Consider the following 115,343-nt stretch of genomic DNA (forward strand, 5'->3'; position numbering starts at 1 on the left):
AGACAGAGACAGAGAGACAGAGACAGAGAGACAGAGACAGAGAGGACAGAGACAGAGAGACAGAGACAGAGAGACAGAGACAGAGAGACAGAGACAGAGAGACAGAGACAGAGAGACAGAGACAGAGAGACAGAGACAGAGAGACAGAGACAGAGAGACATAGACAGAGAGACAGAGACAAAGACAGAGAGACAGAGGCAGAGAGACAGGGACAGAGAGACAGAGACAGAGAGAGAGACAGAGAGACAGAGACAGAGAGACAGAGGACAGAGAGACAGAGACAGAGAGACAGAGACAGAGAGACAGAGACAGAGAGACAGAGACAGAGAGACAGAGACAGAGAGACAGAGACAGAGAGACAGAGACAGAGAGACAGAGACAGAGAGACAGAGACAGAGAGACAGAGACAGAGAGACAGAGACAGAGAGACAGAGACAGAGAGACAGAGACAGAGAGACAGAGACAGAGAGACAGAGACAGAGAGACAGAAAACTGGTCAAGCATATTGCAAAATATTACTAACAAATGCAAATCAATTTATCAAGAAAATTGATATTAAAAATTATGAAAGAGAAAAATAAATTCAAAAATATTTTTAATTTTTAACTTATTTATATTAACTAAAAATAAGCCAAAAGTAGGCCAAAACTAAGCCAACTAGTTGGCTTATGAAATTATTGATTTTCTCCCACCCTTTAAAGGATTTATCAACCTTTAAAACATCTGACCACTCTCTCCCAACGTAACCTTATGAAAGAGAGTGGTCAGATGTTACGGGTGGGAGAGAGAAAAAAAGACTTTTTCTTTTTAAAAAGAAAAAGTCCGCGTTTGAAAAACGCTCCCAAAAAGAAAACTTTTACAAAAAGTTATCACATTAGCCACTAGGAGGTGACATAATATGGAACAAATAAAAATCCTTAATATTATAAATCGTTGAGGATATTTAAACAAAGAAGAACTTTCGCTACTTCTGAATAAAGAAGCGGAAGCAATTAATAGTTTATTAAAATATTTAGTTTCTAAAAAATTAATTCGAATTGATAAGTTAACAAGAAAGAATTATTATATGCTTTCAAGTTTAGGAAATCAAAAACTAGGACAAGGAAATAAAATAATTAAAATTAATTACAACGAACTAACTCATCAAAATTTACTTATAAAATGACTTTGTCAAGAAACTGATATCATTTCATATCAAACTGAAAAAGAACTAAAAGCAGAGGGTCATTTGATAAAAGATGTTTGAGGAAATACTAAAAGTAAACAAGGATATCCCGACTTACTAGTTCATTATGAAAACAAAGATATGATTATTGAACTTGAAAGAACACGCAAATCAAAAGACAAATTCAAATTGAAATTAAATAACTTACGCAGTTATTTACTACAAAACATTCACATACTTTGATTAGTTCCAAATGAAAACATGAGAAAATTCGTTGATGAACAAATCAAAGCATATAACTGAAAACTAGAACAACATCACATTGAAATATTTAATAATTTTTGGTTAAAACTTTAACTAATTGTAAAATACACAAAATTTGATAACATATAGTTATTATCCAATATATAAGTTTTAACCCATTACTTTATTTTAAAAGTAACTGGGTTTTAATGTTTTAAACAGGAGATATTAAAATGGCAACAATAGATAAGACTAAATCACAAACATATAATTTTCTATCAAAAAATAAATCCATAGAAGAAATTAAAAAACAAACAAACATTGAAGTTATAGAAAAAAGTAGACATGGTGGTTCAGCATATAAAATAATTGAAAAAGATGATGCTAATAATCAGCTAGTTAATAATGACCTATCAGAAATAAATCAAGAAAATTTAGAACCAATTGCAACTAGTTTAACAAATAACGAAAAAGAGCAAGAAACAAATAATGATATATGAACAAAATTAACTAATTACTTAAATTTACCAAAACCAAATGCAGAAGAACTAATACAAGTTCAAAGAAAAATTCAAGAACTAAAAAAGGAAATTCAACAACTTAAAAAAGAAAATGAAGAATTAAAACTAAAGCAAGGCAATGTAAATTTGGCTAAATTTAAATATAATGCCATAACAATTTATGATGAAAAGCAAAGAAAAGATACAGGGATTGAAAAAATTCACGAAGAAATTTTACCTATTAATAATGAACTATATTTTATTACAACTTTTGTTAATGCAAATAAATCTATAACTGAAGAAATATTAACTTTTCATAATATTAATGATGATAGTTTAAAAATAATAAAACAAACCAAATACTACAAAAATATAAATGAATATAAAAGTAATATTTTTTTAATTGATGAACAAAATCAAAATTTAAAAAAAATAACAGCAAAAGATTTTTTAAAACAACAACAAGATTTTAAACTAAAACCAAGTAAAAAAGAATGAAAAACATGAGGTATTATTATTGGAATTACTTTATTTCTTGTAGTTGTAGTTCCTATTTGTACTTTTGTTATTCCTGCGCTTATACCTGCAACAGCAACAGCATTACTACTTGAAATAAAAGTTATAATTGCCGTTTCTGTTGCTGTTGCAGGTCTCATTTTCAAAGAAGTTTCATCGATATTTGAAAATGCAACACAAAAAGTTAAATCATGATTTAGAAATAAATATTTTAAAAGTACAAACCAAAAAGTTAAAGAAAAAAATGAGCGTGAAGCAATAATTAAAAATCTTACTAGTGATAAAAAAGAAATAAAATTAGAAACACAATATAAGATTTTAAAACAAGAACTAGATAACAGAAAAGAAAAAAATACCAACGAACTAAGTAACAACATAATAAATCATAATTTAAACAATATTTCTGAAAATCTAGATATTAAATCAGAAAATAATCAAAATTTTGATTCATCTATACGAAATACAGTAAACCAACAAGAACAACTACTAGCAACAACTTCAAATCATAACTGAAATAAAGTAAAATGCTTATTAACATAATTAATAAAGTTTTAATCACTATTTTTTCAAAATAGTGATTTTTTTATTATTTTTTACACATTTTTAGTTTTAAAAATATATAATTTTTTGTGAGTATTTTAAGGATAGAAAAAAATATTCAAAAATAATAAAGAGAGGAAAAATAAATTATGCCATGAGAACCATATGACAAATGAAGTCAAGCGGAAAAAGATTCATGAAAAAAAAGAGCTGAAGAAACAAACAAAGCATGAGGAGAAAGTAAGGAAAAAGAAAGAAGAGAAAGAGTTGCCAATGCTCTTGGATTTGAAAAAGAAGACACTATAAAAAAAGAACAAGAACAGTTGAAAGAAGTATGAACAGAAAAACAAAAAGTTGGTAATTCTTTGGGATTCAAAGAAATTAAAAAAATAAATAATAAAGCTTCAACAAGTAAAGGTCAAAGTTCCAGTAGTAAATCACAAAAAATGTAAATCTTAAATACTTTAAAACTGCACAATTGTGCAGTTTATTTAGCAATTTTATTTGTATAATTTTAATGAAAATATTTAACTTAAATAAGTGTTAAATATAAAATAAAAGTGTTATAATTAAATTGTTCTTATTTTTTATAGAACAAAATAATTATAAAAAATGAATATAAAATTTAAACATAAACACCAAGTTCAATAACTTGGTAATGTTTAGTAATCTGTGTAACTTACAAAAATAACTATGTTTAATTAATTCTAGTAAATATAATTAAATGACTAGAAAGAGTGAGTTACAGATGGCTAAAAAAGATAACTTTAATAATAATGATCCAATATCAAAAGCAGTAGATTTATTATTAGAAAATACTGAAGATTTAACAACAGTTTTTAAAGAAGGGGGTTTATATAAAGAATTAACAAAACGTTTAGTTGAAAAAATGTTGAATTCTGAGATGCAAAATTATTTAGGATATGAAAAAAATCAACATAGTAATAGTGACAATGCTCGTAATGGTATAAGTTCAAAAAAATTAATAACTCAACAAGGTAAAATTGAGATTGATGTACCACGAGATCGTAATAGTAATTTTACTCCTGTAATAGTGCCAAAAAGACAGAGAAGATTTGATGGTTTTGATCAACAAGTTCTTTCCTTATATGCAAAAGGTATGACATTATCAGATATTAGAATGCAGTTACAAGAGTTATATCATGGTGCTGATATTAGTGAAAGTGTTATTAGTCAAATTACTGATGATGTTATTGATGATGTCAAAGCATGACAAAATAGACCATTAGAAGGCATTTATCCCATTGTTTATTTTGATTGTATAGTAGTTAAAGTACGACAAGATAAACGCATTATTAACAAATCAGTTTATATAGCTTTAGGTGTTGATTTAGAAGGTAAAAAAGATGTTTTAGGTTTATGAATTAGTGAAAATGAAGGCGCTAAATTTTGATTAGCAAATTTCACAGAAATGAAAAATCGTGGCTTAAATGATATTCTTATTGCTTGTAGTGACAACTTAACAGGCATGTCAGAAGCAATACAATCAGTTTATCCTAAAACTGAACATCAATTATGTATAGTTCATCAAATCAGAAATAGTTTAAAATATGTTTCATACAAACATCGAAAATCACTAGTTACAGATTTAAAGCCAATTTATAATGCATGTAGTGAAGAACAAGCAATGCAAGCTTTAGAATCATTTGAAAGTAAATGAAATAAACACTATCCTCAAATTGCTAAATCTTGATATAAAAATTGATCCAATTAATGATTTTTATTAGTTATCCTCCAGAAATCAAAAGAGTGATTTATACTACAAATTCTATTGAATCTGTTAATAGTCAATTACGAAAAGTCATCAGAAATAAAAAAGTTTTTCCAAATGATATGGCAGTTTTCAAAATATTTTACTTAGCAATTGAAAATATAACAAAAAAATGAACAATGCCCATTCAAAATTGAAATACAGCAATTGCTCATTTTATGATAAAATTTGAAGACAGAATTAATCTGAACTAGTACTTTGCAAAACAAAGATACACAGATTATTAAAAAGCCTCGAAAAATCTGAAAAACAAAATAAGACTTCAAAAAGTCGTAGTTGATTTTCAAAATAAATAGTTTTTTAAAAGTCTACTGATAAATAAAAAAAAGTTAGGTAATACTTATTTTAAAAATATTACCTAATTTTTTTTATGTTAAAGTTTTAATAAATTTTAGAACTTCATCATAGTTTGGTTCAAATGTTACTTCTTTAACAATTTGTAAATATATAACTTTGTTATTTTTATCAACAATGATAATAGTACGTGCTAATAATTGGATTTCATCAATTAATAAATTAGTAGTATTACTAAAATTATTTTCATTATTACGATAATCACTTCAAATATGAAAATTATTATTCATTTTTAGTTTTTCACAAAAGCGACTTTGAGCAAATGGTAAATCTTTGGAAATAGTAATGATAACTAAATCTTTTAATTTAGTAGCCTCTTTATTAAAGTGTATAGTTTGTAAAGCACAAGTTTTAGTATCAATGCTTGGTACACTAGAAATAATTTTAAATTTATTAGTGAATTGTTCTAAATTCATATTATCCATTGTTTTATTAACTGCAGAAAATGATAAAGTATCTCCAACTTTGATTATTTCATTTTTAATATGAACGGGTTTACCTTTAATTGTTAATTGCAACATAATATTTTTTTCTCCCTTTTTATCAAATGTATTTATAATATTATTATAACTAAATTTATTAAAGATAATCTATTAAGGAGTAACAAAGTGTTAAAAATTTTAAATAAATTTAAAATTGCTATTCAAGAATTTAAAATGGTTTTTAAAGCAGTGGGGACTAAACACATTTATAAAAATAAAAGAACAATTATTAAAAGTATTGCACTATGTTTTATTCCATTTTTATATGCTTTTATTGCTTTATGAGCTTTTTTTTAATCCATTGGGAAATATTAATCGTTTACCAATTGCTTTAGTTAATAACGATAGTTCTGCAGTAGGAATTAATAGTGTTATTAATCGACATAATTTAAATTTGGATAATGAAAATCCTAATAGTAGTGGTGCTTATGAATTTAAAATTAATGATTTACAAATTAACAATGAGAAAAAAACATTTACTGTTTATTATTATGATGATTGAAAAAGTTATTATCAACATCAAAATGACAAAACTTTTTTAACTGAAGTTATTATTAATAGTTGTTTTACTAAGGATTTTAATGATTTTTTTAAACAAGCTTTTAAAGTAGTTATTGATAATATTAAAACTCCAGAAAGAATTTGGAATCTTATTAATCAAATTACTATTAGACCAAAAATTAGTTTACAAGCTTCATATAAAGTTAGTCCGATTTTAGGTGAAATTAATGATTTTGCTTTAAATGCATTAAAAGATAATATTTTAGTAAGTTTTTACCTGTTGTTATTAGTGATCAAGTATTTGATTATTGAGATAAAGATGCTTCTGATTCAGGTTATCACCATTTACAACCAATTTTAAAAGAAATTTATGGTATTCTTTCAATTGCTGTTCCTGGTTTAGGTCCTCATGCTGAACAATTTAATGATAATATTGATAGTGTAACAAGAAACGAAGAGATTAAACATATTAAAGTTTTAGAACATGATTATTGAATGAATCATACTTTATTGGCACCTATTAACTTTATTAATTTTAATTTTAATATTGAAGGTCAAGATAAATCTCCTTATGGATTTGGTTTGGGTCCATATTTCATGTGTATTGGAATGTGAGTAGGTACTTTATTATTAACTTTTACTTTTATTAGAAATAAAGATATTCCAAAAACTAAATTTTGATCAAACTATTTAGCTAAATCAGCATGAATGATTATTTTTGGTTTAATTCAGTCAACAATTTTAGTAACTTCATTATTACTATTATTTAATAATATTGATTTATGACAACGATTTTGACAAATGTTTTTATACATGTGATTAATAGCAATTATTTTTGATTTGGTTGTTCAATCAATTGCTCACATGTTTCGTAATCATGATTTGGGTAGATTTTTAATTGTTATTCTTTTAATACTACAACTTTCTTCATCAAGTGGTACTTTTCCTGTTGAATTAGAACCCAAGTTTTTTCAAGTAATGTATAATTTTTTACCATTTAGTTATGCAATAAAAGGATTAAGAGAAATTCTTATTAATCCTAATCCAATGACTATTTTATGAAGTATTGGTTGTTTATTAATATTTATTATTATTTTAGTACCATTATCGTTGTTACTTAATTGATGACATGATCATAAAGATGCAAAAAATGAAGTTGGAAATAAAAAAAATAAATTAGTTGTTAATGATTCTTCATCATTAAAAAATAAAACTACTACTGATGAGAACTAAACATTATATTTTTAGGTGTCCTTTTTATTAATACTTTCTAATAAAATAGAGTATTTAAAAGAATGTTGTATATTATTTTTTTCAATTATAAACTTAAATTAATATCTACAAAAGATATATCTTTTGTAGATATTAATTTATAAAATAAAAAACATAAATATTTAAAAAAAATAATAAAAAAGTAAAAGAGGAAAAAAACTTATGCATTTTAAAAAATTATTAACAATGTTTACTATAACATTTTTTGCTAGTTCAGGGACTATGCTTTCAATTAATACTCATGTTTCTAATAACAAATTAATTAAAAATTGTTTGGTTAATAACCATGAAACATTTTCAAAATTGGAGTAATCGGGCGTATTTCAAGTCTAGTTATAAATATTATAACCCTATTTAGGGTTAATGTCAAGTCTTAATATAGATTTTATTAACTTTTATAAAATGAAAATTCCTAACTATTTAGGTTTAGATTTATTAAATTTTATAAATTTAAACAAATACTTTTAATTTATTAATTCTTGCTTGTTTTAATTTTAATAAATTAAAAAATGCTTCTTTTGAATAAATTTTTGCATTATTATTAGATATTGATTTGATTAAATGATAAACATCACTTTCAGCACTACAACCAATATTTCAAATAGCATTTTGATTTTCAATACCTTTTTTATTATTTTTAAAATATTCATATATTTTTTCATCAGCATTATTTTCTTTTAAATAATCTAATAATTTATAATAATTACCATTTAAAAATAATTTATAATAAGCATAATTTAATTTTTTATTATTTTCTTTTGTTCTTTTACCTTTTCCTACAATAAATACTTGTTTTAATTTTTGTAATGGATGTCATTTATCTACAGCATAATCAATTTTTAAATAATTAGCAGTAGATTTAAGATAAGTTGCACCATCACCCGTTAATTTTAAATTTTCATTAGTATAACCAATAAAAATATTATCTACATTAGTTATTATAGATTTACCAAATTCTTTTTTATTAATTCTTTGACCTTTTCTAGTTGATATAACAAAAATATATTTATTTTCTAAAACATGTCTATTATCAGTAGATTTATTTAAATCAAAACCAGTACTTATACTTACTGTTCTATGTCTAAATTTTCTTTTCTTTTTATTATCAATTAAATTATTATATGATTCATCTGATTGAATATAAATAAAATCAGTTGGTAATATTTTTATTTTTTCTTTTGGTAATTCTTGAACAAATATATTAGTTTTTTTTTACTCTTCTACAAATTGTTGATAAAGATATATCTATTTTTAAATTATGTTTAATTATAGGATATGTAATATTATTAAAATCAGCTTCATAAATTATTGATTTTGTTACTTGATTAGTAAATTTTTTATTTTTATCAATATTAATATATGTATCTAATGGATATAAATATTCACCAGTAATTTTATGTTGATATACTTTTCTATAAAAATCTTTTACTATTCCATACATTGATGTAAAAGTTCTTTTAGCAGTTTTAACATATTTATATTTATTTTTATCATAGTAATTTTCATACCAATATTTATCATATTTAATTAAATCATTTTTATAATCTAATAACATTTGTTTTTCATGACTAATTTTAAACTGATTATGAGGAAATTGTTCAGGAAGTAAAATCATAATATTATTCCTTTCTAAATACATGACTTTGAGTATAACAATAATTAACTGGTGAGTGTTGGAAAATGATTTAGTTAAAATGTTATAATTAGTATATAAATATTTAAATATAGGTGATAAATATGCCAGAAAAAGAAAAAAAATATGGTGAAAAATTAAGTGTTAATTATAAAACTCAAATTGATAATTATTTAAGAACTAAAAAGGTTATATTAACTCCACAAGGATTAAATAATGCACTTGGAATTGATAGAAAATTTGTTTATGATTGCCGACGTAGAAGTAATCCATGACGTAAAAAATTTATTAAAGATTATGATAATGCAAGAGCAGTGATTTCAACTCATATGTTAGAAAAATCATTAGTAAAACCAGAAATAATTTATAAACATTGACAAGTTAGTTATCCAAATGAATTTGATATTAATGAAGAAGATAATAGTATAAAAAGTAATATAATTGGATGGGTTACACTTTATTGGACACTAATTACGTAGACAAGTGAACAAATTAGTTAAAAGAAAGGAAATATAATTATGGCCAATATTAACTCATATAATGATGAATTTAAAAAACAAATAGTATCTTTATATCAAAATGGCAAATCAGTATCTTGCCTTGCTAAAGAATACAACGTTACAAGAGCAGCTACTTATAAATGAATTAAGCAATTTACAAATTCAGGCAGTTTTAAAACTAAAGATAATCTTTCGGATTTAGAAAAACAATTAATTCAAGCAAATAAAGAATTAAAACAATTAAGAATGGAGAATGATATTTTAAAGCAAGCAGCACTAATAATAGGCAGAAAGTAGAGATTATTACAAATAATAAATCTAAATATAAAATTCGTCCAATTTGTCGTTTTTTAAAACTTTCTAAATCAACATATTATTTTAATTTAAAGAAAAAAGAAGATAAAATCAAAAATAATATGTATGATGAAGCTGTTATTAGTGCTTTTAAACAAAATAAAGAAGTTTATGGAACAAGAAGATTAAAAGTCAGTCTAGAAAATAAAGAAATTTATTTATCACGCAAAAAAATTAAAGAAATGAAATGGTAAAGGTGAAAGACCTTATAGTTTTGAATTTATACCAATTGCTATGGTTGACCAATTAGTACAAGATGAATTAATTAATAGTAGATTAAATAATGGAACAATGTCAATAGTTGAAGCAATTAGTTTATATGAAAATATTGATACATTAATGGCAAAACAAAAATTAGAACATATTATTAATGAAAATAAATTTTTAAATAAAAATTTAGGAGATAATACAAATGATAATGAACAACGCAGTAAGAATTCAATTAATGAAACAAGCACATCTAGCATTAAAGCAAACTCAACAATTAATAAAGAGATGTAGTTATTGAAAAATATTTCCATTTGTTATTAATAATGGAGCAATTCCTTTAACTGAAACTGGTTATAAACCAATTAATAGTAAAATTAGTGATTTTGGTCAATATGAATTAATATTAACTGGTACTACTCCAGTTGTATGTATTTGAAAAAATAGTACAAAAATATATCAAAAAAATAAAGGTAAAATTAATGAAGAAATACATAAAGTTAATGGTCAAGATGAATTTTATACAAAACAATATAAAATTGGTGATTATTGAAATGCTTATTTAATTGATGATACAAGTGGTGTTGATTTTAGTAATTTACCAAATAATCAAATATTTAAAACAGTACAAACAAAAAGACAATATACTTTAGTAATGTTTGAAGAACATATTACAATTGATGATTATTTACAATTTTTTTGTGTATTTAATGATGAAAATGAAAATATTGGTGGTAATAGTGGTAAAAATCAAGATAGACAATTATTATATATTTCAAATGTAACAAATTATTATAGTCCTTATAATGGTGCATTTAGTATGCAAGTATTAACTTTTAGTAGTTTAAATGATAGAGTAGTTTCTACTGGTCAAAATACACTTGATTTTGTACAATATGCAAGCCCAGGTAGTGGTTATGCTTTCCCCTACTATTCAACAAGGAAAAGTAACTTTAAATCGTACTTTAATGCGTGATATAGGAGTAAGATATAGTCATAGACAAAGTTATGGATTAGAATTATTAACAAGTTGTTATTATTATGGAAGACCAATAATTCAAGGTCAAGAACCAATACAACAAAATAATGAAGAAATATTTGAAAGTAAAGTATTTTCTTCAAGAAGATTATTTATTGCTGGTAATAATGAAAAATCTACAACTGAAGTTAAAAATAATGGTGGTTTACTTGCTGGAATAAATGATAAAATAACTACAAGTAGTCATCCAGAAACAACATTTTATAATATTATGGACGCTAAACCTACTGGATTTACTAATTTTAAAAATTTTACAGAATGATTAAAAACTTCATTAAATTTTCAAGATAATTTATTTGTAACAAAAGATTTTAAAGGTATGTTATCTTTTGATAAAGATAAAGCAAGATTAAGTAATGGTACATCAGTAGGAGAAGCAAAATTCTTTTGAGATAGTGAATGAAATATAAATAATTTAACTGGTAATTATAATGTTGATATGAGTAGTAATTTTAAATATAAAGACCCAGAAAGTGGATTAATTATAGGAAGTCCAACTGTAGATTATAGTAAAATAAGTCAAAAATATATGTCTGCTATATTAAATTTTAATAGTGTAGTATTTAGTCCATTAATACAAATGCCTTATGATAGTCAACAATGATTACCATTTGCATTAAGTGATATTCCTTTAATTGGTAAATTATTAAATGCTTTAACATTAGGTATATGAAGTAGTTGAGTTATTACTCAAAATGCTCAACAATATAAAAAAATGTTATATTTTAATGGTTTTATGAGTGCATTTTTTACAAGTAATTTAGAAAGTATTATTGGTAATGGTGGTTTAATTCCTTTAAATGCATTTACAAATGATAATGATTTTACTATTGGTAAATTATTAGGTGCAAATGTTTCAACAACTGCTATGACAATGAAATTAAGTGATAGAATAAGTGTTTATCCATGAGATGCTAAAACTGGTAAAAAGTTAGAAGTAAAAGAACAAATAAGTACAGTTGACTTATCACAAAAGAAAACAAAAGAAATTTTTAATCATATAATAGATGATAAAGTATATATAATGGCAGAAGATACTGAATTTTTAGATATTTCTTCACCATTAACTCATGAAGATAAAGATTGTCAATGAAATCCGACAAGTAATGGAGTTATTGATGGTTCAAATTATGCTTATATTATTGATACAATTGTAACTCAATCATTACATCAAGGTGAAGAAAGACATACATTTTATAGTGATAATCCATTTACTTATCAAGGTGATTATAATGAAATATCAATTGCACAATTTCGTTATAATAATATGGGTTATTTAACTGGTAATGCTTTTAATTGAACAACTTTATATAAATTAAATCATGATGAATACTCAGAAAGTGAAGAAACTACATTTAGTTATCCAGCAAAAATATTACCACCAAGTCCTCAAAATATAGCAAAATCAATAATTATTAATCCAGATTTAAAAATCGATATGACAGCGAATGATGTATCTTTAATAAAAAAAGGATATAGCAATATAAAAGAATGAGAAGAAAAAAATATAAGTAAATTTAGTAAATATGAGGTAATGTTTAGTAATCTGTGTAACTTACAAAAATAACTATGTTTAATTAATTCTAGTAAATATAATTAAATGACTAGAAAGAGTGAGTTACAGATGGCTAAAAAAGATAACTTTAATAATAATGATCCAATATCAAAAGCAGTAGATTTATTATTAGAAAATACTGAAGATTTAACAACAGTTTTTAAAGAAGGGGGTTTATATAAAGAATTAACAAAACGTTTAGTTGAAAAAATGTTGAATTCTGAGATGCAAAATTATTTAGGATATGAAAAAAATCAACATAGTAATAGTGACAATGCTCGTAATGGTATAAGTTCAAAAAAATTAATAACTCAACAAGGTAAAATTGAGATTGATGTACCACGAGATCGTAATAGTAATTTTACTCCTGTAATAGTGCCAAAAAGACAGAGAAGATTTGATGGTTTTGATCAACAAGTTCTTTCCTTATATGCAAAAGGTATGACATTATCAGATATTAGAATGCAGTTACAAGAGTTATATCATGGTGCTGATATTAGTGAAAGTGTTATTAGTCTCAAATTACTGATGATGTGATTGATGATGTCAAAGCATGACAAAATAGACCATTAGAAGGCATTTATCCCATTGTTTATTTTGATTGTATAGTAGTTAAAGTACGACAAGATAAACGCATTATTAACAAATCAGTTTATATAGCTTTAGGTGTTGATTTAGAAGGTAAAAAAGATGTTTTAGGTTTATGAATTAGTGAAAATGAAGGCGCTAAATTTTGATTAGCAAATTTCACAGAAATGAAAAATCGTGGCTTAAATGATATTCTTATTGCTTGTAGTGACAACTTAACAGGCATGTCAGAAGCAATACAATCAGTTTATCCTAAAACTGAACATCAATTATGTATAGTTCATCAAATCAGAAATAGTTTAAAATATGTTTCATACAAACATCGAAAATCACTAGTTACAGATTTAAAGCCAATTTATAATGCATGTAGTGAAGAACAAGCAATGCAAGCTTTAGAATCATTTGAAAGTAAATGAAATAAACACTATCCTCAAATTGCTAAATCTTGATATAAAAATTGATCCAATTAATGATTTTTATTAGTTATCCTCCAGAAATCAAAAGAGTGATTTATACTACAAATTCTATTGAATCTGTTAATAGTCAATTACGAAAAGTCATCAGAAATAAAAAAGTTTTTCCAAATGATATGGCAGTTTTCAAAATATTTTACTTAGCAATTGAAAATATAACAAAAAAATGAACAATGCCCATTCAAAATTGAAATACAGCAATTGCTCATTTTATGATAAAATTTGAAGACAGAATTAATCTGAACTAGTACTTTGCAAAACAAAGATACACAGATTATTAAAAAGCCTCCATATTTCTGAATTAATAATGATAGTAAGGTTGTTTTACCAATGCCAGAAGGACCAATAATAATATTACTTTGTTTTAATATTAAATTTAAATTACTAAAAACTACTTTATTTCTTAAATTAAAATAACAATCTTTTAATACTATTTTATTAATTGATATTGAAAAAAATTTTTTGTTATTCTTATATTGTAATCTACAATTAATAAAATTATTAAATCTTTGAAATGATTTAATAAAAACCGGAAAGAAAATAAGACTATTACCAATATTTTGAAAAAAAGAATTAATATAAATACTAATACTAGTAATAAATATTAATTGAGATAGATTAATTTTACCATCAAAAATTAATATTAATGATAAATATATAGTAATAAAACTAATAATATTTTTAATAAAACTTGTTAACGAACTATTATTAATAACTAAATTATTTAATTGTCAATAATTATTAATATGTGTATTATACTTTTTAAACTAATATACTTTTAATATGCAGTTGCAAATTACGAAAATAGGCATCTTCAAAACTTTTTTGACTTAAAATTATTTGTTGCTGCAAATCTAATTTGGTAACTAGTTCTTTTTTTACTAATGGTTTTTTTCATAACATTATTATAAAATTAATTAATACTGTTATAAAACCATTTAATAAATTTACTAATCAAATCATAAAATGAATCTTAATCAAAACTATGCTAACAATAACACTAGTAATAAAATTAATAATTATCTCTAAACTATTATGACAAAACATAGTTGATATGTTATTAATATCTTGATATATTTGTAAAAAATCACTACCATTATATTTTTGTATTTCTATTGGTTTATTTTTAAATCATTTATTATGAAATAAATCTACTAAAAAGTTATTGAAATAAAAATAAAATTTTTGACATATTTTATTTAAAATATATTCAATTAAAATTTTCATTAAATTAATAAAAAAGAAACTTAATAATAAAATCATTGCTAACTGTAAACTATTATTTAAAATAATTTGATTAATAAAATGCTTATAAAATACTTGTGCTATAAAAAAGGTAGTAACTAAAAATAAATTATTAATTATAATAATTAATGAATAATATAAATAATTTGGAATCAAAAATGGTGAAAAATTTTTAATTTTATTCATCTTTTTTTTATTACTAATAAAAATTTATTTATTATATTAGTTGAAATAACAACATTCGTAAAAATTTTAAAATCTTCAATATTTTTTCAACTAAGTTCAATATCTTCTGGATTTGCCACCAGTCATTTATTTTTTTTCTTTTTGTAAATAACTATAAAATGAAATCCGACATTAGCATTATATATTTGAATAATTAATGATTTAACAATTATTAGTGATTTTAATTTATCAAAATTAATATTATAAGCTTTTAATAATAAATTATAATTACTAGCCAATTGTTTTAATTCTAAAAGATTAATTCCCAATTTTGTTAAAAATATATCTTTTTTTATGTCATTAATTAATAACTTCTTCTTAAAATAAAACCTATATATCATAGCAAGACATGCCAAACCACAATCATTTTCTGTTTCTTGTTGAACAAAAGGATATTTCATATAAAAAATCACCGCCAATAATAATTAACAGTGATTACCATTTTTTCCTTTTTATTACTTACGATGTTTTTTCTTTTTAGCAGCAGCGCTTTGTTTTTCGCGTTTTTCATCACGCGCAGAAAGAAAATGTTTATGTCTTTTTTCTGCTCTTTTAGTTTCTTGGGCCTTTTTACTAAATCCTTTTAAAAGACGTTGAAACTCTTGTTCACTACTTGTTCATTCTTCGTTTTCTTTGTTGTCTGATGATGGTGATTTTTTCACTGAATGCATTCATGTCAGCTCCTATTTTTTATTTTACTTTAACAATTATATTAGTAAAATAAAAAATTATCAATATTTTTATACAATATTAAACTTTTTATTTTAAAAAAAAATTAAAAGTAAGATTATCTTTTAAAATTTCACACTTACTAACTATTATTTAATAATACTTAATGATTTTATCATATTTTAAATGTTTATGTTTTTAATAAATAAAACAAAAAATTTATTTATAAAATAAATCTAAATGAACGATTTGATACTAAAAATGGAATAAAATTTAAATCTTCTTTAGAAAGTTTGCCAACAACGTTACGAATACCATCATTTTTAATTTTATTTGTAATAATATGTAATTCACCACGATAATTTTGTGCTTTATTATTAAGAATAACAACATCACCTTTTTCTAATCATTGATTAGTATTGTTAGCAGGGATATCTAATTCTTGATATATAACTCGAGAAATAACACTACGAATTATATATCACGTGCTAAATCAGATCTAACTTTATGAATATTTTTATCAAAAAGAATCTGTTGTTCACTATCAGTAATATTAGAATTTAACTCAATTTTTAACGATAAATTTTTATAATCAATTTCATTTATCATTTTCAAATCATATTCTGTTAAAAACTGGTTAGCAATAATTATCATATCAATGCATAAAGCAATATAATGACGAATTTGTGTTACCAATGGTCAATCACGATGCAGTTCTAATGTTGGTAAATTATCATTATATTTTCAAGGTCCAATTTTATCTTTTCCTAATAATGTAACAAAGCTGGCAAATGGAATTTTATTAACAACGCTTTCAGATTGATTTAAACAAAAAAAGTCAATATCAGCACCGGTATATCTTTGTGGATAAAAATTATAACAACTAATAAGGTTATTAACATTAGCTTTATAAAATAATATTAAGTAGTTGATATCATTAATAACATATGAACCATTAATAAATATTTTAAAATTTAAACGATTTTGACTTAATTTTGCTTGATGCTTAATATCAATTCCTTCGTTGCAACGAATACCCGATAAACCATACATTTTAAAAAACTTTATGAAATCAAGTCGTTTATTAAGATTCAGATTAAATTCATTAATAAATTCAATATTAATATCTGCAAAAACATGCATATTATACTTTTTAGCAATTTGTGTTAATACTACTAATTTTTTTAAATTTTCATAATCTGTTTTTTTAAAACTAATTAAAGTTGTAAAAATAGTTTTAATATTATTCTTGGCTAATAATTCGGTATAATTTTTAATTTCTTCTAAATTTGCTAAATGTAAATAAACTGCAGCACCAATTTTTTCCATTTACTTCCTCCTTTACTTTTTATATATTAATTTTATCATTTTGTAACTTAATAATTTTTAATTTTTACAATAAATAATGTAAAGGATTCCTAGTTTGATAAAATAACTACTTCTACATAAAATAAGAAAATTGACTACGCTAATCTTAATTTTAATACAACTTATACATTAATAAATTTACTACTTATATTTATTCGTGTTAAATATTAACTTTATAAATATAATTATTTTTTATGCTAATATTTATTTATAATTTAATAAAAGTTGATTCCTAATATAGAAATTTATCTATATTAGGTTTTTTATTAAATTAAAATTAAAGAAAGGAAAAAGATTAAAAGATATGCCTTTAACTTATATAGAAAAAGAAAAACTATTTCAAAAGGAATGAGAAAAAAGAAAAAAAGAAGCATTAAAAAATATTAACAAAAAAATACCAGATGAATATTTATTAAAAATATTTGAAACTATAATCTTAGAACCTGTTTAAAATCTTTTCAATAAAATTGAAATAAAGGCAAGAACAACCATTTGTAAGCTAGTATTTAATTTTTTTTCACAATTTTTTCATAATCTTCTGCATTTTTCTAATCAAGCAAAGCTTCGTTCTACAACTCATCTTTTTGGTAATACTACAAAAGAATGTAATTCATTACGTTTTATAACTTCAACATTTGCATTTATAATTGTTTTAATTTTAGAAGCAAATTTTTCACCAGTATAACCAGCATCTACTAGTATTTTTTGAACTGCAGAAAGATTCTCTTTTTCATTTTCAATCATTATTATAGCACTGTTACGATCTGTTTTTTCTGCTGTGGTTATGTAAATTGCATGTGGTAAACCTTGAGAATCAACAGCAATATGACGCTTTATTCCTGAAATCTTTTTACCAGCATCATAACCTTTATTTTCAGTAGTATCTGTATTTTTAACACTTTGTGAATCAATTATACAAAAACTAGTTTGTTCTTTTCTACCATTATTGATACGAAATGCCATGACTAATTTTTTTTAAAACTAATTGTAATACACTAGGTTCATTACCATTATTTTTACTTCAAACTTGAAAATAATAATATACAATTTGTCATTTTGGAAAATCTTTTGGTAACATTCTTCATTGACAACCACTTTTTAATACATATAAAACTGCACAAAATACTTCATATAAATCTAAGCTTCTTGGTTTAGTTCTCTTTTTAGTATTTTCTAAAATTGATTTTATATTTTCAAATTGCTCTTTGCTAACATTACTAGGATAATTTTTACGCATATATACCTCTTATCTTAAAATATATAATCATTTTACCCTATTTCTCTAAAAGATTTTAAACAGGTTCTTAGATAATGATACAAAAGTTAATGAGGAAAATCCTCAACAATCTCAAGAATTCGAAACGTTGGAAGAAAAACCATTACAAGATAATGATAATAAACAAGAATCAAAAAACTGAACACAATTTAAAACAGAGTATCCAAATATTGCACAAATAATAAAAAATAGCAAAAATACTGGCATTAAGGTATTAATATCTTTAATTAAATTTTTTGAAATTAATAATGACCCACTTGGAATTACAGAATACATACTAATTTTAAATGAAGAACGTAAAAAAGAAAAAATGAACATTAAAGAAATTGAAGAAAAAATAAAAAATATTTGAAAAGAAATCCAAAAATTAAAAAAAGAACTATTTGTAGATGAACCATCATCATTATGATCTTGTTCTTCTGAATCAAAAGAAGAAAAAAATACTAGAGACATTGAACTTGAACTAATAAGAATAGGAAGGTTCGAAGTATCACAAGCACAAATGGAGCAATATTCACCAGAAGTAAAACAAATTATAAACGATTCAAAACAACTCTTAAAAGAATATGATGATGAATTAAATAAATCAATTACATTATAAATAATTTCTGTAATTACTTAATAAAAAGTAAATTTTTAGTGTTTATTAAGCAAAAACAAACATTTATACTTTTTTATCTTATTTAATTATTATTTTTGATATACTATAAGTGTGTATGACTATATAAATTAAAAAAAGAGGATAAAATGAAACAAAAACAGATTCAAAAAACAAATGATAAAAATGATCAAAAAGTAAAAAAACTATCGAAACAAGTGATATTCAAACTGAAAATAATTTGAATTCAAAAGAAACTGATGAACAAACGAGGCTTTTTAATAATCTGTGTATCTTTGTTTTGCAAAGTACTAGTTCAGATTAATTCTGTCTTCAAATTTTATCATAAAATGAGCAATTGCTGTATTTCAATTTTGAATGGGCATTGTTCATTTTTTTGTTATATTTTCAATTGCTAAGTAAAATATTTTGAAAACTGCCATATCATTTGGAAAAACTTTTTTATTTCTGATGACTTTTCGTAATTGACTATTAACAGATTCAATAGAATTTGTAGTATAAATCACTCTTTTGATTTCTGGAGGATAACTAATAAAAATCATTAAATTATCTCAATTTTTATATCAAGATTTAGCAATTTGAGGATAGTGTTTATTTCATTTACTTTCAAATGATTCTAAAGCTTGCATTGCTTGTTCTTCACTACATGCATTATAAATTGGCTTTAAATCTGTAACTAGTGATTTTCGATGTTTGTATGAAACATATTTTAAACTATTTCTGATTTGATGAACTATACATAATTGATGTTCAGTTTTAGGATAAACTGATTGTATTGCTTCTGACATGCCTGTTAAGTTGTCACTACAAGCAATAAGAATATCATTTAAGCCACGATTTTTCATTTCTGTGAAATTTGCTAATCAAAATTTAGCGCCTTCATTTTCACTAATTCATAAACCTAAAACATCTTTTTTACCTTCTAAATCAACACCTAAAGCTATATAAACTGATTTGTTAATAATGCGTTTATCTTGTCGTACTTTAACTACTATACAATCAAAATAAACAATGGGATAAATGCCTTCTAATGGTCTATTTTGTCATGCTTTGACATCATCAATCACATCATCAGTAATTTGTGACTAATAACACTTTCACTAATATCAGCACCATGATATAACTCTTGTAACTGCATTCTAATATCTGATAATGTCATACCTTTTGCATATAAGGAAAGAACTTGTTGATCAAAACCATCAAATCTTCTCTGTCTTTTTGGCACTATTACAGGAGTAAAATTACTATTACGATCTCGTGGTACATCAATCTCAATTTTACCTTGTTGAGTTATTAATTTTTTTGAACTTATACCATTACGAGCATTGTCACTATTACTATGTTGATTTTTTTCATATCCTAAATAATTTTGCATCTCAGAATTCAACATTTTTTCAACTAAACGTTTTGTTAATTCTTTATATAAACCCCCTTCTTTAAAAACTGTTGTTAAATCTTCAGTATTTTCTAATAATAAATCTACTGCTTTTGATATTGGATCATTATTATTAAAGTTATCTTTTTTAGCCATCTGTAACTCACTCTTTCTAGTCATTTAATTATATTTACTAGAATTAATTAAACATAGTTATTTTTGTAAGTTACACAGATTACTAAACATTACCGAACAAAACTGAAAATTATAAATACGAATTAAAAAAACTTAAATTTTATTTTATAATTAAATTATTAACAATAATATTTGCATTTTTATTGGCAGTAGTTTTATATTTAGGTTTTTTATTAACAAATAAATTAGACTTAGATACATTATTAGAGTTTGAATGACCTTTATTACTACTGATGGGAATTACAACCACAACATTACTTCCAAGTAAAATATCTAAAACTATTAAAATTTAAAATAATTTTATAATTATTATTTCTTATTGCTTAAATTATATCCTTTTAACAAAAAATATTATTAATCTCTTTAAAAATAAAATTTTAAAGAGATTAATTTTTATTTTAAATTAAAAAAATAAATTATCACCAAATAATAACGTCTTATAACAAATTTTGATATGAAAAACTCTTTTCTACAATATTATGCTCATCTAAATCATTTATTGATTTTCATTTTTTACCATAATTTAAACTACTACTTCCTAATATTTTAGTTTTCTTTTCTGATTTATTAACTTTAGTTTTTAAAATTTTAATATCACTTTCTAACTCATTAATTTTAGTATTTAATCCATTATGTTCGCGAATTAATTTATCAAAACTATCCTTACTATATTTATTATTAATTGCTTTAATTTTATTACTTTCTCACATTCCACAAGTCAAAAATTTAAGTGGTCAATGTCACCATCTTCTTGCTAATTGTTTTTCATTTTTGAAATTCAAATTAAAATTATTAATTTGTCCACATATTTTATTTTTAGCTTCTTTTAGTATTTTTAAATCATGTATTTTTTCTTGCATTTCTTTAAAAATTTCATTAATGTCTGAACTATCATATAATGTTAAATCATCTAAACTTTTAGAACTATCTCTATACTTTATTTTAACTTCTAAATCAGTTTGTAAACCTAATACAAATAACTTATCTTCTGAAGTAGTTAAAACATTACTTAAATCATATTTATATATATTTTTAAAATCTATTGCTAATGCCCCCTTATTTACTTGTGCTTCTAAAAAACTAATAGTTACAGTAAACAAAGATAAAATTGGCATTATTGCTTTATCAGAATATTTTTTAGTACTTTTTCCGCAATTATCTTCAAGATAATTAAGATTTTTAATAACATTAGGAATATCTGCAACCAAAGATATACCTTTTAATTTTTCAATAATTCTTTTAAAATAAGGAATTTGAGTATTATGTTGTTTTTGATATCTTAACTTTATACTTTCAAGTTTTTTTATTAACTCTGTTGCAGATGACATTTTTTCTTTTACCATTTTTTAATTTTTCCTCTTTTAAAAAATAAAAAAACCCATTTATTTTTAATAAAAATAAGGGTTAGAAAACTTATATTAAGTTTATGATTTTTATTATACTATCTTTTTTTAAGATTTTATTAATATACTTTTGTCATAAAATAATAATTAGTTTTTCTAAATTTTAAAAATTATTTATGTAAAAAAACTAAACATTTTCCTTTTTTAATAATTAGTTTTGGTCTTTCTTCTTTGTTAAATTCATTACTAATAGTTTGCGTACTATTATTAGTAACAGTAATATCTTGATTTGGATAAAACTTACAACCACTAAAATTATAAATTACTTCTTCATTGTCTAAACTAAAAAAAGAAATATATTTATATGTTAATTGTCAATTGTAAAAAATATATTCTGATTTTGCTTTTAGTAAAAAACAATAATTATTTTCACCTAATAAAATTGGGTTAAAACATTCATATTTTTTTAATATATTAATACTAGCAAGTAACATATCCCAACGTATTCCATCACTTACTATCACTATTTGTTGAAAATCAATTTTTTTGGAAATTGCAGTAACTATCGAAAGTTCACTATCAATAAAATCTTTTTCTTTATTAAAAGTAATAATTTCAAAATTATGTATTTTACTTTGATCATTTAAAATCTTTAACTGTTGTTTATTAATGGTATCATTATCACCACAAATAAACTTAATTGGTTTGTTATATTTTAATAATGATAAAACACCAGTTTCAACACCAATAAAAATTGGATTAATAAATTGTTCTCAATTTAAATTATAATCACGACAAACAATTACTAATTGTTTAATATCACTATTTTTCATAATTTGTTAACATCGCAACTTGTTTTTTTACTGAATTATCACTATTTAATAAATAACTACCCGCTACTAGGTAATTAGCACCAGCAGCAATACAATCATTTGCTGTTAAATTATTAATGCCACCATCAACAGCAATTGTAATATTTGGAAAATTATTATCGATATGTTTTACTAACATTTTAATTTTATTAATAGTTAAATCTAAAAAACGTTGTCCACCCGCACCTGGTTGCACACTCATAATTAAAATTGTATCAAGATCTTTCAAATAATCATAAATTTTTGAAATTGGTGTATCAGGATTAATGGCAATTCCTTTTTTAAAACCAGGGTTTTTTCACTGCAGAAACTCTTTTAATTGTTCTTCTGTTAATGCTTCATAATGCAAAGTAATATTTTTAACTTGCGGTAAAATTATAAATGGTTTTAAATAATCACATACTTTTGATGTTGTTATCTTTACCATCATATGACAATCAATATTGATATTAGAACTAAATTTACATACATCACTTAATATTTTTGCACCAAAACTTAAATTTTCAACAAAATGATGATCCATAACATCAAAATGAATTCAATTAATTCCTGCATTTTGTAAATTTAATAAATCATCTTTTAAAGATAGAAAGTTAGCAGTTAAAATGCTAGCGGCAATTGTTACTTCTTTTTTCATATATTACCATCCTTTATTTTAAATTATTAATTTTATTGAATTCTATTAAAATTTTACAATAATCTTCATAAAAAAAACTAGAAATTATTTTATTTGCAACTGCTTTTTTAATTGCACATTCTGGTTCTTGCTGATGTAAGCAAGTACGAAACTTACAATTTTGTCAAATATTAGTAAAACTAGGAAAATTAGTAGCAATATCAATACTACTTAGACCTTGTAACTGAAAGACCGAAAAACCAGGTGTATCTGCAATAATACCATCATGTAAAAAATAAAGGCGAGTTTTAGTTGTGGTATGTTTACCACGATTTAAACTTGTAGAAATATCCTGTGTTCATAATTTTAAATTATTATCCAAACTATTTAAAGTTGAACTCTTTCCCACTCCTGAAGTACCTGTTAATATTGATAACTTGTTTGTAAAAACTTTTTTTAAATCTTCAATACCATTTTTTTTAACATTTGAAATAAAAATTGTTGGTAAATTTAAATTCTGATATGCTTTAACTTTTGTTCAAACTTCATTATCTTTAGTTACCAAATCAATTTTTGTAAATATTAAAATTATTTTTAAATGATAATAATTAAAAATAGTTAATAATTTATTTAATAGAAAACTACTAAGAAAAGGATTAACAAGAGAACTAACAATTAATACTTGATCAACATTAGCAATGCTTGGTCGATATAGTTCATTAAATCGAGGTAAAATTGATTCAACCAAAGGATTTTTATCATCTTTAAAATTAACTTTAACATAATCACCAACTAAAATTTTTGCTGTTTGAAATTTTAAATTTCCTTTGATTAAACAAGAAAAAATTTGATTATCAATTCTTACTTCAACAAAGTTATTTGCAACTCCAATAACTATTCCTTGTTTAAAATTCATAGTATCCTCCAATTAATATAAAATTAATATGCTTATAATAACACCAATAAGTAATAATATAATTAAAATTAAAGATAATAAAAATTCTTTTTTTAAATAAAATGGTTTTTTTAATTTTTGTGAATTTAAGTAATTTTTCTTAAATAACATATTATTTTTATTTTCCGTTTTTAAACAACAATCTAAATCATTACTCAATTCACTAATTGTCCGATAGCGATCATTAATATTCTTAGCAGTTGCCTTCAAAATAATATTTTCTAAACTTTGTGGAATATTCTTATTAATTTCATGAATTAATGGCATTGGTTCTTTAATATGTTTAGCGGCTAATATTTGTGGATTTTTATGAAAAAAAGGTGGTTTACCAACTAATAATTCATATAATATAATACCCAAAGCATAAATATCACTTTGAATTGTTGGTTTTTGAAATTTTACTACTTCTGGAGCAATATATTTCATTGTTCCTACAACTTGATTAGCGTGTTTTTTAACTTCATAATCATCAATAACAGCAATACCAAAGTCTAAAACTTTAATTGCTCCACTACTAGTTAAAATAATATTTTCAGGTTTTAAATCACGATGAATAATATTGACTGAATGACACGCATTAACCCCTTTTAAAATTTCTTTCATAATAACTATAACTTCATTAACTGATAAAACTGAATAATTACTTAAATATTCTTTTAATGTTTTACCTTCTAATAATTCAAAAACTAAGCATCAATCTTTCTTATCAATAAAAACATCATATACCAAAATAACATTGGGATGTCTAACTCTAGATACTGCTCTAATTTCTTGCAAAAATCGTTCTTTTATTAAGTCATCTAGTGGTGAAATTGGATTAATTACTTTTAAAGCAACTTGCCGATTTAAATATTTATCTTGTGCTTCATAAACTTTAGCCATACCACCCGAGCCAATAATTTTTAAAATATGATAACGATTATTCAATAATTTATTTATTTCCATTAGTTTCACCATTACTTTTAAATTTATTTTTTAAAAATTACTAACTTATTTATAATTTATATTTTACACAAAAATATCAAAAGACTAAAATTTTATTTCCATTAATAATGCAGTAACATTATCAGTTGAAACATTAAGTAATGCTTGCTTAATTAATAATTTAACTTTATTATTAATATTTCCATTTTTTTCTAAAATATTAACTATTTCATATTCTTCTAAAAAATCATGAACACCATCACTAGTTAAAAGAAAATATGATGGAATTATTAATGGTAAATGAAAAATATCAGTTTTTAATGGCTTACGTGGACCAAGAGCACTAGTCAATGCCTTTCAATAAGTGTGATTTAAATCAACACTTGATTCTTTAGTTGTATTTTTTTGTAAATATAAATTTAAAATATTATGATCAACTGTTAACTGTTTTAATCCTTGTTCACAATATTGATAAATACGTGAATCACCAATATTTACTAAATAAGCTTTGTTATTAGTAATTAAAATTATTACCATAGTTGTTCCCATATCAAGCGCTTGTTTATTACTTAAACTAAAATTATTCATTTCAATTTGAATAATTTCTATCTTTTCTTGTAATCATGCATGAATTTGTTTATCATGTTTTAATTTAGTAAAATCTGTTGTTTCAAAAAATTTTTTTAACATACTAACAGCCATATTACTCGCCACTTCACCACATTTATGACCACCCAATCCATCACAAACAACACCAATAACTTGTCCAGTGTTATTTGTTAAATATAAAACGGCATCTTGATTATTTGTACGATAATTACCAACATCTGTTTTATAACTAGCATTTATTTTCATAAACTGTCCCCCTATATTCCTTTTTTTAATTTACAAATATAAAATCCATCAGTATTGTTATTAAAACCAAAAAATTGTTTTTCTGCAATGATTGTCATATCTGGGTGATTTTTAACAAAATTCTCAATTTGATTTTGATTTTCTTTAATATTGAAAGTACAAGTAACATACACAACTATCGCTTCAGGTTTTAAAAGTTGATAAGCCTTATTTAATAATTTTGCTTGAACAGTAATTAACTGATTAATTTCTTCTTTACTTCAATTGATAAGTTTAACTTCTGGTTTTCTTTTAATTAAACCTCAAGCAGTACTAGGAGCATCAATTAAAATTTTGTCAAATTTATTATTAAAATCTAATATTGTAGAATCACCATATTTAAGTTTAGTATTTGTTACACCTAATTTTTTTAAATAAGTAGCACCAATTTTTAATCGTTCTTCATTTATATCACAAGCAACTATCTTACCGTGATTAGACATTAAAGCTGCCATATGGGCTGTTTTACTAGCAATTCCTGCACACATATCTAATACTTCATCATATGGTTGTGGATCTAAAATATGACTAACTAACATACTTGCTTGATCTTGTTTAATAATTTCACCATTTTCATATAATTTTGTGTTAAAAATTGACTTTGAACTAATAATACCATCAGATACTATCTCGCTTAAACAAAAGTTAAAAGATTTATAATTTTCATTGTTTAACACTTTATTAACAGTAGTTTTTAATGTATTAACTCTAAAACTAATTAATGGCATTCTTAAGTTATCTTTTATCAATTGATTTGCAATATTAATACTAAATTGTGATTTTATTAAAGAGTATAATCAACTAGGATAACTATATTTAATTAATTTAATATTTTGTTTACTTTCTTTTTGTAAATTAAATTCTGATCTAAATTTAGTAAAACATAAATCTAATACTTTAGAAATAATAAATGTTAGTTTATTATCAATGGTGCTTACTTTTTTTAAAGTATTTTCAATGAAAATTTCTTTATTAGTAATTTCTAAAAAATAGATTTCATATAAAACTATTCATAATAAAATAGTTATGTGAAAAGGAATAGTAATTACTGATTTCAAAACATTTCATATTTGATTTAATATATAATCTAAATAAATTTGATTTTTTAAGGTTCCTAGTACTATCTTTTCAATTGCTTCTTTTTCTGATAATGTTAGATTTTTATCTCGCATCATTTGTGCTAATAAAACATTACAATGACCTTTTTCTAGGATTACTTGTACTAGAATTTTATAAACATCATTTTGAATTATCATTATTTAACCCCACAGAATTTTTAATTATACATATATTATAACTTAAATTATATTTTTAATTTTGATAAGTATTTTACTACTATAACTATTAAAAAATGCATCATTACAATGCATTTTTAGTAATAAATTATTATTTTTTTAAAAAAATAAACTATTAAAAGTTACTCTTTATATTTACTTTACCTTTTCATTTTTTACAATCTTCACCATATTTATACATATTATTAATTTTAATACCAAGAATAATTCCTGATCATATTGCACAAGGTGTATTAGCACAAATTATAACTAAATCTTTCATTAAAATTGTTGATTCAGATCCACCATGATATGATAAATGAATAATGCCCCATAATACTCATAAACTGTTAGCTGTTGTATAAAGAATAAATGTAAGTAAAGAAATACCATCTGTTTTTTTAGTTTTTATTGTTTTTAAAGACTGTGGACAAAATGCTATAACAGCAATAAGTGCTCCAATAATCCCTATTATAGTAATAATTCATCATTCAGTATTTGCCATTATTTTTATTCCTCCAAAGTTTTAGCATTTTCGCCCAACGTTTTCATATTTTTTACTTTAACATAAATAATACAATTAGTTGCAGTCATTGTTACTGTATACGGTATTATTAAGGTAGAACCTCAAATTGCAATTTCAAGAGTATCAGCACCTTCTGGTCACATTACTGGTAATGTTACTGAAAGTATTCCAAATATCAAGAAAAAAAGATTAGCAATATTATAAATAATATAAGTTGATAAGATTATATGTTTAGTTTCCTTAGTTTTTATTGTTTTTATTGCTTGTGGAATAAATGTTATAATAGACAATATTCCGGCTAAATAACCTATAATTCCAATAAAAGTTTGCATTTTCATCCTCCATTAAATTTTAAGGGAGCATACCGATGTTGTCAATAATATTCAAATTTGTCTTTAAATTATAAGTTTAGACGAGAATAATTTAGACTTCAATATGCAATTGTAAGTTAATATTAACACTTCAAAAATATTAGTCAACAATAATACTTACTTTTATAACTCAAAAATTCTTATTAAAGTTTTCTTTAAGAACCTGTTTAGAATCTTTTTAATAAAACTGAAATAAATGAAAGAACAACCATTTGTAAACTAGTATTTAGTTTTCTTTCACAATTTTTTCATAATCTTCTGTATTTTTCTAATCAAGCAAAGCTTCGTTCTACAATTCATCTTTTTGGTAATACTACAAAAGTATGTAATTCATTGCGTTTTATCACTTCAACATTTGCATTTATGATTGTTTTGATTTCAGAAGCAAATTTTTCACCAGTATAACCAGCATCTACTATTATTTTTTGAACTGCAGAAAGATTTTCTTTTTCATTTTCAATCATTATTATAGCGCTATTACGATCTGTTTTTTCTGCCGTGGTTATGTAAATTGCATGTGGTAAACCTTGAGAATCAACAACAATATGACGTTTTATGCCTGAAATCTTTTTACCAGCATCATAACCTTTATTTTCAGTAGTATCTGTATTTTTAACACTTTGCGAATCAATTATACAAAAACTAGTTTGTTCTTTGCGATTATTGTTGATACGAACTTTTTTAACTAATTTTTTTTAAAATTAATTGCAATACACTAGGTTCTTTACCATTATTTTTACTTCAAATTTGAAAATAATAATATACAGTTTGTCATTTTGGAAAATTTTTTGGTAACATTCTTCATTGACAACCACTTTTTAATACATATAAAATTGCACAAAATATTTCATATAAATCTAAACTTCTTGGTTTTGTTTTCTTTTTACTATTTTCTAAAATTGATTTTATGTTTTCAAATTGTTCTTTGGTGACATGACTTGGATAATTTTTATGCATATATACCTCTTATTTTAAAATATATAATCATTTTACATTATTTTCGAAAAGATTCTAAACAGGTTCTAATAAGTTTTATTTTATTTTTATTTATTTTTTAAATTTAAGTTTTAATTTATAATAACTAGATAATTGTATTTTGGAATGGCAACCCTTTTTAGGACTATTTTTTGGTAGACATTTTTTCATGATATTTAACTGGAGTTAGGTAGTTTAAAGTGCTGTGGATTCGTATGTTGTTGTATCAATTGATATAATCAAATAATTCTAATTTTAATTGGATTAATGATGTAAAATTTTTATCATTAATAAATTCAGTTTTGAAAGTTTTGAAAGTTGCTTCAGCAACAGCATTATCATAAGGACAACCTTTTTTGCTTAAAGAACGGGTAATATTGAATGCTAATAAAAGTTTATCAATAGTTTTATTATTGAATTCATTACCGCGATCACTATGAAATATTTGAATATCTTTTAAACAGCGATTTGATTGCATAAATGCTTGATATACTAATGATGCATCTTTTTTAGTACCTACACTATGTCCAATAATTTCGCGGTTAAATAGGTCGATTAATAAGCAAATATAGTTTCACTTACCATTAACTTGAACATAAGTTAAATCACTAACAATAACTTCATTTTTAAGCCTATTATTAAAGTTTCTATTCACAAGATTGCTTATTTGGCTATCATTGACTTTGTTATGATGATTTTTAAATGATAATTTAGTGTATTTTGATATTAAATTATGCTGATTCATAATTTCTTTAATTTTTTTGCGTGATAAATAAATTTCTTTATTTTCTAGACTGACTTTTAATCTTCTTGTTCCATAAACTTCTTTATTTTGTTTAAAAGCACTAATAACAGCTTCATCATACATATTATTTTTGATTTTATCTTCTTTTTTCTTTAAATTAAAATAATATGTTGATTTAGAAAGTTTTAAAAAACGACAAATTGGACGAATTTTATATTTAGATTTATTATTTGTAATAATCTCTACTTTCTGCCTATTATTAGTGCTGCTTGCTTTAAAATATCATTCTCCATTCTTAATTGTTTTAATTCTTTATTTGCTTGAATTAATTGTTTTTCTAAATCCGAAAGATTATCTTTAGTTTTAAAACTGCCTGAATTTGTAAATTGCTTAATTCATTTATAAGTAGCTGCTCTTGTAACGTTGTATTCTTTAGCAAGGCAAGATACTGATTTGCCATTTTGATATAAAGATACTATTTGTTTTTTAAATTCATCATTATATGAGTTAATATTGGCCATAATTATATTTCCTTTCTTTTAACTAATTTGTTCACTTGTCTACGTAATTAGTGTCCAATAATGTGTAACCCATCCAATAATAATTTTTCAATTAAAACTATATTCTATAAAAAAATAATTTGTTATCAATTTATGTTATTAACAATATTTTTAATATTGTCATAAATTTAACTTATCATTTTATTTTTTATAAATTTACAAACTAATTTAATGTTCTTACACCATTTCATATTTTTTTAAAATCCTAAATATTATAAATATAATCTATGTTCTAAGTAAATCTTAAATTATGGGAATATATAAAAAAGTATTGGAGTTAAAAATGAAAAAAAATAATTTTATTTATGCGAGATATGATAAAGAAGATAACTGTTTAGGTGTTTATGACACTATGGAAGAAGCAATATTAAAAGTTTACCACATTGATAAAACTAATAAAAAACGTTATTATCAAGCCTATAATAATATTTGTCGTTCTTATCAAAAATATAAAAATAATTTTGGAAATGTTGTTTGTTATGAAGGTTTTTGATTTAAAATACCACTAAATGAAAAAGGCTATTAAAATTAAAAAAATAAAATAGTTATACTATGAAATGGTTAAGGATACTTAATAAAAATATTTTTTAATTTTATAGTTAAAACTCAATAAATTAAAAAACCATTACTTTGATTTATAAATATTTATTTTATTAAATTTTTTCAATTATTTCAATTATTTCTTTAGTTTAAAACTTTAATTATTAATAAGAATTTAAATCATAATATTTAATATTTTATTATTTATAAGTTGAAAAAATCTGAATGTTAGTAAACTAAATTAACCTTTACTAACATTCTTTTTTAGATTTAAAGTTTTTTATATATTTTCTAAAAAACAGAATACTTAATCAATCTTTTATAAAACTACTTTTTTATTAGACTTCTTTTACTCATTGATTAGGTACTACTGAAAAACCAATAGTATTATTACCAGTATGTGTTTTTAAAATATTACATAATGGTTCAACTTTATATTTGGTAAATCCTCTATTTTTTACTTTTTTAATTGCTTCATCAATAATATCTTTTCTACATCAACCATCAATAATATATATTGTTTCTTTAGTAACGTCTTTAATTTTAGTAATAATATCTAACATTTCTTCCATAGCTTTACTTAAGGTTCTAACTCTACCAATATTATCAATTGTTTCTTTACATCTTAAAATTGGTTTAAAACGTAAAAAATTACCAATTCTTGCTTTACTCATTGGTAATCTACCACCACGAGCCAAAAATTTTAAATCATTAGGAGCAATATAAGATTCATAAGTTTTACGAAATTTATTTAAAATTCCTAAAATTTCAGGAATTTTTTTTCCATTTTTAACAAGAGTAAAAGCAATTAAAACCATAAATTTTAAAGGTATTGAAGCAGCACCTGTTTCTAAAATATGAACTTTATTTTTATATTTTTCTTCTTTTTGTAAAACTTGTGAACTTGCATATTGTCCTGAAGCATTATTAGCAATTGGTAAAAATAAAATTTGATCATATTTACTTAAAGCATTATCTCAATATTGTTCAAGTTTACCACGACTAGTTTGACTAGTTTTTAAAATACAGTGTTCATCAATCATCTTTTTACGAATTGTTTCACTATCAATATCAATGTTATTATCATCATAAGCATTTTCTCCTTCAATAATATTTAAAGGAATAATTATTATTTCAGGATATTTTTTCATATCTTCAACGGTAAAACCAGTAGCTGAATCACTTACAATTCCAATTTTCATTTTGTTTGCTCCTAACCTTTTATACTAATAAATTATAGTAAAATTATAACAAATTTATTTTACTATATATCGTTTTAATTTGAAAAAATATAAAGTGACTATAAACTTATTAGTAGTAAAAATAAAAATAGTCTTAATTACTCAATAATTAAGACCATTTTTTAATTACTTTTAAGTTAAATAAATAATACGATCAGCAATAATTTCTGTATAGTAAAAATCATTAGCTTTATTAGCAAATGTTTGAATTCTACCTTTAATACCAATAATTGCATTCTTTTTTAATAGTGTTTTTAATTCCTCTGTATTAGCTATTCAAGTTTTAATAGTGATAAAATCAATTTGAAATTGATTTTGACGATTTTTAAAAGGTCTTTCAACAGCCATTATAAACTTGGTCCATTTTGTTGGAATTTGTTCTCTGGTTGGTATTATTTCTGGTTCATTCATTAATTTACCTACTAATACAACATTATTTATCATTTTAACACCCCCTCTTATTTGATAATTATAAATTTAGTTCATAAATAAAATATCAAATTATTTTATTTATGAATAAAAGAAAAAATAAATTAATTCAACAAACTTAAATATTAAAATAAGACTAGATAAAATAATTTATTAATTAACACAAAAAGAGCATTGTCAACTGCTCTTTTTGTAAAATATAATTGTGTTAATATAGTTTTAATCTAAAACTGGTAATGATCCAATTCTTGAATCTTTTAGTGCATTTACTTTCCCAAAATCTACTTGTAATCACACTCTCTGAACATTAACAAATCCAGTAATTTTATTACCATTTTTAGCAGCATCATAAAAAAATGTATAAACTTTTGTATTTAATAAACTAATTAAAGCTTCTCATTGCTTTTGTTTATATGGTGCAAATTCTAATTTAAAATCAGAGGCTAAACTTCCTTTTTTAACTCCCACATTGTTATAAAGTTTCAAATCAGGTAAAATTTTTCGAAATTCTTGACTAACATCTAAATCCTTATTGTCAGCTGTATTAATAATATAAGATTTTAAAATTTCATTATTTTTGATAATATCAATTTGACACGTACCTGCTTCTAATTCAAAACTATCTTCGGTGTATTTTTCTTTAATTTCTCCTGGAAAAGTATTTTTAATACTAACAGTTAAACTAACAATTTCAGCATATTCTTCATCTGAATAAACGCCAATTTCATCACCAGTTTTGAAACCTAAATCTTTTAAAAAGTGTGCTGCATTAGCATTTTCTGCCCTATATTTATGAGGGTGGTGCACCTGTTCTTAACAATTTATTTTAAAAAAGATCATTAATTTTCATTAAGTGATCATCTGCAATAACCGAATATTTTTCACTATCAGATGTTGGATGGGTTACACTTTATTGGACACTAATTACGTAGACAAGTGAACAAATTAGTTAAAAGAAAGGAAATATAATTATGGCCAATATTAACTCATATAATGATGAATTTAAAAAACAAATAGTATCTTTATATCAAAATGGCAAATCAGTATCTTGCCTTGCTAAAGAATACAACGTTACAAGAGCAGCTACTTATAAATGAATTAAGCAATTTACAAATTCAGGCAGTTTTAAAACTAAAGATAATCTTTCAGATTTAGAAAAACAATTAATTCAACAAATAAAGAATTAAAACAATTAAGAATGGAGAATGATATTTTAAAGCAAGCAGCACTAATAATAGGCAGAAAGTAGAGATTATTACAAATAATAAATCTAAATATAAAATTCGTCCAATTTGTCGTTTTTTAAAACTTTCTAAATCAACATATTATTTTAATTTAAAGAAAAAAGAAGATAAAATCAAAAATAATATGTATGATGAAGCTGTTATTAGTGCTTTTAAACAAAATAAAGAAGTTTATGGAACAAGAAGATTAAAAGTCAGTCTAGAAAATAAAGAAATTTATTTATCACGCAAAAAAATTAAAGAAATTATGAATCAGCATAATTTAATATCAAAATACACTAAATTATCATTTAAAAATCATCATAACAAAGTCAATGATAGCCAAATAAGCAATCTTGTGAATAGAAACTTTAATAATAGGCTTAAAAATGAAGTTATTGTTAGTGATTTAACTTATGTTCAAGTTAATGGTAAGTGAAACTATATTTGCTTATTAATCGACCTATTTAACCGCGAAATTATTGGACATAGTGTGTAGATACTAAAAAAGATGCATCATTAGTATATCAAGCATTTATGCAATCAAATCGCTGTTTAAAAGATATTCAAATATTTCATAGTGATCGCGGTAATGAATTCAATAATAAAACTATTGATAAACTTTTATTAGCATTCAATATTACCCGTTCTTTAAGCAAAAAAGGTTGTCCTTATGATAATGCTGTTGCTGAAGCAACTTTCAAAACTTTCAAAACTGAATTTATTAATGATAAAAATTTTACATCATTAATCCAATTAAAATTAGAATTATTTGATTATATCAATTGATACAACAACATACGAATCCACAGCACTTTAAACTACCTAACTCCAGTTAAATATCATGAAAAAATGTCTACCAAAAAATAGTCCTAAAAAGGGTTGCCATTCCAGTAACGTTTATAAATATCAAAAAAATCAAAATACTTTTAAAAAAATGGATGGTATAAATAAATCTGTTTCTTCTTTAACTTTTGACAATGATGATAATATTTATGCAGGAGTTTGAACCGGTTCATATCAATCTCCTAGTAATGGTGAAGTTTACAAATGTTTAGCAGAAGAAACAAACTTTAAACCAATGTCTGGAATAAAAGGGGGAGTACTATCATTAGTTTTTAATAAAAATACAAATTTTTTATATGTTACTACATGAAACGGAGATGGAAAAACTAAAACTAATGATGGTTCACTTTATAAATGCTTACCACCAAATAATGTCTTTACTTTAGTTCAAAAAAATTTACCAGCTATATGACATCTAAAAACCAAAGATAGTGAACCATTTATTGAACTTGAATATTAACAAATATCAAAAAAAATATAATTGAAATTAATAATTATTAATTTAACATTATTGAAAAATTGATTTCAATTAAATTACATAATTAATCTCTAATGAAAAACAATTTAATTATTTTTCATTAGAGATTTTTAATATTTATATTTTCTAATTTTATTAAACTTCTAATCACTTTAAAATTAAAATTTTACTTCTTAAATTCCAAATTTAATATTGATAACTGATCAGATGAAATTTCACTAGGACTATTTGTTAATAAACAAATACCACGATTATTTTTAGGAAAAGCAATAGTATCACGAATTGATTCATTCTTAATTAAAATCATTAATAAACGATCAATGCCAAAAGCAATACCACCATGTGGAGGAACTCCGTAATTAAAAGCTGATAAGAAAAAACCAAATTTATTTTCAATTTCTGTTTTACTTAAATCTAATAATTCAAAAATCTTTTTTTGTAATTTATAATCATGAATTCTAATGCTCCCACCAGCAATTTCAAAACCATTTAAAACCAAATCATAAGCATCTGCAGTTAAAGTTCCTAAATCTTTATTTTTTATATCTAATAATTTTTCAGGATTTTTTGGACTTGTAAAAGGATGATGACAAGCTTGTCATTTATTTTCTTCCTGTTCAAACATTGGTCAATCAATAATTCAAATAAATTCAAAGTTTTCAATATTATTCATAAAATCTTTATGATTAATTCGTTTTGACAAATCATTAATATAAAAACTTCTAATAGCACCCATAACTTTATTAGCAACATCTTGTTGTTCATATACGAAAATTAAAAAATTATTATTATATTTTATTTTTAATATTTCTTCTGCTAAAACTAAATCATCAAACTTTACTTTAGAATTATTATGAATAATTTTTTTCTTAATTAAGTCATAAATTATTAATGTTTTTCCTCCATGCTGATTGCTAATTTCTGTTATTTTTTTTATAGTTGTTTCATTCATTTTATCATTAACTATAAAACCCTTATAAATAAATCCATCACTATTATTGTTAATATTAATATTTATTAACTTACATGTACAACGCAAATCAGGTTTATCACTACCATATAAATCCATTGCTTGATCATAGGTAATCGATGAAAATGTTGAGGGAATATTACCAATTTTTAAAGTATTAAAAAGACTTATTATCATATTTTCTACTATTAATTTAATTTCTTTACTAGTAGTAAATGCCATTTCTAAGTCTAATTGTTGAAATTCGGGTTGTCTATCAGCACGAAAATCTTCATCACGAAAACATTTAGCAATTTGATAATATTTGTCAATACCTGATATCATTAATAATTGCTTATAAATTTGTGGTGATTGTGGTAAAGCATAAAAATGTTTTTTTTGAATACGAGCAAGAACTAAAAAATCACGAGCACCTTCTGGTGTTGATTTTGTTAAGCAAGGAGTATCAATTTCTAAAAAATTATTTTGATTCAAAAATGTTCGTAAGCAACTAAGAACTTGGTGTTTAAATTTAATATTATAATTCATTGCTGGTCTTCTTAAATCTAAATAGCGATATTGTAAACGTAATTCTTCACTAGCAAGCGTATTATCATTTTTAATAACAAATGGTAAATTAATAGAATTGCTTAATATTTCAATATCTTTTGCTACTACTTCAATCATATCATTAGCAGTTTTTGCATCTTTATTTTTTCGTAAGACAACTGTTCCAATTACTTTTAAAACAGATTCAACTTTAACATTTTTTATTTCTTGATAATATCCGTTATCTGGTTTAACAATGACTTGTGTTGTTCCATACATATCACGTAAATCAATAAAAATACCAAATTTATTAATACGAATATCTTTAACTCAACCACTAATAATAATTTCTTTTGTAATATCACCCTGCGTTAAATTACCACATGTATGAGTTCTAAAGAGTTTTTCCATATTCTTCATTCTCCTCTAATAATAGATTTTTAACCTTACTAAACAATTGCTGTTCAGTATCAAAAATTAATTTTATCATTTCTTTTTTAACAAAAGAATAAAAACTAACCTGATTTTTTTCTTTTAAAAATAGTATATTTTTGGCTAAACTACGATCAATAATCTGTGACTTATTTTTATCTTGATATAAATTATATTCCATATCAATATGATAATTTTCTTTACGTAATTGTAATAATAAATCGGAAGCTATTATTAATCCTAATTCGCTTAAAGCAATAATTTGTAAATCAATAATTGGTGGTTTATTAATATTTTTATTTTCTACCAATAATAACATTAATCTTTCAATACCAATTGCAAAACCAATAGCAGGTATTTTTAATGGTGAGCCCAATTCATTAAATAAATTATCATATCTACCACCACCAAGTAAAGTATTTTGACTTTCACCAATTCGTGAATCAATAGTAGTTATTTCAAAAATAATACCATTATAATAATCTAAACCACGAACTAAATGCTCATCAATAATAAAATTAACTTTATTATTTTTTAAACTATTAATAATGGTTGTAAAATATGTTTTTTCTTCATTAGTTAAAAAATCATTTAAATATGGTATTTCTAAATTTAATTTAGTACAAATTTTACAATCAAGAACTCTTAGTGGCGATACTTTAACTCTAATTTGACAATTTTCACACAATTGCTTACTTTGATTTAATAATTGTTCTTTAAGTGCTATTTGGTATTTATTTTTTGTTTCATTAGATCCAAAATAATTAATATTTAAAGTTAAATTTGGTATTGAAAAACTTTTTATCATTTCTAGGGCCATCATCATTACTTCAACATCAACTAAAGGATGTTTAACACCAACAGTTTCGATACCAAATTGATTAAATTGACGTTGACGCCCTTTTTGAGGTCTTTCATATCGAAACATTGAACCATAATAAAAATACTTTAACGTTTGCTTAGATTTATATAATTTATTTTCAATTATAGCACGAACAATACCCGCTGTTCCTTCAGGACGAAGAGCTAATAATCTATCATTTTTATCATTAAATTGATAAATTTCTTTCTGAATAATATCAGTTGTATCTCCCACGGCTCGTAAAAATAGTTGAGCATTTTCAAAAATAGGAGTAATAAATTCTTGATAATTATATTTAATTGCACACTGTGTTAAAGATTTAATAATATTACGATATATAATAACCTCTTCATTATACATATCACGTGTTCCTCTTGCTTTTTGAAATTGCATACTTTTTTTACTCCTTTTAATAAAAAATAAATCTTCTAAAAAAACGTTCCTTTATTTTAGGAACGTTTCTTAACGCGGTACCATCCTAATTCATTTACAAAGTAAATGCACTTAATTATAATTTATCATATTTAATTAATTAATAATACAAGCTATTTAATGTCATAAAATTAGTTAACCAATGTTTGCACCAACCACACTGTCTCTTAATGTTTACCCTAAATTTACTTTTAAATGCTGAAAATATTATACTAAAATATTACATAATTATTCTGTTTATTGCAATAATATCAGGAATTTTTTTAATTGATGAAATAATTTGATGTAAACGTTCAATATTAGAAACTTTAATTAAAATTTTTAAACTTCCATGATTTTCCTTAAGCTTATTATTAGCATCAATACTTTGAATTTGTGCCTTTAAATAGCCCAAAATATTTAAAACATCAGTCATCAATGCTGGTCGATCTAAATATTGAATTTGAATTTTTGAATTATAAAGATGATGACTGGTTGCTAATAAATTTCACTTAGTATCAATAATACGTTCTTTACGCTCTGGCAAACTAACATTAGGACAAATTAAACGATGAACTTTAATACCTTGCCCTTTAGTAATATAACCCGCAATTGGTTCATCAGGGATAGGTAAGCAACAATGAGCCAATGATGTTTTAGTATTGGGGGCATTTTCAATAATAATTTCATTATTACTACTTAAATTCATTGTTGTTTGTTGTTTAGTTTTTAATTCTTGAAATGTTACTGAATCACTATATAAAATAGTAGTAACCGCCTGTTCAATTGTATAAGTTCCATTAGCAACATCTAAGCAAAAATCTTCATACGTTTTATATTTTAATGTTCTAATTCTTGACATAATAACATTACGTTTTGCAATTTTTCAACGAATGTGATTTTCAATAATATATTCTTCTATTTTTTCCTTTGTTTTTTTTATTTTCTCTTTGTTTTCTGTATCTTTAATTTTATTTTCTTGATTAAATTTTTCTTGCTGATTATTTAAATATTTTTTTATTTTATGTTGAGCAAAATTGGTCTTAACAATATTTAATCAATCACGAGAAGGGCGTGCAGTTTTAGCAGTTTTAATTTCAACAATATCACCTGATTTTAAAACAGTATTAATAGGAGAATAAATACCATTTATTCTTGCACCTACTGTTGTTTCACCAATTTCAGTATGAACTTTAAAAGCAAAATCTAAAACAGTTGAACCAAATGGTAATGTTATAACATTACCATTTGGAGTTAATACATAAATTAAATCACTAAAAATATCTTGTCGAATTTCTTTTTCTAAATTATTATCTTTGGCAATATTATCTGCTAATATGTTTTCATCAACATTTGGATTTAAGTCATTTAAATTTAATATTTCTTGAAAAATATTTAATTTTTCATCAATTTCTGCTTGACGTTTCTTAGGATTTTTATTTTCCCCTTCTTTATATCTTCAATGCGAAGCTGCACCTGCTTCAGCAAAATCTTCCATTTCTTCAGTTCTAATTTGTAATTCATAAATTTCATTATCAAAAACAACAGATGTATGTAATGATTGATACATATTATTTTTTGGTGTTGCAATATAATCTTTAAATCTACCCGGAACAGGAGTAAAACTTTGATGAATATAACCCAAAATGGCATAACAACTATCAATAGAATTAGTAACAACTCTAATTGCTAAAATATCATGTATATCATCAAAATCTTTTCCAAAATAATACATTTTACGATAAATAGAATATAAGTGTTTACTACGACCATAAATTTTAAAAATTAAATTTTTATGTTGTGATAATGTTTTAGTTAATTCTTTAATAATTTCATTAACTAATTTTTCACGTTTTTCACGATCCAAATTAATAAGATTATCAATTTTTTTATACTCTTTAGGATGTAATACTGCAAAAGAACGATCTTCTAGTTCTGATTGTAATTTACGAATACCTAGACGATGAGCAATAGAAGCATAAACTTCTAAAGTTTCTTTAGCAATAATTATTTGTTTTTCGGGATTTAAAAAATTAATAGTTCTAATATTATGTAAACGATCTGCCATTTTAATAATAATGACACGAATATCATGAGCTAAACTTAAATATAATTTACGTAAATAATTAGCTTTAATTTCATTTCTTTTTTCTTTTGCAAAATGACTAACTTTAGTTACAGCTAAAACTAAATTAGCAACTTCCAAACCAAATTCTGCTACTAACTCATCAAAAGTTGTTGGTGTATCTTCTAAAATATCATGTAAAAATCCTGCTTGTATTGAAGAGACATCTAAATGTCATAATACTAAATTATATGCTGTTGATAAAACATGATAAACATAAAGATCACCATTCTTTCGATATTGATCTTTATGTTTTAATAATGCATATTCATAAGCTACTTTAATTTTTGTAATTTGCTTAGGATCTTTGATAAATGTTTTTGCTTCCGCTAATAATTGGTTAAAATCTTTACAAGTTAAATTATTCATTATTTACTACTTATTAAAACTGAATTATTTCTAACAGCGGAATATTATCAAAATGATGTTTATTAGCAAATTCAGAAAGCGAAATTAAAGTAGCAATGCCAACTGATTGAGCATTACTTTGTTTTATTAAATTAAGACAAGCATTAATTGTTCCCGAAGTTGCAATCAAATCATCAATTATTACTACTTTATCTTTTGTTGAAAGTACATTTTGCTGCATTTCTAATATAGCAGTACCGTACTCTAAATCATAAGTTACTTTATAGGTTTTACCTGGTAATTTACCTTTTTTGCGTGCAAGAACTAATTTGATACCCAACTTATATGCTATAGCAGCACCAAAAATAAATCCTCTTGCTTCAGGTGCTAAAATTGCTGTTGCTCCACATTTTTTAATAAAATCTACAAAAATATTAACAACACTTTGAAATGCTTCTGGATTACTTAATATTGGGTTAATATCTTTAAATTGGATACCTTTAATTGGAAAATCAGGAATATTAATAATAATTTTTTTTAATGATTCTTTTGTCATTGCAACCACCTATTCATTAATACCTTTAATAACATATTCATCTGCACCAATGAAATGTTTTTTAATTTTATTAATACGTTTTTTATATTTATAAACTCTTCATTTCTCAAAATAAATTCAAATAAAAGGAGCAATAAAGTAAGATGATACTAAACTTACTATACAACCTATTAATAATGATAAACTAACTATTCAGAAACTAGGAATAATAAACATAACAATTACTGATGTTATTATTACTACACCATTAATAACTAATGTTCTTGGTAAAGCCTTTTGAACACTTTTATTTGAAATTTCAATTATTTCTTCTGTGCTAATAACTTGTGTTTGATTATTATTAATCTTAATTTCACGAATATTATCAAAAATTGACATAATACTAATTATTGTTAAAATCATTACTCCCAATAATATTCCAACAATTGAAGTAGAAATTACAATTTGGAAAATACTAATAATAGCAAGTGTCATTAGTAAACTAAAAATAATAGCTAAAATTAAAGGAATAACATAAGTTAATTGAAATCTAATAATAATATAAATTAAAATAACAATAAAAGATAAAGCAATTGAAATAATCATATTAACTAATAAATCTACACCTGACTTAGCAACAACTAGATCAATTTCTCCTCATTGTAAAATAGATTCTTGTTTTCAATTTCTAGTAATCTCCCCTAAAAAATTCTTAAACCTTTGCTGCATACTTTGAGAATTTACTGTTGTTTGAACAATAATTTTAAACTGATATGGTTTTCCTTCACCACCAGCAATTAAGGAAAAATTAATATTTTTAAAATATTTACTAAATTGACTATTATTTTGAATTTCTTTACTAATAAAATCTTTTGCTAATTCTGCTTCTTTAATAATATTGTAACTAGGATCACTTGGATCTTGAGTAATTGTACCCATTCCAACAAAATCAGTTCGTTGATCAAAACCAGAACCAAAATTTGAACCAATTACACCATAAGTAATACCTGAAGCAAGAACAATAACAGCAGAGCCTGAAAGAATTCATTTTGTTAATTTATGAAAATAATTTCAGTTACTTATTTTAAGTTTTGAAAAAACATTTTTAAAATTAATAACTAATATTTTTTTGTCTTTTGCTTTAACTATTTGAATTTTTAACGGTTTTAATGCATTAATTAATTCTTGTTTCAATTTATTAATTTCTTGTAAAAGATTTAATTTTAAATCTTTTACTTTTGACTTATAAACTGATCTTGATTTACTATGTTCTTTTTTTAATTGTTGTTTATCAATTTTAAATTTTTTAATTAATTCTTTAACTTTATTTTTAAAATTAATTTGAAGCTGACATTTTTCTGAAATTAATTGTTTTTTTATTTTTTTATCACTACTTTTAATATTATTTGTATCTATTGAATTATTTAAAACTATAGTGCTTTTTCTACTAATATTATTAGTTCCTAAAAGTTGAGGTTTATTTTCTAACCAGTTATTTCGTAATAATGTTCATAACATTAATCTTAATAAGATAATTCCAAAAATAATTACACCAAAAGTAGCAATAGAAGTCATAATAATAAAACCTTTGATAGCACGAGTTCCAAATCAGAAAATAGTTAAATTAACAATTAAAATAATAGCGCTACAATCTAATGAAGAAGATAATGTTTTCTTATTTGCTGATTTAAAAGCACTAATCAAAGTTTTACCTTGCATATATTCATTTTTAAAACGTTCCAACAAATTAATAATCGTATCTAATAATAGTGCAAAACCAATAATTAAAGCAATTACGCTTTCAGGAGCAATTATGCCATTAATGAAAACAAAACTAACAATAGTAAATAATAAAAATAATGATATTATAATTAGAACAATAACTCCTAACATACGATAATAAAACAGAACAATAGTCATAAGAACAAAGGTAACTAATATAATAATAACAACTGCAATTTTTAAAGATGTTGCACCTAGCGTTGGACTAACATTAGCATAAGATAACATAGTAAAATTATTTTTTGACAATCCTGATGTTAAAACACTTTTCATTTGTTCAACTGTTTCAAGATTAAAAGTATCTGAATTAATTGAAATACTATTGTTAGTTACTTTAACTTCACCAACTCAATATGGAATATAACGATAATCAATAACATCTTCATGTAAAATATCTGAAACATCTGGTAAACGTAATAAATCTTTAATATAAGGCAATCATGCATTCATAGGTGAACCAACAATAGGAGAAGCAAAAGGATCAAAGCGATTAGCAGGATCATATGTATTTTTTTCATCATTAGTATCAACAGAAAGACAAAGACTATGAACTGAACCTAAATTATCAGAATAAATTCAATTAATACCAAATTGACCATTTTGATTAGGATTTAATAGTCGTGCTAAAGTAGGGTCTTGTGCTTTAGCTCTAGCTAAAATATCAGTACCTTTACCAAGACCTGGTGTATTATTATCTAATAATGATGTTAATGATGCTTTAATCTTACCATCAGTATCATTTTTAAGATTATCAATTATAAAAGCAAGGGAGCGAATACCCTCCATACTACTTCGAATATAATCTAATAACTGACCAATATCTGAATAAATATAAAATGTATTTTCTTTGGCAGAAGTAAGTTCTTTTAAAACTGAATCATTTTTAACATCAAAAACAAGTTCTGGGCGATGAGTAACAGAATTATTAACAGCTTTAATAGCAGAAAAAACATCACTAGTTAATAATCTTTTATCTCTTTTTGTTCAAGTAGTAGCTTTGTCATCTTTCTTTTCGGTTGCTAATAAGTCATTACCATCTTTATCAACAATATAAGAATAACCACGTCGTGATACACTGTGAACAAAAGTAGAAATATCAACTCCCGCATCTTTACTCAACGCTAAATTATACTTATTATTATTGCTAGTAATGCTTTCAATATAAACGTTACTAGTACCTAAAGGGTCAACTCTGTCTTTTAATAAATTAATAACATCTTTTTGTTTACCTTTACCCTCATATTGAACTTGTGTTTGATAACCACCAGCAAACTCAATACTTAATTTACTATTATTTTCAACATATTTAGCACTAAACACTACTGAAATTATTATTGCAGAAACAATAATTATTAAACTAAAAATCCTTAAAAAAAATCCAAGATTTTTAGTTTTTCTTGTCCTAGAAGAAGTGTTCATATTTCTTCACTCCTAAATCATTTTATTTGTATAAACATAGATTGTATATTATTTAAGCACTATATAAGAATACCAACATTCGTTATAAATAACAATTGTTTTACAGTAATATCAAAAATAATTATTTTCTAAATAAAATTATATTATTATTAATATACTCTTTACCAATAATTGTTATTTTACGACCCTTAGTTGTCTTAGTAATTAAAAGTCGGGCGCATTGCAAACTTGGATACGATTTAATAAAAACATAAATGAGAGATAAAACTCTCATTTTTAATTGTTAAACAATTATAATTAATTATTTTGATAAATCTGTACTTTATTAAAGTAATTAATTATTACATAACTAAATAAAAAATTATTAAAGGCTATAGTGCAGATATAACTAATAGTAATTTTTGTGTTGCTCTTTTAAAACTTGAAATTTTTTGGTTCCCTTCCCCTAGAACCCCTACCCTCCAAGGCTTTGCTACTTACAGTAGCATAAGCCTTACGTAGAGTAGTAGAAGTATTTAGTTAGTAGTATATAAGCCTTTTATCACTGTAGGTGATAAGGCTTATACATAGAAAGGATTCGTAATGATTAATGTTAATTTAGATATTAAAAATAAAGTAAGAGAAACAACTAAAGGTATGTTATTAGAAATTGGTGAATATGAAACATGATTTCCTATTAAAGATACTATTATTAATCAAAATAATAAAAAAATAACATTAAAAATAATTGAAGATTTTAATTATAAATTAGGTAAAAAAACAATTACAAAAGATATTGAAAGTATTAAAGGTAGTGATATTTTAAAATATATAAAAAATATTTCAGATATTACTACAAATGAAAATGAATTAATATCTTGTGAATTTTATGAACAATATAATGGTTATTATATTTTTACAAATGATAAAAATCAAGAATGTTTTAAATATAACATTATATGAGAACAAGATATGAAAAGTTTTAAAATAAATAACCCATATAATGATAATGATTTAGCAATAAATTATATTGTTACACCAATGAAAGATATAAATACTCATAATGAAAAAATATTTTATTTAAAGTATTAAAGGAAATTAATATGTTATTAAATGTTGAAAAAATAGAATTAATTAAAAATTTATGTAATGAAAAATTACTTAAAAATCAAAAATATATTGAAATACAAGAAATATTAAAAATTATAGAAAGAGAGTAAATAATTATGGAATGTAGAGAATATAGAATGATTGGTTCTTGTGATAAATGTAGAAAACAATCTTCTTTTGGTAATAGATTATGTAATAAATGTTTTTATAAATTAATGAGTGATGATTATGAATTGTAATATTCATCATGAAAAATATATATGAATTAGTGAAATAGATAATAGTTATTATTGTAATAAATGTATTGATGAAATGATTGAAGAAGATATGTATTTAACATCAAATAATTGAGATTCTTTATATGAATATTATATTAATGAATTACAATTAGAAAATTTTAAAGGAGTGTAAAAAATGAATCAATTAGAATTACAAAATGCAATGAAATTAATAGAAAAATTTGAAGAATTAAAAGAAGAATTTAATAGTAAATATGAAGATTTAGAAATTGAAATTGATAATGATGCTGATTTAAAAATTAGTTGTGATTATTTTAATTATAAAAATGCAAATCAATTAGAACAAGCAATTATTGATTATAAAAGAATTATTAAAGGTTAAAGGAGATAAATATAAATGGTAGCAGCAGCACTTAAAAAACATGAAGATAAATTATTAATTAAAAATTTAAAAATTCGTCTTACTAAAAATGACCATTATGAATTAAAAACATATTGTTATGAAAGAAATATAACTATGAATGATTTTGTAAGAGATTTAATTAAAAATGCAATTAAACAATCAAAAAAATAATTTAATTTTTAAAAAAGAAACACATCAATATTTTATTCAAAATAAAGAATTAATATCAGTAAGTAAAATACTTGATTATTATTTAGGTAATTCATATTGTAAATGTAATAAATGTAAATATTGTTTTAATATTCATAATGCAAGAATTCGTGGTAATGTAGTTCATAAAGTAGCAGAATTATATTTTAAAAATATAAATATTAAAAATATAAATAATCAAATTAAAAATTATATTAAAGATTTATTTTCACAAAATTATTTAAATTATTGTTATACATTATTAGATTATTTACCAATTAAATTTATTAATACTAATGAATATATTAGTGAAAAAATGTTTAATTATGATATTGTTGCTGGAACACCAGATTTAATTTATAAAGAAAATAATTTAAATATAATAATAGATTTTAAAACTTATAAAGTTTTTACTAAAGAATTATTAGAAAAATCAAAATTACAAATAATAGCGTATTATTGATTATTAAAAAATAATAATTATGAATTATCAAATATTCATTTTATATGTTGAGTTAAAGAAAATGAAATTGAATTAATAAAAATAGAAATAACAAATGAATTATTAATTGAATGAGAAAAAGCAATTTGAACATGAAAGGAATTAAAATAAAATGGCAAATGAATTATTAGTGAAAAATATTAATAATGGTAATGTAGAAAAATTTATTAGACAAAAAGGTATTATTAATAATTTAGAAATACAAAAATTTAAAAGTAATGTATTAGCAATTTCAAATCAATATGGTTTAGATAAAGCATATCCAGATACTATTATTAATAGTTGTTATCAAGCAGTATTATTGAATTTACCTTTAGAAAAGAATTTTGGTTATTGTTATATTGTACCTTATTGAGATAGTAATACAAAAGTAAATAATGCTCAATTTCAAATGGGATATAAAGGTTATATTCAATTAGCATTACGTAGTCAACAATATAAAGAAATTAATGTAAGTGATGTTAGATTAACAGAAATTAAAAAAGTAGATAGACTAAAGGGAATTGAATTTAATTGAATACAAGAGGATTTAGAAAGATTAAAACAACCAATTATTGGTTATGTAGCATATTTTCAATTAGTAAATGGTTTTGAAAAAACTTTATATATGTCAAAAGAACAAATTGAAAAACATTTTTTAAAATATTCAAAAACTTATGCAAAAAATAAAGAATTTTGGAATGGCAACCCTTTTTAGGACTATTTTTTGGTAGACATTTTTTCATGATATTTAACTGGAGTTAGGTAGTTTAAAGTGCTGTGGATTCGTATGTTGTTGTATCAATTGATATAATCAAATAATTCTAATTTTAATTGGATTAATGATGTAAAATTTTTATCATTAATAAATTCAGTTTTGAAAGTTTTGAAAGTTGCTTCAGCAACAGCATTATCATAAGGACAACCTTTTTTGCTTAAAGAACGGGTAATATTGAATGCTAATAAAAGTTTATCAATAGTTTTATTATTGAATTCATTACCGCGATCACTATGAAATATTTGAATATCTTTTAAACAGCGATTTGATTGCATAAATGCTTGATATACTAATGATGCATCTTTTTTAGTACCTACACACTATGTCCAATAATTTCGCGGTTAAATAGGTCGATTAATAAGCAAATATAGTTTCACTTACCATTAACTTGAACATAAGTTAAATCACTAACAATAACTTCATTTTTAAGTCTATTATTAAAGTTTCTATTCACAAGATTGCTTATTTGGCTATCATTGACTTTGTTATGATGATTTTTAAATGATAATTTAGTGTATTTTGATATTAAAAATTATAGTAATGTTTAGTAATCTGTGTAACTTACAAAAATAACTATGTTTAATTAATTCTAGTAAATATAATTAAATGACTAGAAAGAGTGAGTTACAGATGGCTAAAAAAGATAACTTTAATAATAATGATCCAATATCAAAAGCAGTAGATTTATTATTAGAAAATACTGAAGATTTAACAACAGTTTTTAAAGAAGGGGGTTTATATAAAGAATTAACAAAACGTTTAGTTGAAAAAATGTTGAATTCTGAGATGCAAAATTATTTAGGATATGAAAAAAATCAACATAGTAATAGTGACAATGCTCGTAATGGTATAAGTTCAAAAAAATTAATAATTCAACAAGGTAAAATTGAGATTGATGTACCACGAGATCGTAATAGTAATTTTACTCCTGTAATAGTGCCAAAAAGACAGAGAAGATTTGATGGTTTTGATCAACAAGTTCTTTCCTTATATGCAAAAGGTATGACATTATCAGATATTAGAATGCAGTTACAAGAGTTATATCATGGTGCTGATATTAGTGAAAGTGTTATTAGTCAAATTACTGATGATGTGATTGATGATGTCAAAGCATGACAAAATAGACCATTAGAAGGCATTTATCCCATTGTTTATTTTGATTGTATAGTAGTTAAAGTACGACAAGATAAACGCATTATTAACAAATCAGTTTATATAGCTTTAGGTGTTGATTTAGAAGGTAAAAAAGATGTTTTAGGTTTATGAATTAGTGAAAATGAAGGCGCTAAATTTTGATTAGCAAATTTAACAGAAATGAAAAATCGTGGCTTAAATGATATTCTTATTGCTTGTAGTGACAACTTAACAGGCATGTCAGAAGCAATACAATCAGTTTATCCTAAAACTGAACATCAATTATGTATATAGTTCATCAAATCAGAAATAGTTTAAAATATGTTTCATACAAACATCGAAAATCACTAGTTACAGATTTAAAGCCAATTTATAATGCATGTAGTGAAGAACAAGCAATGCAAGCTTTAGAATCATTTGAAAGTAAATGAAATAAACACTATCCTCAAATTGCTAAATCTTGATATAAAAATTGATCCAATTAATGATTTTTATTAGTTATCCTCCAGAAATCAAAAGAGTGATTTATACTACAAATTCTATTGAATCTGTTAATAGTCAATTACGAAAAGTCATCAGAAATAAAAAAGTTTTTCCAAATGATATGGCAGTTTTCAAAATATTTTACTTAGCAATTGAAAATATAACAAAAAAAATGAACAATGCCCATTCAAAATTGAAATACAGCAATTGCTCATTTTATGATAAAATTTGAAGACAGAATTAATCTGAACTAGTACTTTGCAAAACAAAGATACACAGATTATTAAAAAGCCTCTAAATTTTATGCTGATTCATAATTTCTTTAATTTTTTTGCGTGATAAATAAATTTCTTTATTTTCTAGACTGACTTTTAATCTTCTTGTTCCATAAACTTCTTTATTTTGTTTAAAAGCACTAATAACAGCTTCATCATACATATTATTTTTGATTTTATCTTCTTTTTTCTTTAAATTAAAATAATATGTTGATTTAGAAAGTTTTAAAAAACGACAAATTGGACGAATTTTATATTTAGATTTATTATTTGTAATAATCTCTACTTTCTGCCTATTATTAGTGCTACTTGCTTTAAAATATCATTCTCCATTCTTAATTGTTTTAATTCTTTATTTGCTTGAATTAATTGTTTTTCTAAATCCGAAAGATTATCTTTAGTTTTAAAACTGCCTGAATTTGTAAATTGCTTAATTCATTTATAAGTAGCTGCTCTTGTAACGTTGTATTCTTTAGCAAGGCAAGATACTGATTTGCCATTTTGATATAAAGATACTATTTGTTTTTTAAATTCATCATTATATGAGTTAATATTGGCCATAATTATATTTCCTTTCTTTTAACTAATTTGTTCACTTGTCTACGTAATTAGTGTCCAATAAAGTGTAACACATCCAATTTATTGTTAGTGATTTTGATAGTATGGCATTAAAAACTGTACTTACTCAATTATTAAGAAAATGGGGAATTATGAGTACTGAAATGCAAATTGCATATGAAAGTGACCAAGCAATTATTACTGAAACAGAAAAAATATATATTGATAATCCAAATACTAATAATGTAATTGAAAATAATACAAATTTTCAACAATTAGAAAAAAATATAAATAAATTAGATAATTTGGTATTTAAAAATGAATAAATGTAAAAAATGTAATAAAAGAATCTGATTAAGTAAAAATTGATGTATGAAATGTTTAGAAATAATAGTTAATAATTTAACTAAAAATAAGGAGAAATAAATATGACTAATTATTTACTTTCAATTGACCCAAGTATAAAAAATACTGGATTTACTTTATGAAAAAAAGTTTATTTACATGATAAATATGATTTTTGAAATTGAAAACCAATTTGAATTGGTAGTTGTAGTTTTAAAAAAAATGGTATTGAGAATTTTAATAGAGATATGCAATATGTTGTATATGGAACTTTAGAATTAAAAGATGAATTAACTAATTCTAAAAATAATTTAAATTTAATTATTGAACGTGGTACTTTTCATTCAAAAAATGGAATTGGTTATGAAACTCAAGAACATTTACGTGGTTTTATTGCAGGACAATTTAATAAATTAATAACAAAAGATATGTTAATAAGTCCAAGTGAATGAAAAAAATGATATGTAAAAAAATCATTTATAAATATTTTAATTAATGATGAATGAGATAAAGAAAGTTCAATAAGACTAGCAAAAGTATTAATTGAACAAAATAATTGAAATATAACAATATCAAATCATGATGAAGCAGATAGTTTATTAATTGGTTGATATTATTTAAATAAGGAGAATAAATAATGACAGCAGTAGAAATATGAATACTTAGTTTAGTAACAGTAATAATTGGAGTATTAATTTTATTTGGAATTACTGTATTTATTGTATATTTAATAGATTTAATAAAAGGAGAATAAATAATGAATAAAAAGAATAAAGAAAAAATTAAAGTTAAAAATCATGAATTTGAATTATATGATTATCAAATTGATACTTTATTAGATATTATAAGAGAAATGATAAAAGCAAATATATATGAAAGAAGAATAGATTAATGCAAAAACAAAAACAAGAAAAAGTATTACTTAAATGTATTGTTAAAGATTGTAATAGTAAAGTATTAGTTACTTTAAAAACTTTAAATATTGAAGATAGTGCTGTTCAATTTTTTAATATGTGTTATTTTCATAAAAAACAATTTAAAAATAAAATAAAAGAAATTAAAAATAAGGAATGACTAAATGAGATAGTAAATTTAGCAAAATGATTAATGGAACAATGATTAGAAGCCAGAAAAAATAATGATAAAGAATATATGCGAATAATACAAGATAGTTTTAATGAATTTGATTGAGATAATAACTAAATTATTTATATTTAGTATAGAAAATATGATATAATTAATATGTTTAGATGAGTATGCAATTTAAACTATTTTTACTACTTTATGAGAGTTTTGTCTGTATTGTGCATGATATTGATATAGCATATATGAAAAGATTAGAACATAATAAAAGTAGTTGTTTTAAATCTAATTATTTTTCGGTCACTAGTAATAGTGACTTTTTGTTTTTATATATGGTATAATGATTTTAAAATTAATATAAGTTTTTAACTCATTATTTTATTTTAAAGTAAATGAGTTTTTTTATTTTGAAAGGAGAAAAAATGATTATAGAATTTTTAATCGCAGAAGCAAAAATCAAAGAAGAATTAGATAAAATAATTACTAATAAAAACCAATTTACTTCAGAAGTTATTAAAGAAAAAATTGAAGTTATTAAAGAAAAACTTAAAACATTAGATAAAAAAATTGAAAAAGAAATAAAAGTTAGTAAATTTAAAAAAATTATTTATTCAATATTCAAAATATTTACTTTTGGAAAAATTGATAAAAATAAAATTATTAACAAAAAAAATAATTTTCTTAATAAAATCAAAAATAAAATTAATAAAAATGTTCAAACAATAAAAGAATTATATATAAGGAAAACAAATCCAATAAATATAGATGTTAATGAAATTAATGATAACTTTAATAGTGAATTATTAATAAATTCAAAGAAATCTAATTTAATAAAAGTATAAAAAAAGTTACCGTTTGGTAACTTTTTAATTAGGTGCCAACCTAACAACAATATAATATTAAGAACTTTTTATTTCATATACTTACATAAGTAAGTAATATAATTATACATTATTTAAGATTGTGGGGGAATATTATTTTCGTTAGATTTTATTTTAAATTTAAAAATATATTTTAATTTTGGAAATTTCTTAATTAATTTTAAAATTATTGGAATAAAATAAAAACATAATAACTCAATACATCCGAAAATAATGAAAACATAATAAACACTTTTTATATTTAAATTATTATTAAAAAAATAAAAAAGTAAAGGACATATAAGAAAAAAAGTTAAAGTAGCATATATATATATATAGTTTTTAATATTTTTATTATCACAAAAACGAATAAATAATTTGTACGGTACAAACATTAAAAACAAAAATGTTATAGATAAGGTAATTGAAATTGTATAAGGAGAATTAACAAAATCATCTCATCATGGTCAAAATTCATTACGATTTAAAAAATACATATTTAATCACTTCCTAAATATTACCTAATTATATTTTAATTGTATCAAATTATCTTGCATTTAAAACTATTTTATTAATATTAGATTTAATATTTGATATATATCTATATGCTCAACTTTTATCAGGTTCTCTTTGTGCAGAATTGGTATATTCTATTTTACCTAAATTACCTTGTAAATAAATAATTCAATTTAGTTTTTCAGAGTTATTAACTATGTTAAATATTATAGGAAAATTATTATTTATTTTTTGTTCATAAGAATTATAACTCTTCTTAATTTTTAAATCAAATTCGTAATTACAGAAAGAATATGAAGTAAAAACATTTTAATTACTAAAACTTTTATAATAAGCATTTGCAAAATAATCAGTAACTTCATTAGGAGCAATTGTACCAAACTTACTTAAAAATTCAGCCTCTGGAAAATTGCCTTTATTTATTTTTAAATCTTTTAAATTAATAGTTATACTTGTAGCTTTTATTTCTTTTGAAGGATTAAAAGTTTCATTATTAATATCAATAGTATTTAAATCAGAACTTTTTGAATTGAATATTGTTTCAATATTATAACTATAATAAATAGTTACACTTTTATAATATCTTTGTAAATCATTAAAAGTATTAATTAATAATGTAGAGTCTAATAATGAATTTAAATCAATTTCATATTTACTAAATTTACTTATATTTTTTTCTTCTCATTCTTTTATATTGCTATATCCTTTTTTTATTAAAGATACATCATTCGCTGTCATATCGATTTTTAAATCTGGATTAATAATTATTGATTTTGCTATATTTTGAGGACTTGGTGGTAATATTTTTGCTGGATAACTAAATGTAGTTTCTTCACTTTCTGAGTATTCATCATGGTTTAATTTATATAAAGTTGTTCAATTAAAAGCATTACCAGTTAAATAACCCATATTATTATACGAAATTGTGCAATTGATATTTCATTATAATCACCTTGATAAGTAAATGGATTATCACTATAAAATGTATGTCTTTCTTCACCTTGATGTAATGATTGAGTTACAATTGTATCAATAATATAAGCATAATTTGAACCATCAATAACTCCATTACTTGTCGGATTTCATTGACAATCTTTATCTTCATGAGTTAATACTACTCATATCAACATTATAATTACCAGTTAAATTATTTATATTTCATTCACTATCTCAAAAGAATTTTGCTTCTCCTACTGATGTACCATTACTTAATCTTGCTTTATCTTTATCAAAAGATAACATACCTTTAAAATCTTTTGTTACAAATAAATTATCTTGAAAATTTAATGAAGTTTTTAATCATTCTGTAAAATTTTTAAAATTAGTAAATCCAGTAGGTTTAGCGTCCATAATATTATAAAATGTTGTTTCTGGATGACTACTTGTAGTTATTTTATCATTTATTCCAGCAAGTAAACCACCATTATTTTTAACTTCAGTTGTAGATTTTTCATTATTACCAGCAATAAATAATCTTCTTGAAGAAAATACTTTACTTTCAAATATTTCTTCATTATTTTGTTGTATTGGTTCTTGACCTTGAATTATTGGTCTTCCATAATAATAACAACTTGTTAATAATTCTAATCCATAACTTTGTCTATGACTATATCTTACTCCTATATCACGCATTAAAGTACGATTTAAAGTTACTTTTCCTTGTTGAATAGTAGGGAAAGCATAACCACTACCTGGGCTTGCATATTGTACAAAATCAAGTGTATTTTGACCAGTAGAAACTACTCTATCATTTAAACTACTAAAAGTTAATACTTGCATACTAAATGCACCATTATAAGGACTATAATAATTTGTTACATTTGAAATATATAATAATTGTCTATCTTGATTTTTACCACTATTACCACCAATATTTTCATTTTCATCATTAAATACACAAAAAAATTGTAAATAATCATCAATTGTAATATGTTCTTCAAACATTACTAAAGTATATTGTCTTTTTGTTTGTACTGTTTTAAATATTTGATTATTTGGTAAATTACTAAAATCAACACCACTTGTATCATCAATTAAATAAGCATTTCAATAATCACCAATTTTATATTGTTTTGTATAAAATTCATCTTGACCATTAACTTTATGTATTTCTTCATTAATTTTACCTTTATTTTTTTGATATATTTTTGTACTATTTTTTCAAATACATACAACTGGAGTAGTACCAGTTAATATTAATTCATATTGACCAAAATCACTAATTTTACTATTAATTGGTTTATAACCAGTTTCAGTTAAAGGAATTGCTCCATTATTAATAACAAATGGAAATATTTTTCAATAACTACATCTCTTTATTAATTGTTGAGTTTGCTTTAATACTAGATGTGCTTGTTTCATTAATTGAATTCTTACTGCGTTGTTCATTATCATTTGTATTATCTCCTAAATTTTTATTTAAAAATTTATTTTCATTAATAATATGTTCTAATTTTTGTTTTGCCATTAATGTATCAATATTTTCATATAAACTAATTGCTTCAACTATTGACATTGTTCCATTATTTAATCTACTATTAATTAATTCATCTTGTACTAATTGGTCAACCATAGCAATTGGTATAAATTCAAAACTATAAGTCTTTCACCTTTACAATTTCAATATACTTTTCCATTTTCATCTTTAGAAAAAGTTACTAACATATCAAACATTCTATATAAATAAGTTGTATAATGTGTTATTTTAACTTCTGTTGTTTGCATATCAAATTTATTATTCATTAATGTTTTAGTTTTATTTTCATAATTAATACCATTAAATTCATCATAATCATAACCAGCACCATTAAATATTTGTTTTGCTGTACCATTATAATCAAGTCAATATTCACCAAATTTTGGATTACCTTGTACAATATCAACTCCACCATTACCACCTTTTACATAATTTGCAGTAGTAATATTTAAAAATGCATCTTTAATAATTGATTGAAAATCATCACTTAAATTTAAAGCTTTAAATTTTTCATTATCAATAATTCCATAAAATCTAGTTAAATTTAATATTCTTTCTTTTCTTTTTTGTTTAATAATATGTTGTAAATCTCATATTAAATTTCATACTGGTGCACAATCTGGATATGCATTCATTTGTGTACTATTACCATAAAAATGAATTTGTGGTAAATTTGTAATTTCAACAATTGGTAAATAACCAAATGGATTTTTTAATTCATATTTTTCTTTTAATTGACTTTCTGGTTTAATTTTTGATTTTGTACTACCTAATAAAATTTCTCTATTACCATTAAATATTTCAACTTTTACTTTTGAATTTTCTATTGTTACTCATGTTAAACTACCATTATCACTTTGTTCATTCATAAAAAATAATTCTGCTGATTGTTCTTGTTCATTAAATTTAGCAACACGTGACATAAAACTTGGACTTGGTAAAGTTAAACTTAATTCACCATTTTTAGTTAACATTCATATTAAAAAACATTTACCTAATAATGAATTTTGAATACCAAATTGATATAATTTTTCATTTCATTTATCTTTATCTTTTAATTTATTTAAAAAATTTAATAATTCTTTATTTTCACTTTTAAATAATAAACCTTTACCTAATCATAACATTGTACTTTTATTTGCAATAATTCTAGGTATATCTAATTCTCAAGTACCTTCATGTATACTAAAATATTCTGTTTGACTATAATTCATATTATCACTCCTTATTATTAATAAAACTATATTGTTTACCAAATTCAAATTTAGTTTTATTAATTAATAATTCATTATTTATTTGTTCAATTAATCATTTCATATCATTCATTAATGCATAACAATCACTATCTCAAGTATCATCATATAAATCTAACATTTTAGGTTCATTATTTGAATTTTCTATTTTAGATTTAGATAATCATTGAATTAAACTATATTGTCTTTTAGTTTCTGGGCAATTATTTCAATCATAACTTAATATATTTTTAATTAATCCAGTAGTAGTAAAATCAATTCTATCTTTTAAATACATTACTGATTTATCTACTGGTTCAAAATTTAATCAATTCATATTTCTTTTATTTTTTTCTACATTTAAAATATCAATAAATGCTTGACCACCATTACCATAATCAACATAACAAGTAAAACCTTTAAACATAGCAAAATATTTTTGTGCTTCAATTAAATAATAATCAATAATACTATTTGCTAATTCATAAGTATTTTTAAAATGCATTGCTGGTTGACCATTAATATTAGCATTACTATGATAAAATTCACTTACTTTATGCGCTCTTCTTCCATTATGATTTTCACCAATAAATCATAATGAAGCAGCAGTTGGATGACCACTACTACTTGTTGCCATACCTATATCTAAACCACCAGTTATTTTAGAAACTTGAAAATCTAATTCAGTATTTACTTTATCAAGATATCTTGCAAATATAGCACCTTGTAAAACACTAGGTACACCATAATATCAACTTTGTGCTTTAATAGGGTCTAAGAACCTGTTTAAAATCTTTTAGAGAAATAGGGTAAAATGATTATATATTTTAAGATAAGAGGTATATATGCGTAAAAATTATCCTAGTAATGTTAGCAAAGAGCAATTTGAAAATATAAAATCAATTTTAGAAAATACTAAAAAGAGAACTAAACCAAGAAGCTTAGATTTATATGAAGTATTTTGTGCAGTTTTATATGTATTAAAAAGTGGTTGTCAATGAAGAATGTTACCAAAAGATTTTCCAAAATGACAAATTGTATATTATTATTTTCAAGTTTGAAGTAAAAATAATGGTAATGAACCTAGTGTATTACAATTAGTTTTAAAAAAAATTAGTCATGGCATTTCGTATCAATAATGGTAGAAAAGAACAAACTAGTTTTTGTATAATTGATTCACAAAGTGTTAAAAATACAGATACTACTAAAAACAAAGGTTATGATGCTGGTAAAAAGATTTCAGGAATAAAGCGTCATATTGCTGTTGATTCTCAAGGTTTACCACATGCAATTTACATAACCACAGCAGAAAAAACAGATCGTAACAGTGCTATAATAATGATTGAAAATGAAAAAGAGAATCTTTCTGCAGTTCAAAAAATACTAGTAGATGCTGGTTATACTGGTGAAAAATTTGCTTCTAAAATTAAAACAATTATAAATGCAAATGTTGAAGTTATAAAACGTAATGAATTACATTCTTTTGTAGTATTACCAAAAAGATGAGTTGTAGAACGAAGCTTTGCTTGATTAGAAAAATGCAGAAGATTATGAAAAAATTGTGAAAAAAAATTAAATACTAGCTTACAAATGGTTGTTCTTGCCTTTATTTCAATAAAATTTAACTAAAACAAGGAATAATAATTTATAAGTAGGTATTTAATTAACATTTTATTTTCTTTTTCATTTTTTGGTTAAAAAGATTTTATCATTTGATGACTTATCGACTAAAAATTTATTTTTTATTATAAAATAACTATCATAATGTTCTTCTTATTAAAAATTAATCAAAAAAGATTTTAAACAGGTTCTAATACTTCTAAACTAATAATTGCTCCACCATTACCACCATTTAAAGTTAAACTTCAATCTGTATTATCAAAATTAATATTTAATGTACTATCACTATTACCAATTTTTCCCGAAGCAATTCTTCAATTACCAGTACCTATTAATTTAGGTGATTTAAAAAATATAACTTGTTGATAACCTTTATTTAAAGGATTTTCTTCTGTAACTTCTCATGTAACAAATACTCTATAAATATATTGATTAAAAGGTGCAGTTGGTATATGTCATTTCTTATCATTAATTCTATTACCTATTACTTTTCATTTAATAATTTTAAAATCTTCTAATTTTTTATTTATTTCATTTATACCACCAACAACAGTTTTATTAGTAGTTTCTAATTTATTATCTGTTTGCTCTTGTTTAAAACTTATTATAGTATCAATATCACTTTTTAATTCATCTATTTCTTTTTTTGTATAATAATTATCTAAATTAGGTATTTTATCATCTATATATTTCTTATTTGGAATATCTAAATCATCAGTTATAACTGGATTATTTCTATAAATTAAAGTTTTACCACCAACATTAGTTTTAATAACTTCATTAACTAATCTTGTAGTGCTATCTTTATCATCTTTATTATTAAATATTCTATTTTCATCAACTGAACTTCCACCATTAGAATTAATTTTAATATCTGAACCAGTTCCAGTAATAGTAATATTATCTCCAGCATTATTTTCTGTTAATTGTGATTGTTTTTTATCTAATAAATTATCAACATATTCTTTAGTTGTAGCATCACTTAAAAAAGTAGGTGTTCCAACATCAATAATTCTTTTACCATTAACATCAATACCTTTATCATCTTTTGGTTTAATAAAATTAGGATTATCTTTATCAACTTCTCATAATGATTCACCACTACCACCAGTAGCACTAATAACTTTCTTTTCTTGACCTTCTTTACCATCAACTAATTTCATAGTATCATTACTAAAATATTTAGTAAATAATTCAATTGTTGTTAAATTATCAAATGATTTTATACCATTTGTATCAATATAAACTACTGAACCCATAATATTTTTTGGATGACTAATAGTAATTTTAGTTCTATTATCACTACTTTTAATATTATTAGATTGTAAATAAATTTCTCATGGATTTTGTTCACCACCATTACCCATAAATTTTTTAAATCAATTTTGTTTAGGTGAAACATTAAGATTAAAACCTTGCATAATTGGATATTCATTTATTTCTTTTAAATAATTAAATACTTGTGGAACAATATAATAAGGGTCTTCTGGATTATTTTGTGAATAAGTAATACCACCTTGACCAATACTTGCTTGACCACGTGCATATTCAACACCTTTACCTAATAAAAAATTAACATAATGAGTAGTTGCAGTTTGAATATTATCTGTAAATTTTGTTGGATTTATTTCTGGTCATTTTTTTGAAATAGTAAAACCACTTAAATAATCAATATTACTACTTGCAATTTCTATTGCATATCTAATTTCACTATCTGGTGTTGTAACTTCATCAAATAATGATTTATTAAAACCTTTTCAATTTTTAAATTCTTCAATTGTAATAAACATTAATGGGTCTTTAATAGCCATAATAATTTACTCCTTAATGTAAAATAAAGGGTATTTAAACCCTTTAAATTTTAAATTTAGTTACTTTTTTCTTATCTTTTTCAGATAATTCTTTCTTTTTAGATTTTTGTGCTATTACAAATTATCTATTTGTTCTTGTTCTACATTAAAACTATCAAGTAATTTAGCAGTTGATGTAGTTTCTAATTGTAATTGAGAATTTTTTTGTTTAATATTTGCTTTAATAAATTCTAATTCTTTATTATTTTTTAATTCTTTTGCTAAATTTGATTGTTTTGATTTTTTAATAAATTTTGATAAAAATAATAAAACAATAGTAACAATTACTCCACTAGCAACTGCTCCACTTAATACTGCTGATATTACTGTTGTAGATAAATTCATTTTTTATTCCTCCAATTGTATTTTATTTGAATGTTGTTTACATAAATGACATTCTTTTTTATGTTTTCTAATTTCTTTATATTGATATATTAAATAAGGACTTGTAATAATAATTGGTATTGTTATCAATGCATATTTAATTAATTTTCCATAATTACCTAATTTAGTTACTAAATTTAATCCAATATGACCAAACATAGGAAATAAAGTTAATATTAAATGGTCAGGTCAAGTAAAATTATATTGATTAGTATAATTACCTATTCCCATTTCTATTGGTATTTTAGGTATTAATCAAGGTGTTATTGTAAAAAAATAATGTTATTAACATACCAATAATATGACTAGTTATTTTTAAAATATTTGATATTAAAATTTTTATTTTATCTATATGAGTACTATTTTTATTAAATCAAATCTTATTTAATTTTTTATATTCTTTATTATCTTTACTTAATGGATTAATAGTATTTCATATACCAATTGGTTTAATTGGTTTATCTAATTCAATAATAATTACCACCTACTTTCATGTTTTATAAAAATTAGAATTTCTTTTAATTTTTATATATTTATTTGTATGTAAAGAATTTTTTAATAATTGTTTTCTTTCATATCTTCATTGTGTACTTCCAATTTCATTTTTAGATAAAGTTTTATATTCTTTTAATTTAAAAAAACCTTTTTCTAATCTATTAATAAAATGCATAGTTTTTTGTACATTAATATTATTAGGATAAATTACACTAGTATCTTGTGAACCATAATATTTACCTTTTTTTGCTAATTCACTTTTAACATATTTTCTTAGTTGACTTGGTAATCATTTTCTATTTCAAAATTTTCAAAATATTGTTCCAGCACCAGAACCATTTTTACCTTTAGCTTGTGTCATTAATATTCATATTTCTTGTGGAAATGTTGGATAAGTATATGGACCATATCATATTTGTCTTTTATCATTATCACTTTGAAATAATGTTGTTAAAGTTCCAATTTTTAAATTTTTATTATTAACAATAAATCTTCCTTTTTTAAATCATGAACTTGATAATACTTCTCATGCATTTTCTGGTATTTCTTCTTCATTTTCTTTAAATAAATTATCAAATTTATTTACATAATTTTTAACTGTTCTAATTTCTGTTGGCATAATAGAATTTTTAAAACTATTTATTGGATTTTTAAATTTATTAATTTCATTTTGTAATATAGATAATTCACTTGGTTTTAATATACTTGTTAATTTTTTAAGTATATTTGGATTAAAAACACTATATGGTTGATGTATTTCTTTTTCACTAATATTTTCACTATCAAATACTGCTTTTAATGATTGATTTTTATAAGAACCTGTTTAAAATCTTTTAGAACCTGTTTAAAATCTTTTCAATAAAATTGAAATAAAGGCAAGAACAACCATTTGTAAGCTAGTATTTAATTTTTTTTCACAATTTTTCATAATCTTCTGCATTTTTCTAATCATGCAAAACTTCGTTCTACAACTCATCTTTTTGGTAATACTACAAAAGAATGTAATTCATTACGTTTTATAACTTCAACATTTGCATTTATAATTGTTTTAATTTTAGAAGCAAATTTTTCACCAGTATAACCAGCATCTACTATTATTTTTTGAACTGCAGAAAGATTCTCTTTTTCATTTTCAATCATTATTATAGCACTGTTACGATCTGTTTTTTCTGCTGTGGTTATGTAAATTGCATGTGGTAAACCTTGAGAATCAACAGCAATATGACGCTTTATTCCTGAAATCTTTTTACCAGCATCATAACCTTTATTTTCAGTAGTATCTGTATTTTTAACACTTTGTGAATCAATTATACAAAAACTAGTTTGTTCTTTTCTACCATTATTGATACGAAATGCCATGACTAATTTTTTTTAAAACTAATTGTAATACACTAGGTTCTTTACCATTATTTTTACTTCAAACTTGAAAATAATAATATACAATTTGTCATTTTGGAAAATCTTTTGGTAACATTCTTCATTGACAACCACTTTTTAATACATATAAAACTGCACAAAATACTTCATATAAATCTAAGCTTCTTGGTTTAGTTCTCTTTTTAGTATTTTCTAAAATTGATTTTATATTTTCAAATTGCTCTTTGCTAACATTACTAGGATAATTTTTACGCATATATACCTCTTATCTTAAAATATATAATCATTTTACCCTATTTCTCTAAAAGATTTTAAACAGGTTCTAATAATTTTTTAAAGCATTTATTAATGCTAATTTAATATCATTACTTGCTAATGCATAATATATTCATTCAATAATTAAAGGTAACATTATAAACTCATATGACTATAATCTCATCTTAAATTTGATTCACTATTAGTACCATATTCACTTACACTATCATTAATAAGATTTGCAGTTTCATTATTAAATAGTGTTTCTTGCATTTCTTCAATATGATTTGTAGTTTCCATAGGTAGTAAATTATGGATAATTTCACTTGCACCAGCAATTATGGTAGGTATTGCATAAGCATTATTAAAATCATTATTTATACCCATAGCAACACCACTACTAATCAAACATCCACCAGTTGCCATATTACAAATCTTTCTTATTGCTTCAAATTTATTAGGTATTAACTCAGTTAATCCACTAATAAGATTTGAAATACCATAAGCATTTAAACTAATATATGTATCTCAATCCATTAAATTATTATTATTTTTCATTAATAATAAATCATCTGGAAATGGATTAGGATTTGGATTAATTGAATTAATAGTAAATTTAGCACAATTTGATAATCCAATTGTTCCTAATCCTAATAATATTTTTTTAGAACTATTAATTAATTTAGTTTTAGTATTTGGTCTTTGATTTAAATTTCAAATATCTAAACCTAATTTTTTACCAAATAATAAACTATTAATTGAACCTAGTACTGGATTACCTATTACTTGACCATAATAAGCACTTGTACCAATCATTGCCATTAAAGGACTTATTGAAGAACGAATTATCTTTAATAAAGTATAATTATTTGATTGTATAATGGTGTCATTTGGCATTTTCATTTACTCCTTCTACATTAGTTTGTTTTTCTATTTTAATTATTACTTTACCTTCACAATGTATATTATCTCCAACACATATTGCATAACTATCATGTACATCACTTACTATAAAATAATCATTTCTTAATTTAGGATATTCATCTAATAAAATTGCTCTAATATCATTACTTGTAGTTAAATCTTCTGGCTTTGGTGAATAAATAGTAATATGTGCTTTTTCATCAAAATATTTATAAATATATTCCATAATTATTTTTTAGAAAATTTTAATTCTATTTCTTCAATATAATCTTTATCATTACCAGTCATAGTAGCACTTTTTGATGTAATATTACTAAATGTTGCTTTACCTTTTTCATAACCATTATTACCAGCATTTATTATTGCAGTTTCTAATTCATCATTAGTTGGTGTATCACCAGCCATTTTAATTTTTCCTAAATTTTTAAAATAAATTAAATCATTTAAACTAATTCTAAAATCATCAAAATCAGCAATTTTAAATGTTACTGGTGATTTTTCTCTTTCTGCTGGAGTTAATTTAATTCAATTAGTTCAACAACGTTTTTGTGCTTCTTTAATTTCATCAGCTGTTGGCATTTTTTCCATAATAATAAATGATAATCAACCACGAATTGCTGTTGTTATACCATAAAGTGCTTTACCTAATGTTTTTTGATTTAATGTATCATTATCAATTAAATTAACAATTTTTTGAAAACTATTAGGTTGTGCAAATGCATTTCTATGTACAAAAACTCCTAATACTTTTTTTAAATCAAATGTTTTTTCTAAATGTAAACCAGTTTTAGTATCTTTAACCATATCTTTATTTAAAAACATATGTTTATATAAAAACATACCAAATACTGATTGTTTATATAATTGACCACTTGCTACAGTATCTGCTGAAATTTGACCATAATTTAATCTTAAATATGCTTTTGTTAATTGTAACATTGGAGTAAATCCTAATGCACCAATAAAATCACTTACATTTGTACCAATTTCAGTTTCAGTTATATTTCCTAATAATTCATTCATTTTATCACCAATTTGATAAAATGCTGATTTTGCTGTATCTTCTGTCATTTCTAACATATTAATAGGAATTACTTGTGATTTAGCAATACAATAATCTTTAATACCTTGTAAAAAAATACATTCTTGTATAAATAAATAATTTCTTAATGCACTTTCTGCTCATATTGATAACATATTTGCTTTTAATGGAATTGGACTTGACATAAATCTATTCATATCAAAATCTTCAGTTCTTCAATCAATAACTAATATTTGATCTAAAATAACACTAGTTGTTCTTAATGTTGTTCATTGTTTATTTGTACCAGTCATAACATCATATTTTGAACCTCAACGTAAACGTTCAGCAATACGATAATATGCTTCTACTGCTCCAGGTATTTCACTTATTTGTTCTGCAACTGCACTTGCTTTTAAAAACATCATACTTTCATCATTATAAAGTATACCTTTTACTTGAGCTTCCATAGCAGTTAACATTGCTTTATTTCCATTATTACCACCAGTAATTAAACCAGTTGGAACTTGTGGAATAGCCATAATATCTCTCCTTTTGAGAAATATTTAATTATTTACTAAATAAAAATTCTAAAAATTTAATCATTTCTTGTTTAGTTTTTGCACCAACAACTTCTGTATTTTTTAATAATTTTTCATTTTTAGATGTAATATTATTATCTAATTCAAAAAGTGTTTTTGGATTAAAAAACTCTTGTTTAGATTCTTCATTTTTAATAATTTCTTGTTTTTTTATTTCTTTATTATGTAAATTATTATTAAATATTTCTGCATAATCTTCTTTTATTTTATTTAAAGCAGAATGTTTATCAAGTTCTTTATATTCAGTATTAATTAATGATTTAACTATTTTTAATTGTTTATCATTAAAACCATTAAATAATTCTTTTTCTTGATATTCATTAACTTTATTTTCATATTCTTTTATTTTTGTTTCATATTCACTTAATTTAGGTTCAATATTTTTTTTACTTTCAGCATATACTACATTTCTATGTTGTTTTAGTAAATTTTTAACATCATCTAAACTATAATTCTCTTTTTCATCAAAAGTAAAATCACTCATACTTTTAATCTCCCTTTTATTAAATTTTAATAATTCACTTGGTTAATAGGTCACTTTTATATATGTTATTTAACATATTCACTTTATTTAATTATATCATTTTTATCCTTTAAAATAAAGAAAAAATCTATATATAATATAGACTTCTAATCATTATTTTCTATTTTTCTAGGTTCACTAATATTAATAATTATATTACTTTGTGTGTTATTATCTTCTTCATTAATATCATATTCATTCGGATAACTAACTTGTCAATGTTTATAAATTATTTCTGGTTTTACTAATGATTTTTCTAACATATGAGTTGAAATTATCGCTCTTGCATTATCATAATCTTTAATAAATTTTTTACGTCATGGATTGTTTCTACGTTGGCAATCATAAACAAATTTTCTATCAATTCCAAGTGCATTATTTAATCCTTGTGGAGTTAATATAACCTTTTTAGTTCTTAAATAATTATCAATTTGAGTTTTATAATTAACACTTAATTTTTCACCATATTTTTTTTCTTTTTCTGGCATATTTATCACCTATATTTAAATATTTATATACTAATTATAACATTTTAACTAAAGTATATTACAACACTCACCAGTTAATTATTGTTATACTCAAAGTCATGTATTTAATTTAGAAAGGAATTAATATTATGAATTTTCTAGAAAATGAACTTAATTATGATGAACTTGATATTACATTTAAAAATAATGAATTAAATTATTTAACAAATATATTTAAAGCATATGATGATTTTTGATATCAAAATATATATGATAAAAATAAACATAAATATGTTAAAACTGCAAAAAGAAGTCCAAATACTCAATATGGTAAAATAAATAATTTTTATCGTAGAGGTTATTTAATATTAGAAACTAATGAATATTATTATCCTTTAGATGATTATATAAAACTTAAAAAAAGAAAAAGAACACTTACAAGTTTAGAACATACAATAATAAAAAATTCAGGTAATGGTAAAAGACAATCTGATGTACAAGATATAATAAAAAATAGTAATTTTTCTAAAACATATATGACTAATGTAATGAAAAATGCAGTAATAAATATTGAAGAAATAAAGGAAAAGAAAGTAGTATTACCAACTGAAAAATTATTTATAAATATGGATGATTGTTTTATATCTTCATTATTTAATAATAAAAAACAAAAAAATTGGAATGGTAACCCTTTTTAGGACTATTTTTTGGTAGACATTTTTTCATGATATTTAACTGGAGTTAGGTAGTTTAAAGTGCTGTGGATTCGTATGTTGTTGTATCAATTGATATAATCAAATAATTCTAATTTTAATTGGATTAATGATGTAAAATTTTTATCATTAATAAATTCAGTTTTGAAAGTTTTGAAAGTTGCTTCAGCAACAGCATTATCATAAGGACAACCTTTTTTGCTTAAAGAACGGGTAATATTGAATGCTAATAAAAGTTTATCAATAGTTTTATTATTGAATTCATTACCGCGATCACTATGAAATATTTGAATATCTTTTAAACAGCGATTTGATTGCATAAATGCTTGATATACTAATGATGCATCTTTTTTAGTACCTACACTATGTCCAATAATTTCGCGGTTAAATAGGTCGATTAATAAGCAAATATAGTTTCACTTACCATTAACTTGAACATAAGTTAAATCACTAACAATAACTTCATTTTTAAGCCTATTATTAAAGTTTCTATTCACAAGATTGCTTATTTGGCTATCATTGACTTTGTTATGATGATTTTTAAATGATAATTTAGTGTATTTTGATATTAAATTATGCTGATTCATAATTTCTTTAATTTTTTTGCGTGATAAATAAATTTCTTTATTTTCTAGACTGACTTTTAATCTTCTTGTTCCATAAACTTCTTTATTTTGTTTAAAAGCACTAATAACAGCTTCATCATACATATTATTTTTGATTTTATCTTCTTTTTTCTTTAAATTAAAATAATATGTTGATTTAGAAAGTTTTAAAAAACGACAAATTGGACGAATTTTATATTTAGATTTATTATTTGTAATAATCTCTACTTTCTGCCTATTATTAGTGCTGCTTGCTTTAAAATATCATTCTCCATTCTTAATTGTTTTAATTCTTTATTTGCTTGAATTAATTGTTTTTCTAAATCCGAAAGATTATCTTTAGTTTTAAAACTGCCTGAATTTGTAAATTGCTTAATTCATTTATAAGTAGCTGCTCTTGTAACGTTGTATTCTTTAGCAAGGCAAGATACTGATTTGCCATTTTGATATAAAGATACTATTTGTTTTTTAAATTCATCATTATATGAGTTAATATTGGCCATAATTATATTTCCTTTCTTTTAACTAATTTGTTCACTTGTCTACGTAATTAGTGTCCAATAAAGTGTAACCCATCCAATTGTTTCTAAAATTTCAGCTTTAGCAGAAGAAGCTTCAATGCCATATACTTTGATTGATGAAATAGTTTTTGTTATTCTTGAACAATGAGAACTATTTTTACAATGAAGTAAAAAAAATAACAAATGCTCTTATTATTACTGTTAATAAAAATCTAGAATTTAGCGCTGATTGAGTAGGTAACGAGAATATTTTTGCAGAGTTAATAACCGAATATACTATTAATTATAAAGAATTAGGAATGAACACCATTATTTTTAATAATGGTTTTTCTTACGAAAGAGATGGTATTAAGTATAGTGCTAATGGTATTGCTAAAATTATTTTAACACCATGTTTATGAAAACAATTAGATAAATTAAATAATAGTTTTGGGATATCGCAATATTTAAGGAATGAACAAATATTTTGTTATCTTTCTTTAGAACCAAATTCTGATAAAATTTTAAATTATGCTTTTGAACAATTGGCAGTTTTAATTTTTAATAATAAAAAATATGTTAATGATGCTTTTCTTAAGTTTAAAGTAGGTGTTGTTTTAGAATTTGAAGCAGTAGTGCATGAACAATTTCAATTAAAACAAATTTCAGCAATGAAAGTTAATAGCGAAGAATTAAAATAATATATATTATTTTGAAGTAAAAAATAAGGTAATACTAGACTAGTATTACCTTAATTAATATATTTTAGAAAAATTGAAGGTAATGTTTAGTAATCTGTGTAACTTACAAAAATAACTATGTTTAATTAATTCTAGTAAATATAATTAAATGACTAGAAAGAGTGAGTTACAGATGGCTAAAAAAGATAACTTTAATAATAATGATCCAATATCAAAAGCAGTAGATTTATTATTAGAAAATACTGAAGATTTAACAACAGTTTTTAAAGAAGGGGGTTTATATAAAGAATTAACAAAACGTTTAGTTGAAAAAATGTTGAATTCTGAGATGCAAAATTATTTAGGATATGAAAAAAATCAACATAGTAATAGTGACAATGCTCGTAATGGTATAAGTTCAAAAAAATTAATAACTCAACAAGGTAAAATTGAGATTGATGTACCACGAGATCGTAATAGTAATTTTACTCCTGTAATAGTGCCAAAAAGACAGAGAAGATTTGATGGTTTTGATCAACAAGTTCTTTCCTTATATGCAAAAGGTATGACATTATCAGATATTAGAATGCAGTTACAAGAGTTATATCAGGGTGCTGATATTAGTGAAAGTATTATTAGTCAAATTACTGATGATGTGATTGATGATGTCAAAGCATGACAAAATAGACCATTAGAAGGCATTTATCCTATTGTTTATTTTGATTGTATAGTAGTTAAAGTACGACAAGATAAACGCATTATTAACAAATCAGTTTATATAGCTTTAGGAGTTGATTTAGAAGGTAAAAAAGATGTTTTAGGTTTATGAATTAGTGAAAATGAAGGTGCTAAATTTTGATTAGCAAATTTAACAGAAATGAAAAATCGTGGCTTAAATGATATTCTTATTGCCTGCAGTGATAATTTAACAGGCATGTCAGAAGCAATACAATCAGTTTATCTTAAAACAGAACATCAATTATGCATAGTTCATCAAATTAGAAATAGTTTGAAATATGTCTCATATAAGCATAGAAAATCTCTAGTTGCAGATTTAAAACCAATTTATACTGCACATGTAGTGAAGAACAAGCAATGCAGGCTTTAGAATCCTTTGAAAATAAGTGAAATAAACACTATCCTCAAATTGCTAAATCTTGATATAAAAATTGAGATAATTTAATGGTTTTTATTAGTTATCCTGCAGAAATTAAAAGAGTGATTTATACAACAAATGCTATTGAATCTGTAAATAGTCAATTACGAAAAATTATCAGAAATAAAAAAGTTTTTCCTAATGATATGGCAGTTTTTAAAATATTTTATTTAGCAATTGAAAATATAACAAAAAAATGAACAATGCCCATTCAAAATTGAAATACAGCAATTGCTCATTTTATGATAAAATTTGAAGATAGAATTAATCTAAACTAGTACTTTGTAAAACAAAGATACACAGATTACATAAAAGCCTCAAATTGAATAATGATTTTATGCTAATCATATCATTATTATTTTACTATTAATTGTTTATTCTTATTATTATTGTTGACTTTAAAGAAATAGTTTCTTGGTTTTTTACTAAAGCAATAGAAAGTGTTAGTTCATCTCCGTCTGTTAAATTATTTGGACGAGGGAATGCTCCTCTTCTTTCAAAACTTATAACATTAAATTTTGCTTTTCAATCAACTAATTGTTCAAAGTTATTAAATTTAATAGCTTTTTCAGTTCTGCTTTTGCTTATTAATGGTACTTCTGTTTTATCTTTTAATCATTTATTAACAGTTTCTTCTAATTTATAACCCGCTTGGAAATGCTCAATAGAACTTCCTTCATAAACAAATTCATTATAACTTAACTTAGCAGGACTATCACTTGCAAAAATATTAAATAAAGCATCAGTTCCAGTCATTACTTTTACTGTATATTTATCCCCTAAATTTGTTTTACCATCTTCTTTAAAGAATTGTAAATTATATGTCCCATCACCAACTACAAGTTTTTCATCATCATTTGGTTCTACAAATTTACTAGTAGAAACTTTTATATTAGATATTTTATTTTTAATTTTAGCAACTTCCGCTGCATCAAAAGTACCATCTTCAGGTGTTGTTCCTGATGTTAATTTCTGTTGTAAAACAGATTTTAAAAAATAGAAACTGTCTTTATCTTTAGCTTTGACTTGACCAGTAGTTGCCTCATTTTCTAATAATTTAGTAACTAAAATATCGGAATTATCAATTCAGAAAAAGGATGTATCTTTTTCTCAATCAAGTCTAATAGTTTTTAAACCGTTTCCTTCATCATTTGTTAAATCTAAATTTATTGATACTTGATCTAGTAATATTTTTACTTGATCTTCTTTGTTGTTACCACAAGCTATAACAGTAGTTACTGGCACTGTTGTTATGACACTAGCACCTAATAACTTTAATAATGTTCTCATATTCCTCATTTTTTTCTTAACCTCCTCAGTTAAATCTAGAATAGATGTGAGAAATTATCTTCAATAATCTTATGTAAAACATATTATTTTAAATAACTCACTAATACTATTATAATACATAAAAAAAATTTTATGGTTTTTTTACACCTTTAAGAGTGTATTTATAAATTATTAATAGTAAAATTAAATAAAAAACACTTATAATTTTATTTTTTAATATAATCAAAATATATTAAAAATATTTAAGATTTTAATTAAAAATTAAAATCATATTAGTATTTATTGTTATAAAGTAATATCTGAAAAAAATAAAAATAATAAAGTATAATATTTCTATAAATAAAAAAATATAAGTTTTTGACCTATTGTTTAAGTTTTAAGCAAGTAGGTTTTTTATTTTGAAAGGGGAAAAATATGAATTTAAAATCTTTACTATCTGAAATAAAAGTTGATTATAAAGAAATTATAGAAATTTTTAGAAAAATAGAAGCAAAAAAGGAAAATATTAAATCATTATGAGATGAATTAAGTAAGTATAAACAGCAATTACAGAAAGAAAAAAGTGATGATAATATTAACCAAAAATTATTAATTATTTATAAAGTTTCTGCTTTTGTTGAAGAAATGTTGTTAAATTCTTGTCAATCAACAGAATATGATCCTGCTACTGGAAAAATAATTAGAGACAGTAAAATGAGTGAAAATTTTGTAAATGATTGAAATAATATTAATAAAATATTAGAACAAATTTTTTTACCAGAAGATGAAGTTGTAGAAATTTCAGAATTAGCAGATGATCAATTAAGTCTACTAAATAATGAACAAACGCAAACAGATCGTGAAAGTGAATGTTTTCCCAAACGATGTTTAATTTTATAAAAATGAAATAAAAATTAAAAAACTTTTCTCTAATTAGAGAAAAGTTTTAATTAACATAGTGCTTTAAATTCTACTAAAATATTGATTGAGGTAATAAAGTTCCAATACTTAACATTATTAAGGCAAAGACAGTAATACCAATAGTATATGGTCAGATTGATCGATAAAAACTTGTTAGGGGAATTTTAGCAATGGCAAGTCCTGCCATCATTACACCTGCACTTGGTGCAAATAAATTAATTCAACCACTAGCCATAACAAAAGTAGTAATCATTCCTGAACCTAATCCTAAAGGAATTACTATTTTTGAAACAATAGGGAAAACAGCTTTTGCAAATCCTGATGTTGAAGGAATAACAAAGGCAATCAAAAGAAAAGCAAAAAAACCAATAATAACAATAGCAAATCTTGACAATTTATCAATACTTTGCAATTGACCAACAACAACATGTTGCATTCCTGAATGTTGTAATGATCAGCCAATTCCACCAGCAACAGCAATTATTAAAGCAACACCTAATAATTCTGAAGAACCACTAATAAAATTACGAACATATTGTTCTTCGCCTTTTCAATCAATTGCTGCAATGATAATTGAAACAAAGAAAAATAAGAAAGCTAACATTTCAATATTTCAGTCACCAAATGCATTAATTTGACTTGTGAAATATGGAAAATATTTAATTAATGTATTGTGAAAATCATCAAAAATAGTTGTTCCTGTAATTTTACCTCATGGAATAATACAAAGCACCATAATTAAAAATGTTAATCCAAATAGTGCTAAAATAATTTTACGACGTTTAGTAAATTCAGGTATTTCTTCTTTATTAATAAATTCTTCATGATGCTCACTATGTAAGTGAAAAACAACTGATTTTTCGGGATTACGTTTAACACGGATTGCATATCACATAACAAAAGCAATAGTACCGATAGTTGCTAAAAATCAACAAATTAAACGTCAGATGATTCCATCACCCGGATTTAAACCACTAGCTTGTGAAGCTGTGGCAATAGCAAAGGGATTAAGTGTTGAAAACATAACACCAACACCAGCACCCAATAAAATCATTAATACAGCTGTAACAACATCAAAACCAGCAGCTAACATTGCTGGAATAATAATTAAATAGTAAGGAATAGTTTCTTCACACATTCCTTCAACTGTTCCACCAATCGATAGGATAGTCATAATTGAAGGAATAATTCAAATTTCTTTTCCGTTTAGACGTTTAACTAAACGACCAATTCCTGCATCTAGTGCACCTGATTTTATAACTATGCCAATATATCCACCAATTACTAAAACAAAAACAATAATATCACTGCTACCAATGAAACCTTTAATTGGAGCCAAAAATAAGTCCATGATACCTAATGGCCCACCGTCTTGTCAGGGGGGGTTATCAGTGCTTACAGGCTTTGATTCATCTTCTAATCATTTACCTGTTGTTCCTGGAATCCAAGAAATAATAATAATTAGAGCAATAATAAAGAATAAGACTGTAATTGCTGTTGGCATTTTAAATGGAAATAAACGAAATTTTTTCTTTTTGGTAATTCCCATATATGATTAATACCTCCTTCTTTATTTTTTTAAAAGTATTATTATATAATACACTATTTATCATGTAGAATAAAAGATGTTTAAGCTTATTTTTTAAAATAACTTATTAAAAAAGTAGTATTTTTATTTAAGTAACATTATAATAATAATAGTTTTTAAAAAAATGTTATTTTTTTATTAGTATTATTTGAAAATTTAATTAAATATTAGTAGTATTTTAAAATAAAATTAGTTATTATAAATTACATATATTTTTTTATTTTTTTGATTTTATTGACTATTTCATTAATTAATGAAATCACTTTAAAGGTATATAATTATTATAATTGAAAGGAGAATATTATGTTAAAACTTTTTAAGAAAAAAGAAAGGACAAATCATAAATTAACTTTATCAGAATTAGTCTGGTTTGGTTTTAATTATACTGCTGGAATTACTTTTACTGCTAACTTTGCAATTTTAATTAATAAAGATAGTTTAAATTTAGGTTCTCATATGATTTGAATTTTTTTAGTAGAAGGATTAATTGCAGGAACTTGTGCTTGAGCTTTCTCAAGACTTTCAAGAGTACATCCGGGTAATAATGGTGCTGCTTATATTTATGTTAGAAGTAGTTATGGTCGCTTCTGAGGTTGATTAATTTCTTTTTTACAGTATGCTACTTTACCTGTTATAGTTAGTTCACAAATTGTATCAATGATTAGAATTAACTTTACTGATCCATCTTCTTTTTTATATGCTAATTGAGGAGTATGACAACATTTAGGATTAGATTTGATTGGAATTCTAATTTATGGTTTAGCTTCTTGTGTATTATTTTTAGGAATGGCTGCATTTAAAAAATTTGTGAATATTTCTAGTTATTTAAAATGAGGAACAACTTTTTTATTAATCATAGCAACTATTATATTATTTGTGATGGCAGGAACTTCAAATTGAGATATGACTACTTCTCATCAACAATTAACTGCCAATAACTTTTCACAAGCTTTTGCCATGTGTTTCTTTTTCTTTTTAGGATTTGAAACCTATTCAACAATTGGTAAAAGTGTTAGAAATCCTGAAAAAAATATTAGTCGTTCATTAGTTATTGTTATGATTTTATCTACTATTTTTTATATGGCAGTAACAATCCTTATGATTGGTGCTGTTGCTGGTAATTTTTCAGATAATCCCAACTTAAGTATTTTTAAAATTTTAGGTGATAAAGCTCATGCACAATGATTAGGAATAATTGGTATCCTTGTAATGTTAATTTGTACTATTTCATTAAAGTCTAATGCTGGAATGCAAAATGCTTTATATAGTGGTGCTATTTTAGAACCATTATCTGTTGAGGGATATATTTCACCTAAATATAAAGAATTATCAAAAGATAACATTCCATTTAAAGCTTCTAGATTAAATTTAATTATTACTTTTTCTTCAGCTTTTGTATGATTAATTTTACCTGATATTATTGGAGTAATAGTTGATACGTTACATCCTGTTTATAAGGATGGACAATTAGTTTTAAGTTCGATTGTTAATTATGGAACATTAACTGCTGAAGCCGGTATTATTATGGTTATTATTTATGTTTTTGTACTTTCCATTGCAATTAAACTATCTATAGAAAAGAAATTGAAAAAAAATATTTTTGAAATTATTATTTGACTTGCAGCAACACTTTTCTTAGTTTGACAATTTGAAGAATGATTAAGATCTTTAATCAATGGTTTAATTTCGGGTGCAAGTCTTATTGGTAAAGGTGAAACTGATACTACAAAAGGAATATCTGATATAACTTCTAATGTTTTACAATTAGTTTATTTAATTGCTAGCATTGCGTTTGCTCTAATTTGATACTTTGCTTATTATAAACCAATGCAAAGAAAAAGAATGCTTACAAATCCTAAATTACAAGAAGAATTGGATAGCGAATTTAGAGTGAAAGATGATTGACCTTTTGTTGCAAAAAATCTACAAAATGAAATTGAAAATTATTTAGTACGTAATGTTTTAATTAATGGTGATGATAAAAATCCTAATTATACGATTGCTAAAAATGTACGTAAAGAATTATTGATGTCAGAAGGCGAATGGCGTGAAGACGAAGAATAAAAAAAGTTTAAAAATGTATTGGTTATTATAACTAATACATTTTTAGTATTTATTATTTTTGACAAATTTTTATAGTAATATTAAAGGTGTTAATAATGAATATTTTTTTATATTATTATAAAGTATATTGATGGTAGAAAGTAAAATATTATGTATAATGTTAATTGGATTCATTTCAATATTATGTTTAGAAGTAATTCTAAATTGTGGTTATTGTATTTGTAGTTCAAAAGTCATATTATTGGAGGTACTATATATGAATATGAAAAATATATTAAGATTAATGGGTGCATTAACATTAACAACAGCAGCTACTACTTCGGTTGTTGCTTGTGGTGATAAAGCTGGTGTAGCCATGAACGTAGAAGTATCAAAACAATTAGGGTTAACAGATGAAAAAGGAGAAGGTGTACAAACAGCTTCACTTGATACAACTGTCAAGGATAATGTTAGTTGAGCTGTTGCTGAAGCATCAGCAATTAAAGCTGGTAAATTATTAGGAAAAGGAGATAAAGCGGCAAATCAAGCATGTTTTGATTTTATTACTAATGTATTAAAAGTTAAACCAAAAGAGGGAACTACTTTTGCTGATGGAGTTTTTGAAAAAGCTGTATTAGACGCAATAACTGCTGAAGTTACTAATATTAAACCAGAATTAGCTAAAATGGATGATAGTAAAGATTATGCTATTACTGGTGGTACTTTTAACTTCCAATTTAAAAAAGGTGAAGAGGCACTTGGTGATGTTTATGGCATTAAGTTAAAAGCTGATAAAACAAAAGGTGTTATTGCTGCTGGTCTTGCTGCAATAGCTGGTAAAATTACAATAGCAGATACTGATGTTGTTACAAATTCAAATATTTTATTTGTAAAAGATGGAACTATTCCCGAAGGTGCTAAACAAGGAGCAGCAATAAGTATTGTTGATAAAACAGATAATGGAAAACAATTTATGGTTTTAAATACGTTAACTGGCTTAAAAATTTCTGCGCAAATGGAATCGACTGATGCTGAAGGAACATGAGCAGAAGGTAAAAAATTAGAAATAAGTTATAAAACAGGTGATGTTAATTTTGATCCTACTACTGTAAAAACTACATTAACGGTTGCATAATTTTATAAAATAAAAATAATATTATTACTCCTTTTAAATTAAAAGGAGTATTTTATTTTTAAAAAATGTTTATTTTTCATATTTTTAAACATTATAAACATATAGTATATAATAAATATTGGAGAACTTATTATACGATGTTATATTAAAAAAAGTAACTAAGTTATTGATTTATAGTTATTATAATAAGTTTAAAGAATATTATTGGAGGTATATGTGAATATGAAAAATATGTTAAGATTAATGGGTGCCCTTACATTAACAGTAGGAGCAACTCCTTTAGTTGTTGCGTGCGGTAATAATGGTTCAAATATTCCTAATAATCCGCAATTAAATGGGAAATATGCAGAATTATTAGGATGATATAGTGATGAAAATACAAGTATAATTGATGAAGTAATAAATTTTGATAATCTTGGAACTTGTATTATCACTGCTGACTCTACTAATCTTATTAAAGATAATTTGTTTAAAGAAAAGTTATTAGTTGAAGGTTCTGCTGCTGGTAAATGGAAAGCAAAAGATGTTGATGCTATTACCAATTTAATTGTAACAATTAAAACTGCTGCTCCAGGTGAAATATCAGTTGCTGACACAACTGACTTTAAAGTAGCGGATGGTATTTGTCAAATTGATATTATGAGTAGCAAAACTGCTGCTAAGCTTGTTAAATCTTATAATATTAATATAAAGGCAGCAAATTTAAATGTTTCAAAGGTAATAACAAGTAATATTATAAAAGAACCTTTAACTGATTTAAAACTAACTGCTGATCAAGGATTCAAGGCCGATCAGCCAACTTCTGGTTTTAAATTAGAGTTTACTGATGAATTAAACAAAACAAAGTTTGAGTCTTTACTTAAAGTATTAAATACATCTTTTACAACTCATTTTTTTAGTTCACCTACCGGCACAGAAGAAATAAAAACTTTTAATGATGGTGAACCCGCATTTTTACAGTTACATTTTGATAGTGTTATTCTTGCACAAAAAATGGCTGTTGGAACTCCAGGTAAATAATAAATTTTCTAATTAATATAAATTAAATTTAAATCTATAATAAAATAATATATTTTATTATAGATTTACTTTATTTCTAAATAATTTAGTTGTAAAATTAAATAAGAACTAATACTTGATTTTTTAAATCTCTTTTCATTTATTTAAATTGAAAAAGGATTTATTTTATTTAAAGGTGGTAATCAAATGGCAAACAAATCATATTATGTTAATGATAACAATCAATTAAAAAATTATAAATTAGAAAAATATAAAATTGATAATGATTTAAAAATTTTATATAAAGTAACAACAACTTATAATGATACTGAACCTAAAATTTTAAAAGCATTACCAATTGAAGAGTTGGATAATAATACTATTAATTCTTTTTTTATGTTGATCAAACAAAATCAATGTGATAATTTTGCTGTGTATTATGAAAATAATTATGATATTAAAAAAATTAATGATTTGATTACTAATCAAAAACTAAATTTTACATTTGAACAATTAGATTTTTTAAAGCAATTTTTTATTAGTATTAAAAATGTTGCTATTACTATATTTGATATGCGTATTAAGCCAATTATAAATAATACTGTTGATAGTAATAGTAGTAATAATGGTATTAGTAATACTTTTCAATCTAAACCACGAATTTTAAATTAATATTTTTTTAAAATTTAATTTTAGAAAAAAATATCAAAATAAAAACTAAATATTGCTTAATTATAATTAGGTTTTACTGATTAAATATTCCCATATTATCATTTTTATTGACTAGACATTCATTTATAAATGTCATTAGTTTTTAAAGCATTAATCTTATCTTTTGCATCAAATTTTAAACTTATTATTAATCCATTTATGCCTTTCATTTTTATGAATGTATTTTTATCAATCATTAGTATATTTATAAATACCATCATTAGTTATTACATATATTTTGCCTTTATTATTTTTATATAAATCAGAAAAAATAAAATCATTATTGCTTTGATGAACATTATTTTTTTTAAACAATCATTTTGTAATGTGATTGTGCTTAAGTTAAAATTACTAATACAATTTTCAATAGTTATTGTAAATGCTAAGGTAGTTAATATTGTTAATATTTTTTTCATTAAAATCTCTTTTTGTTTTTTTCTATAACTTTTATAATAATAGGTTATTTTATATTTTAAAAACGTAAAAAAGAAAATGCAATAAAAGTATCTAAAAACTAAAAAAATAGTTTAATAGTAATTTTTGAATCTTGAAAATTATAAAAAAATATGCAATTAAAAATTTTATCATTTATATTAGTTTTTTAATAATTGATTAGCAAAATATTTGATCAATAACTCCACCACCAAGACAAATATCACCATCATAAAAAACAGCGGTTTGACCGGGCGTAATAGCGCGTATCTTTTCTGAAAATTCAACCTTAATTTCATCGTTATTAATAAAATTAATAATAACAGCAATATCAGATTGACGATAGCGAAATTTTGCATTACATTTTAAAGAGTTTTTTAATGTACTATTATTAATTCAATTCAATGATTTAACAGTACAACCGCTATTCATTAGTCATTTATTTTCATTATCATTAGCAACATAAAGGATATTATTAGTAACATCTTTTTCAACAACAAAATACGGAACTTTCATTCCTGAAAGATTAATACCTTTTCTTTGACCAAGTGTATAGTAGTAAACACCATTGTGATTACCAATAGTAGTTTTGGTATTAATATCAACAATTTTGCCAGGATTAGCTGGTAAATAATTTGTTAAAAATGTCTGAAAATTACGATTACCAATAAAACATATGCCAGTAGAATCTTTTTTTGTTGCTGTTGGTAAATTATATTTTTTTGCTAATTCCCTAACTTCAGTTTTAGTTTTATTACCTAAAGGAAATAAACTATATTTTAATTGTTTTTGTGTTAATTGACATAAAAAATAACTTTGATCTTTATTATCATCAATTCCTTTTAATAACTGATATTGTTTAGTAATTGGATTGTAGTTAATTCGTGCATAGTGCCCCATTGCAATATAATCTGCTTGTAAATTTTTTTGTGCATATTTTAAAAAAGCATCAAATTTAATATATTTGTTACATAGAATATCGGGATTAGGAGTACGACTTTTTTTAAATTCTTCAAGAAAATAAGTAAAAACATTATCTCAATATTCCTTAACAAAATCAATTCTTTCTAATTTAATATTTAATTTTTGGCAAACAGCTAAAGCATCAAGATAATCTTGTTCTTGTGGACAAATATCTTGATTATTGTTACCTTGTAAATCATTATTTAAAAGTGAATCTCAATTACGCATAAAAAGACCAATAACTTCATGGCCTTCTGCTTGTAAAAGTGCTGCTGTTACTGATGAATCAACACCACCACTCATACCAACAACAATGCGTTTTTTTTCTGTCATTTTTTACTCCTTAATACTTTTCATAAATGCTTAATAATTGTAACAAATATATAATAAATACCCAAATAAATATTTTTAAATTATTGAATTTATATATTGATTATTAAGTGATAATCCTTTATACTAATGTTAAAACACATAAAAGCAATTTAACAAAATATGGTTTATAACCACTTTTGTAAAGTTTGTTACTAATGTGTTTTTTATGTTTTAATAAAGAAATAGAGAGAAGAGAAAAAATGCCACAAGAAGAAGAGTTATTAATAAATAATGATATAGATAGCAATATAGAAGCAAATACTATTAATAATAGTTGAAGTAGTTTAATATGATCAGATACTAAAAAAATAATTGGAACAGCTAGTTTATTAACAGCAGCAGTTGGTTTGAAAACTGTACAACGAGTATTTCAGGTAGCAGTTACTAGTATTGGATCATTTGATTGAAATAAAGTAAATCCTTTAAATAATTTAGTTGATTTTGGAGTAACTCCAGTACAATTGGTAATTAGTACACAAGCAATGAATTTATGAAAATGGGGCGCAGAAAAAATTTGACAAGAGGGAAGAACAATATTTAATAGAACTGCTGATCAAAAAATGAGTCCGCTTTTATCTTTATATCCCGAAATTGGTGTTGAAGAAGGTTATTCATGTCTTTCAAAAACAGCTATCTTTGGAAAAATGCTAATAGCAAAAGCTGGATATTGAATTTCGAATCATTTTATGATTACGGCTTCTAGTATGTATTCAGTTGGTTCTTTAACTAGTTTAGCTGAATATTGAAGTAAAATTATTTATGGCCCAAATATTTTATCAACAATTATACGAGCAGAAGTTTTATGTTATACTTCTATCTTAATAGATAAGGGTATAGAATATTTAACAAAAACACATATGTGGTTTGCTTTCAAAAGATATTTTAATTGTTTAAATAATAATAATGAAAATGATGAGTTAGAATCATTACTTTCTCAACAATCAAAATGTATGAGTCTTTTAAAAAGCGGTGGTTATTTAACAGCAATGGTAATAGCAACTATAATAGATAATGCAATTAAAAATGCAGCTGTTATGTATACTGCTGATAGATTACCAGAATTTGAATCTACATTTTTTCAAGTTCCAATGTTTGCTATTATGTTTGGTTTAATTATCAATGATACTATTGGTAATAAAGTATTAAATAAATATGCTAAAAAACAATGACAGAAATTTTTTACGTCTACTCCAAATAATGAATTAGAGGAAATAGTAACTAATAGTAATTATATGAGTATTAATAGTAGTGATGAACGACAATTAAGTAATAACTTTAATGATGAATTGGTAAGTGTTATTAATAGTATTAATGGTCCTGCTTTTGTTGGTTGTCCTAGAACTCTTTCAATTGCATAAAATTTATTTGAATGAAAATATAAAAAGTTAGAATAAACTATTCTAACTTTTTATATAATTTACCAATTTCTAAACTTCCCAGTGTACTAATAGCACGTACATAAATTAAAATTGATTTTCATAATTCGTCAACTTTAATACATTCATTATATTGATGTTCAGTTGAGTTAGTATGATCAAATATCGCACCAAATGCTACACAATTTGGCATTGCTCTAGCATAAGTTCCACCACCAATTGCAATTGGTTTTGCTTTTTTATCACCAGTAACTTCTTGATAAATTTCCATTAATTTAATAACAATTGTTGATTCTTGTGGCATATATAATGGTTTATCATAATGTTGTTGTTTTATTGTTAAATTATAAGGTTTTAATATTTTTGTTAATCTATTTAAAATTTCTTGTAAATCAGTTTTAACTGGAATACGGATATTACATCCTAATTTTGAACTTTTGCTATTAATTTCAACAATGCCAACATTAATAGTAAAACTTCCAGATTCATCATCTAAATCACCAAAATATTTTGTTAAAGCAGTATCTTCTTGTAAAATATCACCAACAAATTTAATTAGATTATGTTCAACTTTAAGTTCATTTAAAATTAATAAACTTCTTAATCCTGCATTAATTCCTTCATCTGGTCGTGACCCATGTGCTGGTTTACCATGAATGGTAATTTGTTGATTATTATTTTCAATTCGATATTTCTTATTTTTCCCAATTTTAACAAATGATTCAATATCAACACCATTAATATTACTAGTAGAACAAGTGACATTGTAAGCATCACCTGCATTAATAACAATGGATTTATGACCTGTACCAATAATATCTAAGTTAATAATTCCTTTTTCAGCATATACTAGCGGAAACATACCATCAGGAGTAAAACCAAAAGTTGGAGTACCTTCTTGCTTCATATATGTGTTAATTGAATCTCATGTTGTTTCTTCAGTTAAACCAAAGATAACTCTAATTCGACGATTTGGTTGATAGCCATGATCTTTTAAATATTTTAAACAGTATAGAATAATAATTGTTGGACCTTTATCATCTAATACACCTCGTCCATATAAAATATCATTAATAATTTCTGGCGAAAAAGGTGGAATTTTTCATTCTTCTAAATTACCTGGTGGTACAACATCAAGATGACCTAACATGGCAAATATTTCTTTACCATCACCATATTCTAAATATCCATACTTATTGTTTTTATCACGATAAGTTTTAAAACCTAATTCTTGTCCTAAATTAATAGCATAATCTAATACTTCCTTAACACCAGGCCCATAAGGTGCTGCTGTTGTGGGTGGTTGAGCATATGATTGAATTTTAACAATTTCTTTTATTTTTGTTAGTGCTTGTGGAAAATATTTTTCTTTTAGCAATTTTTCATTGAATTCCATATTTATTCACTCCTTGATATATAAATTTAAATAGTAGTATTAGTTATAATATCAACTATTAAATCATTTAACAATAATCAGGAATTATTTGTGCAAGATAAATGATTATTTTTTATTTTTATTTGTTTATTTTTGATTAATTTACTAATCAGTGGCTGCTCTAGAATATTATCATTTTTGTTAAATTTTATTCCCTTTTTTAGTAATAAACCTTGTATTAATTTTTGGATTAAAATTTCATTTGTTGATAAAATACTATTTTTTTGATTGTTATTATTAATGTTATTGCTATTAGTAATTATTATTGCTTTATCTTCTGTTTTAATATATGAAACAGCATTTGGACCAATTCCATAATAGTTTTCTAATAAACAATATGCAATAATATATTTTGATTGATTATTAGTATTTTTACTATAACTATAGTATTCATAGTTATCATATTTGTGCTTTTTTAAGAAATTATTAATATATCTTTTAATAGTAAGATTTTGTTTGTGATTATAACTATCATAGCTAATGTGAGGTTTTTTTAATTGCATACATATTTGTAAATCATTATTAACATCAATTACTGTTTGATGAGGAAGATTATATTTTAAATCAATTGAGAAATTATTAATTTTTAAGTTAATAGCATCATTAATAATTTTTATACTTTGTTGATAATTAAATTTGTTATTTAATTGATTTTGAAAACTAATTATTTTTCAAATTAAACGATTAATTTGAAATTTGGAAAATAATTGTAGAGTTGTGAAATTGGTATTATTAATAGTACATTCAAAGTTGTATTCTTTGATAGTGGTTGTCAATGGTTTAAGTATTATTAATAATTGCTCTAAAAAATTAATTGGTAAAACTGACTTATTTTTGTTAGCAAGATAAATTGTTTTTAAGTTTAATTGGTATTTATTTATTATTTTTGTTAATTCTTTTTTAATACTTTCTATAAAATAAGAATAGTTAGTATTTACTTCATGTTTAAAATTAGGTATTTCTATATATAAATGTTCAATGGTAGTTTGTGTATTCATAAATAAATGATACTATATTTATTTTAAATTACTATTATATTTATGTTCGTGCTTTTCAATGTTGTTCTTTTGCAATATTTTTATTTCCTTTTGAAGAAATTTTAGTTTTTCAAGAAGGGTAATTTTCACCTTTACTTTTTGCATTAACAATATTCATTGGATCTAGATTATATAATTCAGTTGTTCCTTGTTGACTAGTAGGACGATGTAGAACAATAGTTCAAGAGTAAGTTTCTAAGTTATCTGCTGCGCTATAATCAGTGGTAAATGAATCACGAAACATTCAAGCACCACCATAATCTTTACGATATAATTTATCACTAACACCATCAATTATTTCCGCTTTTTCTCAAACAGCTTCAATTTGTTCTAATGTTCAATGGTGAGTAGTAACTTTTTGCACTTCGATTGTTTCTTTTTTTGTATTTGTATTTGTTTTCTCTATTATTGGTTGTGTTTCTTCAACAGTTATTGTTGTTGCTTGTTCATTAAAATTAGATGTTTCAGATTCAGAATAACTACTGTCTTTAACATCAAAACCACCTTGATTTTTTGGTTGGTAATTAGTTTCGCTATTAATATTACTTTCTGTTGTTGGTGATTTTGAATATATTGTTGTATCTTCTACACTTGTTTTTTCAACTGTTGGTTCTGAATATATTGTTGCATTTTCGATATTATCATTAATTTCTTCTTCATTTGTAATAGATTCGGATTTAAGATTAGTAAGAGTACCTGGTGTTGGTGAAACAGTTTCGGCATGATAAGCACCTTGCGTTGGTGTTTGTGATAGTTCATGATTAGTATAATGGACAGTTGCTGTTGAAGGGTTAGTGATTATTTTTTCTTGTGTTAGATCTTGCTTAAGAACAGTATTGTTAGTTTCTTGGTTTGCTACTTGTTGTTCTTCATTATTTTGAGGTACTGGTATTGGTACGACGTTAGAAAGCGTTATCGTATCATCAACTTCTTGTTTTGCTATTACTGTTTCTTGTTTTGCTTTTGGTTTAGCAATAGGCATTAATAGTGTATTTGATTTGTATTTAGAGGTAATATTAATAATTAATCAGAGACTGTGGATTAATAAAAGTATTGCAAATAGTTCAGCCAACATTCATGGTAAAAAAGCTATTAGAAAGTTACCAGTTGTATTTATTATTTCGCCGTCTTTTTTATTAGCTAAGAAAGTAAAAGTTTTAAATCTAAAAATAAAAAATACAATAAGAAAGATAACAAATATTGCTGAAAAAATAAAACTTATTAAACAAAAAAGTGCTGATACACTATTTTTAGTTTTTAAAAAAATAAAAGGTACGACTACTAATGCTAAAGATAAACCAGAGACTATGAAAACAATAATACTTATTATATTGAAACTAATTTGTAAATTAGAATTAGGTTGTTGTGGATTATTGAATCATTTAATATAGTTATCAATTGCATCTCGACCAATAGTTGCTCATAAAGCCCAACCTATCATTAAACTCGTAGTAATTAGAAGGCCATTAATAAGAATTGTTAATTTGCTATATAGACCAATACGATAAATTTTTGGTTCTTTCATTGAACTAGAATTTATTTCTTCTATCATAAAAATACCCCAATCTATTTTTAATATACTTACTCTTTTTATAATTATATCAAATTAAAAATTAAGATAGTGTCGTGTAATTAATTGGACTGGAAAAATGAATAATATTAATATATTATTGACTATTAATATTAGTTTTTAAATAAAATGAAAGTCTTTTTATTAAATTAAAGTTTTAGAGAAAAGGAAGATAAAAAGATATGTTAAATAAAACAGTAAAATAAATAAAAATAATAATTTTCGAATAACTATGTTATTTAAATAATGAATTTATTAATAGTTAAAATATTAGGTATTAATGGAGAACTTGGTCATATAATAAAATTAAATAAGATTATTAATTTGAATGGAGAAAATTTATGAATAAAGAAAAAAGTCAAACAAAGATTAGTCATTTAGATAGATTAAAGTTAAAAACATCACCTAATAAAAAAGCGGCTGCGTTAAAAATACTTTGAGTAGCAGCAACACAAGTATTTCGTAAAGAATTAACAACAGAAATAACTATTTCAAAGCAATTATTAGGATTAGAAAAAGAATGTTTACAATCAGTAGTATTGAACTGTATTAATAAAGATTCTAAGCAAATAATTTGAACTAAAAATATTTCTTTACCCCTTGATGAACTATGTTTATCATTTGGTATGTATAAATTAAGTGTTACTTTGAAAAATCCAAATAAAGAGGAATCTAATTATTCTGGTTTATTAAATACAAATGATAAATCTGAAGAAACAATAGTATATGAATTATTATTTGATGGAAAATGATTTAAAATAAATGATATTGAAAGTTCCAATATGAATTTGGCAGAAAGATTAAAATACAAAATTAATGAATTAGAAAGTAATTTAGAATGTGATAGTGATTTTGATGACATCGAAAAAAAAGAAATTAGTGCAATTGATTTACAAACTCAATCATCAACAGTTAAATCTAAATTAAACTTACCAAACTTGTAAAAAATATTAAAAAGTTTATTGCATAATTTTAAAATTTTAGCAAAAATAAGTGTAAACTAAATAAACCTATTGTTTTTTATTTTTAAAATAATGGGTTTTTATTTAAATAAGGGGGAATCAAAATGAGTTTACAAACAAAAACTATTATTGAAGAAGAATTAAGAAATGTAGAAGATTTAACATGATTTACTAAAAATTTTATTAGGTGTCATAAAAATTGACATCATGGTGAAACATGTAAATTTGAAAATCATTTTGATGAAAAAGATAAAAAATGTTTTCAATTTAGAACAATTATCGAAAAACCAAATAATGAAAACTATTTTATTTATGATGAAATAGTAAAAATAAAAGATAAAACCTTTTTTTATTAAGATTACATGATGATAAAAGAAAAAAAGTTTGAGAATTATTAATTTATTTTGAAAATAATGAAATTGTTCAACAAATTAGACATTTACGTTATAAGCAATTTTTAAATGAAATTAAAAATAATGAAGAGCTTATAAAAAAAGAATCTAAACATACAACTATCATTAGAACACCATTTTTAGAATTTGTAAGAACTATTACAAATCAAAAACAAGAAAATATTATAGAAGAAGTACAAGATAAATATTGAATTTTTAAAAGGTTTATATGAAAGATTTTTCATGGTTTAATATTTTTTATTGCGTGGGGTGCTACATCTCCTATTGCTAAAATAATTATCACACCGATAATTAGTACATTTGTTGTGTCAAGTGCTATTATGGGTTGATTACCTTTTACTATTGTTGGTATTGTTGCTGGTATTTGTTACAAAATTTTATGTGAATGTGCTAAAAAATTAAGAACAGTAATGTTTTCAAATGTAAAAGACAAGTATCAACTTGAATTAGAACAGAAAATAAAAAAACTAGAAAATAGATCAAATAATTTAGAAGAAGAAGTTCAATTTTTAAAAGACATATCTTTAAATTCAAAAGAAGCAATAGAAAAAAGAATTTTAAATTGTTTGCAACAAACTAGAGAAAAAAATGAACCAAAAACTTTTAAAACTTTAAAAAAAAATTAAATCGAAAGTTTAAAAGAAATAAGTTTTCAAAAAAATATTACCAATCAATTAATCAATGAAACGAAAAATGACAAGAAAATATTGCATTTTCAAAATATTTAGAACCTAAACATATAAAAAAAATAAAAGATGTTTTTACTGAAAATAAAAAAGAAAAGTATCAAATTGAATCCGAAGAAAAAACAAAAGAAATATGATCAGAATTTCAAGAATGAAAAAATAAACTAAAAGAATTAGAAAAAGAAGCTAGTGAAACTAGAGTAAATGGATTTATTCCAGAAGAAGATAATAGACAAAAATCCAGCTAGAACTATGAAAAGAATGGGTCTATAACTTTAAAAAAAATATTATAATTTTAATTTACCAAATTTATTACTCTATACACAATATTGAAAATTTGGTAAATTAGTTTTATTTTTTATTTGAAAGTTATATAATAACACATAAGTAGTTACAAAATACTTAGATTTTAGAGAAAGGAGAAAGTATTAAAGAAGGGAGAAATAGAAAGAAATATGCAATTTTATTTACAAGCTGATGTTGGTCAAGCTGTTATAAATACATTAAAAGCTTGAGGATTTTGAAGTGCAATTTTAGCAACGATATTTGTAATTTTTTTAGGTTGATTTTTAACGAAGAGAGGGACATTTAAAAAAGACTGAGAAGCAGTTTTAATTAAAATTGTTATGGTTGTTGGTTTACCATCTTTAGCTTTTGATGGTTTTATGACAAATACAACAACAGAGCAAGTTAAAACGCAAGTTGCAATTTTACTAGTTGGTTTTTTATTCTATATGATACTGGGAATAGTTGCTAAATATTTTTATATTAAATATGATAAGGATATTCAAGATACATTAGCAATGTGTACTGTATTTGCTTCAACAACATTTTTTGGAATTCCTGTAGTAACAGCACTATTTGATAATGGAGCTGCCACCTTACCAGCTAATATTTTTAATATTCCATATCGAATATTTTTATATTCATTAGGGTTTATTGTAATGAGCAAACCTATTAAAGCAGCAGTAGTAACAAAAGGACAAACTGGTGCTGATTTTATTGTTGATACAAAACTAAATACTGATGGATATGCACAAATTAAATCAGAAATGAAAGTAATAAAAAGAGAAAATTTAATAAAGAATGTAAAGCAGATTTTTTTAAATCCAATTTTAATTGCAACTATAGTTGGATTTATTTTTTGAGTTACACAATTAATTCCTGGAATTGCTATTGTTCCTGATCAAAATGATATTACTAGTGGTCAACATTTTTCACCATTACGATTAGATAATACATTTCCACCATTGTTTAAAGTAACAAAAACTTTAGAGGCATTATGTACGCCATTAGCATGATTGGCAATTGGAATTACTTTAGCAAAAGGTAATTTTAAAGATGCTGCACAAGATAAAAAAGTATGATTTGGAATGGTAATGAAAATTATTTTTGCACCATTATTTGGATTAGCATTAGTTTGTGCAGTTGCGGCAATTTGAAAAGAAACCGGAGCATGAAAATTAGATACTGTTGGATTAGGCGTTATTGTAATTATGTTAGCAGCCCCCCCAGCATCAGTTATTGTTGCCTATTCAATTGCTTACAAAAAACAGCCATTGTTAACAAGTAATTTAACATTAATTGCTACATTATTTTCAATTATTTCATTACCATTTTGAGTAATTATTACTACAGCGATTGGCGCAACACCGTTATTTAGTTAAAATATAAACAAAAGAAAGGGAATAAAAATATGGCAAAAAAAATTAAAATGGTTTGTTATGGTGTTCGTAAAACAGAAAAGCTTTTTTTGAAACATTAAATAAAAATTATGGATATGATTTAACGTTAATTGAAGAGTATTTAACAAAGGATAATATTGAAACGGCAAAGGGACATGAAGCAGTAATGGTTCGTGCTAATTGTGACTGTTATGAGCAAAATTTATTAAAAATGAAAGAATATGGCGTTAAATATTTATTAACTAGAACTGTTGGTTATAATCATATTGATTTAAAAAAAGCTCATGAATTAGGTTTTAAAATGGCATATGTACCTGGTTATTCGCCCAATGCTGTTAGTGAATTAGCAGTAAGTATGGGAAACGGCTTACTTCGAAATTTATTTTATAGTGCTAATCATCAACAAAATCATAATTTTAAAATTGATGATTTTATGTTTGCCAAAGAAATTCGTAATTCAACAATAGGAATTATTGGAACTGGCCGCATTGGTTATCAAGCAGCTAAGGCATGACATGGAATGGGAGCAAAGGTATTAGGATATGATATTTATGAAAGTGATCAAGCAAAAAGTATTCTAACTTATTGTGATTTAAAAACTTTACTTAAAGAATCGGATTTAATTTCATTACATTGTCCATATATTAAAGAAGAAAATTACCATTTAGTTGACAAGAATTTTTTAGCAAAAATGAAACCTGGATCAGTTTTAATTAATGTAGCTCGTGGTGAATTAATGGATTTACAAGCAGTTTATGATGCAGTTAAAAGTGGTCATTTAAAAGGTGTTGGTTTGGATGTTTTAGAAAATGAAAGCAAAGTTTTTTTTAAAGATTTTGCTGGAAAACCAACTCCCGATAATATTACAAATAAATTATTATCATTATATCCACGTGTTATTGTGACACCACATATTGGATCGTATACTGATGAAGCTGTTAAAAATATGATTGAAATTACTTATGAAAATTTAAAAGTAATTTTATCTGGTCAAGAATGTAAAAATAAAATTTAATTTAATAATTGATTATAGTTATTTTACATATTGTATATGAAAAAAATAATATGAATATTAATATATACTAATGTATTATGTTATAATAACATCAAACTTAATATAAGTTTTTTACCTATTTACTTTATTTTAAAGTAAATAGGTTTTTTATTCTAAATTTCAAATAAGGAAGATTAAAAGATATGCCCATTATGGAAAAAAGAGAAAAATTAAATAATAAAGTAAAAAATAATGTTACTCCCATTGAACTTATTGCAGCGGGTAGTACTATTGGAGTTGTTACTGGCGCTGCAAAAGTTGTTGGTATTGGTGTTGCGGCTGTTAATTTAGTTACCTCTACGGTTGCTAATGCTGCTACTATTGTTACTGGTGATGATGGGGGTGATGTTGCTAATATTGTTACTAATGTAGCCTCTATTACTTGTGCAGCCGGAGGGGTTGCTATTCTTGGTACTCCTACTATTATTGGTTTAGTTGCTGGTGGAGCTGCTGTTGGTGCCATTAGTGGTGCTATCGATGGTGGTTTTGAAATAACTCAAATGTTAGCAAAAAAAGATGATGAAAAACAAGAAGAGCAAAAATTAGATTTTGAAGGTTCAAAAAAAATTATAAATTCAAATTTAGAAAATTTATATTCTTCAACAAGTGTATACAATTCTAATACATCAACAATGTAAAAGGTAATTTATTAAAACACATCAATTTCTTCTTTACTAAAAAAATAAAATATATTTTTTAAATTTATAGTAGAAAAATGAAAAAAATATTCTTTTTATTACACATTTTTACACTAATAATTTTATATTTATTTTATTTATTAAAAATAAAATAAATAATTGTTTTTTTAAAAAAATATTATATAATTTTATTTGTATTATTTAACTTAAAGTTTAGTATAAATAAACAAAAGGAGAAAATAATCAATATGAAAATTGGAAGAAAGTTAAAAACTTTAAGATTGAAACACAATTTAACTATGGAAGAGTTAGGGAAACGTTGTGATTTATCAAAGGGATTTATTAGTCAGTTAGAGCATGATGTTTCTTCACCTAGTATTGAAACACTAAAAAGTATTTTAGACATTTTTGATTGTCCATTATCAACCTTTTTTGCTGGTGAAGTAAAAGAAAAAATAGTTTTTAAATCACAAGATGTTACTGTTAGTGACGAAGAAGATTATCAAATAAAATGAATTATTCCTAATGCTCAAAAATTAACATTAGAACCAGTAATTTTAAGTTTAAAACCATTTGGTAATTCAAATAAAATTCCGCCATTTCAAGGTCAGATCTTTGGATATGTATTAAGTGGAACAGTATTTGTTCATTATGGTGCAACTAGAGTAAAAGCAGTAGCTAATGAAGCATTTTATATTAAAGGTAATGAAAAACATTATTTAGAAAATCCCAATAATTCAATTGCAACTATTTTATGAGTTTCAAATCCACCAATTTTTTAAACCATTTAAAGGAGGAAATTATGAGTGTAAATATTTTAGAATTACGTAATATTACCAAAGAATATGATGGTAAAGTTGTTTTAAAAGGAATTAGTTTAAATATTCATGAAGGTGAATTTCTTACCATTCTTGGTCCTAGTGGTTGTGGTAAAACAACATTATTAAGGATTATTGCTGGTTTTGAACAACCAAACAATGGTCAATTATTGTTTAAAGGTAAGGATTTAACTAAAATTCCAATTCATAAAAGAGAAATAAATACTATTTTTCAAAATTATGCTTTATTTCCACATTTAAATGTTTTTGATAATATTGCTTATGGTTTAAAGTTAAGAAAAATTGATCGTGAAAAAATCAAAAAAGAAGTTAAAAAAGCTTTAGATTTGGTTAAATTAAATGGTATGGAAGATAAAGATGTTAATGATTTATCTGGTGGTCAAAAACAAAGAGTAGCAGTAGCTAGAGCATTAGTTCTTAATCCTAAAATTTTATTATTAGATGAACCTTTTGCTGCTTTGGATTTGAAATTACGTCAACAAATGCAAGTAGAATTAAAAAAAATTCAAGAAGAAATTAATATTACTTTTATCTTTATTACTCATGATCAAGAAGAAGCATTTATTATGTCAGATCGGGTAGTTGTTTTAAATCAAGGTCAAATTCAACAAATTGGGACACCACAAGATATTTACAATGAGCCTGAAAATAAATGAACATCACAGTTTGTTGGTAGCTCGAATGTTATTGAAAATGGTGTATTTGTTAATGATTATTGTGTTCGTTTTGACGGTAAAAAATTTGCATGCTCTGATACTGGTTTTGGTGAACAAGAACGTAATATTGATATTATTATTCGACCAGAAGATATTGATTTAGTTAATGCAGGTAGTGGTTTTTTTGATGGAACTATTAAAACTATTGCTTTTAAAGGATTATTATGAGAAATTGAAATTATTGCTAATAAACGCAAATGGATAGTTCATACTACTGATAATTTTGAAGTAGGTAACCGTGTTGGTTTAAAATGAAATGTTGAAGATATTCATGTTATGTGAAAGGAAATTGAAGAGTAAAATGAAAAATTTGTTTAAACGTAATATTAAAACACAAATTTTAAAATCACAAGATATGTTAGTTAATAATTCAAATCCAGAAAAAATTATTGATAATCAAAATAAAAAAAAGTATAGATTTAAAAAATGGTTTAAGCTTAAAAAAAATAATGTTTCTTTACAAGAAGTAGCAAAAAATAAATTGAAAATGAAACGAGTAAAAAAGAAAAAAGCATTGTTATGTTGAAAAAAAACAAACCAAAAAATAAGTTTTATTAAAAATAAAATCAAAGATAAATCAGTAAATTTTGGTTTTAAATCATGAGTTACGCTTGCTTATCCATATTTATTGGTGATGGTAATTTTAATTGTATTGCCATTATTAATTGTAATTTTATATTCAATTATTAAAGCAACTAATAATGCTTGAATATTTCGTTTTACATTTAGTAATTTTAATGTTTTTTTTAAAGAAAATAGTTATGTTATGGTTTTATTACGTTCAATTGGTTATTCATTTGTTGCCACTTTAATTGCTGTTATTTTTGGTTATCCCATTGCTTATATTATGGCTTTTATGTCAACAAAAATTGCTTCAAAAAATATTTGAGTTTTAGTTACTTTACCAATTTGAATTAACATTTTATTACGTACAATTGGATTACAAATTATTTTTAGTATTTTAGGTCCTAATGTTTTATTAGGAACTCCAATTTGTATTATTTTAGCAATGGTTTATATGTTTATGCCTTTCGTTATTTTACCAATTTATAATTCTTTAGAAAAAACAGATCGCAATTTATTAGAAGCAAGTCAAGATTTAGGAGCTTCTAAGATGAAAACATTTTGAAAAGTTACCTTTCGTTTTTCAGTGCCTGGTATTGTTTCTGGTTTTACTTTAATGATGTTAAGTGCTATGACTTCACTAGTAGTAGTTAAATATATTGGTGAAGGAAAAACTATTTTAATTGCAAATATTATTGAATCATATTTTTATCGTGGTGCTAATTTTGCTTATGGTGCTGCTATTTCTGTTATTTTAGGTATTATTGTTTTAATTATTATTTTTACTTTAAAAGCGATTGGTAGTTGAGCTACTGGTAAAAAAATAGGAGGTATTAATTAATGAGATCTTTTTTTAAAAATAGTTATTTAGCTATTATCTTTTTATTATTTTATACTCCAATTTTAGTTTTAATGATATTCTCTTTTAATGGTGGCGATTCAGTTCGTAGTTGAAATTCTTGATCATTGCAACCTTATTACGATTTATTTCAACAAAGTGAACTTTGAGAATCGGTTAGTGTAACATTAATTGTTGCTTTTATTTCTACTTTTGTTGCTGTTATTATTGGTACGTTTGCTGCTTTGGGTTTAAGTAAAACAAAAAAAATAACACGTAATATTACTTTAGGGATTACTAATATTCCTTTAGTTAATGCTGATATTGTTACTGCTGTTTCTTTAATGTTATTATTTATGGCATTTGGTTTTAGTTTTGGTCTTGGAACATTAATTTTCGCTCATATTTCTTTTAATATTCCTTATGTTATTATTACTGTTTTACCAAAAATTAGATCAATAAATGTGTCACAATTAGAAGCAAGTCAAGATTTAGGTGCGACACCTTGATATACGTTACGCAAAATTGTATTACCAACAATTAAACCAGCAATTATTGCTGGAGCAGCTATTGCGTTTGCTATGAGTTTTGATGATTTTTTAATTTCTTATTTTACTGGCGGTAATACTTCTAACGTTTCAACTTTTATTTATTCTTTAAAACGAATTAAGCCTTATATTAATGCTTTTTCAACAATAATTATTTTATTAATTGCAGTACTTATTATTTCTTGAAATACTTATGTTCTTTGCAAAAAACAAATTAAACAACGTAATGAAAAAATTGATAAAGGTATTTATCATGATAAAAAAATTATTAAAACTGAGAAGTTGTTAACTAAATATTATTTACAATTAAATGGTTTTAACTATAAAAAGGTTAAGAGTAAAGGTAGAAAACGTAAATCATTATATAGTGATGGTAATTTTGAAATTGTAACTGAGCAAGATATTATTAAAATTCAGGATTATATTAAAAATCACCCGAAACTTATTAATCAAATTTCTAAACTTGAAGCAAAACTTGAGATGGAATCAATTTGAATTGAACATATAAAGAATAAGATTAAAAAAAAGAAAGAGTTAAAAGAAGAACGCTCAAAATCAAGAAGAGAGAAATATCGTTTTTTACTATGACCGTGAAAATTAATTATGATTAGTATCATCTTATTATCAAGTTTTATTAGTTTGGGTGCTTTCTACATTTATACTAATGTTTATGATTTATCAATTGCTAATTGAGGCGAATATATGAATCCCAATATTTTAAAAGAATTTGAAAATAAATATCAAGTTAAAATAAAATATTCAACTTTTGATGATAATGAATCATTGTATGCTAAATTGTATACTACTAGTTATGATGTAATGGTTCCTAGTGATTATATGGTGGCTAAATTAGCAAGTGAAGATAGACTTTTTCAAATTGCATCAAAAAATTCTGTAGGTGATATTGAGTATGATAGTAGAATTGATTTTAATCCCAAAGAAGATATTAATCATGATTTATATGAATTAATGAATAATTATCGAGTTGAAAATAGTGATGGAATTTTAAATGAATTTGGTTTAAATAGTTATAGTATTCCTTATTTTTGAGGTGATGTTGTATTAGTAATTAATACTACTAATACAAATAATCTTAGTGATCTTGGTATTAAAGCTGATGGTTCAAATGTTCAATGAAGTGTTTTAACAGATGCTGCAAAATTAGGTAAACGTATCGTTTTAAATGATGATATGCATAACTTATTTATGACTGCGCTTACTGATTTACACTATAAAAATAAATGAGGAGAAAATAACGGTTCAGGTCAATATAATCAAGTAGGAAATGAATTTAGTGATAATATTAATGCTCATAGTCCAATTGAAATTAAAGATGCAAGTGACTGGTTAGAACCAGTTATCAAAAATAAAAATACAAAATTATTAAATGATGATATTGTTGATGAAATTAGTAATGAAAATAAGTGGGATGTAGCAATGATATATAACGGTGATTTATTATCTGCAATTACTGATGATCCTGATTCTTATAATGGTAAGTACCTTGTTGTTAGACCATATATGGGGACTAATGTTTGAAATGATGATATGGTAATTAGTAAAGATTCTCCTCATAAAGATTTAGCTTTTAAATTTATTAATTATATAATGCAAAAACAAACACAAGTTGATTTAAGTAGTGAATTTGGTTATATCTCACCTTTACAAGCAGCCATGGATGAAGTTAGTACTAATTTTTCAGCAGAAATTTGAAAGCATGTATATATTCCAAAAAATGGCCAATTACCCGATCCATTAGATCCAAGTAAGCATCATGAAGGATATTTTAACGGTTTATATACTCGTAGTTTTGACCCACAAATGCAAACTGCTTATAATAGATTATTAGCACGTTAATAAAATAAATTGTAATATTAAGTTTAAAAAAATATAAAAAAATATTGTAACTTATAGTATAATTTAATACGAAAGGGGTTAATTCATTGTGGCACGTCGTAAAAAGTGAGAAAAAGAAGACAAAGAAAAAATATGAAACTATTCTATTCAAAAAATGGAGAAATATTTTAAAGGATTATCTGAATTTTGAACATTGAATGTGCAAGCTCCTTGTCCGTGGTGTTGTTTGCCAATGATAAAAGGTGCTTATCAAGGTGAACAACCAACTTCAGCATTTGCTTGAAATATTGATCACATTGATGGTGATCCAAATAATAATAGTTTAGAAAATTTACAACCAATGCATGTTGAATGTAATATTAAAAAAAATTAATCATAATTTAAAAATTCAATGACTATTTAATTTAATCATTGAATTTTTAATTTAATTTTTATCTTAATTAAGAAAAATTATTTTGAAAATTATTTTACTATTAGTGTTCTTTTTAATTAAAAATATTCAATCTTTTTTTAAAAAGAATATTGTCTTTTTTTATAATAAGTGTAATATTATTTTAAAGGACAGAGTATTTCTTTCCTTATAATTTTAATAGGTGTATAGCAAAGTTTATATGATTATTAAAATTATTAATATTAAAATATAAAAACTAAATTTAATTGGTTTACTTTAAACCTTAGTTTTATTTTATTAAAACTAAGGTTTAAACTATTTTAATATTTTTTCCTATTTTAATATTTTAGTTAAAAATAGCAAGTTAAAGCGTTAAGCTATATTTTTCACTTTAGATTATTTTAAAAATAATGCTAGGAAAGGATTGTTAAAATGAAATATAAAATAAATAGTAATAGCCCGAGTAAAGATATGGTTAATCAGGATAAACATAAAAAAATAAAAACAGGATCTAATTCAATATATACAATTAATGTTAAAAAAAATAAGAAGAAAAGAATCTTATTATTTTCGTTGTATTTATTAGCATTTGGTTCTACAACAGTTACTACGATATTACTCTTACATACTACTGCTGCTTTCAATAATTCTGAATTTAATCCGAATTCTAATAATAAATTATGAGATGATTATTATCAAAAGCATCATCGTAACTCTAAACCTATTAGTTTAAATTCTACTATTGCTTATTTTAGTAAATCAACAAATATTGTTAATTTTAATGTTATTGAAAATGCTGCTGATAATGGTAATATTGATTTTACAAATGTTTTAAGTAGTATTGATAATAATTTACAAAAAACTGATCCTAAAATTGAAAGTGATATTGATAATGATAATTTAACTTTATTACCAATTAATTTTTTCTTAAATGCTAATTATAATCCAGCAGTTAAGTTTACTGTTGGTAAGGATAAAAAGCCGATAACTAATACTTCTTTTATTTTGCCAAAGAACTTTAATGAGTCTAAAAGTTATGTTTTAAATTTAACAACTAATGATCAAGCATCAATTTTTGGTATTGAAAATACTAACGTTAATATCGAAATTAATATTAATATTATAAATCAAGTTGCAATTAATATTGCTAGTTTACCAGTTAACTTTCCTGATAAAATTATTAATATTACTAATCCTGAAAATGCTACTATTGATTCAATAAAAGATAAATGATTAATTCCAACAATTCAAGATCAATTTGAAACAACTTTAAGTAAAGCATTAAATGTACCCAAAAAAGAAATTAAACATAATTATTACGAAATTGAATTTCAAAATAGTTCAGAACCAAAAAATTTTACTACATCTGTTCCTGTTCAATTTTCAATTACGTCTTTAGATAATAATCCTTGAAACTTTACAGGAAAAAAAGATAATTGCACTATAAATGTTAAAAATGATATTGCTGATTTAAGTAGCATGAAAGAATTAACTAATGAAATTGAAACACAATATAATAATGATAAAGATAATAAAAACTTTCAAATTACTTTAGATAATCAAAAAGATAAAAATGGTAATTTTATTAATGCCGATAGTAAATTATCAGAAGAAGATGTTAAATTTGTTAATAGTCAAATTATTGAGAGTGTAAAGAAGATTTGTCAATCTTATTTCCAAAAAAATTATTCAGATCTTAATATTAAAGATAGTGATTATACAATATCAACAAATTTAAATGTTGGTAATAATATTTTTAATAATAAATTAGGTAAAAATATTGAAATAACAATAAAAGCTGCTGATAATAGTTATAAATTAGATGGTTCTTTAAGTGCTAAAGCTATTGTTCATGGTCATAATAAAAATAATATTACTGGTAATTATCCTTCGCCAAAAGATTTTGCATTAAAAGGTATTTGATTAAAAGATGGTCAAGATGCAAATATTTTACAAGAAGGTCAACATTTTTATGAACAAGATAATTTATTAGGTAATTGAATTACTAATAAAGATAGTTTATTAAATACAATTAATAACAATTCTTATCGTCCAGTTGAGAATGCATTTACTGGACAGTTCACTATGAATTATTTATTAGATGGTGACACAAAACCAAGTGGTATGTCAGTTGATATTAGTAAAGATATTAAAGGTGGTAAGGTAAATAATTTCTGAGATTTAATTACTCAAACAAAAAGTATTTTTCTAGAAACCGATGTTGCAGTAACAACAAAATCGGGTTGAGAGTTAAATAATGTAAAACTAGTATTTACTGACAGCGAAACACAACCAACTAAAGATAATACACTTTATACTCTTGATTTATCAGAAAGGTTTGCTGGCAAAACTATTAGTGATCGTGCTACTTTAACATTCCCTGATTTTAATTTTAATTTTAATTACCAGTTAGTAAGTTAAAAAAAGGAAAAAGTAATATGAAACAATTATTAATCATTTTAAGTACATTAACAACATTAACTTTGGCAAGTAATAGTATTATTAATACTATTGATGATACTAATACTACCATTAATAAATTATTAGCAAATAAATCATCAATAAGTGATTCTGTAACTTCATTATTCAATAATCAATATGGCTATTTAAATGATAGTGATATAATAACTAATCAATCAATAATAGATCATAAATATTATAGTTATGATACTAGTCATGCTAATTATTTATTAAGTGATGGTAAGACATCAGCACGAACATTATTTATTGTTAATGATAAAGGTGAATTAGTTTATAAAAAAGATGCTATAATACCAGCAAAAGATAAAGTTGATGTTAATAATACTAAACAAGAAATGATTAGTCATAAAAAAATTGATAGTATTAATAATATTTATAATCCATATAGTAAAAGTGAATATTCTAACAAATATTTTAGTGGTGATAATACTGATTGACAATATATTCAATTTGGTGGCGTTGAAAAACATATTGATATTTCGCAACAAGCAGGTGCTGATAAAGTTGAACATAGTAGTAGTTTAAGTGAAACATTAGGTTTATATTATATTGCAAAAGCAGCAAAAAATAATTTAATTGATAATACTATTGCTAATAAAATAGGTCAATATTTTATGACACAAAGTAGTTTAAAAGGGCAAATTAATGATAATTTAATTAATATTATTATTAATTTAATTAGTAGCAATAATAATGTTTTTAATTTTATATATAGTGCACCAATGAACGTAAATGATAAAAATTATTCAATTAATTATATTTTTGATAAAGATAATAATTTAATTGAAGTTTATTATACTGAATTTGATAAATCAAATATAGAAAATAGCTTAAATTATAAATGAAATGACTCATATAATTGATTTAGTTCAAATTATAGTGATTATTCTAATACATATACAATAGTAAAATGAACTGACTATGCAAGTGATTGAAATACTTTTACTAATAAATATCCAACTTTTAATTTTGATGCTAATTCATATTTAAAAGTTTCAACGGGAAGTGGTAAAGAAGACTATAAATCTCTAAATTCTCAAGTCACAACAACAAATATAAAAACTAATCAACAAAAAGATATTGATAATTCAATTTTTCAAGTCAATATTAGTACGTGACCACCATATGATCCAAATTACCCAGGAGGTGTAGGAACTGCCATTGATATTTATTTAGAACTTTGACATGATGATAATAATATTTATTGAAAATGACATATAATGTCAGCTACTTTTTTAGGATCAACTTCATATTCTGATATTAAATTAAATAATATAACATTTAATAATATTATGAATTAAATAAATATGTTTTTTTCAAATTAATTATTTATTATTAAATTTAATTATGATTTTAAAAATGGTAAAAAGTAAAAGAAGGTATTGTAAATGAAACAGTTTTTATTAACTCTAAGTACAGTAACAACATTAACAATAGCAAGTAATACAATGTTTAATAGTATGATGATAGTAGTTCAAAAAAACAATATTGCTAGTAAAAAGAAAATACTACCTGTCATTCCAATAAATCAAAATAAATCATTATTTAATAATCAATATGGTTATTTAAATAATAATGATTGAATTACTAATCAATCAATAATAGACAATAAATATTATAGTTATGATACTAATCATGCTGATTATTTATTAAGTGATGGTAAGACATTAGCACGAACATTATTTATTGTTGATAATAAAGGTGAATTAATTTACAAAAAAGATGCTATGATACCAGACAAAGATAAAGTTGACGTTAATAATACTAAACAAGAAATGATATTTCATCGTAAAGTTGCTACTATTAATAATCCAACTAACAGTTATAGTGGTAGCCAATATGCTATTAATTATTTTGCTGGTGACGGTATTAATTGAAAATATGTTCAACAAAGTGAAGTGGAAACTCATATTGATATTTCACAACAAGAAAATGCTAATAATGTTGAAAATAATAATAGTTTAAGTGAAGGTTTAGGGCTATATTATATTGCTAAGGCAGTAAGAGAATCAGATGGTTCTTTTAAAGAACAAGATGCTGATATTTTAGCACACTATTTTATTGCTCAAAGTAGTCTAAACGGTAGTTTAAGTGATGTTTTAATTGACAAAATTATTCATTTATTGATTACAAATGATAATGCTTATGATTATATGACTAATGTTCCGTTTTTAACTAATGATAATAGTAAGTATACAATTAATTACATTTTTGATGAGTTTAACAATATCATTCAAATTTATTACAGTTATTATGATAAAGCTTTTGATCTTTCAACTTTGTCATTAATAATTCCACAACAAGTAATATCAGTAAAAACACCAGAAGCAACTCCAATTACTAATATAAAAGCTAATTTAGTTAGTAAAATTCAAACAGAATTTAAACAAAAATTAAGTCAACAATTAAAAATTAATTCAGAAGACATTAATGATAAATATTACAATATTTTTATTAAAGATAATAAAGAAAATCAAGATTTTACTAATGCAGTAAATATTGATTACAAAATAACTAGTTCTTGAAAAAATGCTAATCAATTAAATTTTGCAGGTACTTATCAAGGACAAGTTAGTGTAATTAATAAGTGCGTTGATTTAAGTAATGAAACAGATTTAAAAAATATTATTGAAAATGCTTACTATCATCAAAATGATAAATCTAAATGATTAAATGTTGATGTTGATAATACTATTGATAATAAAAATGTTGACACTAAATTAACACAAACTACTTTAGATTTAATTAATACTAATATTAGTACTACTATTAAAGTTATTGTTCAAAATTATTTTAAAACTCATGATACTGAACTTATTATTGATGAAACAGATTATGATGTAACAACTACTTTAGCGGTGGGTGATAATATTTTTAATAATAAATTAGGTAAAGATTTTACAATTAGCATTAAAGATAACGGTTCTACTTATAAATTAAAAAATAGTTTAGAGAATATTAACGTTACTATTCATGGTCATAATAAAAAAAGTATTGCTGGTAATTTTTCAAGAACACCTTTTGATTTAGATGGTATTTGGTTAAAAGATGGTAAAGATACAAACGTTTTACAGGAAGGTCAACATTTTTATGAACAAAACAAATTATTAGATAAATGAATTTCTAAGAACCTGTTTAAAATCTTTTAGAAAATACTAAAAAGAGAACTAAACCAAGAAGCTTAGATTTATATGAAGTATTTTGTGCAGTTTTATATGTATTAAAAAGTGGTTGTCAATGAAGAATGTTACCAAAAGATTTTTCAAAATGACAAATTGTATATTATTATTTTCAAGTTTGAAGTAAAAATAATGGTAAAGAACCTAGTGTATTACAATTAGTTTTAAAAAAAATTAGTCATGGCATTTCGTATCAATAATGGTAGAAAAGAACAAACTAGTTTTTGTATAATTGATTCACAAAGTGTTAAAAATACAGATACTACTAAAAACAAAGGTTATGATGCTGGTAAAAAGATTTCAGGAATAAAGCGTCATATTGCTGTTGATTCTCAAGGTTTACCACATGCAATTTACATAACCACAGCAGAAAAAACAGATCGTAACAGTGCTATAATAATGATTGAAAATGAAAAAGAGAATCTTTCTGCAGTTCAAAAAATACTAGTAGATGCTGGTTATACTGGTGAAAAATTTGCTTCTAAAATTAAAACAATTATAAATGCAAATGTTGAAGTTATAAAACGTAATGAATTACATTCTTTTGTAGTATTACCAAAAAGATGAGTTGTAGAACGAAGTTTTGCATGATTAGAAAAATGCAGAAGATTATGAAAAAATTGTGAAAAAAAATTAAATACTAGCTTACAAATGGTTGTTCTTACCTTTATTTCAATTTTATTGAAAAGATTTTAAACAGGTTCTTATGAATTTATTCTAAAAAAATTATAAATTTTTATATAGTAATAACTAAAATTAAAAAAATTATTTTATCGTTTAATGTTTTAAAAATTAAAACTAATGATAGAATTAAACCATAAAATAAATTAAAAGAAAAGGTAGTGAACACATGCATAATGAAAGCAAAATACAACATATTAATTCTATAAAAGAAGTTGAGCAACTTTTACAATCAAAAAAAATAACAGTAATTGATTTTTCAGCAGAATGATGTGGTCCTTGTAAAATGTTAGGGCCAAGATTTGAAAATGTTGCTAATGACGAAAAACACAAAAATATTAATTTTATTAAAGTTGATGTTGACAAAGCTAAAGAACTAGCAAAAGATTATGAAATCCAATCAATTCCAACATTAATTTATTTTAATAAAGAAGGAAAAGAAGTTAAAAAAACTTTTGGTTTAGTTTCTGAAAAAGATATGACTAATATTATCGAAGAAATAGGAAAATAAGGTATTTATATAATGGCTATTAAATTAATTGTTCTTGATCTAGATGGAACTTTATTGAAAAGTAGATGAAAAATTCATCCTAAAAATCTAATTGCAATTCAAAAAGCATATCAAAAAAATATTAAAGTTATTATTGCAACAGGAAGAGCACCAAGTTCAACCATTGATATTGCAAAATCATGTTTAATGCATGAAAAAACCGGTCATATTATTTGTTATAATGGTGGTAACATCCTTGATATTACTAATGATAATAGATTAGATATATTGTATGAAAAATCATTAACAAAAGAACAAATACAAACAATAGTTAAATTTGCTAATAAAAATAATTTAGCAATGTGAGGATATAGTACCGATAATAAAACAGGCTTAATTAATCGCAGATCACTAAAAGTTAAAATTATGGAAAATTTTAATAACCTACCAACTAAACAAATTGATGAGAATACCGATGAGGGTATGTATAAAATTTTATTATTTTGTAAAAAGAAAAAACAAGTTAATCCAATTTTAGAACAATTAAATACTATAAAAGATTTAGAACTTGCTACTTCTTCTCATAGTGTTATCGAAATTAATCCAATTGGTGTTAATAAAGCTGCTGCTGTACAATTTTTATGCAAAAAATGAAATATTACTCCTGACCAAGTACTAGCTTGTGGTGATGGTATGAATGATTATAAATTAATAAAATGGGCTAAATATGGTATTGCAATGCAAAATGCTCATCCTAATTTAAAAGAAATAGCATATGATGTTACTAGTAAAAATACTTGTGGTGGTGTTGCAAAAGCTATCGATAAATATGTATTTCCTAAATCAGAGTTTGAATAAATAATAGTTTAATTTTCTAATATAGTTTATTATCAAATATAACTTTAAAAATGCTGGTAATTGTCCAGCATTTTTAATTCAATATCTTTTATACTTAAATAAATATTTTTCAAATTTGCATTCTTTTAATATAAACTAACTATTCATTGAATTATTAAAAGTAGCTTTATCTAATACTATAGAAAAAATAAGACTATCATTATAAAAAAATGAATCTTCACCAATTCAAAATTTAATGTAAATACCAGAAGAATCATGTCAAATAAAAACAGATGAATTAATATATGCATGTCACATAAAACCACTTACAGAAAAATTATTTTGAATTTTAGCAGAATTATCAATCGCTTCTGTTATATCTTTTGTGCTAATTTTAATATTATGTTTTTGAGTACTTTGACTTGAATCACCAGCAGAAATAAAAGAATTATTATCAAAGCTGATACTAGGAAATAAAGTAGTAAAATCATCCCAAGATTTAGCATAGTCAGTTCAATTTGAAAATATATTTTTTTGCTCACTATTATAAACATTTGTAGAATCTGTTCCATTATAATTAGTAGTATAATTAAAATTTACATTTTGTGTAATATTATCATTTTTAAATTTATTATAATAAATTTCAATTAAATTATTATTATCAAAAATATAGTTTAATGAATAGTTCTTGTCACTAATATTAAATGGAAGATTATAAATAAAATTATAAATATCTTTATTATCAACAATTAAATCAACAATTTTAGTAGCTAATTCATTATTAATTTTTCCTTTTAAACTACTTTGACTAATAAAATAATTAGACAACTTCTCAGCAATTGTTCTATCAATTTTATTAGATAATGTTGCTTTAGCAATATAATATAGACCCAATGTTTCACTTAAATTATCACTATGCTCAACTTTATGACCACCTGTTTGTTGTGAAATATCAATGTGTTTTTCAATTCCACCTTGCTGAATTAACTTTCAATCTTGATTATCACCACTAAAGTAAGAAGTACTATATTCACTTTTACTATATGGATTATATGTATCTTTAATAGTAGTTACTTTTTTAGTATTATTCATTTCTTGTTTTGTATTTTCAATATCTGTTTTATCTTTATCAGGAACAATTACTTTGGTATTATAAACTAGATTACCTGTTGTATCTACTAAAAAAGTATTTTGAGCATTGGCAAAAGTATAACTTTTTAATGCTGAAGTATCATAACTGTAAAATTTATAATCGGTTATTGATTGGTTAGTAATTCAATCACTAGTACCTAAAATATTTCATTGATTATTAAATAATGAATTTGTAGAATTCTTTATTGATGATTATTTGTTAAGCTACTGTTATTAACAATATTATCATTAATACTATTAATAATAGTATTACTTGTTAAAGTTAATGTTGTTAATGTACTTAAAGTAATTAATAATTGTTTCATTCATATACCTACCTTTTAAATAATACAATTTTAATAATTAGATATCTTTTTATATATACTCATTAAAATTATAACGATATTGAATTTATATCGTTATTTATAATATAACACAAATTTTTCTTATTTTTTTTAATAAAATCTCATTTAAAAATGTTTAAAAATTAATCTAATATTTTGAATTAAGTTAATAATAAAAAAATATATTATAATTAAACTATACACAGATAGAACTTTTGTTCTTAATGATGTTTAGAGAGAGGTGAAAGTAATGGAATTTGATTTTGATGTGATTACTATTGGTGCTGGTGTTATTGGTGCTGCTATTAGTGATGAATTATCAAAAAGAAACTTAAAAGTAGTTATTTTAGAAAAAAATTTAAGAATTGCCCAAGAAACATCAGAAGGAAATTCTGGAGTCATTCATGGTGGATTTGATCCAACACCAGGAAAACTAAATGCTAAATTAAATCTAGAGGGCAGAAAATTATATGAAAATGATTGATTTAAAAATTTAGATTTTCCATGAAAAAAAATTGATTCTTTAATACTTGCTTTTAGCAAAGAAGAAAACTCAGAAATACAAAAATTATATGCACGTGGTATTACTAATGGTCTTGCTAAAAAAGAATTATCAATATTAACAAGAGAAGAAGTAATTTCATTAGAACCTAATGTTAACCCAAAAGTTACTAGTGCACTACTTTGTTCTGCTTCATATGCTGTTGATCCAGTATTATTAACACAATCTTTAATTAATCGCATGATTAAAAATAAAGGACAACTAAAAGTTGATCATCAAGTAATTAATATTGAAACATTAAATTCAGGTTTTCGAGTTACTTGTTTAAATAATCAAAAAAAAGTAACTTTTACTTCAAAATATATTATTAATGCTGCTGGTCATTATGCTGATGATATTGCAAAGTTAATAAATTGTCAAGATTTCACTTTAAAAACTAGAAGAGGACAGTATTGTATTCTTGAAAAAACCGAAAATCATATTATAAATAATCACATTCTATTTATGATACCTACTATTCATGGTAAAGGAGTAATAGTTGCTCCAATGCTTGATGGTCATATCTTGGTGGGTCCTACTTCTCATGAAAATGTACCGAAAAGTGATACTAGATTAATTACAATTGAAGATATTGAACTTATTAATAAAATTGGTCTAAAAATTATTCCAACTTTAAATATTAATAAAACTTGTAAAGTAATTAGTGGTTCACGAGCAATTTGTGTTGAAACTGATGATTTTTTCATAAAATTTGCTAGTAATAATCCTAACTTTATTAATGTTGCTGGTATTAAATCACCAGGTCTAAGTTCAGCACCAGCAATTGCTTTACTAGTAGCAAATATGATAAAAAATATTTAATTTAAGGAGGAAAATATTATGCCAGAAGTCTCACAAGTAATTATTGGTGAACTATTTGGCACATTTATCCTAATTTTACTAGGAAATTGTGTTGTTGCCAACGTTTTATTAAAAAAAACAAAGGGAGAAAATAGTGGTTGGCTTGTTATTTGTACTGGATGAGGATTTGCTGTTGCTATTGCTGCAATGTTAAGTGGAATTTCAGGAGCACATTTAAATCCAGCTGTTACTATTGGATTATGAGTTGCTAATAAAAAAACAGCTTTTATTGGGGAAAACTTCTTTTATATTCCATTTTATATTTTATTTCAATTTTTAGGTGCAATGTTAGGACAATTAGTTGTTTACTTAGCATATTTTAAACAATATAACATTACTGAAGATAATAATAAAATTTTAGCAACTTTTGCAACAGCTCCAGCCGAACGTAGTTATATTTGAAATACTATAACAGAAATTATTGGAACATTTATGCTAGTTATGATTGTTTGTGCTACTATTGGTATTAAAAATTTAGTTATTAATTCACAAATATTTAATAGTGGTTCTGCGTTTATTACTGGACCTGCGACTGTTGGTATTGGTGTTCTGGTTATTGGACTTGCTATTGGTGGACCAACAGGTTTTGCTATTAATCCAGCTCGAGATTTAGGACCACGAATTATTCATGCTATTTTACCAATAGCAAATAAAGGAAGTTCTGATTGAAAATATGCTCCAGTTCCTGTTATTGGACCAATTTTAGGAGCAATTATTGCTGGTGGTTTAATTCAAGTAATTGAAATACTTTAATAAAAGTACAGAAAGGATAAATAATATGTCAGAAGAAAAAAAATATATTATGGCATTAGATGAAGGTACATCTAGTTGTCGTACTTTAATTATTGATAAAGAAGGAAAAATTACTGGTATCCATCAAATTGATATACCTCAGCATTATCCCCCTCAATCAGGTTGAGTTGAACATGATGCACTTGGAATTTGAAATAATCAATTAACAACAATGCAACAAGCTTTAAATAAAAGTAATATTAAATCTAATCAAATTGAAGCAATTGGTATTACTAATCAACGTGAAACAACAGTAGTATGAAATCGTGATACAGGTTTACCAATTTATAACGCTATTGTTTGACAAGATCGCAGAACAGCAGATTACTGTGAAGAATTAGCAAAAAAAGGATGAAAAGAAAAAATTCATAAAAAAACCGGCTTACTAATTGATTCTTATTTTTCTGCTACTAAAATAAAATGAATTTTAGATAATGTTAAAAATGCACGTGAATTAGCAAAAAAAGGAAAACTAGCTTTTGGTACTATTGATAGTTGATTAATTTATAAAATGACAAATGGTATTGAAAATAATGTTGAAAAAACTAAACATGTTATTGACATTACAAATGCTTCACGAACAATGTTATTCAACATTAATACTAAAAAATGAGATGAAGAATTACTAGAATTATTTAATATCCCTAAAAATATGTTACCAGAAGTAGTTCCCAGTTCAGGTAAAATTGGAACTACTTATAAAGGAATGTTATTCCAAAATGATGAGCAAGAAATTCCTATTACTGCTGCAATTGGTGATCAACAAGCTGCATTATTTGGTCAATTATGTTTAACACCTGGTGAAATCAAAAATACTTATGGTACTGGTTGTTTTATTTTAATGAACATTGGAAATACTCCTCTTTTTTCAAAACAAGGTTTACTAACGACTATTGCTTATCAAATATCAGGCGAAGAACCAGTTTTTGCTTTAGAAGGTTCAGTTTTTATTGCAGGGGCTGCTGTTCAATTTTTACGTGATCAATTACGAATGTTATATCGTTCCGATGAAAGTCTATGATATTCACAAATTGTTGATCCCAAAGAAGAACAACGTATTTATGTAGTACCTGCTTTTGTTGGTTTGGGTGCCCCTTATTGAGATTCAACAGCACGTGGCGCTATATTTGGTTTAGAACGTGGTACGAAGCGTGAACATATTGTTAAAGGTACCATTGAATCATTAGCTTACCAGTCACAAGATGTTATTCTGGCAATGCAAGCAGATGTTAAATTAAATAAAGATTTAAAAGATTTAAAAATTAAGATTAAAGTTGATGGTGGAGCAAGTAATAATTCATATATTATGCAATTCCAAAGTGACATTAGTCGTACTAATTTAATTAAACCTAAAAATACTGAAACTACAGCAATGGGTACTGCTTACTTAGCAGGACTTGCAATTGGATTTTGAAATATTAATGATATTAAAAAAATAAATAAAATTGAAAAAGAATATAAACCAATTATGACAGAAAAAAAAGCAGAAACTTTTTATAAGGGTTGACAAGAAGCAGTTAAAAGAACACGTGGTTGAACTACTTCTATTAAATAAAAATAACTGAATTGACAGTATAAAATAATTAAGTAAATTTACTTAATTATTTTATTTTGTTTTTTTAGTTGTTAAGAATATAAATCTAATTCATCACTTAAAGTAAATACTACGCCAGCAAAAAACTCGGTAATGTTTAGTAATCTGTGTAACTTACAAAAATAACTATGTTTAATTAATTCTAGTAAATATAATTAAATGACTAGAAAGAGTGAGTTACAGATGGCTAAAAAAGATAACTTTAATAATAATGATCCAATATCAAAAGCAGTAGATTTATTGAGGCTTTTTAATAATCTGTGTATCTTTGTTTTGCAAAGTACTAGTTCAGATTAATTCTGTCTTCAAATTTTATCATAAAATGAGCAATTGCTGTATTTCAATTTTGAATGGGCATTGGAGGCTTTTTAATAATCTGTGTATCTTTGTTTTGCAAAGTACTAGTTCAGATTAATTCTGTCTTCAAATTTTATCATAAAATGAGCAATTGCTGTATTTCAATTTTGAATGGGCATTGTTCATTTTTTTGTTATATTTTCAATTGCTAAGTAAAATATTTTGAAAACTGCCATATCATTTGGAAAAACTTTTTTATTTCTGATGACTTTTCGTAATTGACTATTAACAGATTCAATAGAATTTGTAGTATAAATCACTCTTTTGATTTCTGGAGGATAACTAATAAAAATCATTAAATTATCTCAATTTTTATATCAAGATTTAGCAATTTGAGGATAGTGTTTATTTCATTTACTTTCAAATGATTCTAAAGCTTGCATTGCTTGTTCTTCATCTTCACTACATGCATTATAAATTGGCTTTAAATCTGTAACTAGTGATTTTCGATGTTTGTATGAAACATATTTTAAACTATTTCTGATTTGATGAACTATACATAATTGATGTTCAGTTTTAGGATAAACTGATTGTATTGCTTCTGACATGCCTGTTAAGTTGTCACTACAAGCAATAAGAATATCATTTAAGCCACGATTTTTCATTTCTGTGAAATTTGCTAATCAAAATTTAGCGCCTTCATTTTCACTAATTCATAAACCTAAAACATCTTTTTTACCTTCTAAATCAACACCTAAAGCTATATAAACTGATTTGTTAATAATGTGTTTATCTTGTCGTACTTTAACTTACTATACAATCAAAATAAACAATGGGATAAATGCCTTCTAATGGTCTATTTTGTCATGCTTTGACATCATCAATCACATCATCAGTAATTTGTGACTAATAACACTTTCACTAATATCAGCACCATGATATAACTCTTGTAACTGCATTCTAATATCTGATAATGTCATACCTTTTGCATATAAGGAAAGAACTTGTTGATCAAAACCATCAAATCTTCTCTGTCTTTTTGGCACTATTACAGGAGTAAAATTACTATTACGATCTCGTGGTACATCAATCTCAATTTTACCTTGTTGAGTTATTAATTTTTTTGAACTTATACCATTACGAACATTGTCACTATTACTATGTTGATTTTTTTCATATCCTAAATAATTTTGCATCTCAGAATTCAACATTTTTTCAACTAAACGTTTTGTTAATTCTTTATATAAACCCCCTTCTTTAAAAACTGTTGTTAAATCTTCAGTATTTTCTAATAATAAATCTACTGCTTTTGATATTGGATCATTATTATTAAAGTTATCTTTTTTAGCCATCTGTAACTCACTCTTTCTAGTCATTTAATTATATTTACTAGAATTAATTAAACATAGTTATTTTTGTAAGTTACACAGATTACTAAACATTACCAAAAAAGATACTAATTTTTCTTTATTAATACAATTTTTATGCCTTGATTTATTAATTTCATCAACTTTATTTCTATGTTCTTTACAATATACTCTTCTATATTCATCAAATTGCTCTTCTGTCATATTTTCACATTGTATTTGTTCAAAGTGTTCATCATCTGGTAGTATTAAACTAGTAAATTTAGTAATTTGAATAAATGTACATCTATTCATTATTTATTCTCCATTTTACAATTACATTTGTTAAATTTTAAAAGTATTTCATAGTGATTTATTAAAAGTTCTATTAATTGTTTTTTATTCATTTTTAGTACTTTTTTTCTTAATTCTTCTGATGTAAACATTATTTTTTCTCCTTATTTTTATTTAAATTTATAACTAATATTTTTAAACAATTCATACATCAATAATTTGTTAATCAAATTCTTTTTTTACAATATTTACATTTATTCATAATTGCGATACTCACTTTTATTATTTTTTAATTTTTTAAATCTTTCACGAATTTCATTAAATTTATCAAATAAATTATCTAAATAATTTTTACCCATTAATATTAAAAAATCTTTATTATTACTTGGATTTAATCTTTCCATATCTTCTCTTATACATTCATCAAATAAAACTGTATTTGTAATCATATATTTTTCAAAATAATCTAATTGTTTTTCACTTGGTTCTCATTTTTCATTTGTTATTTTTATATTATTACTATAATTTTGTTGTTTATTATAATTATTTTGTATTAAATTAACATTATCATTATCTGGGTCAAGTTCATCTTCACTTAATAATAATAAATTCATTAAAAAATATCTATAAGCATAAGTTTCTGCACTACCTTTTGCTTTTGCTATATCTGTATTTTTAGCACAAGCAAGTATATCAAAATATTTACTTTCTTTATCATTATCTAAATCAATAATTGTATATCTTTTAAAATAAGTTATTTCTACTTCTTTAGTATCTAAATAATTAATTTTTCTATCAGTTGTTAATATATCTTCATGTGTAATAACAATTTTTAATTCTTTACATAATAATTTAAATTTATTAAAAATATCACTTAATAATCAATATTTATAATTTCCAAATTTATTAAAACCATTTTTAGGTGTACTACCAATTTCTAATTGTAATTTAAGTATTTTTTTATATAAATTATTCATTATAATCACTCTTTCTATTTATTGCATTTTTAATTAAATCCCTTACAAAATTATTAATAGTAATTTCTTTTTTTACACAAAGTTTTTTTAATTCATAATGGTCACTTTTAGTAAGTCTAATAATAATTTGTTTAGTTATTAAATCTTCTGGTTTCTTTTTAGGAGCTGCTACCATTTTTATTCATCTCCTTTAACCTTTAATAATTTTTTTATAATCAATAATTGCTTGTTGTAATTTATTTACATTTTCAAAGTCAAAATAATCATTCCTAATGTTTAATTCACAATCAGCATCAATGTTAAGTTCTAAATCTTCATATTTGTCATTAAATTCTTCTTGTAATTCTTCAAATTTTTCTATTAATTTTCTTGCATTTTGTAATTCTAATCTATTCATTATTTTTACACTCCTTTAAAATTTTCTAATTGTAATTCATTAATATAATATTCATATAAGTAATCTCAATTATTTGATGTTAAATACATATCTTCTTCAATCATTTCATTTATACATTTATTACAATAATATGTATTATCTATTTCACTAATTCAAATATATTTTTCATTATGTATATTACATTTCATCATTATCACTCATTAATTTATAAAAGCATTTATTACAAGTTCTATTTGCAAATGATGAATTTTTATGACAAATATCACATGAACCTTTAATTCTATATTCTCTACATTCCATATTTATTAATCCCTTTCTATAATTTTTAATATTTCTTGTATTTCAATATTTTTTTTATTTTTAAGTAATTTTTCATTACATAAATTTTTTATTAATTCTATTTTTTCAACATTTAATAACATATTAATTTCCTTTAATACTTTAAATAAAATATTTTTTCATTATGAGTATTTATATCTTTCATTGGTGTAACAATATAATTTATTGCTAAATCATTATCATTATATGGGTTATTTATTTTAAAACTTTTCATATCTTGTTCTCATGTAATGTTATATTTAAAACATTCTTGATTTTTATCATTTGTAAAAATATAATAACCATTATATTGTTCATAAAATTCACATGATATTAATTCATTTTCATTTGTAGTAATATTTGAAATATTTTTTATATATTTTAAAATATCACTACCTTTAATACTTTCAATATCTTTTGTAATTGATTTTTTACCTAATTTATAATTAAAATCTTCAATTATTTTTAATGTTATTTTTTTATTATTAATAGTAGTATCTTTAATAGGAAATCATGTTTCATATTCACCAATTTCTAATAACATACCTTTAGTTGTTTCTCTTACTTTATTTTTAATATCTAAATTAACATTAATCATTACAAATCCTTTCTACGTATAAGCCTTATCACTTACAGTGATAAAAGGCTTATTATTACTAACTACTTATATCTACTATACGTAAGGCTTATGCTACTGTAAGTAGCAAAGCCTTGGAGGGTAGGGGTTCTAGGGGAAGGGAACCAAAATTTCTGAAATTTTCAAAGAGTAACACAAAAATTACTATTGGTTAATTCCAGCACAATAGCCTAAATAATTTTTTATTTAGTTATGTAATAATTAATTACTTTAATAAAGTGCTGGTTTAATAAAATAATTAATTATAATTGTTTAACAATTAAAAATGAGAGTTTATCTCTCATTTATGTTTTTATTAAATCTAACCATTAAGTTGATACGCCCGTTTTTAACTAAGTTAGTTACTTTTCCGTCTGTATTAATTAAGTCAGCACCAATATCGGTACTAACGATATTATTACCAAAGTTAGTAAAAGTATGATTTGGAGTTTCAATGGCAGTAGCATCATCACTAATACCATTTTTAGTCATTAAAAATGAATTATTAATAAAATTAGTATCATCAAATCTAATAAAATTATTAATTTGTAAGTCTAAATTATTATATGTGCCATCCTTATTTAATAAATAAGATTGTGCTTGTGAATTTGTAAAAATACCAGCAATAGAATTAGTTGAATCATTTTCATTTCAATTATAAAAATTTCCACTTTCAAAAGCTAAGGTTAAACTTTGTTCATTTAGGATAGTATTTTCTGATTTTATTTCTTTATGATGATAATTATTTATTTTCACTTGGCTTAAATTAGTAAAAGCGGCTAGTGAAATAGTAACTAGTGTATATAAAATTTTAAACATATTATCAATTCCTTTAATATAAACTAATATTAATTATAAAGATTTTGAAGATAGTGTATAGCAAAATAATAAAAATAAGTTAC

129 protein-coding genes and 9 pseudogenes are annotated in these 115,343 nt (G+C 23.6%); 67 read left to right on the plus strand and 71 right to left on the minus strand.

What is annotated here, in order from left to right; translation table 4 throughout:
• The 5 genes and pseudogenes from ACI2WJ_RS06705 to ACI2WJ_RS06725 form a co-directional block, all read left to right on the plus strand.
• Positions 1–581, plus strand: a 581-nt coding sequence (locus ACI2WJ_RS06705; protein WP_400255260.1) for a hypothetical protein, incomplete at its 5' end; no start/stop codon positions are given.
• Positions 582–898: 317 nt separating this feature from the next.
• Positions 899–1,522: a hypothetical protein gene (locus ACI2WJ_RS06710; protein ID WP_400254441.1), complete on the plus strand. Its 624-nt coding sequence runs from the start codon at positions 899–901 to the stop codon at positions 1,520–1,522.
• Between the two features lie 119 nt (positions 1,523–1,641).
• Positions 1,642–2,964: a hypothetical protein gene (locus tag ACI2WJ_RS06715; RefSeq protein WP_400254442.1), complete on the plus strand. Its 1,323-nt coding sequence runs from the start codon at positions 1,642–1,644 to the stop codon at positions 2,962–2,964.
• 149 nt (positions 2,965–3,113) lie between these two features.
• A complete protein-coding gene (locus ACI2WJ_RS06720) occupies positions 3,114–3,416 on the plus strand; it encodes a hypothetical protein (protein ID WP_400254443.1) in 303 nt (100 codons plus the stop codon).
• Positions 3,417–3,712: 296 nt separating this feature from the next.
• Positions 3,713–4,950, plus strand: a pseudogene (locus tag ACI2WJ_RS06725) (IS256 family transposase).
• Positions 4,951–5,124: 174 nt separating this feature from the next.
• Here the strand turns inward: ACI2WJ_RS06725 and tpx are convergent.
• Positions 5,125–5,631 carry a thiol peroxidase gene (tpx, locus tag ACI2WJ_RS06730; RefSeq protein ID WP_400255261.1) on the minus strand — a complete coding sequence of 169 codons (507 nt, stop codon included), beginning with the start codon at positions 5,629–5,631 and terminating at the stop codon, positions 5,125–5,127.
• A gap of 87 nt (positions 5,632–5,718) precedes the next feature.
• Between tpx and ACI2WJ_RS06735 the strand changes: the two genes are divergently transcribed.
• From ACI2WJ_RS06735 to ACI2WJ_RS06750, 4 genes are all read left to right on the plus strand, one after another.
• Entirely contained in the window at positions 5,719–5,889 is a 171-nt protein-coding gene (locus tag ACI2WJ_RS06735; RefSeq protein WP_400255262.1) for a hypothetical protein, read from the plus strand.
• A 4-nt stretch (positions 5,890–5,893) separates the two neighbouring features.
• A complete protein-coding gene (locus ACI2WJ_RS06740; RefSeq protein WP_400255263.1) occupies positions 5,894–6,454 on the plus strand; it encodes a hypothetical protein in 561 nt (186 codons plus the stop codon).
• Positions 6,455–6,603: 149 nt separating this feature from the next.
• A complete protein-coding gene (locus ACI2WJ_RS06745; RefSeq protein WP_400255264.1) occupies positions 6,604–7,326 on the plus strand; it encodes a YhgE/Pip family protein in 723 nt (240 codons plus the stop codon).
• A 201-nt stretch (positions 7,327–7,527) separates the two neighbouring features.
• Entirely contained in the window at positions 7,528–7,677 is a 150-nt protein-coding gene (locus ACI2WJ_RS06750; protein ID WP_400255265.1) for a hypothetical protein, read from the plus strand.
• Positions 7,678–8,566: 889 nt separating this feature from the next.
• On the opposite strand, the gene ACI2WJ_RS06755 is transcribed toward ACI2WJ_RS06750, so the two are convergent.
• Positions 8,567–9,004, minus strand: a complete 438-nt coding sequence (locus tag ACI2WJ_RS06755; RefSeq protein WP_400255266.1) for a hypothetical protein — start codon at positions 9,002–9,004, stop codon at positions 8,567–8,569.
• Between the two features lie 98 nt (positions 9,005–9,102).
• Here ACI2WJ_RS06755 and ACI2WJ_RS06760 point away from each other — a divergent pair, with 98 nt between their 5' ends.
• The 8 genes and pseudogenes from ACI2WJ_RS06760 to ACI2WJ_RS06795 all read left to right on the plus strand — a co-directional run bounded on the left by ACI2WJ_RS06760 (position 9,103) and on the right by ACI2WJ_RS06795 (position 14,131).
• The gene (locus tag ACI2WJ_RS06760) at positions 9,103–9,477 is read left to right on the plus strand and encodes a hypothetical protein (protein ID WP_400255267.1); all 375 of its coding nucleotides are present in this window, start codon (positions 9,103–9,105) and stop codon (positions 9,475–9,477) included.
• Between the two features lie 39 nt (positions 9,478–9,516).
• Positions 9,517–9,795 carry a transposase gene (locus ACI2WJ_RS06765; RefSeq protein WP_400254803.1) on the plus strand — a complete coding sequence of 93 codons (279 nt, stop codon included), beginning with the start codon at positions 9,517–9,519 and terminating at the stop codon, positions 9,793–9,795.
• Positions 9,796–9,914: 119 nt separating this feature from the next.
• Positions 9,915–10,046, plus strand: a complete 132-nt coding sequence (locus ACI2WJ_RS06770) for a hypothetical protein (RefSeq protein ID WP_400255268.1) — start codon at positions 9,915–9,917, stop codon at positions 10,044–10,046.
• Positions 10,047–10,086: 40 nt separating this feature from the next.
• Positions 10,087–10,353 carry a hypothetical protein gene (locus ACI2WJ_RS06775; protein ID WP_400255269.1) on the plus strand — a complete coding sequence of 89 codons (267 nt, stop codon included), beginning with the start codon at positions 10,087–10,089 and terminating at the stop codon, positions 10,351–10,353.
• Positions 10,265–11,053: a hypothetical protein gene (locus ACI2WJ_RS06780; RefSeq protein ID WP_400255270.1), complete on the plus strand. Its 789-nt coding sequence runs from the start codon at positions 10,265–10,267 to the stop codon at positions 11,051–11,053. The genes ACI2WJ_RS06775 and ACI2WJ_RS06780 overlap by 89 nt, the downstream gene beginning before the upstream one ends.
• On the plus strand, positions 10,977–12,665 hold the full coding sequence (locus ACI2WJ_RS06785) for a hypothetical protein (protein WP_400255271.1): 1,689 nt from the start codon (positions 10,977–10,979) through the stop codon (positions 12,663–12,665). The genes ACI2WJ_RS06780 and ACI2WJ_RS06785 overlap by 77 nt, the downstream gene beginning before the upstream one ends.
• A 57-nt stretch (positions 12,666–12,722) precedes the next feature.
• Positions 12,723–13,962: pseudogene (locus tag ACI2WJ_RS06790) on the plus strand (IS256 family transposase).
• Positions 13,937–14,131 (plus strand): hypothetical protein, encoded by a 195-nt coding sequence (locus ACI2WJ_RS06795; RefSeq protein WP_400255272.1) that lies wholly within the window; start codon positions 13,937–13,939, stop codon positions 14,129–14,131. The pseudogene ACI2WJ_RS06790 and the gene ACI2WJ_RS06795 overlap by 26 nt, the downstream one beginning before the upstream one ends.
• 345 nt (positions 14,132–14,476) lie before the next feature.
• Here ACI2WJ_RS06795 and ACI2WJ_RS06800 read toward each other — a convergent pair whose 3' ends face one another.
• From ACI2WJ_RS06800 to ACI2WJ_RS06820, 5 genes are all read right to left on the minus strand, one after another.
• Positions 14,477–15,145 (minus strand): hypothetical protein, encoded by a 669-nt coding sequence (locus tag ACI2WJ_RS06800; protein ID WP_400255273.1) that lies wholly within the window; start codon positions 15,143–15,145, stop codon positions 14,477–14,479.
• Positions 15,085–15,585: a cysteine peptidase family C39 domain-containing protein gene (locus ACI2WJ_RS06805; protein ID WP_400255274.1), complete on the minus strand. Its 501-nt coding sequence runs from the start codon at positions 15,583–15,585 to the stop codon at positions 15,085–15,087. Before ACI2WJ_RS06805 ends, ACI2WJ_RS06800 begins: the two co-directional genes overlap by 61 nt.
• A 54-nt stretch (positions 15,586–15,639) precedes the next feature.
• Complete coding sequence (locus ACI2WJ_RS06810) at positions 15,640–15,855, minus strand: hypothetical protein (RefSeq protein ID WP_400255275.1); 216 nt, start codon at positions 15,853–15,855, stop codon at positions 15,640–15,642.
• Between the two features lie 221 nt (positions 15,856–16,076).
• Positions 16,077–16,352, minus strand: a complete 276-nt coding sequence (locus ACI2WJ_RS06815; RefSeq protein WP_400255435.1) for a DUF871 domain-containing protein — start codon at positions 16,350–16,352, stop codon at positions 16,077–16,079.
• A complete protein-coding gene (locus tag ACI2WJ_RS06820; RefSeq protein WP_400255276.1) occupies positions 16,328–17,182 on the minus strand; it encodes a MupG family TIM beta-alpha barrel fold protein in 855 nt (284 codons plus the stop codon). The genes ACI2WJ_RS06815 and ACI2WJ_RS06820 overlap by 25 nt, the downstream gene beginning before the upstream one ends.
• Positions 17,183–17,525: 343 nt before the next feature.
• Between ACI2WJ_RS06820 and ACI2WJ_RS06825 the strand changes: the two genes are divergently transcribed.
• Positions 17,526–17,672, plus strand: coding sequence for a hypothetical protein (locus ACI2WJ_RS06825; protein WP_400255277.1), 147 nt, complete (start codon positions 17,526–17,528; stop codon positions 17,670–17,672).
• Here the strand turns inward: ACI2WJ_RS06825 and ACI2WJ_RS06830 are convergent.
• A protein-coding gene (locus ACI2WJ_RS06830; RefSeq protein ID WP_400254547.1) for an IS5 family transposase occupies positions 17,669–18,458 on the minus strand; the annotation gives its coding sequence in 2 pieces (ribosomal slippage) (positions 17,669–18,196 and positions 18,198–18,458; 789 coding nt in all). The genes ACI2WJ_RS06825 and ACI2WJ_RS06830 overlap by 4 nt on opposite strands.
• A gap of 127 nt (positions 18,459–18,585) precedes the next feature.
• Here ACI2WJ_RS06830 and ACI2WJ_RS06835 point away from each other — a divergent pair.
• Positions 18,586–19,098 (plus strand): hypothetical protein, encoded by a 513-nt coding sequence (locus ACI2WJ_RS06835; RefSeq protein ID WP_400255278.1) that lies wholly within the window; start codon positions 18,586–18,588, stop codon positions 19,096–19,098.
• Between the two features lie 308 nt (positions 19,099–19,406).
• Here the strand turns inward: ACI2WJ_RS06835 and ACI2WJ_RS06840 are convergent.
• Positions 19,407–20,647 (minus strand): annotated as a pseudogene (locus ACI2WJ_RS06840) (IS256 family transposase).
• 182 nt (positions 20,648–20,829) lie between these two features.
• Between ACI2WJ_RS06840 and ACI2WJ_RS06845 the strand changes: the two are divergent.
• Positions 20,830–20,979: a hypothetical protein gene (locus ACI2WJ_RS06845; protein ID WP_400255279.1), complete on the plus strand. Its 150-nt coding sequence runs from the start codon at positions 20,830–20,832 to the stop codon at positions 20,977–20,979.
• Between the two features lie 144 nt (positions 20,980–21,123).
• On the opposite strand, the gene ACI2WJ_RS06850 is transcribed toward ACI2WJ_RS06845, so the two are convergent.
• From ACI2WJ_RS06850 to ACI2WJ_RS06900, 11 genes are all read right to left on the minus strand, one after another.
• Positions 21,124–22,029, minus strand: coding sequence for a hypothetical protein (locus ACI2WJ_RS06850; protein WP_400255280.1), 906 nt, complete (start codon positions 22,027–22,029; stop codon positions 21,124–21,126).
• Positions 22,030–22,199: 170 nt separating this feature from the next.
• Complete coding sequence (locus ACI2WJ_RS06855) at positions 22,200–22,862, minus strand: hypothetical protein (protein ID WP_400255281.1); 663 nt, start codon at positions 22,860–22,862, stop codon at positions 22,200–22,202.
• The gene (locus tag ACI2WJ_RS06860; protein ID WP_252319571.1) at positions 22,852–23,538 is read right to left on the minus strand and encodes a ribulose-phosphate 3-epimerase; all 687 of its coding nucleotides are present in this window, start codon (positions 23,536–23,538) and stop codon (positions 22,852–22,854) included. The genes ACI2WJ_RS06855 and ACI2WJ_RS06860 overlap by 11 nt, the downstream gene beginning before the upstream one ends.
• A gap of 13 nt (positions 23,539–23,551) precedes the next feature.
• Positions 23,552–24,433: a ribosome small subunit-dependent GTPase A gene (gene rsgA / locus ACI2WJ_RS06865; RefSeq protein WP_338979685.1), complete on the minus strand. Its 882-nt coding sequence runs from the start codon at positions 24,431–24,433 to the stop codon at positions 23,552–23,554.
• Positions 24,434–24,445: 12 nt separating this feature from the next.
• Positions 24,446–25,417 carry a serine/threonine-protein kinase gene (locus ACI2WJ_RS06870; protein ID WP_174481523.1) on the minus strand — a complete coding sequence of 324 codons (972 nt, stop codon included), beginning with the start codon at positions 25,415–25,417 and terminating at the stop codon, positions 24,446–24,448.
• 84 nt (positions 25,418–25,501) lie between these two features.
• The gene (locus tag ACI2WJ_RS06875) at positions 25,502–26,251 is read right to left on the minus strand and encodes a protein phosphatase 2C domain-containing protein (protein WP_400255282.1); all 750 of its coding nucleotides are present in this window, start codon (positions 26,249–26,251) and stop codon (positions 25,502–25,504) included.
• Positions 26,252–26,262: 11 nt separating this feature from the next.
• On the minus strand, positions 26,263–27,546 hold the full coding sequence (locus ACI2WJ_RS06880; protein WP_400255283.1) for a methyltransferase domain-containing protein: 1,284 nt from the start codon (positions 27,544–27,546) through the stop codon (positions 26,263–26,265).
• A 154-nt stretch (positions 27,547–27,700) separates the two neighbouring features.
• Entirely contained in the window at positions 27,701–28,069 is a 369-nt protein-coding gene (locus ACI2WJ_RS06885) for a SemiSWEET family sugar transporter (RefSeq protein ID WP_174481526.1), read from the minus strand.
• A 5-nt stretch (positions 28,070–28,074) separates the two neighbouring features.
• The gene (locus ACI2WJ_RS06890; protein ID WP_174481527.1) at positions 28,075–28,422 is read right to left on the minus strand and encodes a SemiSWEET family sugar transporter; all 348 of its coding nucleotides are present in this window, start codon (positions 28,420–28,422) and stop codon (positions 28,075–28,077) included.
• Between the two features lie 206 nt (positions 28,423–28,628).
• A protein-coding gene (locus ACI2WJ_RS06895) for an IS5 family transposase (protein WP_400254448.1) occupies positions 28,629–29,418 on the minus strand; the annotation gives its coding sequence in 2 pieces (ribosomal slippage) (positions 28,629–29,156 and positions 29,158–29,418; 789 coding nt in all).
• Between the two features lie 163 nt (positions 29,419–29,581).
• A protein-coding gene (locus ACI2WJ_RS06900) for an IS3 family transposase (RefSeq protein WP_400254491.1) occupies positions 29,582–30,702 on the minus strand; the annotation gives its coding sequence in 2 pieces (ribosomal slippage) (positions 29,582–30,459 and positions 30,459–30,702; 1,122 coding nt in all).
• A 322-nt stretch (positions 30,703–31,024) separates the two neighbouring features.
• On the opposite strand from ACI2WJ_RS06900, the gene ACI2WJ_RS06905 reads away from it, so the two are divergent.
• Entirely contained in the window at positions 31,025–31,267 is a 243-nt protein-coding gene (locus ACI2WJ_RS06905) for a hypothetical protein (protein ID WP_400255284.1), read from the plus strand.
• A 352-nt stretch (positions 31,268–31,619) separates the two neighbouring features.
• Here the strand turns inward: ACI2WJ_RS06905 and ACI2WJ_RS06910 are convergent, their stop codons facing one another.
• The 3 genes from ACI2WJ_RS06910 to ACI2WJ_RS06920 all read right to left on the minus strand — a co-directional run bounded on the left by ACI2WJ_RS06910 (position 31,620) and on the right by ACI2WJ_RS06920 (position 33,758).
• Positions 31,620–32,483, minus strand: coding sequence for a DegV family protein (locus ACI2WJ_RS06910; protein WP_252319596.1), 864 nt, complete (start codon positions 32,481–32,483; stop codon positions 31,620–31,622).
• A gap of 171 nt (positions 32,484–32,654) precedes the next feature.
• The gene (locus ACI2WJ_RS06915; RefSeq protein WP_400255285.1) at positions 32,655–32,966 is read right to left on the minus strand and encodes a single-stranded DNA-binding protein; all 312 of its coding nucleotides are present in this window, start codon (positions 32,964–32,966) and stop codon (positions 32,655–32,657) included.
• Between the two features lie 204 nt (positions 32,967–33,170).
• Positions 33,171–33,758 carry a hypothetical protein gene (locus tag ACI2WJ_RS06920; RefSeq protein WP_400255286.1) on the minus strand — a complete coding sequence of 196 codons (588 nt, stop codon included), beginning with the start codon at positions 33,756–33,758 and terminating at the stop codon, positions 33,171–33,173.
• Positions 33,759–33,922: 164 nt separating this feature from the next.
• Here ACI2WJ_RS06920 and ACI2WJ_RS06925 point away from each other — a divergent pair.
• Positions 33,923–35,044 (plus strand): annotated as a pseudogene (locus ACI2WJ_RS06925) (IS3 family transposase).
• Positions 35,045–35,111: 67 nt separating this feature from the next.
• Positions 35,112–35,480: a hypothetical protein gene (locus ACI2WJ_RS06930; RefSeq protein ID WP_400255287.1), complete on the plus strand. Its 369-nt coding sequence runs from the start codon at positions 35,112–35,114 to the stop codon at positions 35,478–35,480.
• Positions 35,481–35,664: 184 nt separating this feature from the next.
• On the opposite strand, the gene aspS is transcribed toward ACI2WJ_RS06930, so the two are convergent.
• The 5 genes from aspS to secDF all read right to left on the minus strand — a co-directional run bounded on the left by aspS (position 35,665) and on the right by secDF (position 44,910).
• Complete coding sequence (gene aspS / locus ACI2WJ_RS06935; RefSeq protein ID WP_400255288.1) at positions 35,665–37,407, minus strand: aspartate--tRNA ligase; 1,743 nt, start codon at positions 37,405–37,407, stop codon at positions 35,665–35,667.
• Positions 37,391–38,683, minus strand: a complete 1,293-nt coding sequence (gene hisS / locus ACI2WJ_RS06940) for a histidine--tRNA ligase (RefSeq protein WP_338957451.1) — start codon at positions 38,681–38,683, stop codon at positions 37,391–37,393. Before hisS ends, aspS begins: the two co-directional genes overlap by 17 nt.
• 259 nt (positions 38,684–38,942) lie before the next feature.
• Complete coding sequence (locus ACI2WJ_RS06945; protein ID WP_400255289.1) at positions 38,943–41,195, minus strand: RelA/SpoT family protein; 2,253 nt, start codon at positions 41,193–41,195, stop codon at positions 38,943–38,945.
• A gap of 13 nt (positions 41,196–41,208) precedes the next feature.
• Positions 41,209–41,730 (minus strand): adenine phosphoribosyltransferase, encoded by a 522-nt coding sequence (locus tag ACI2WJ_RS06950; RefSeq protein ID WP_252319153.1) that lies wholly within the window; start codon positions 41,728–41,730, stop codon positions 41,209–41,211.
• A 9-nt stretch (positions 41,731–41,739) separates the two neighbouring features.
• Positions 41,740–44,910 carry a protein translocase subunit SecDF gene (gene secDF, locus ACI2WJ_RS06955; protein ID WP_400255290.1) on the minus strand — a complete coding sequence of 1,057 codons (3,171 nt, stop codon included), beginning with the start codon at positions 44,908–44,910 and terminating at the stop codon, positions 41,740–41,742.
• A 582-nt stretch (positions 44,911–45,492) separates the two neighbouring features.
• On the opposite strand from secDF, the gene ACI2WJ_RS06960 reads away from it, so the two are divergent.
• The 7 genes from ACI2WJ_RS06960 (at position 45,493) to ACI2WJ_RS06990 (ending at position 48,029) form a co-directional block, all read left to right on the plus strand.
• Positions 45,493–45,981, plus strand: a complete 489-nt coding sequence (locus ACI2WJ_RS06960) for a hypothetical protein (RefSeq protein WP_400255291.1) — start codon at positions 45,493–45,495, stop codon at positions 45,979–45,981.
• A 134-nt stretch (positions 45,982–46,115) separates the two neighbouring features.
• Positions 46,116–46,238, plus strand: a complete 123-nt coding sequence (locus ACI2WJ_RS06965; RefSeq protein ID WP_400255292.1) for a hypothetical protein — start codon at positions 46,116–46,118, stop codon at positions 46,236–46,238.
• On the plus strand, positions 46,228–46,410 hold the full coding sequence (locus ACI2WJ_RS06970; RefSeq protein WP_400255293.1) for a hypothetical protein: 183 nt from the start codon (positions 46,228–46,230) through the stop codon (positions 46,408–46,410). Before ACI2WJ_RS06965 ends, ACI2WJ_RS06970 begins: the two co-directional genes overlap by 11 nt.
• A 3-nt stretch (positions 46,411–46,413) precedes the next feature.
• A complete protein-coding gene (locus ACI2WJ_RS06975; protein WP_400255294.1) occupies positions 46,414–46,620 on the plus strand; it encodes a hypothetical protein in 207 nt (68 codons plus the stop codon).
• A gap of 15 nt (positions 46,621–46,635) precedes the next feature.
• Positions 46,636–46,812 (plus strand): hypothetical protein, encoded by a 177-nt coding sequence (locus ACI2WJ_RS06980; protein WP_199188879.1) that lies wholly within the window; start codon positions 46,636–46,638, stop codon positions 46,810–46,812.
• A complete protein-coding gene (locus ACI2WJ_RS06985) occupies positions 46,787–47,443 on the plus strand; it encodes a PD-(D/E)XK nuclease family protein (RefSeq protein WP_400255295.1) in 657 nt (218 codons plus the stop codon). The genes ACI2WJ_RS06980 and ACI2WJ_RS06985 overlap by 26 nt, the downstream gene beginning before the upstream one ends.
• 1 nt (position 47,444) lies before the next feature.
• Positions 47,445–48,029: a recombinase RecT gene (locus ACI2WJ_RS06990; RefSeq protein ID WP_400255296.1), complete on the plus strand. Its 585-nt coding sequence runs from the start codon at positions 47,445–47,447 to the stop codon at positions 48,027–48,029.
• Positions 48,030–48,031: 2 nt separating this feature from the next.
• Here the strand turns inward: ACI2WJ_RS06990 and ACI2WJ_RS06995 are convergent, their stop codons facing one another.
• Both ACI2WJ_RS06995 and ACI2WJ_RS07000 read right to left on the minus strand, forming a co-directional pair.
• On the minus strand, positions 48,032–48,364 hold the full coding sequence (locus tag ACI2WJ_RS06995; protein WP_400255297.1) for an IS3 family transposase: 333 nt from the start codon (positions 48,362–48,364) through the stop codon (positions 48,032–48,034).
• 38 nt (positions 48,365–48,402) lie between these two features.
• Entirely contained in the window at positions 48,403–48,543 is a 141-nt protein-coding gene (locus tag ACI2WJ_RS07000) for a hypothetical protein (RefSeq protein ID WP_400255298.1), read from the minus strand.
• Positions 48,544–48,719: 176 nt separating this feature from the next.
• On the opposite strand from ACI2WJ_RS07000, the pseudogene ACI2WJ_RS07005 reads away from it, so the two are divergent.
• Positions 48,720–49,960, plus strand: a pseudogene (locus ACI2WJ_RS07005) (IS256 family transposase).
• 40 nt (positions 49,961–50,000) lie between these two features.
• Here the strand turns inward: ACI2WJ_RS07005 and ACI2WJ_RS07010 are convergent.
• On the minus strand, positions 50,001–50,144 hold the full coding sequence (locus ACI2WJ_RS07010) for an IS3 family transposase (protein ID WP_400255299.1): 144 nt from the start codon (positions 50,142–50,144) through the stop codon (positions 50,001–50,003).
• Between the two features lie 119 nt (positions 50,145–50,263).
• Entirely contained in the window at positions 50,264–50,542 is a 279-nt protein-coding gene (locus ACI2WJ_RS07015) for a transposase (RefSeq protein WP_400255300.1), read from the minus strand.
• A gap of 80 nt (positions 50,543–50,622) precedes the next feature.
• Between ACI2WJ_RS07015 and ACI2WJ_RS07020 the strand changes: the two genes are divergently transcribed.
• From ACI2WJ_RS07020 to ACI2WJ_RS07040, 5 genes are all read left to right on the plus strand, one after another.
• Complete coding sequence (locus tag ACI2WJ_RS07020; RefSeq protein WP_400255436.1) at positions 50,623–50,865, plus strand: recombinase RecT; 243 nt, start codon at positions 50,623–50,625, stop codon at positions 50,863–50,865.
• 102 nt (positions 50,866–50,967) lie between these two features.
• Positions 50,968–51,522 (plus strand): hypothetical protein, encoded by a 555-nt coding sequence (locus tag ACI2WJ_RS07025; protein WP_400255301.1) that lies wholly within the window; start codon positions 50,968–50,970, stop codon positions 51,520–51,522.
• A gap of 119 nt (positions 51,523–51,641) precedes the next feature.
• Positions 51,642–51,776, plus strand: coding sequence for a hypothetical protein (locus ACI2WJ_RS07030; protein ID WP_400255302.1), 135 nt, complete (start codon positions 51,642–51,644; stop codon positions 51,774–51,776).
• Entirely contained in the window at positions 51,776–52,087 is a 312-nt protein-coding gene (locus tag ACI2WJ_RS07035) for a hypothetical protein (protein ID WP_400255303.1), read from the plus strand. Before ACI2WJ_RS07030 ends, ACI2WJ_RS07035 begins: the two co-directional genes overlap by 1 nt.
• Positions 52,088–52,389: 302 nt before the next feature.
• Positions 52,390–52,809 (plus strand): hypothetical protein, encoded by a 420-nt coding sequence (locus tag ACI2WJ_RS07040; protein ID WP_400255304.1) that lies wholly within the window; start codon positions 52,390–52,392, stop codon positions 52,807–52,809.
• An 843-nt stretch (positions 52,810–53,652) separates the two neighbouring features.
• Here the strand turns inward: ACI2WJ_RS07040 and ACI2WJ_RS07045 are convergent.
• Genes ACI2WJ_RS07045 through ACI2WJ_RS07070 form a run of 6 tightly spaced genes read right to left on the minus strand, consistent with a single transcriptional unit; the run spans position 53,653 to position 57,688 of the window.
• Positions 53,653–54,252 (minus strand): hypothetical protein, encoded by a 600-nt coding sequence (locus tag ACI2WJ_RS07045; protein ID WP_400255305.1) that lies wholly within the window; start codon positions 54,250–54,252, stop codon positions 53,653–53,655.
• A complete protein-coding gene (locus ACI2WJ_RS07050) occupies positions 54,240–54,473 on the minus strand; it encodes a hypothetical protein (RefSeq protein WP_400255306.1) in 234 nt (77 codons plus the stop codon). The genes ACI2WJ_RS07045 and ACI2WJ_RS07050 overlap by 13 nt, the downstream gene beginning before the upstream one ends.
• Positions 54,439–55,737: a hypothetical protein gene (locus tag ACI2WJ_RS07055; protein WP_400255307.1), complete on the minus strand. Its 1,299-nt coding sequence runs from the start codon at positions 55,735–55,737 to the stop codon at positions 54,439–54,441. The genes ACI2WJ_RS07050 and ACI2WJ_RS07055 overlap by 35 nt, the downstream gene beginning before the upstream one ends.
• Positions 55,649–55,915: a hypothetical protein gene (locus ACI2WJ_RS07060; RefSeq protein ID WP_400255269.1), complete on the minus strand. Its 267-nt coding sequence runs from the start codon at positions 55,913–55,915 to the stop codon at positions 55,649–55,651. Before ACI2WJ_RS07060 ends, ACI2WJ_RS07055 begins: the two co-directional genes overlap by 89 nt.
• Positions 55,900–57,033, minus strand: a complete 1,134-nt coding sequence (locus ACI2WJ_RS07065; protein WP_400255308.1) for a hypothetical protein — start codon at positions 57,031–57,033, stop codon at positions 55,900–55,902. Before ACI2WJ_RS07065 ends, ACI2WJ_RS07060 begins: the two co-directional genes overlap by 16 nt.
• 1 nt (position 57,034) lies before the next feature.
• A complete protein-coding gene (locus ACI2WJ_RS07070) occupies positions 57,035–57,688 on the minus strand; it encodes a hypothetical protein (protein WP_400255309.1) in 654 nt (217 codons plus the stop codon).
• 208 nt (positions 57,689–57,896) lie between these two features.
• On the opposite strand from ACI2WJ_RS07070, the gene ACI2WJ_RS07075 reads away from it, so the two are divergent.
• Positions 57,897–58,680 (plus strand): IS5 family transposase gene (locus tag ACI2WJ_RS07075; protein ID WP_400255310.1). Its coding sequence is split into 2 segments (ribosomal slippage): positions 57,897–58,166 and positions 58,168–58,680, totalling 783 coding nucleotides; the frame shifts between segments, so codons are not numbered across the junction.
• A 170-nt stretch (positions 58,681–58,850) separates the two neighbouring features.
• Here ACI2WJ_RS07075 and ACI2WJ_RS07080 read toward each other — a convergent pair.
• From ACI2WJ_RS07080 to ACI2WJ_RS07130, 11 genes and pseudogenes are all read right to left on the minus strand, one after another.
• On the minus strand, positions 58,851–60,482 hold the full coding sequence (locus ACI2WJ_RS07080; protein ID WP_400255311.1) for a hypothetical protein: 1,632 nt from the start codon (positions 60,480–60,482) through the stop codon (positions 58,851–58,853).
• A 114-nt stretch (positions 60,483–60,596) separates the two neighbouring features.
• Positions 60,597–60,866, minus strand: coding sequence for a hypothetical protein (locus ACI2WJ_RS07085; RefSeq protein ID WP_400255312.1), 270 nt, complete (start codon positions 60,864–60,866; stop codon positions 60,597–60,599).
• Between the two features lie 3 nt (positions 60,867–60,869).
• The gene (locus ACI2WJ_RS07090; protein WP_400255313.1) at positions 60,870–61,136 is read right to left on the minus strand and encodes a hypothetical protein; all 267 of its coding nucleotides are present in this window, start codon (positions 61,134–61,136) and stop codon (positions 60,870–60,872) included.
• Positions 61,137–61,149: 13 nt separating this feature from the next.
• Complete coding sequence (locus ACI2WJ_RS07095; protein WP_400255314.1) at positions 61,150–61,389, minus strand: hypothetical protein; 240 nt, start codon at positions 61,387–61,389, stop codon at positions 61,150–61,152.
• Entirely contained in the window at positions 61,390–62,019 is a 630-nt protein-coding gene (locus tag ACI2WJ_RS07100; RefSeq protein ID WP_400255315.1) for a hypothetical protein, read from the minus strand.
• Between the two features lie 225 nt (positions 62,020–62,244).
• Positions 62,245–63,033 (minus strand): annotated as a pseudogene (locus tag ACI2WJ_RS07105) (IS5 family transposase).
• A gap of 155 nt (positions 63,034–63,188) precedes the next feature.
• Positions 63,189–63,929, minus strand: a complete 741-nt coding sequence (locus ACI2WJ_RS07110; protein WP_400255316.1) for a hypothetical protein — start codon at positions 63,927–63,929, stop codon at positions 63,189–63,191.
• Positions 63,898–64,182 carry a hypothetical protein gene (locus ACI2WJ_RS07115; protein WP_400254594.1) on the minus strand — a complete coding sequence of 95 codons (285 nt, stop codon included), beginning with the start codon at positions 64,180–64,182 and terminating at the stop codon, positions 63,898–63,900. The genes ACI2WJ_RS07110 and ACI2WJ_RS07115 overlap by 32 nt, the downstream gene beginning before the upstream one ends.
• 2 nt (positions 64,183–64,184) lie before the next feature.
• Entirely contained in the window at positions 64,185–65,519 is a 1,335-nt protein-coding gene (locus tag ACI2WJ_RS07120; RefSeq protein ID WP_400255317.1) for a hypothetical protein, read from the minus strand.
• 28 nt (positions 65,520–65,547) lie between these two features.
• A complete protein-coding gene (locus ACI2WJ_RS07125) occupies positions 65,548–66,063 on the minus strand; it encodes a hypothetical protein (protein WP_400255318.1) in 516 nt (171 codons plus the stop codon).
• 146 nt (positions 66,064–66,209) lie between these two features.
• Complete coding sequence (locus ACI2WJ_RS07130; RefSeq protein WP_400255319.1) at positions 66,210–66,590, minus strand: hypothetical protein; 381 nt, start codon at positions 66,588–66,590, stop codon at positions 66,210–66,212.
• A gap of 128 nt (positions 66,591–66,718) precedes the next feature.
• On the opposite strand from ACI2WJ_RS07130, the gene ACI2WJ_RS07135 reads away from it, so the two are divergent.
• Positions 66,719–67,267 carry a UPF0236 family transposase-like protein gene (locus tag ACI2WJ_RS07135; RefSeq protein WP_400255320.1) on the plus strand — a complete coding sequence of 183 codons (549 nt, stop codon included), beginning with the start codon at positions 66,719–66,721 and terminating at the stop codon, positions 67,265–67,267.
• 2 nt (positions 67,268–67,269) lie between these two features.
• On the opposite strand, the gene ACI2WJ_RS07140 is transcribed toward ACI2WJ_RS07135, so the two are convergent.
• A protein-coding gene (locus tag ACI2WJ_RS07140; RefSeq protein WP_400254491.1) for an IS3 family transposase occupies positions 67,270–68,390 on the minus strand; the annotation gives its coding sequence in 2 pieces (ribosomal slippage) (positions 67,270–68,147 and positions 68,147–68,390; 1,122 coding nt in all).
• Between the two features lie 155 nt (positions 68,391–68,545).
• Here ACI2WJ_RS07140 and ACI2WJ_RS07145 point away from each other — a divergent pair.
• Complete coding sequence (locus ACI2WJ_RS07145) at positions 68,546–69,088, plus strand: hypothetical protein (RefSeq protein WP_400255321.1); 543 nt, start codon at positions 68,546–68,548, stop codon at positions 69,086–69,088.
• 172 nt (positions 69,089–69,260) lie between these two features.
• Positions 69,261–70,501 (plus strand): annotated as a pseudogene (locus ACI2WJ_RS07150) (IS256 family transposase).
• A gap of 88 nt (positions 70,502–70,589) precedes the next feature.
• Here the strand turns inward: ACI2WJ_RS07150 and ACI2WJ_RS07155 are convergent.
• A complete protein-coding gene (locus tag ACI2WJ_RS07155) occupies positions 70,590–71,522 on the minus strand; it encodes a hypothetical protein (RefSeq protein ID WP_400255322.1) in 933 nt (310 codons plus the stop codon).
• A gap of 405 nt (positions 71,523–71,927) precedes the next feature.
• Here ACI2WJ_RS07155 and ACI2WJ_RS07160 point away from each other — a divergent pair, with 405 nt between their 5' ends.
• A complete protein-coding gene (locus tag ACI2WJ_RS07160; RefSeq protein WP_338957210.1) occupies positions 71,928–72,392 on the plus strand; it encodes a hypothetical protein in 465 nt (154 codons plus the stop codon).
• A 73-nt stretch (positions 72,393–72,465) separates the two neighbouring features.
• Here ACI2WJ_RS07160 and ACI2WJ_RS07165 read toward each other — a convergent pair whose 3' ends face one another.
• Positions 72,466–73,962: a YfcC family protein gene (locus ACI2WJ_RS07165; RefSeq protein WP_400255323.1), complete on the minus strand. Its 1,497-nt coding sequence runs from the start codon at positions 73,960–73,962 to the stop codon at positions 72,466–72,468.
• Between the two features lie 342 nt (positions 73,963–74,304).
• Between ACI2WJ_RS07165 and ACI2WJ_RS07170 the strand changes: the two genes are divergently transcribed.
• From ACI2WJ_RS07170 to ACI2WJ_RS07185, 4 genes are all read left to right on the plus strand, one after another.
• A complete protein-coding gene (locus tag ACI2WJ_RS07170) occupies positions 74,305–76,065 on the plus strand; it encodes an APC family permease (RefSeq protein WP_400255324.1) in 1,761 nt (586 codons plus the stop codon).
• A 256-nt stretch (positions 76,066–76,321) separates the two neighbouring features.
• Complete coding sequence (locus ACI2WJ_RS07175; protein WP_400255325.1) at positions 76,322–77,179, plus strand: hypothetical protein; 858 nt, start codon at positions 76,322–76,324, stop codon at positions 77,177–77,179.
• Between the two features lie 222 nt (positions 77,180–77,401).
• Positions 77,402–78,199, plus strand: a complete 798-nt coding sequence (locus ACI2WJ_RS07180) for a hypothetical protein (RefSeq protein ID WP_400255326.1) — start codon at positions 77,402–77,404, stop codon at positions 78,197–78,199.
• A gap of 186 nt (positions 78,200–78,385) precedes the next feature.
• Positions 78,386–78,850, plus strand: coding sequence for a hypothetical protein (locus ACI2WJ_RS07185; protein WP_400255327.1), 465 nt, complete (start codon positions 78,386–78,388; stop codon positions 78,848–78,850).
• A 104-nt stretch (positions 78,851–78,954) separates the two neighbouring features.
• Here the strand turns inward: ACI2WJ_RS07185 and ACI2WJ_RS07190 are convergent, their stop codons facing one another.
• The 3 genes from ACI2WJ_RS07190 to mnmA form a co-directional block, all read right to left on the minus strand.
• Complete coding sequence (locus tag ACI2WJ_RS07190) at positions 78,955–79,086, minus strand: hypothetical protein (protein WP_400255328.1); 132 nt, start codon at positions 79,084–79,086, stop codon at positions 78,955–78,957.
• Complete coding sequence (locus ACI2WJ_RS07195; protein WP_400255329.1) at positions 79,076–79,204, minus strand: hypothetical protein; 129 nt, start codon at positions 79,202–79,204, stop codon at positions 79,076–79,078. The genes ACI2WJ_RS07190 and ACI2WJ_RS07195 overlap by 11 nt, the downstream gene beginning before the upstream one ends.
• A gap of 297 nt (positions 79,205–79,501) precedes the next feature.
• Positions 79,502–80,617, minus strand: a complete 1,116-nt coding sequence (gene mnmA / locus ACI2WJ_RS07200; protein ID WP_400255330.1) for a tRNA 2-thiouridine(34) synthase MnmA — start codon at positions 80,615–80,617, stop codon at positions 79,502–79,504.
• A gap of 239 nt (positions 80,618–80,856) precedes the next feature.
• Between mnmA and ACI2WJ_RS07205 the strand changes: the two genes are divergently transcribed.
• Positions 80,857–82,014, plus strand: coding sequence for a hypothetical protein (locus ACI2WJ_RS07205; RefSeq protein WP_400255331.1), 1,158 nt, complete (start codon positions 80,857–80,859; stop codon positions 82,012–82,014).
• Positions 82,015–82,051: 37 nt separating this feature from the next.
• Here the strand turns inward: ACI2WJ_RS07205 and ACI2WJ_RS07210 are convergent, their stop codons facing one another.
• Genes ACI2WJ_RS07210 through ACI2WJ_RS07220 form a run of 3 tightly spaced genes read right to left on the minus strand, consistent with a single transcriptional unit; the run spans position 82,052 to position 86,056 of the window.
• Positions 82,052–83,428, minus strand: a complete 1,377-nt coding sequence (locus ACI2WJ_RS07210) for a Sapep family Mn(2+)-dependent dipeptidase (protein ID WP_400255332.1) — start codon at positions 83,426–83,428, stop codon at positions 82,052–82,054.
• Between the two features lie 26 nt (positions 83,429–83,454).
• A complete protein-coding gene (locus ACI2WJ_RS07215) occupies positions 83,455–84,465 on the minus strand; it encodes a hypothetical protein (protein WP_400255333.1) in 1,011 nt (336 codons plus the stop codon).
• 40 nt (positions 84,466–84,505) lie between these two features.
• Positions 84,506–86,056 carry a hypothetical protein gene (locus tag ACI2WJ_RS07220; protein WP_400255334.1) on the minus strand — a complete coding sequence of 517 codons (1,551 nt, stop codon included), beginning with the start codon at positions 86,054–86,056 and terminating at the stop codon, positions 84,506–84,508.
• A gap of 359 nt (positions 86,057–86,415) precedes the next feature.
• On the opposite strand from ACI2WJ_RS07220, the gene ACI2WJ_RS07225 reads away from it, so the two are divergent.
• From ACI2WJ_RS07225 to ACI2WJ_RS07305, 17 genes and pseudogenes are all read left to right on the plus strand, one after another.
• On the plus strand, positions 86,416–87,018 hold the full coding sequence (locus ACI2WJ_RS07225) for a hypothetical protein (protein ID WP_338957182.1): 603 nt from the start codon (positions 86,416–86,418) through the stop codon (positions 87,016–87,018).
• Between the two features lie 122 nt (positions 87,019–87,140).
• On the plus strand, positions 87,141–87,392 hold the full coding sequence (locus tag ACI2WJ_RS07230; RefSeq protein ID WP_338957180.1) for a hypothetical protein: 252 nt from the start codon (positions 87,141–87,143) through the stop codon (positions 87,390–87,392).
• 377 nt (positions 87,393–87,769) lie between these two features.
• Positions 87,770–88,075 (plus strand): hypothetical protein, encoded by a 306-nt coding sequence (locus ACI2WJ_RS07235; RefSeq protein WP_400255335.1) that lies wholly within the window; start codon positions 87,770–87,772, stop codon positions 88,073–88,075.
• A gap of 515 nt (positions 88,076–88,590) precedes the next feature.
• Positions 88,591–89,802 (plus strand): AEC family transporter, encoded by a 1,212-nt coding sequence (locus ACI2WJ_RS07240; protein WP_400255336.1) that lies wholly within the window; start codon positions 88,591–88,593, stop codon positions 89,800–89,802.
• Between the two features lie 29 nt (positions 89,803–89,831).
• A pseudogene (locus ACI2WJ_RS07245) lies at positions 89,832–90,835 on the plus strand (NAD(P)-dependent oxidoreductase).
• Positions 90,836–91,017: 182 nt separating this feature from the next.
• A complete protein-coding gene (locus ACI2WJ_RS07250) occupies positions 91,018–91,512 on the plus strand; it encodes a hypothetical protein (protein WP_400255337.1) in 495 nt (164 codons plus the stop codon).
• Positions 91,513–91,760: 248 nt separating this feature from the next.
• A complete protein-coding gene (locus ACI2WJ_RS07255; RefSeq protein WP_338957168.1) occupies positions 91,761–92,294 on the plus strand; it encodes a helix-turn-helix domain-containing protein in 534 nt (177 codons plus the stop codon).
• A gap of 20 nt (positions 92,295–92,314) precedes the next feature.
• A complete protein-coding gene (gene potA, locus ACI2WJ_RS07260) occupies positions 92,315–93,367 on the plus strand; it encodes a spermidine/putrescine ABC transporter ATP-binding protein (protein ID WP_400255338.1) in 1,053 nt (350 codons plus the stop codon).
• Position 93,368: 1 nt separating this feature from the next.
• Positions 93,369–94,472 carry a spermidine/putrescine ABC transporter permease gene (gene potB, locus ACI2WJ_RS07265; RefSeq protein ID WP_400255339.1) on the plus strand — a complete coding sequence of 368 codons (1,104 nt, stop codon included), beginning with the start codon at positions 93,369–93,371 and terminating at the stop codon, positions 94,470–94,472.
• Positions 94,472–96,874 carry an extracellular solute-binding protein gene (locus tag ACI2WJ_RS07270; RefSeq protein ID WP_400255340.1) on the plus strand — a complete coding sequence of 801 codons (2,403 nt, stop codon included), beginning with the start codon at positions 94,472–94,474 and terminating at the stop codon, positions 96,872–96,874. The genes potB and ACI2WJ_RS07270 overlap by 1 nt, the downstream gene beginning before the upstream one ends.
• Positions 96,875–96,962: 88 nt before the next feature.
• Entirely contained in the window at positions 96,963–97,247 is a 285-nt protein-coding gene (locus tag ACI2WJ_RS07275) for an HNH endonuclease signature motif containing protein (RefSeq protein WP_252319983.1), read from the plus strand.
• Positions 97,248–97,697: 450 nt separating this feature from the next.
• Positions 97,698–99,686 carry a hypothetical protein gene (locus ACI2WJ_RS07280; protein WP_339039473.1) on the plus strand — a complete coding sequence of 663 codons (1,989 nt, stop codon included), beginning with the start codon at positions 97,698–97,700 and terminating at the stop codon, positions 99,684–99,686.
• A gap of 17 nt (positions 99,687–99,703) precedes the next feature.
• Positions 99,704–101,047: a hypothetical protein gene (locus ACI2WJ_RS07285; protein ID WP_400255341.1), complete on the plus strand. Its 1,344-nt coding sequence runs from the start codon at positions 99,704–99,706 to the stop codon at positions 101,045–101,047.
• Between the two features lie 87 nt (positions 101,048–101,134).
• Entirely contained in the window at positions 101,135–102,895 is a 1,761-nt protein-coding gene (locus tag ACI2WJ_RS07290; RefSeq protein ID WP_400255342.1) for a hypothetical protein, read from the plus strand.
• A protein-coding gene (locus ACI2WJ_RS07295) for an IS5 family transposase (RefSeq protein WP_400255437.1) occupies positions 102,892–103,621 on the plus strand; the annotation gives its coding sequence in 2 pieces (ribosomal slippage) (positions 102,892–103,101 and positions 103,103–103,621; 729 coding nt in all). The genes ACI2WJ_RS07290 and ACI2WJ_RS07295 overlap by 4 nt, the downstream gene beginning before the upstream one ends.
• A gap of 154 nt (positions 103,622–103,775) precedes the next feature.
• A complete protein-coding gene (trxA, locus tag ACI2WJ_RS07300) occupies positions 103,776–104,117 on the plus strand; it encodes a thioredoxin (RefSeq protein WP_199188855.1) in 342 nt (113 codons plus the stop codon).
• Between the two features lie 12 nt (positions 104,118–104,129).
• The gene (locus ACI2WJ_RS07305; protein ID WP_342265787.1) at positions 104,130–104,954 is read left to right on the plus strand and encodes an HAD family hydrolase; all 825 of its coding nucleotides are present in this window, start codon (positions 104,130–104,132) and stop codon (positions 104,952–104,954) included.
• 135 nt (positions 104,955–105,089) lie between these two features.
• On the opposite strand, the gene ACI2WJ_RS07310 is transcribed toward ACI2WJ_RS07305, so the two are convergent.
• Both ACI2WJ_RS07310 and ACI2WJ_RS07315 read right to left on the minus strand, forming a co-directional pair.
• On the minus strand, positions 105,090–106,025 hold the full coding sequence (locus tag ACI2WJ_RS07310) for a hypothetical protein (RefSeq protein WP_400255343.1): 936 nt from the start codon (positions 106,023–106,025) through the stop codon (positions 105,090–105,092).
• 242 nt (positions 106,026–106,267) lie between these two features.
• The gene (locus ACI2WJ_RS07315) at positions 106,268–106,390 is read right to left on the minus strand and encodes a hypothetical protein (protein WP_400255344.1); all 123 of its coding nucleotides are present in this window, start codon (positions 106,388–106,390) and stop codon (positions 106,268–106,270) included.
• A gap of 268 nt (positions 106,391–106,658) precedes the next feature.
• Between ACI2WJ_RS07315 and glpO the strand changes: the two genes are divergently transcribed.
• From glpO to ACI2WJ_RS07335, 4 genes are all read left to right on the plus strand, one after another.
• Entirely contained in the window at positions 106,659–107,771 is a 1,113-nt protein-coding gene (gene glpO, locus ACI2WJ_RS07320) for a type 2 glycerol-3-phosphate oxidase (protein ID WP_338975067.1), read from the plus strand.
• Between the two features lie 18 nt (positions 107,772–107,789).
• Entirely contained in the window at positions 107,790–108,563 is a 774-nt protein-coding gene (locus ACI2WJ_RS07325; RefSeq protein WP_400255345.1) for an MIP/aquaporin family protein, read from the plus strand.
• Positions 108,564–108,588: 25 nt separating this feature from the next.
• Entirely contained in the window at positions 108,589–110,157 is a 1,569-nt protein-coding gene (gene glpK / locus ACI2WJ_RS07330; RefSeq protein WP_338956730.1) for a glycerol kinase GlpK, read from the plus strand.
• Between the two features lie 198 nt (positions 110,158–110,355).
• Positions 110,356–110,493, plus strand: a complete 138-nt coding sequence (locus tag ACI2WJ_RS07335) for a hypothetical protein (protein WP_400255346.1) — start codon at positions 110,356–110,358, stop codon at positions 110,491–110,493.
• On the opposite strand, the gene ACI2WJ_RS07340 is transcribed toward ACI2WJ_RS07335, so the two are convergent.
• The 11 genes and pseudogenes from ACI2WJ_RS07340 to ACI2WJ_RS07390 form a co-directional block, all read right to left on the minus strand.
• On the minus strand, positions 110,480–110,623 hold the full coding sequence (locus ACI2WJ_RS07340; protein WP_400255347.1) for a hypothetical protein: 144 nt from the start codon (positions 110,621–110,623) through the stop codon (positions 110,480–110,482). The two genes, ACI2WJ_RS07335 and ACI2WJ_RS07340, sit on opposite strands and share 14 nt — an antisense overlap.
• Positions 110,598–111,869: pseudogene (locus ACI2WJ_RS07345) on the minus strand (IS256 family transposase). The gene ACI2WJ_RS07340 and the pseudogene ACI2WJ_RS07345 overlap by 26 nt, the downstream one beginning before the upstream one ends.
• Before the next feature lie 33 nt (positions 111,870–111,902).
• Entirely contained in the window at positions 111,903–112,154 is a 252-nt protein-coding gene (locus ACI2WJ_RS07350; protein WP_400255348.1) for a hypothetical protein, read from the minus strand.
• Positions 112,154–112,285 carry a hypothetical protein gene (locus tag ACI2WJ_RS07355; RefSeq protein ID WP_400255349.1) on the minus strand — a complete coding sequence of 44 codons (132 nt, stop codon included), beginning with the start codon at positions 112,283–112,285 and terminating at the stop codon, positions 112,154–112,156. Before ACI2WJ_RS07355 ends, ACI2WJ_RS07350 begins: the two co-directional genes overlap by 1 nt.
• A 102-nt stretch (positions 112,286–112,387) precedes the next feature.
• The gene (locus ACI2WJ_RS07360; RefSeq protein WP_400255350.1) at positions 112,388–113,110 is read right to left on the minus strand and encodes an ERF family protein; all 723 of its coding nucleotides are present in this window, start codon (positions 113,108–113,110) and stop codon (positions 112,388–112,390) included.
• Positions 113,103–113,285 carry a hypothetical protein gene (locus ACI2WJ_RS07365; RefSeq protein WP_400255351.1) on the minus strand — a complete coding sequence of 61 codons (183 nt, stop codon included), beginning with the start codon at positions 113,283–113,285 and terminating at the stop codon, positions 113,103–113,105. The genes ACI2WJ_RS07360 and ACI2WJ_RS07365 overlap by 8 nt, the downstream gene beginning before the upstream one ends.
• Before the next feature lie 15 nt (positions 113,286–113,300).
• Complete coding sequence (locus tag ACI2WJ_RS07370; RefSeq protein WP_400254467.1) at positions 113,301–113,507, minus strand: hypothetical protein; 207 nt, start codon at positions 113,505–113,507, stop codon at positions 113,301–113,303.
• 5 nt (positions 113,508–113,512) lie between these two features.
• Positions 113,513–113,698 (minus strand): hypothetical protein, encoded by a 186-nt coding sequence (locus tag ACI2WJ_RS07375; protein ID WP_400254466.1) that lies wholly within the window; start codon positions 113,696–113,698, stop codon positions 113,513–113,515.
• Positions 113,685–113,807 carry a hypothetical protein gene (locus ACI2WJ_RS07380; RefSeq protein ID WP_400254465.1) on the minus strand — a complete coding sequence of 41 codons (123 nt, stop codon included), beginning with the start codon at positions 113,805–113,807 and terminating at the stop codon, positions 113,685–113,687. Before ACI2WJ_RS07380 ends, ACI2WJ_RS07375 begins: the two co-directional genes overlap by 14 nt.
• 133 nt (positions 113,808–113,940) lie before the next feature.
• On the minus strand, positions 113,941–114,423 hold the full coding sequence (locus tag ACI2WJ_RS07385) for a hypothetical protein (RefSeq protein ID WP_400255352.1): 483 nt from the start codon (positions 114,421–114,423) through the stop codon (positions 113,941–113,943).
• Between the two features lie 312 nt (positions 114,424–114,735).
• Positions 114,736–115,260, minus strand: coding sequence for a hypothetical protein (locus ACI2WJ_RS07390; RefSeq protein WP_400255353.1), 525 nt, complete (start codon positions 115,258–115,260; stop codon positions 114,736–114,738).
• Positions 115,261–115,343: the final 83 nt, after the last annotated feature.

Source organism: Spiroplasma endosymbiont of Cleonymus obscurus (genome assembly GCF_964273375.1).
Classification (GTDB): domain Bacteria; phylum Bacillota_I; class Bacilli_A; order Mycoplasmatales; family VBWQ01; genus Spiroplasma_E.